The organism is Escherichia sp. WS1451 (genome assembly GCF_046487365.1).
GTDB classification, from domain to species: domain Bacteria; phylum Pseudomonadota; class Gammaproteobacteria; order Enterobacterales; family Enterobacteriaceae; genus Escherichia; species Escherichia coli.
On the sequence record NZ_JBJQJP010000011.1, the window covers coordinates 1 to 112,534 of the forward strand.

Consider the following 112,534-nt stretch of genomic DNA (forward strand, 5'->3'; position numbering starts at 1 on the left):
CTACAACAGCAGAAGAATTAGCCTGAAATTAAAAGGTCTGACTCCAATTGAATATCGGAATCAGACCTATATGCCTCGTGTTTAACTGTCCAACTTTCTGGGGTCAGTACAACCCGAGGCCCCCTATATGCAGAACACATGTAGAGTGCCTCTTACTGACCGTAAGGTCAAGGAGAAGAGAGCAATGAAGCAGCATAAGGCGATGATTGTCGCCCTGATCGTCATCTGTATCACCGCCGTAGTGGCGGCGCTGGTAACGAGAAAAGACCTCTGTGAGGTTCACATCCGAACTGGCCAGACGGAGGTTGCTGTTTTCACGGCTTACGAATCCGAGTAAGAGCAACGGCGGGGAGTGATCCCCGCCACTTTACAGGTGCTCGCATATCTTCAACGCACCCTATTTTTACCCTGGCCTGCCCACGGGCAGGCTTTTGGGGAGGTTAGCGAGTCAGGTCGTCAAAAAACTTCTTCACACCATCAAAGAAGCTCTTTGAACGCGGGCTGTTGTGCTCGCCGGTTGGGCCACCGAAGCTTTCCTGCAGCTCTTGCAGCAGCTGTTTCTGCTTCTCGTTCAGACCTACCGGTGTTTCGACGACAACGCGGCACAGCAAGTCCCCTTGCGCACCGCCGCGAACAGACTTGACGCCTTTACCACGCATACGGAACAGCTTACCGGTCTGGGTTTCGCCAGGCACTTTCAGTTTGACGCGACCATCAAGGGTCGGTACTTCGATTTCGCCACCCAGCGCTGCCATCGCGAAGTTGATCGGGACTTCGCAATACAGGTTGTTACCTTCACGCTCGAAAATCGGGTGCTGTTTAACCTGAACCTGAACGTACAGATCGCCTGCCGGTGCGCCATGCTCGCCCGCTTCACCTTCGCCCGCAAGACGGATGCGGTCTCCAGTGTCCACCCCTGCCGGGATTTTAACGGACAGCGTTTTGCTGCGCTCAACACGACCATGACCATGACATTTGTTGCACGGATCTTTGATCAGCGTACCGCGGCCCTGACAGTGTGGACAGGTCTGCTGCACGGCAAAGAAACCCTGGCGCATCTGCACCTGACCAGAACCATGACAGGTCGGACAGGTCTGCGGCTGTGTACCTGGTTTTGCACCGCTACCGTGGCAAACGTCACACTCTTCCAGAGTCGGAATGCGGATCTCTTTGGTCACGCCACGTACAGCTTCTTCGAGGGTGAGCTCCATGTTATAGCGTAAATCAGCACCGCGCGCCGCACGTTGACGACCACGTCCGCCGCCAAAAATATCGCCGAAAACGTCACCAAAAATATCGCTGAAGTCTGCGCCGCCGCCAAAACCGCCGCCGCCCATGCCGCCTTGCTCAAACGCAGCATGACCATACTGATCGTATGCCGCACGTTTTTGCGAGTCGGTCAGAACTTCATAAGCTTCCTTGATCTCTTTAAATTTCGCCTCGGCCTCTTTGTCACCCTGGTTACGGTCCGGGTGGTATTTCATGGCCAGGCGTTTGTAGGCCTTTTTGATTTCACGCTCTTCCGCTGTTTTGGAAACGCCTAAAATCTCGTAATAATCTTGCTTAGCCATCTTTTTTAAATTGCCCCTAGATGAATGCACGGGCGGAGAGGAAATTCCCCTTCGCCCGTGTCAGTATAATTACCCGTTTATAGGGCGATTATTTTTTGTCTTTGACTTCTTCAAATTCAGCGTCGACAACATCGTCATCTTTCGCGTTGTTTGCAGAAGCATCAGCACCGGCAGTCTGCTGCTGGGCATGTTGCTGCTGGGCGATTTCCATCAGTTTCTGGGAAACCTGTGCCAGTTCCTGCATTTTCGCTTCGATAGCGGCTTTGTCTTCACCTTTCAGAGCAGTTTCCAGTGCAGTCAGTGCAGACTCGATAGCAGTTTTGTCGTCAGCCGGCAGTTTGTCGCCCGCTTCTTCAACCTGCTTACGGGTGCTGTGCAGCAGATGGTCGCCCTGGTTGCGAGTCTGTACCAGCTCTTCAAACTTACGGTCAGCTTCGGCGTTAGCTTCTGCGTCGCGTACCATTTTCTGGATTTCATCTTCGTTCAGACCAGAAGAAGCCTTGATGGTGATCTTCTGCTCTTTACCGCTGTTTTTATCTTTCGCGGAAACGTGCAGGATACCGTCAGCATCGATATCGAAGGTAACTTCGATCTGCGGCATGCCGCGCGGTGCCGGGTTGATACCATCCAGGTTGAACTGACCCAGAGATTTGTTATCAGCCGCACGTTTACGTTCACCCTGCAGCACATGGATGGTTACCGCAGACTGGTTGTCTTCAGCGGTAGAGAACACCTGGCTGTGCTTGGTCGGGATAGTGGTATTTTTCGCGATCAGCGTCGTCATCACACCGCCCATGGTTTCGATACCCAGAGACAGCGGGGTAACGTCCAGCAGCAGTACGTCTTTCACGTCACCAGTCAGAACACCACCCTGAACAGCAGCACCGATTGCTACAGCTTCGTCCGGGTTAACGTCTTTACGCGGCTCTTTACCAAAGAATTCAGCAACTTTCTTCTGAACCATTGGCATACGAGTCTGACCACCAACGAGGATAACGTCGTCGATATCAGATACGGACAGGCCAGCGTCCTGCAGTGCAACTTTCAGCGGCTCAATGGAACGGTTTACCAGATCTTCAACCAGGCTTTCCAGTTTCGCACGAGTCACTTTGATGTTCATGTGTTTCGGACCGGTCGCGTCTGCAGTGATGTACGGCAGGTTAACGTCGGTCTGCTGAGCGGAAGACAGTTCGATTTTCGCTTTTTCTGCCGCTTCTTTCAGGCGCTGCATTGCCAGCGGATCGTTGCGCAGGTCAATGCCCTGATCTTTCTTGAATTCTTCAACCAGGTAGTTGATCAGACGGCTGTCGAAGTCTTCACCACCCAGGTGAGTATCACCGTTGGTTGCCAGAACTTCGAAGGTTTTTTCGCCGTCAACTTCGTCGATTTCGATAATAGAAATATCGAAAGTACCACCACCCAGGTCATAAACCGCGATAGTACGGTTGCCAGTACCTTTGTCCAGACCGTAAGCCAGCGCAGCTGCGGTCGGTTCGTTGATGATACGTTTTACTTCCAGACCAGCGATACGGCCTGCGTCTTTGGTTGCCTGACGCTGAGCATCGTTAAAGTATGCCGGTACGGTGATAACAGCTTCAGTTACCGGTTCACCCAGGTAATCTTCAGCGGTTTTCTTCATTTTTTTCAGCACTTCAGCAGAGATCTGCGGCGGTGCCATTTTCTGGCCTTTAACTTCGACCCATGCGTCGCCGTTATCAGCAGCAATAATTTTGAACGGCATGATGGAAACATCACGCTGTACTTCTTCGTCCTGGAAGCGGCGGCCAATCAGGCGTTTAATCGCAAACAGGGTGTTTTGCGGGTTCGTCACTGCCTGACGTTTAGCCGGCTGACCAACCAGAGTTTCACCATCCTGGGTATAGGCAATGATAGAAGGCGTGGTGCGATCGCCTTCGGCGTTCTCCAGTACACGAGGAGTGGTGCCATCCATAATCGCTACACAAGAGTTGGTAGTACCCAGGTCGATACCAATTATTTTACCCATCTAAACGTCTCCACTATATATTCGGTCATCATGTGGTTGTGAGTCTGTAATAGGGGCGAAACGTCTGGTTTCAACTGCCCAATTTCATTTTTTTGCAGACTCACTCACTGCGGTTGACTACTAAATGGGGTCGTAACCCACGTCATCAAGGGGGAGATGCAAAAATTTTTTGTGCTTTTGCGCAGAAATTTCGCGATATGCCAGAACAAGACACGAAACTGACAGCAATTTTATTCATATAGAGAATGAATGACAGCCAAGACATTCATAGAAAAATTGTAATAAAAAGAAAATATTACGTACCTGAATCTTCTCTTTATCAGCAGTAAACTAGTGGGTATTCATCCCCTACCTCTCCCCACTAAGAGAATCCTTATGAAATCCGTTTTTACGCTTTCCGCCAGCCTGGCGATTAGCCTGCTGCTGTGCTGCACAGCGCAGGCAAACAACCATAAAATCCTCGGCGTCATTGCGATGCCGCGTAACGAAACCAACGATCTGGCGCTGAAACTTCCTGTTTGTCGCATTGTTAAACGCATTCAACTCACTGCCGACCATGGCGATTTACAGTTAAGTGGTGCATCGGTTTATTTCAAAGCCTCCCGTAGCGCCAGTCAGAGCCTGAATATTCCTTCAGAAATAAAAGAAGGGCAAACCACTGACTGGATCAACATTAACAGCGATAACGACAATAAACGCTGCGTCTCAAAAATCGCCTTTTCTGGTCATACGGTGAACTCATCGGATATGGCCACGCTGAAAATTATCGGCGACGACTAACGCCAGAATATAGAAGCCACAAAAAATGAATGTTAATTACCTGAATGATTCAGATCTGGATTTTCTCCAGCATTGTAGTGAGGAACAATTGGCAAATTTCGCCCGGCTGCTCACTCATAATGAAAAAGGCAAAACTCGCCTCTCCAGCGTACTGATGCGCAACGAACTGTTTAAATCGATGGAAGGACATCCCGAGCAACATCGCCGCAACTGGCAGCTGATTGCCGGAGAATTACAGCATTTTGGTGGCGATAGTATCGCCAACAAACTGCGTGGACACGGTAAATTGTATCGGGCCATTTTGCTCGATGTTTCAAAACGATTGAAGCTGAAAGCCGACAAAGAGATGTCTACGTTTGAAATTGAGCAACAGTTACTGGAACAATTTCTGCGTAATACCTGGAAGAAAATGGACGAGGAACATAAGCAGGAGTTTCTGCACGCGGTCGATGCCAGGGTGAATGAGCTGGAAGAGCTGCTGCCGCTGCTGATGAAAGACAAATTATTGGCAAAAGGCGTGTCGCATTTGCTTTCCAGCCAATTGACCCGCATTTTACGCACCCACGCAGCAATGAGCGTACTTGGGCATGGTTTGCTTCGCGGCGCGGGGCTGGGAGGCCCTGTAGGCGCGGCACTAAATGGGGTTAAAGCGGTCAGCGGCAGTGCCTATCGCGTGACGATTCCAGCCGTACTGCAAATCGCCTGCCTGCGCCGGATGGTTAGTGCCACTCAGGTCTGATACCGGAAACCGGGGAAAATTTTCATTTTCCCTTCAAAAGATCGTAGACACTGCCCCACTGGCTGATTATTATGCCGCGCCCTGAAAACACTACAGTTATTCAGGGAAATTATTTCACCATTCATTCGATGATGATTTTTGAGGAATTATGGGCAACACTAAGTTGGCTAATCCGGCACCGCTGGGCCTGATGGGCTTCGGCATGACCACCATTCTGCTTAACCTGCACAACGTGGGTTATTTCGCTCTTGACGGTATTATTCTTGCAATGGGCATTTTCTACGGCGGCATCGCGCAAATTTTTGCTGGTCTGCTGGAGTACAAAAAAGGCAACACTTTCGGTTTAACCGCATTCACCTCTTACGGTTCTTTCTGGCTGACGCTGGTTGCGATTCTGCTGATGCCGAAACTGGGTCTGACCGATGCGCCAAATGCACAGTTCCTTGGTGTCTACCTGGGTCTGTGGGGCGTATTTACGCTGTTTATGTTCTTCGGCACGCTGAAAGGCGCACGCGTTCTGCAATTCGTTTTCTTTAGCCTGACCGTGCTGTTTGCCCTGCTGGCGATCGGTAACATTGTCGGTAATGCCGCGATCATCCACTTTGCCGGCTGGATTGGTCTGATCTGCGGTGCCAGCGCAATCTATCTGGCGATGGGTGAAGTACTGAACGAGCAGTTTGGTCGCACCGTTCTGCCGATTGGTGAATCGCACTAATTGTTTTGAGATCCCCCCGCTCGGGGGGATTTTTTTATTCGCTAACTTCGCGTCTTGCACTCTTCGGTCTGAATGCAGCAACCACTTCCGGTGCCGTTTCAACGTATGGCCCTTCCAGCAACTGAATGCAGTACGGTACGCTGGCAAAAATACCGTGCACCACAACGTTACCCTCAGCGTCCTTTACACCTTCCAGCGTCTCTTTAATCGACTTCGGCTGACCGGGTAAGTTAAGGATCAGCGCCTGTTTGCGAATCACACCCACCTGACGCGAAAGGATCGCAGTTGGTACAAAATGCAGGCTGATCTGGCGCATCTGTTCACCAAAGCCTGGCATCTCGCGGTCCGCTACTGCCAGCGTCGCATCGGGCGTTACGTCACGACGCGCCGGGCCAGTTCCGCCCGTGGTGAGCACCAGATGGCAACTCATTTCATCCACCAGCTCACACAACGTTTGCTCGATGATCGCCTGCTCATCGGGGATTAAGCGGGTTTCCAGTTCAAACGGCGTGGTTAGCGCCGATGTCAGCCATTCTTCCAGCGCAGGGATGCCTTTATCCTGATAAACGCCGCTGGATGCGCGATCAGAGATGGAAACTAAGCCAATACGTAAAGTATTCATCAAGATTTTTCCGTTTAAACAGTCTCGTTAAACAGAATGATACACTGCGAAGGGAGTGACAGACAGGCTTCAGAAGAGGTAGCGTGACCGACTTCCCGGTCACGCTAAGAATGATTACAGCAGATCGCCGATCATTTTTTCCAGTTTTTCCTGGTCAACAGCAAACTTACGGATACCTTCCGCCAGTTTATCTACTGCCATTGGATCCTGGTTGTGCTGCCACAGGAACTCGGACTCAGTGATACGCGCCGGACGCGCTTTCACTTCGCCGGTGTAAGACAGTTTACGTTCGATAGCCCCTTCGCTCTCCGCCAGCTCTTTCAGCAGTGCCGGTGCGATGGTCAGACGGTCGCAGCCTGCCAGTTCCAGAATTTCGCCGATGTTACGGAAGCTTGCGCCCATAACCACGGTTTCATAACCGTGCTCTTTGTAGTACTGGTAGATTTCAGATACAGAAACCACGCCCGGATCTTCTGCCGGAGCGTACTCTTTCTTATCGGTATTCGCTTTGTACCAGTCAAGAATACGGCCAACAAACGGCGAGATCAGGAACACGCCCGCTTCCGCACAAGCACGAGCCTGAGCGAAGGAGAACAGCAGGGTCAGGTTACAGTTAATACCTTCTTTTTCCAGCTGTTCTGCAGCACGGATACCCTGCCAGGTAGAAGCCAGTTTGATCAGAATACGATCGTTGCTAATCCCTGCATCGTTGTAGAGTTTGATCAGGCGTTTTGCTTTCGCAATTGACGCTTCGGTGTCATAGGAAAGACGCGCATCAACTTCAGTTGAGATACGGCCCGGAACCAGTTTCAGGATTTCCAGACCAATATTTACTGCCAGTTTGTCGGTCGCGTCCACGATCTGCTGCGCGCGATCGTTGCTCTGCTGTTTCGCCCAGGCGACAGCATCATCAATCAACTTACGATATTCCGGAATCTGCGCTGCGTTAAGAATGAGAGAAGGGTTGGTTGTGGCATCCTGCGGTTGATACAGCTTCATTGCCGCGATGTCCCCAGTGTCGGCCACTACGGTGGTGTACTGACGAAGGGAGGTCAATTTGTCCGTCATGATAGTATTTCTCTTTAAACAGCTTGTTAGGGGGATGTAACCGGTCTGCCCTGATGATATCACGACGCAACGTCAGCGCAACCGCCGACAAGACGGTTATCGCCAGGCGAGACTGTTTCGGATTTCTGACACTGCGTTGATATCGCCCGCCATTTTTATACAAAACCTCATGTATGCTACGCAGAAGTTATCAAGTACCTCGTAGCGTATATACTTCTTAAACAATTGGTAACGTTTACACAGGAAAGTCATCGCGACCGGCAATAAGAGGGATATGCATGCCAGATTTTTTCTCCTTTATTAACAGCGTCCTTTGGGGATCGGTAATGATTTACCTGCTCTTCGGCGCAGGTTGTTGGTTCACTTTTCGCACCGGATTTGTGCAGTTTCGCTACATCCGCCAGTTTGGCAAAAGTCTTAAAAATAGCATTCATCCACAGCCAGGCGGTTTAACCTCATTTCAGTCATTGTGTACCAGTCTTGCGGCGCGCGTGGGTAGCGGCAACCTGGCTGGCGTTGCGCTGGCTATTACCGCCGGTGGACCAGGTGCCGTCTTCTGGATGTGGGTTGCCGCGTTTATCGGCATGGCGACCTCGTTTGCCGAATGTTCCCTTGCACAACTTTATAAAGAACGTGACGTTAATGGGCAGTTTCGTGGCGGACCGGCATGGTATATGGCGCGCGGGCTGGGGATGCGCTGGATGGGCGTTCTGTTCGCCGTCTTTTTGCTCATCGCCTACGGCATAATTTTCAGCGGAGTTCAGGCGAACGCCGTTGCCCGCGCCCTAAGTTTTTCTTTTGATTTTCCTCCGCTGGTGACAGGCATTATTCTCGCTGTCTTTGCTCTGCTGGCAATCACTCGCGGTCTTCATGGCGTCGCCCAGCTCATGCAGGGGTTTGTCCCGTTGATGGCGATAATCTGGGTACTGACCAGCCTGGTGATTTGCGTAATAAATATCGGGCAACTTCCCCACGTCATTTGGTCTATTTTTGAGAGTGCTTTTGGCTGGCAGGAAGCGGCAGGCGGCGCGGCGGGATATACCTTAAGCCAGGCGATTACTAACGGTTTTCAGCGCAGTATGTTTTCCAATGAGGCGGGAATGGGGTCGACGCCAAACGCGGCAGCGGCAGCTGCGTCCTGGCCTCCGCATCCCGCAGCGCAAGGGATTGTCCAGATGATTGGCATTTTTATCGACACCCTGGTCATCTGTACGGCAAGCGCCATGCTGATATTACTGGCGGGTAACGGCACAACCTACATGCCGCTGGAAGGTATTCAGCTTATCCAGAAGGCGATGCGGGTGCTAATGGGTTCCTGGGGTGCTGAGTTTGTTACCCTCGTGGTTATTCTGTTTGCCTTCAGCTCCATCGTTGCCAACTACATTTATGCCGAAAACAATCTCTTCTTCTTACGCCTGAACAACCCTAAAGCGATCTGGTGTCTGCGAATCTGCACCTTCGCAACGGTCATCGGCGGCACCTTGCTAAGTCTTCCGCTGATGTGGCAACTGGCAGATATCATAATGGCCTGCATGGCTATTACCAATTTGACCGCCATATTACTGCTCTCGCCTGTGGTTCATACCATTGCCAGTGATTATCTACGCCAGCGTAAACTCGGCGTGCGCCCGGTGTTTGATCCGTTGCGTTATCCGGAGATCGGTCGCCAGCTTTCTCCAGACGCGTGGGATGACGTTTCGCAGGAGTAATCACAACTATCGATCAACTCATTCTCTTTTTTTGCTAAAGTCGGCATAAATTTCCTGCAAGGACTGGATATGCTGATTCTTATTTCACCTGCGAAAACGCTTGATTACCAAAGCCCGTTGACCACCACGCGCTATACGCTGCCGGAGCTGTTAGACAACTCCCAGCAGCTGATCCATGAAGCGCGGAAACTGACGCCCCCGCAGATTAGCTCCCTGATGCGCATCAGCGACAAACTGGCGGGTATCAACGCCGCTCGCTTTCATGACTGGCAGCCAGATTTCACGCCGGAGAATGCCCGCCAGGCGATTCTGGCATTTAAAGGTGATGTCTACACCGGCTTACAGGCCGAAACCTTCAGCGAAGACGATTTCGATTTTGCCCAACAGCATTTGCGAATGCTTTCCGGCTTGTATGGCGTACTGCGCCCGCTCGATTTAATGCAGCCTTATCGTCTGGAAATGGGGATACGTCTTGAGAATGCCCGAGGGAAAGATCTGTATCAATTCTGGGGAGATATCATCACCAACAAGCTGAACGAGGCGCTCGCAGCACAAGGCGATAATGTGGTGATTAATCTGGCGTCAGATGAGTATTTTAAATCGGTGAAGCCGAAGAAATTGAATGCCGAGATTATCAAGCCAGTGTTCCTCGATGAGAAGAACGGCAAATTTAAGATAATCAGCTTCTACGCTAAGAAAGCACGCGGTCTGATGAGTCGTTTCATTATTGAAAATCGGCTGACCAAACCAGAGCAACTGACTGGTTTTAATAGCGAAGGTTACTTCTTTGATGAAGCTTCCTCCAGCAACGGCGAACTGGTGTTTAAACGCTACGAGCAGCGTTAAGTTTGTAGTCAATGCCGGATGGCAATCCGGCATTGATATTTAGCGATGATGTTTGTCAGGCCCCGGACGATGATCGCCACGATGATCATTGTGCTTGTTATGGCGCGGCGATGGCGGCGGTCCGTGTGGGTGCCAGCGATTGCCTCGCCATTCATAATGTTGTTTCCACCAGCCGTGGTCGCGCCAGTGACCGCCATCCCAGTAATAGCCACGATTATCACGATCGCCTATCTGTAATTTTACTGACGGGACTAACGTAATTTCCGCAGCCTGTGCTGCCATGGGAGCGACCAGAACCAGGGAAAGTGCGAGTACGATAGATTGCATCTTTTTCACAGGTTACTCCTTTTATCATTGCCCGTTATGGGTCGATATCCGGAGATTACGCGATGAGAACGGCGGTTGTTATTCTCCGCAATCCTAATCTCTAAGTTACCGCATTTATTGAGAATTCCTCCTTTTTTCCTGTCGTTTTTCTCCATATTATCTTCATAAAAAAGCCGGGCTGTATAAAAGCAAACCCGGCCTGATTGAGATAATGAATAGATGTTACTGATGATTCATCATCAATTTACGCAACGCAGCAAAATCGGCGGGCAGATTATGCGAAAGCAAGGGTAAATCAGCACGTTCTGCCAGCTCTTTTGGCAGATCCAATGTTTCACCGAGAATCGCTTCCACGCTCTCTTTAAATTTCGCCGGATGCGCGGTGCCGAGGAACAAGCCATATTCGCCTGGATGCAACTGGTCACGCAGCGCACGATAAGCTACGGCAGCGTGCGGCTCCGAGGTATAGCCCAGTTCTTTTAACTCACGCATTGTCTGTTGCGTGGTTTCATCATCCACGGCTGCATACCCCAGCTCTTTCAGTTGCCAGATTTTGCGGCGGAACAACTCTTCCACACGCGGCCAGTTGTTTGGCTGGCTAACATCCATCGCATTGGATAACGTCGCCTGAGTCGCTTTGGGTGACCACTGACCGTCGTGCAGGAAACGTGGCACGGTATCGTTCACGTTGGTCGCAGCAATAAAACGTTTTACCGGCAGACCGAGTGACTTCGCCAGCAGACCCGCCGTCAAATCGCCGAAGTTTCCGCTTGGCACCGAGACAACCAGCTGGTTGCGCGCTTCCTGCGGCAGCTGCGCAACAGCTTCAAAGTAGTAGCAAATCTGCGCCAGCAAACGGCTGATGTTAATGGAGTTAGCAGAGTTTAGCCCCAGCGCTACTTTCAGTTCTTCATCATCAAACGCCTGCTTCACCAGCGCCTGGCAGGCATCGAAATCGCCGTCGATGGCAACAGTTTCAATATTGCCGCCCAATGTACAGAACAGTTTTTCTTGCAGTGGACTGATTTTGCTTCGTGGATAGAGGATAACCACTTTCACATTCGGCAAACCGTAGAAAGCATGAGCCACTGCCGCTCCGGTATCACCGGAGGTCGCGGTCAGAATGGTCACTGGCTTATCGCCCGCAATATGGGTCAGCATTTGTGCCATAAAGCGACCACCGAAATCTTTAAATGCAAGCGTTGGCCCGTGAAACAACTCCAGACAACCGACATCGCTTTCAACATTGGCGACCGGAGCCGGGAAGGCAAACGCCGCGCGTACGCGCTCTTCCAGGATTTCCTGCGGGATTTCATCACCAATAAACGCCGAGAGGATCTTCGCACTGCGGGTGACAAAATCCAGCTTCAGCATCTCATCAATTTCAGTCAGGCTGAATTCCGGCAGGTCGTGCGGGAAAAACAGCCCCTGATTTTTGCCCAACCCCTGGGTTACGGCTTGCGCAAAGCTGACCTGCTCATTGTGATCTTTCAGATTGTAGAGTTTCATTTAGTTTTCCAGTACTCGTGCGCCCGCCGTATCCAGCCGGCAAATATGAACAAAACCTTCCTGATTTTGCAGGTAGTTCTTACCCAACCAGTCGGCAACGCGCTGGGCGGTATCCGGCTTGTCACACAGAGCGAACAAAGTCGGGCCGGAGCCGGAGATACCGCTCGCTACCGCGCCGATTTCCGCGACCGCCTGCCGCGCCTGCCGGAAGCCTGGCAGTAACCGTTCACGGTAGGGTTCAGCGATAACATCTTTCATCAGCTTCGCGGCAAGCTCAGGCTGACGGGAATAGCAGGCGTGAATAAAGCCTGCCAGATGTCGCCCGTGCGCAATGCAATCCTGGCGGCGATACTGCGCCGGTAAAATAGCCCTGGCTTCTGCCGTCGAGACTTTAATCCCCGGATACGCCAGCACCCACAGCCACTCATCAAACCCTGGCACTTGCTGGCTGATGATGTCGTTTTCTTCGATCATCAACTGCATACCACCGAGAAAACACGGTGCCACGTTGTCGTAATGAATGCTGCCGGAGATACGGCCTTCCAGCTCGCCCATCAAAGCCAGCAAACGAGTGTCATTAAGCGGCTTGCCGCAGTGTTCATTCATCGCCATCAGCGCCGCGACCACCGAACAGGCACTGGAGCCTAAGCCCGAACCGATCGGCATATTCTTTTCCAGGGTCATCGCCACTGGAATTTGCTTACCCAGTTCCTGGCAAAAACGCTCCCAGCACTGATAAACGATATTTTCCCGTGGTTCTGACGGCAGCTTATCGGCAAAGCGTCCGAGGTTGTTGAGACTGAATGTCTCTGCCGCCTCAACCGTGACTACATCTCCGAGCAATGCACCATCAACAGGTGTCACCGCCGCCCCGAGCACATCAAACCCGACGCTCATATTGGCACTGGAAGCCGGGGCATAAACTTTAACCATGTCAGACTCCTAACTTCCATGAGAGGGTACGTAGCAGATCGGCAAAGACACCGGCAGCTGTAACGTCATTGCCCGCACCATATCCGCGCAGTACCAACGGCAGCGGCTGATAATAGTGGCTATAGAAGGCCAGGGCGTTTTCGCCATTTTTCACTTTGAACAGCGGATCATTACCATCCACTTCGGCAATCTTCACGCGGCAGACGCCATCTTCATCAATATTGCCAACATAGCGCAAAACTTTTCCTTCATCACGGGCCTTCGCCACGCGCGCGGCAAAGAGATCGTCGAGCTGTGACAGATTCGCCATAAAAGCGGCAACATCACCCTCGGCGTTAAACTCTGCGGGCAGCACAGGTTCAATTTCAATATCCGCCAGCTCCAGTTCACGTCCCGTTTCACGAGCGAGAATCAATAGTTTACGCGCCACATCCATACCAGAAAGATCATCTCGCGGATCCGGTTCGGTATAACCCATTTCCCGCGCCAGCGTGGTCGCCTCGGAGAAACTCATGCCTTCGTCTAACTTGCCGAAGATATAAGAAAGCGAACCTGAAAGAATGCCGGAGAACTTCACCAATTCATCACCTGCATTTAACAGATTTTGCAGGTTCTCAATAACCGGTAATCCAGCCCCAACGTTGGTGTCATAGAGGAATTTACGCCGCGATTTTTCCGCCGCATGACGCAACAGATGGTAGTAATCCATCGACGAGGTGTTAGCCTTTTTGTTCGGCGTGACGACGTGGAAACCTTCGCGCAGGAAGTCGGCATACTGATCCGCCACTGCCTGGCTGGAAGTGCAGTCAACAATGACCGGGTTCAGCAGATGATATTCTTTCACGAGGCGAATTAAGCGCCCGAGATTAAACGGCTCTTTGGCTTGCGCCAGTTCTTCCTGCCAGTTTTCCAGATTAAGGCCATGTACATTGGTGAGCAGTGCCTTCGAGTTGGCAACACCGCAGACACGTAAGTCGATATGTTTATTCTTCAACCAGCTTTGCTGACGCTTCAGTTGCTCCAGCAGCGCACCGCCAACGCCACCGACGCCAATCACAAACACTTCGATAACCTGATCGGTATTGAACAGCATCTGATGAGTAACGCGCACGCCAGTGGTCGCATCATCGTTATTTACCACGACAGAGATTGAGCGTTCAGAAGATCCCTGAGCAATGGCGACAATGTTGATATTGGCGCGGGCCAGCGCGGCAAAGAATTTCGCCGAGATCCCACGCAAGGTGCGCATACCATCACCTACCACCGAGATAATGGCCAGCCGTTCCGTCACCGCCAGCGGCTCCAGTAAGCCTTCTTTCAGTTCCAGGTAGAACTCTTCCTGCATTGCCCGTTCAGCTCGCACACAGTCGCTTTGCGGAACGCAGAAACTGATACTGTATTCGGAAGATGATTGCGTAATCAGCACCACGGAAATACGGGCGCGTGACATCGCTGCAAAGACGCGCGCCGCCATGCCGACCATCCCTTTCATCCCCGGACCAGAAACGCTGAACATTGCCATGTTATTCAGATTGGAAATGCCCTTGACCGGTAATTCGTCTTCATCACGGCTGGCACCAATGAGCGTACCTGGTGCTTGAGGATTTCCGGTATTTTTAATCAGGCAAGGGATCTGGAACTGGGCGATAGGGGTAATTGTGCGGGGGTGAAGAACTTTAGCGCCGAAGTAGGAAAGCTCCATCGCTTCCTGGTAGGACATCGACTTCAACAACCTCGCATCGGGCACCTGACGCGGGTCGCAGGTATAGACCCCGTCAACGTCCGTCCAAATCTCGCAACAATCGGCGCGTAAACAGGCAGCCAGCACCGCAGCAGAGTAGTCGGAACCGTTACGTCCAAGCACCACTAGTTCGCCTTTTTCATTACCGGCGGTGAAACCTGCCATCAACACCATGTGATCAGCCGGAATGCGGCTTGCCGCAATACGGCGGGTGGACTCAGCAATATCGACGGTAGATTCGAGGTAATGCCCCACAGCCAGCAGTTTTTCGACCGGATCGATAACGGTAACGTTGTGACCACGCGCTTCTAACACGCCGGCCATAATGGCGATCGACATTTTCTCGCCACGGCAAATCAGCGCAGCGTTGATGCTATCCGGGCACTGCCCCAACAAACTAATGCCATGCAGGACATGTTTTATTTGGGCAAATTCCTGGTCGACGAAAGTTTTCAGTTGCGCCAGCGGGAATCCCGGTTGGGCAGCGGCGAGTCCCGTCAGAAGTTCGGCAAAAATACGTTCGGCATCGCTGATATTGGGTAAAGCATCCTGGCCGCTAATGGTTTTTTCAATCATCGCCACCAGGTGGTTGGTGATTTTGGCGGGGGCAGAGAGGACGGTGGCCACCTGCCCCTGCCTGGCATTGCTTTCCAGAATATCGGCAACACGCAGAAAACGTTCTGCATTTGCCACTGATGTACCGCCGAACTTCAACACTCGCATGGTTGTTACCTCGTTACCTTTGGTCGAAAAAAAAGCCCGCACTGTCAGGTGCGGGCTTTTTTCTGTGTTTCCTGTACGCGTCAGCCCGCACCGTTACCTGTGGTAATGGTGATGGTGGTGGTAATGGTGGTGCTAATGCGTTTCATGGATGTTGTGTACTCTGTAATTTTTATCTGTCTGTGCGCTATGCCTATATTGGTTAAAGTATTTAGTGACCTAAGTCAATAAAATTTTAATTTACTCACGGCAGGTAACCAGTTCAGAAGCTGCTATCAGACACTCTTTTTTTAATCCACACAGAGACATATTGCCCGTTGCAGTCAGAATGAAAAGCTGAAAAATACTTACTAAGGCGTTTTTTATTTGGTGATATTTTTTTCAATATCATGCAGCAAACGGTGCAACATTGCCGTGTCTCGGTGCTCTAAAAGCCCCAGGCGTTGTTGTAACCAGTCGACCAGTTTTATGTCATCTGCCACTGCCAGAGTCGTCAGCAATGCCATGGCTCGTTCGCGTAAAGCTTGCAGTTGATGTTGGTCTGCCGTTGTGTCACTTTTCGCCGGTTGTTGTATTAATGTTGCTAATTGATAGCAATAGACCATCACCGCCTGCCCAAGATTGAGCGAAGGATAATCTGCCACCATCGGCACACCAGTAAGAACGTCAGCCAACGCTAACTCTTCGTTAGTCAACCCGGAATCTTCGCGACCAAACACCAGCGCGGCATGGCTCATCCATGAAGATTTTTCCTCTAACAGCGGCACCAGTTCAACTGGCGTGGCGTAGTAATGATATTTCGCCCGACTGCGCGCAGTGGTGGCGACAGTGAAATCGACATCGTGTAACGATTCAGCCAGTGTCGGGAAAACTTTAATATTATCAATAACATCACCAGATCCATGTGCGACCCAGCGGGTGGCTGGCTCCAGGTGTGCCTGACTATCGACAATCCGCAGATCGCTAAACCCCATCGTTTTCATTGCCCGCGCCGCTGCCCCAATATTTTCTGCTCTGGCGGGTGCGACCAGAATAATCGTTATACGCATATTGCCACTCTTCTTGATCAAATAACCGCGAACCGGGTGATCACTGTCAACTTATTACGCGGTGCGAATTTACAAATCCTTAACGTAAGTCGCAGAAAAAGCCCTTTACTTAGCTTAAAAAAGGCTAAACTATTTCCTGACTGTACTAACGGTTGAATTGTTAAAAAATGCTACATATCCTTCTGTTTACTTAGGATAATTTTATAAAAAATAAATCTCGACAATTGGATTCACCACGTTTATTAGTTGTATGATGCAACTAGTTGGATTATTAAAATAATGTGACGAAAGCTAGCATTTAGATACGATGATTTCATCAAACTGTTAACGTGCTACAATTGAACTTGATATATGTCAACGAAGCGTAGTTTTATTGGGTGTCCGGCCCCTCTTAGCCTGTTATGTTGCTGTTAAAATGGTTAGGATGACAGCCGTTTTTGACACTGTCGGGTCCTGAGGGAAAGTACCCACGACCAAGCTAATGATGTTGTTGACGTTGATGGAAAGTGCATCAAGAACGCAATTACGTACTTTAGTCATGTTACGCCGATCATGTTAATTTGCAGCATGCATCAGGCAGGTCAGGGACTTTTGTACTTCCTGTTTCGATTTAGTTGGCAATTTAGGTAGCAAACATGCAGACCCCGCACATTCTTATCGTTGAAGACGAGTTGGTAACACGCAACACGTTGAAAAGTATTTTCGAAGCGGAAGGCTATGATGTTTTCGAAGCGACAGATGGCGCGGAAATGCATCAGATCCTCTCTGAATATGACATCAACCTGGTGATCATGGATATCAATCTGCCGGGTAAGAACGGTCTTCTGTTAGCGCGTGAACTGCGCGAGCAGGCGAATGTTGCGTTGATGTTCCTGACTGGCCGTGACAACGAAGTCGATAAAATTCTCGGCCTCGAAATCGGTGCAGATGACTACATCACCAAACCGTTCAACCCGCGTGAACTGACGATTCGTGCACGCAACCTGCTGTCCCGTACCATGAATCTGGGTACTGTCAGCGAAGAACGTCGTAGCGTTGAAAGCTACAAGTTCAATGGTTGGGAACTGGACATCAACAGCCGTTCGTTGATCGGCCCTGATGGCGAGCAGTACAAGCTGCCGCGCAGCGAGTTCCGCGCCATGCTTCACTTCTGTGAAAACCCAGGCAAAATTCAGTCCCGTGCTGAACTGCTGAAGAAAATGACCGGCCGTGAGCTGAAACCGCACGACCGTACTGTAGACGTGACGATCCGCCGTATTCGTAAACATTTCGAATCTACGCCGGATACGCCGGAAATCATCGCCACCATTCACGGTGAAGGTTATCGCTTCTGCGGTGATCTGGAAGATTAATCGGCTTTACCACCGTCAAAAAAACGGCGCTTTTTAGCGCCGTTTTTATTTTTCAACCTTATTTCCAGATACGTAACTCATCGTCCGTTGTAACTTCTTTACTGGCTTTCATTTTCGGCAGTGAAAACGCATACCAGTCGATATTACGGGTCACAAACATCATGCCAGCCAGCGCCACCACCAGCACACTGGTTCCCAACAACAGCGCGCTATCGGCAGAGTTGAGCAGTCCCCACATCACACCATCCAGCAACAACAGCGCGAGGGTAAACAACATGCTGTTGCGCCAACCTTTCAATACCGCCTGCAAATAAATACCGTTCATTAACGCCCCAATCAGACTGGCGATTATCCATGCCACGGTAAAACCGGCATGTTCAGAAAGCGCCAGCAAGAGCAAATAAAACATCACCAATGAAAGCCCCACCAGCAAATATTGCATTGGGTGTAAACGTTGCGCGGTGAGCGTTTCAAAAACAAAGAACGCCATAAAAGTCAGCGCAATCAGCAGAATGGCGTACTTAGTCGCCCGGTCAGTTAATTGGTATTGATCGGCTGGCGTCGTTACTGCGACGCTAAACGCCGGGAAGTTTTCCCAGCCGGTATCATTGCCTGAAGCAAAACGCTCACCGAGATTATTAGCAAACCAGCTGCTTTGCCAGTGCGCCTGAAAACCTGACTCGCTAACTTCCCGTTTGGCTGGTAGAAAATCACCTAAAAAACTGGGATGCGGCCAGTTGCTGGTTAAGGTCATTTCGCTATTACGCCCAGCAGGCACCACAGAAAGATCGCCGGTACCGCTTAAATTCAGTGCCATATCCAGCTTCAGGTTCTGCTTCCGCCAGTCCCCTTCGGGTAAAGGGATATGCACGCCCTGCCCGCCTTGCTCTAACCCGGTGCCGGGTTCAATAGTCAGCGCCGTTCCGTTAACTTCAGGCGCGTTCACCACGCCAATACCACGCGCATCCCCGACGCTAATCACAATAAAGGGCTTGCCTAAGGTGATATTTGGCGCGTTGAGTTCGCTAAGACGCGAAACATCGAAATCGGCTTTTAGCGTTAAATCACTGTGCCAGACCTGACCGGTATAAATCCCTATCTTGCGTTCTTCCACGTTCTGATTGCCATCAACCATCAATGACTCAGGTAACCAAAAATGGATAAAACTTCGTTTCCGCTCCACGGTTTTACCCTCTTCCTGCACCGTATAAAGCTCGGTCACAGGAATAGCGATGAGCGGCCCAACGAGTTTTTGCGGCCCGCTGGTACTTTGGCGAATCGCATCTTCCACATCGCTACGGTAATCAGCACGTTCGACAATCACCTGCCGAATCAGCATTATCGGAATCAACAACAGCAATACTGCACCAAACAGGGTGGTCATTTTCCAGAACAGGGGGGATTTCAACATAGTCTTCTCCTTTGCAATGGCAGCAGGATACGAAGGCTATGTGGGAAGAATTTGAAGCTATGTGAAGTGACGGTGAAGTCGAAGCGAGGCCAGCACGCCACCTTCCTGCACGTTGCGCAGCGTGACTTCGCCGTTAAACAAACGGGCGACCTCACTGACGAACGCCAACCCCAGACCGCTGCTTTTTTGCCCATTTGCACGAGGCAAAGAGTAAAAGCGTTCAAAAATACGTGAAAGCGCGTAGTCAGGAATACCACTACCGGTATCCAGCACCTTAAGCGTGACGTGTTCCTGATCCACTTCGGCGCTTAGCGTGATGCAACCGCTCTCGGGGGTAAAATCGATGGCGTTATCCAGTAAATTTCCCAGCGCCTGCTCCAGTAACGCCGGTTCAGCAGCAACGTTAACCTCGGTGGGCGTAACATGCAGAGTGATTTTTTTTTCTGCCAACTGCACGGTGCGCGCTTCGCTGACGCGGCGGAATAATGCCGCCACATCAACAGCAGTCAGAACGACTTCCTGACGATTCTCCAGTCTTGCCTGGCGTAGTAACGTTTCTACCAATGCCTGCATACGCGCATTTTGCGTCAGAATGTTGTCAGTAAAACGAGCCACCACTTCCGGCGGCGGACCTTCGCGTAAAATTTCCGCCGCGCCACGAATCGCCGCCAGTGGGCTTTTTAGCTCATGAGTTAACGCATAAACATACTGCTCAATATAGTTTTTCCCTTCCAGCTTCACGCGCATACTTTCCAGCGCCTGCGCGAGTTTACGCAGCTCGCTACTACCGAGATCGGGGAGAGGAACGGGCTTATTGTCAGTGACGGAATCAGCATAGCGAGTGAGCCGGGCAATAGAGCGATTGATCCACCAAACCATGCCTGCGCCAATCACCAGTGCAATCCCCAACAAAATGGCGCTGGCCCATAAAATTCGCCGCTCGCTGCGTTTAATGACCGGAGCCATCGCCGCGTTCGGTTTGCCTACGCTCAAAACGCCAATAAGCCGCGAGCCGTCCATAATCGGCGCGGCAACATACATCACAGAACTTTCGGGATCGGCAGGATTTTGCAACGTGCTGCGCGCACCATACTGACCACGCAACGTTAGCCAGACGTCATTCCAGCGCGAATAATCCTGTCCAACGGCTTTATTTGCCGAATCGAACAATACTTTGCCCTGCGCATCGGTCATATAGACATGATATTCATTGCGCACTTTGTTAATGCCACCGATATTGGCGCGAAACGGGCGATGTTGTAGCTGATTAAACGCCTGCGCCAGTTGCCCATGCGTTGGGTCCTCAGAGAGCAAATCGGGACGCGCCAGCTCCGCCAGCAACGTTGCGGTGTCGATCAACGTCCCCTCCGTTGCTCTTCGCACGCCCGGTTTAACTTCTTTGACAAAAATGGCCAGTACGAACCAGGCTGCCACCGCCACCAGTAAAAAATAGCCCAGCAACAACCGCATGCCGATACGCATTACAGGCCCCTCAGGCTATATCCCATGCCGCGATGAGTATTAATCGGTGAAAGATCGGGGTTGATGGCGCGCAGCTTGGCACGCAGCGTTTTAATGTGGGTATCGACGGTGCGATCGTAGGTGTCCTGCGCATCTTCCCACACGCTATCCATCAGTTGCTGGCGGGACCAGACGCGGCCTGGCGACTTGAGTAACGTCTTCAGCAATAAAAACTCATACCGCGTCAGCGTTAATGGCGTGTCAAACCAGCTGATCTGCGCCGCGGGTTCATTCAATTCAAAATGACCAATACGGATGACGGGAGACGACGTCGAGAACTTCTTCACCCGACGCAGTAAGGTGCGCACCCTGGCGCACACTTCGCGGGGTGAAAACGGTTTAGCCACATAGTCGTCAGCGCCAATTTCCAGCCCAAGCAGGCGATCGACCTCTTCACTTCGGGCCGTCAGGAACAGTACAGGTAACGCCGGATGGAGCGCCAGTAACTGGCGGCACAATTCAAAGCCGCTGATATCCGGCAGACCAACATCGAGAATCATGACATCGGGAACCTGCTGGCGAGCTTTATCCAGCACTGGCAAGCCTCGCTCAAAGACCTCGACGTCAAAACCTTCCTGTTGCAACATGTAGACCAGCGTGTCGGCTATCCCTTGCTCGTCTTCTACTAACCAGACCGTTTCCCGTTGCATAAATCGCCTCTGTTATTGCCGCCACGGCATGACAGGAACCGCGCTAATCGCGTTTTTCGGCGAACCTTCTACAACTTTGTCGGAGTAAGCCAGATAAGCGAGCGCGTTGCGTTTAGCGTCATAAAAGCGCACGACCTGTAACGACTTAAAGACCAGGGACGTGCGTTTTTTGAATACTACCTCGCCCTGAGCTTTGCCGTTTTTAATACGATCCGACAGTTCAATCGGCCCGACTTGCTGACAAGAAATGGCCGCATCGGAGGTATCTTCCGCCAGACCCAATCCCCCTTTAATACCACCGGTTTTCGCCCGGCTCACATAACAGGTGACATTTTTCACATCGGGATCATCAAAGGCTTCCACAACAATTTTGTGATCCGGGCCGATCATTTTAAATACGGTGTCGACCGAACCAATCTCTTCTGCATGAGCCAATGGCCCCAGCATTATCAGGCTTAAAGACAGGATCAAATGCTTGTATTTCATATTGTTACCATTTTTATCTATTACACGAGCAATTAGTTCGTCACGGTAAATAACATATTGATTAAGAACAAAATCTCAATACTTTTATTTCCGTCAAGCCCTAAAACATACTCGACTAAGAAAAAAACACTGAATGCTAAAACAGCAAAAAATGCTATTATCCAATTACCTGATGTCAGGTGCTCGTTGTTGAAAGGATGAGGATATTTTATGGATCAGGCCGGCATTATTCGCGACCTTTTAATCTGGCTGGAAGGTCATCTGGATCAGCCCCTGTCGCTCGACAATGTAGCGGCGAAAGCAGGTTATTCCAAGTGGCACTTACAGAGAATGTTTAAAGATGTCACTGGCCATGCTATTGGCGCGTATATTCGTGCTCGTCGTTTGTCGAAATCGGCGGTCGCACTACGCCTGACTGCGCGTCCGATTCTGGACATCGCGCTGCAATACCGCTTCGACTCTCAACAGACATTTACCCGCGCATTCAAGAAGCAGTTTGCCCAGACTCCTGCACTTTACCGCCGTTCTCCTGAATGGAGCGCCTTTGGTATTCGCCCGCCGCTACGCCTGGGTGAATTCACTATGCCAGAGCACAAATTTGTCACCCTGGAAGATACGCCGCTGATTGGTGTTACCCAGAGCTACTCCTGTTCGCTGGAGCAAATCTCTGATTTCCGCCATGAAATGCGTTATCAGTTCTGGCACGATTTTCTCGGCAACGCGCCGACCATTCCGCCGGTGCTCTACGGCCTGAATGAAACGCGTCCGAGTCAGGATAAAGACGACGAACAAGAGGTATTCTATACCACCGCGTTAGCCCAGGATCAGGCAGATGGCTATGTACTGACGGGGCATCCGGTGATGCTGCAGGGCGGCGAATATGTGATGTTTACCTATGAAGGTCTGGGAACCGGCGTGCAGGAGTTTATCCTGACGGTATACGGAACGTGCATGCCAATGCTCAACCTGACGCGCCGTAAAGGTCAGGATATTGAGCGATACTACCCGGCAGAAGATGCCAAAGCGGGAGATCGCCCAATTAATCTACGCTGTGAACTGCTGATTCCGATCCGTCGTTAACGCTGCAGCTCATCTAATGCAGGGGCGTCCAGATGCGAGATGTCCCCTGCGGTTTCAACGACCCAGCCAGACGCCAGCCACAGGCTTTCCTGATAATCCACGCGCGAAATAGAACAGTTACGCAGACGTAAGCGACGCTCTGCCCATGCTGGTAATCCGAGAATCGTACTCACCAGGCATCCCAGTGCAATACCGTGGCTCACCAGCAGCGGTCGGCTTCCCTGCGGTAAGTCCCGGCAAGATTCCAGTGCCGCATTGACGCGATCGCTGAGCTCCTGCATAGACTCGCCTTCAGGAATACGCCCGTCAACGGTGCCATTGACCAGCTGCCGACGCCAGTTCTCTTCTTCTTCGGTCAGAGAATCGATATGTCTTTTTTCCAGTACACCCATATTTAATTCACGCAGGCGAGAATCAAAGATGATGTCACAGCCGCAGGCCTGGGCGATGATTTCCGCCGTACGCCGGGTGCGTCCTAAATCGCTACTGATGATATGCGTAATGCCAAGCTCTTTGGCACGGGTTGCCACCTGCATCGCCTGTTGCTCACCTTTGGCGGTCAGCGGGCTGTCAGACTGGCCCTGAATACGTCGCTCGGCGTTCCACTGCGTTTCACCGTGGCGGACTAGGTATACCTGTAACATGCTTTTTTTCCGTATACTGCTGTAACGTTAATTTTCTGAGTAATGCTGATTATGCACCAAGTTGTCTGTGCGACCACCAATCCCGCTAAAATTCAGGCCATTCTGCAGGCATTTCACGAGATCTTCGGCGAAGGATCCTGCCATATTGCATCCGTTGCCGTCGAGAGCGGTGTACCGGAACAGCCCTTTGGCAGTGAGGAAACGCGCGCTGGCGCACGAAATCGGGTAGCAAATGCCCGCCGTTTACTTCCAGAGGCTGATTTTTGGGTGGCGATTGAAGCTGGCATCGATGGTGACAGCACTTTCAGTTGGGTGGTGATTGAAAACGCCAGCCAGCGCGGCGAGGCGCGTTCGGCTACTTTGCCGTTGCCTGCGGTGATTCTGGAAAAAGTGCGTGAAGGTGAGGCACTTGGTCCCGTGATGTCGCGTTATACCGGTATTGATGAGATTGGTCGTAAGGAAGGGGCGATCGGCGTGTTTACCGCCGGGAAACTCACTCGCGCCAGCGTCTATCACCAGGCGGTGATCCTGGCGCTGAGTCCGTTTCATAATGCGGTGTATCAGTGATCTTTCAGCAACACCTCTTCCAGCCACTGGCGCAGCTCAACGGGCGCGGCTTTCAGGCTGTTAGATCCACGCGTAATCGTCGCGATGCCCGCGCCGAGTTCATTTTTTAACTCACGCTGGCTCATTTCGCCGCGCAACAACTCTTCGACAATACGCACGCGAGTCCCCAACGCTTCGCGCTCATCTGGCGTCAGCATCAGGTTTAACAACGGTAAATGGAGATCGTTTTGGTAGGCATTCTTAAGCAGGTCGACAAAACGTAACCACTCCTGGTGACGCTGTTCTGCCATCGCTGCTGAATAGGGTGATTGTTGGGCCATAATATGTCGCCATTGTTAGCGGGGGAAGCAAAATGCCTCCCCCGGTTGTACTCGCTAAAGAGTACGATAGCATATCATAAACGTGCGGATCAGTAACGACGTCCCCATTCCGTGGCGCTCATCAACGTCGGTTTATCCCCCATGAAATAGCGGTAGTAAGCGTCATAAGCCAGCACGTTTTTCACATAACCGCGCGTCTCGGAGAACGGAATACTCTCGACAAATGCCACAGCGTCGATACGCCCGGCGCTGTTGCCAAGCCAGGTTCGCACCCGTCCTGGTCCGGCGTTATAAGCTGCTGAGGAGAAAATACGGTTATTGCCAAACTGCTGATAAACATATTGCAGGTAACTGGTGCCAATGTTGATGTTCGTTTCCGGATCCAGCAATTGCCCAGGGCTGCTATAACCAGGAATAGAGAACATCTTCACCGTATGGGTCGCTGTACCCGGCATAATCTGCATCAGGCCGCTGGCCCCTACCGGTGATTTCACTTTCGGATTCCAGGCGCTCTCCTGACGGGCAATCGCCATCGCATAGCTTTGTGGGATCTCCTTCCCACTGGTGTAACGTTTGAAAAGATCGTTGTAAGCCAGCGGGAATCGCTCTTCCAGATGATCCCAAAGCTTCCCGGCGATCGTTGCCTGAACGCTAAGATCCCACCATTGGTTGTTGAAAGCATACCGCGCCAGTTGAGCTTGCTCTGTTTTTGACTTGCTCTTCACCAGATTGGCCCACTCGCTACGCGCGGTGTTATCGAGATTCCAGTACATCAACTCGCGCACGCGCGCCATCTCCGGCCCCTGAGTCAGGGCGCTGTCAACATTCTGCGGCGCTTTATCAATCTTCAGCTCATACTCTTCGCCGATGCGCTGTGCAGCAACCATCGGGTAGAAACCACGCTGTTGCATGAGTTGATGCAGAATCTCTTTCGCTTCAGCTTCACGTCCGCGTTCCAGCAGTAAATCCGCCTGCCAGTAACGCCATTCATCTTTCTCTTTCGCTTCCATCGGCAGACGCGCCAGCCAGGTATTCAGGCCGCGACGATCGCCGGTGCCAAGCGCCATTCGCACACGGCGTTCAATAAGCGAAGTAGATTGCGAGCGCATAATCGCGTCATCGCGCCATTTCGCCTGCTCGTCGGTGACATCGTTGCCCATCAAACGCCAGGCGACGATATCGCGCAGTTCCTGAATCTGATCTTCATTAAGCTGCTGTGCCTGAGCAAGCGATGGAATCATCAGCCGTGCATTTTCAGCATCCTGCCGCGCCACGCTGGCAAACGCCACCGCCGCCATTTGACGGGTAAAATCGGTCGCACCGGTTGTACGCGCGAAGGTCAGTACCGTATTAGGGTTGTTCGCCAGAGAAATAATCGCCGAGGCGATAGTCTGGTAATCAGCAGGCATCTGACCTGCCAGCACTGTCACCAGACCCGTGTTACCCGCTTTCATCGCCAGACGGATACGCTCCAGATACGCCAGCGGATCTTGTTTGCCTGACGCACGCCAGACACTAAATAACTTGTCACAAGCGTTAGGCTGGCTCTTGCCGGTTAGCCACAACTCTTTCGCCCCTTGCCAGGCTTCTTCACTCTGCCCGGTATTCCATTTCGCATAGTAGTAATTACATTGCGCTTCGGTAGTTCCGGGTTTTTCCGGGCTAAAGGCTAACAAGCCACGCCAGTCTTCACGCCGCGCCAGTTCATTGACGAAACGAGATTGCAGCGTGCGAGCGGGAGGAAGCGTGGGGTTAGCGCGAACAAAGTTAGTGACCGTCACCGCCGGTTGATTCATCAGGTCATCGGTGATCTGACGGTATTCCAGGTAGGGATAAAGCGGATAATCTTTCAGTCCAGGCATCATTTGTTCGACCACATCCATTTGTCGATTATCCCAGGCCTGCTTGATTTGCGCGTAACGACTACGCTGCTCATCCAGTGAGTCGGCTCGCGCCACGCTGCTGACCGTCAGCAGACAGACACCGGCAGCCAACAGCCGCCAGGTAACGTGTTTGGCTTTTTCCACAAGCGCATCCTCTAAGTGTAAATACATCAATGCAGCGTCATGCCACGTAATAGATTTATGCTAACCAGTCATTGCCGTTTACGCCACGTTACGGACACTTTTTTACTTTTACTGCGAGGGTGATCGACCGGCTGGGATTAGATAAGGAAACAGGCTACACTTCGCCTTTGAAAACTCATCATCACGATAAACATAGAGGCGAAGTCCAACGTGGCTCAATTCGTTTATACCATGCATCGTGTCGGCAAAGTTGTTCCGCCGAAACGTCATATTTTGAAAAACATCTCTCTGAGTTTCTTCCCTGGGGCAAAAATTGGTGTCCTGGGTCTGAACGGCGCGGGTAAGTCCACCCTGCTGCGCATTATGGCGGGCATTGATAAAGACATCGAAGGCGAAGCGCGTCCGCAACCGGATATCAAGATTGGTTATTTGCCGCAAGAACCGCAACTGAACCCGGAACACACCGTGCGTGAGTCCATTGAAGAGGCGGTTTCTGAAGTGGTTAACGCCCTGAAACGTCTGGATGAAGTGTATGAACTGTACGCCGATCCGGATGCCGATTTTGACAAGCTGGCCGCTGAACAAGGCCGTCTGGAAGAGATCATTCAGGCTCACGACGGTCACAACCTGAACGTTCAGCTGGAGCGTGCGGCGGATGCGCTGCGTCTGCCGGACTGGGACGCGAAAATCGCTAACCTCTCCGGTGGTGAGCGTCGTCGCGTGGCGTTGTGCCGCCTGCTGCTGGAAAAACCAGACATGCTGCTGCTCGACGAACCGACCAACCACCTGGATGCCGAATCCGTGGCCTGGCTGGAACGCTTCCTGCACGACTTCGAAGGCACCGTGGTGGCGATTACCCACGACCGTTACTTCCTTGATAACGTTGCAGGCTGGATCCTCGAACTGGACCGCGGTGAAGGTATTCCGTGGGAAGGTAACTACTCCTCCTGGCTGGAGCAGAAAGATCAACGTCTGGCGCAGGAAGCTTCACAAGAAGCTGCGCGTCGTAAGTCGATTGAGAAAGAGCTGGAGTGGGTACGTCAGGGAACTAAAGGCCGCCAGTCGAAAGGTAAAGCACGTCTGGCGCGTTTTGAAGAGCTGAACAGCACCGAATATCAGAAACGTAACGAAACCAACGAACTGTTTATTCCACCTGGACCGCGTCTTGGCGATAAAGTGCTGGAAGTCAGCAACCTGCGTAAATCCTATGGCGATCGTCTGCTGATTGATGACCTGAGTTTCTCGATCCCGAAAGGGGCGATCGTCGGGATCATCGGTCCGAACGGTGCGGGTAAATCAACCCTGTTCCGTATGATCTCTGGTCAGGAACAGCCAGACAGCGGCACCATCACTTTAGGTGAAACGGTGAAACTGGCATCTGTCGATCAGTTCCGTGACTCAATGGATAACAGCAAAACCGTTTGGGAAGAAGTTTCCGGCGGGCTGGATATCATGAAGATCGGTAACACCGAGATGCCAAGCCGCGCCTACGTTGGCCGCTTTAACTTTAAAGGGGTTGATCAGGGTAAACGCGTTGGCGAACTCTCCGGTGGTGAGCGTGGTCGTCTGCATCTGGCGAAGCTGCTGCAGGTTGGCGGCAACATGCTGCTGCTCGACGAACCGACCAACGACCTGGATATCGAAACCCTGCGTGCACTGGAAAACGCCCTGCTGGAGTTCCCAGGCTGCGCGATGGTTATCTCGCACGACCGTTGGTTCCTCGACCGTATCGCCACGCACATCCTGGATTACCAGGATGAAGGTAAAGTTGAGTTCTTCGAAGGTAACTTTACCGAGTACGAAGAGTACAAAAAACGCACGCTGGGCGCAGACGCGCTGGAGCCGAAGCGTATCAAGTACAAGCGTATTGCGAAGTAATGCGTAAAATGCCGGGTGCGGCGCGCCAGCATCGCATCCGGTAATAGTTAAATGATTAATGGGAGGCAAGTTCCCGGAAAAAGGCAGGATTTTCTTTAATTGTGGCAAGTACTTTTGCAGCCAATCCCGTAGGATTTCTTCGCTTCGATTCCCAGCTTTTAATGGTATCTACACTGGTTCCCAGAGCTTTTGCCATCTCACTTTGAGAAACGTTGAGTTGCTCACGAATAGCTTTAACATCCGCAATTTCGTAGCGGGTCACCCGTGCAGGTTCTTTTAAACCTTGTTTAATCTCGACAGCCTCTTCCAGAGAGGTTTTCAACTCATCAAAAAAACTCATTTTATACCTCGCCTTTGAGCAGTTTCGTCACGGTTATCCTTGCTCCCCCATCATCTCCCGCACCAGCTCCACGCAGCGCAGGAAACGGCTGTCGTAATCGTCCTCTTCAACCCGCACGAATTCGATATTGTTCTCTTCCAGCATCTCCACCAGCAAGTTCTGGAACTCTTTGCGATCCACCGAACTGCCGAGGCTGCGTAAACCATCCGCCACCCACGGCGTGTTGTTCTCCAGCAGGATCACCAGATCGAAACGGTATTCATCAATCAGCGCCTGCACGAACGGATGCTCACGCCCTTCGTACTTTTTGCAGAACGCCTGGGTAGTGACAAAATCAGTGTCGATAAACGCCACTTTATTGGCATATTTCACTGCAAAATCAATATATTGCGCGTGTCCCAGCGCGATTTTATCGTAGTCGGAATACTGCAATGCGATCTCATCGCCGCCAAGATGTGAAAAGACATAATCGCGACCATATTCCCATGCACTGGTAGTGTTGAAGATATTAGCAAGCTTGTTTACCAGGGTGGATTTACCGCTCGACTCGCCGCCAAGGATCGCCACGGTACGCACAAAAAACGGCTTCACTTCAGTGGGGATATATTCCCAGTAGCGGAACGGGTTTTCGCGGATCTGCGCACCGCTGATACTCATAAAGGTGCGTTTCGGATCGACCAGCACCGTTTCGATCCCCAGATGTTCCATATACTGTGGCGCATCGGCTTCTTCCGAGGTGTAGATCAGGTCCGGCTGGATCCCCTTTTCAGCCATAAACTTTTTGATGCCGTTGCTCCACACATCCCAGCCGTGTGGATACGGCTCCATGCCCTCTTCGTTGAAGGCATGAATGCGAATATTTTTCTGATATTTAAAGGTTTGTAATAACCAGCGCAAACGATCCGGCACCGTGGGCTGCTGCGACATGGCGCTGTCTTCAAACAACGCACGGTCACGGGTATCGTCAAAGCCCATAATGATATGCAGCTCGTCAACCTGGCTACAGGCGCGCTGGATAAGGTAGATATGTCCGGTATGTAGCGGGTAGAACTTACCGAATACGACACCAATGGTTTTCTTCTGTCGGGGAAATTCAAGCCCCAAAAAACGGTGCAACGCCTCCAGCTTTTGCGCGCTGGGGCTTTTAATTTTGGCATTCAGTAACTGGCTTAAATACCCTTTGGTCATACCGCTGGCATCAGCTACCTGCTGTAGCGTGCAGCCCTGTTGCTTGATGGCAGTTTTCAGGTAATCAAATGACGACATATCTCCCTCCGTATCTCTCATTATAAGTCGTCGAACACGCTAAGCGCGTCGGAGAGTTTTTTAACGCCAAAAATCTGCATCCCTTCCGGCGCTTTTTTCGGCACGTTAGCCGCCGGAACAATCGCCCGCCGAAAACCGTGTTTCGCCGCTTCAGAGATTCGTTCCTGGCCGCTGGGCACCGGGCGGATCTCCCCTGCCAGCCCGACTTCACCAAACACCACCAGATCCTGCGGCAGCGGTCTGTCGCGCAGGCTGGAAACCATCGCCAGCAGTAACGCTAAGTCGGCACTGGTTTCGGTTACCTTCACGCCGCCGACCACGTTCACAAACACATCCTGATCGGCCATTTGCAAACCACCGTGACGGTGCAACACAGCCAGCAGGATTGCCAGACGGTTTTGCTCCAGCCCTACTGCGACGCGGCGTGGATTCGCCATCATCGAGTGATCGACCAGCGCCTGAATCTCCACCAGCAGCGGACGCGTTCCTTCCCATACTACCATCACTGAGCTACCAGAGGTCACTTCATCACCGCGGCTTAAAAAGATTGCCGAAGGGTTGCTGACTTCACGCAGACCCTGTTCGGTCATTGCGAAGACGCCCAGCTCATTCACCGCGCCGAAGCGGTTTTTATGGCTGCGTAAGGTGCGAAAACGGGAGTCGGCATCGCCATCCAGAAGCACCGAACAGTCGATACAGTGTTCCAGCACTTTAGGGCCAGCCAGCGAGCCATCTTTGGTTACGTGCCCAACCATGACAATCGCCACGCCGCGCGTTTTGGCGAAGCGCGTCAGATAAGCCGCCGTTTCACGCACCTGCGCCACGCTGCCAGGCGATGATTGTACATCCGCCATATGCATCACCTGGATGGAGTCAATTACCATCAGCTTCGGTTGCTCTTCTTCGGCAATCAGGCAGATCTGCTCGATGCTGGTTTCCGACAACATATTGAGATTGTCAGTCGGCAGGCCAAGGCGATGAGCGCGCATTGCCACCTGTTGCAGCGACTCTTCGCCAGTGACATATAGCGTTTTCATCTGCTGCGCCAGTTTGCACAGCGTTTGCAGTAGCAGCGTGGATTTCCCCGCACCAGGGTTACCGCCAATCAGAATGGCGCTTCCCGGCACCACGCCGCCGCCTAATACGCGGTCGAACTCTTTAAATCCGGTGGAAAAACGCGGCAGCTCTTCAAGGCTGATGTCGGAAAGTTTCTGGACTTTTGCCACCCCGGCGCTACCGGCATAGCCACTGAGACGCTCGTTACGCGCCACCGTTGGCGACGCGGCAAGACGCACCTCGGTGATGGTGTTCCAGGCATGACAGGCACTGCACTGCCCCTGCCAGCGCGGATAATCGGCCCCGCATTCATTACAAACAAAGGCGCGTTTTGGAGCTTTTGCCACGGTGTACCTCGTTAATGCTGTGCCGCCCGCAGGATGACGGGCAGGCAATTACTTCTGATTCAGGCTGCCAGAGAGGATGCAGAATACACCCATCAGGTCAGCGTGACGGATGGTGACTTCCGTTTTTTCATTCACTTTTGGCTTGGCATGGTAGGCAATCCCCAGCCCTGCCGCTTTGATCATCGGCAGGTCATTGGCTCCATCGCCAATCGCCACGGTCTGCGCCAGCGGGATTTCATACTCCTGCGCGAGGCGAGTCAGAGTTTTCGCTTTGTACTGCGCGTCTACGATGTCGCCGATCACATTGCCGGTAAATTTACCGTCCATGATCTCCAGTTCATTGGCTACCACGGCTGTCAGGCGCAGCTTGTCGCGCAGGTATTCAGCAAAGAAAGTAAAGCCACCGGAGGCAATCGCCACTTTCCAGCCCAGCGTTTCCAGCTTGAGCACCAGTTGCGTTAAGCCTGGCATCAGCGGCAGATTTTCACGCACCTGTTGCAGAATATTGGCGTCAGCGCCTTTCAGCGTCGCCACACGGCTGCGCAGGCTGGCGGTAAAATCGAGTTCGCCACGCATCGCCCGTTCGGTTACCTCCGCCACCATCTCGCCGGTTCCGGCCAGTTTGGCAATTTCGTCAATACATTCAATCTGAATGGCGGTGGAATCCATGTCCATCACCAGCAAACCCGGAGAGCGCAGGTGCGGGATTTTCCCCAACGGCGCGACATCCAGTTGCGCTTCGTGGGCCAGGCGCGTAGCCCGCGCGGTGAGTGAACCTGCCAGACGAATCACCTGATAATCTTCCACGCACCAGGCGGCAACAATCACCATAGCCGCGCCCAGTTTGCTCTGGTATTGGGTCAGACGTTGTTTATCCAGCCCACGACCATACAGCAGCCAGCCGCTACGACCTGCGTGGTAATCCAGTGGCATCACTTCATCACCACTTAATGAAAGAGGCAGACCAGGCCATAAAGAGACATCTTCAGGCAGGTCGCACCAGGTAATGTTAGGCATTAAGGCTCCTGTAAAATCGTTCGAAGCAGGGAAAATAACGCATGAGGCTACCTTGTATCCATTGCTTCTGGCAACATTAAGTCTCAAATTTTCAAAGGGTGGAAGATGGCTCGCACAAAACTGAAATTCCGGCTGCATCGGGCAGTGATTGTCCTGTTCTGTCTCGCCTTGTTAGTGGCGCTGATGCAGGGGGCGTCATGGTTTAGTCAAAACCACCAGCGACAGCGTAATCCACAGCTGGAAGAACTGGCCCGCACCCTGGCGCGTCAGGTAACGCTGAATGTTGCACCGCTGATGCGTACCGACTCACCGGATGAAAAACGTATTCAGGCGATCCTTGATCAGTTAACGGATGAAAGCCGCATCCTCGACGCGGGCGTGTATGACGAACAAGGCGATCTTATCGCCCGTTCTGGCGAAAGCGTCGAAGTGCGCGACCGGTTGGCGCTCGACGGTAAAAAAGCGGGCGGCTATTTTAACCAGCAGATTGTCGAGCCAATTGCGGGTAAAAACGGACCGCTCGGCTATCTGCGCCTGACGCTCGACACCCATACGCTCGCCACCGAAGCCCAACAGGTGGATAACACCACTAACATTTTACGCCTGATGTTGCTGCTCTCGCTGGCAATCGGCGTAGTGCTGACCCGTACGCTGCTACAGGGTAAACGCACCCGCTGGCAGCAATCGCCCTTCCTGTTAACCGCCAGCAAACCGGTGCCGGAAGAGGAAGAAAGCGAGAAAAAAGAGTGACCCATTACTACAAGAAAGGAAATCGTTATGTCCACATTACGCCTGCTCATCTCTGACTCTTACGACCCGTGGTTTAACCTGGCGGTGGAAGAGTGTATTTTTCGCCAGATGCCCGCCACGCAGCGCGTTCTGTTTCTCTGGCGCAATGCCGACACCGTGGTGATTGGTCGCGCACAGAACCCGTGGAAAGAGTGTAATACCCGGCGGATGGAAGAAGATAACGTCCGCCTGGCGCGGCGCAGCAGCGGTGGCGGCGCGGTGTTCCACGATCTCGGTAATACCTGCTTTACCTTTATGGCTGGCAAGCCGGAGTACGATAAAACTATCTCCACGTCGATTGTGCTCAATGCTCTGAACGCGCTCGGCGTCAGCGCCGAAGCGTCCGGCCGTAACGATCTGGTGGTGAAAACCGCCGAAGGCGACCGCAAAGTCTCAGGCTCAGCCTATCGCGAAACTAAAGATCGCGGCTTCCATCATGGCACCTTGCTACTCAATGCTGACCTTAGCCGTCTGGCAAACTATCTCAACCCGGATAAAAAGAAACTGGCGGCGAAAGGCATTACGTCGGTACGTTCCCGCGTGACCAATCTGACCGAATTGCTGCCGGGGATCACCCATGAGCAGGTTTGCGAGGCGATTCGAGAGGCCTTTTTCGCCCATTATGGCGAGCGCGTGGAAGCGGAAATCATCTCCCCGGACAAAACGCCAGACTTGCCGAACTTTGCCGAAACCTTTGCCCGCCAGAGTAGCTGGGAATGGAACTTCGGTCAGGCTCCGGCGTTCTCGCATCTGCTGGATGAACGCTTCACCTGGGGCGGCGTGGAACTGCATTTCGACGTTGAAAAAGGCCATATCACCCGCGCCCAGGTGTTTACCGACAGCCTCAACCCCGCGCCGCTGGAAGCCCTCGCCGGGCGACTGCAAGGCTGCCTGTACCGCGCAGATATGCTGCAACAGGAGTGCGAAGCGCTGTTGGTTGACTTCCCGGACCAGGAAAAAGAGCTACGGGAGTTGTCGACGTGGATAGCGGGGGCGGTAAGGTAACTCACTGATTTAAATATCCAGGGAAGGAAATATGATCGATCTGGAAAACCAGGAACGGGAGATTATCAATTTAATGTTCAGCCAGGGTATATCCTGGCTAACCGCCGTGCGTATCAGGCATAAACTATCACTTGCTGAAGTAAGTAAAATGTTAGGTATCTCCATTAATTCTCTAAAACAGATCGAAAAGACGGAACGGCTTAGTTCAAACATCAAAAGCAAAATGGCAGGAATTTATGGTTGTCCACCAGAGTTGCTGATATGCCCTTCCTGGATGACGGCTGAACATAAATGAATAGATTCGTGAATAGATACTTGAATGGATTTTATTTTCTATCCATATGAAAAATAATAGTAAATCTATAAATCAGTTGCTATTGATGAATAGATACTAAAAAGCCGGAGCAGTCTCCCGCTCCGGCTTCACAAGGCAATCGCCTTTCAGCGAAACACAATTACTCTTTATCGCCCAACAGAACGGATTCCAGTGCGATTTTGATCATGTCGTTGAAGGTGGTCTGACGCTCAGCGGCAGTGGTCTGCTCGTGAGTGCGGATGTGGTCAGACACGGTGCAGATGGTCAGGGCTTTCGCGCCAAATTCTGCAGCGACGCCGTAGATACCAGCCGCTTCCATTTCCACGCCGAGGATGCCGTATTTTTCCATCACGTCGAACATTTCGCCGTCCGGAGAGTAAAACAGGTCAGCGGAGAACAGGTTACCAACGCGAGCATCAATGCCCAGTGCTTTAGCTGCATCTACCGCGTTACGCACCATGTCGAAGTCAGCGATAGCGGCAAAGTCATGGTCTTTAAAACGGATGCGGTTAACTTTGGAATCGGTGCAGGCACCCATACCGATAACGACGTCGCGCAGTTTTACGTGCGGCAGAACAGCGCCACAGGAACCCACGCGGATAATTTTCTTCACGCCGAAATCGGTGATCAGTTCTTTGGTGTAGATGGAGCAGGACGGGATACCCATACCGTGACCCATTACGGAAATTTTGCGGCCTTTGTAAGTACCGGTGAAGCCCAGCATACCGCGAACGTTGTTCACTTCACGGGCATCTTCAAGGAAAGTTTCAGCAATATACTTCGCACGCAGCGGGTCGCCAGGCATCAAAACTACGTCAGCGAAATCGCCCATTTCTGCATTAATGTGTGGGGTAGCCATTGTTTTATCCTTTTTGTGACATAACAAAGGCGGAGTCAACGCTCCGCCCAAATCCATCAGAACATGGCTTTGCCATATTCCATATCAGAAGTACCAAAATATTTTGCCAGCGTCTGGCCGATATCCGCGAAGGTTTCACGGTGACCCAGTGAGCCCGGTTTTACTTTCGGGCCGTATACCAGTACCGGAATGTGTTCACGCGTGTGGTCAGTACCGGTCCAGGTCGGATCACAACCGTGGTCAGCGGTGAGGATCAGGATGTCGTCATCGCGCAGCAGAGACATCAGCTCCGGCAGACGACGGTCGAACAGCTCCAGACCCGCAGCATAACCGGCAACGTCGCGACGGTGGCCCCAGGAAGAGTCGAAGTCAACGAAGTTGGTGAAGACGATGGTGTTATCACCCGCTTCTTTCATCTCTTTGATGGTGGCGTCAAACAGCGCGTCCAGGCCAGTCGCTTTCACTTTCTTGGTGATGCCGCAGTTAGCGTAGATGTCCGCAATTTTACCGACAGAAACCACCTGGCCGTGTTTTTCATCAACCAGTTTCTGCAGCACGGTCGGTGCTGGCGGTTCAACAGCCAGATCGTGACGGTTACCGGTACGCTGGAAGTTACCGGCTTTGTCGCCGATAAACGGACGAGCGATAACACGACCGATGTTGTAGCCGCCGTTGGTCAGCTCTTCACGAGCGATTTCGCACAGTTCGTAGAGTTTGTCCAGACCGAAAGTTTCTTCATGGCAGGCAATCTGGAACACGGAGTCAGCGGAGGTATAGAAAATCGGCTTGCCGGTTTTCATGTGCTCTTCGCCCAGCTGATCCAGAATGACCGTACCGGAAGAGTGGCAGTTACCGAGGTAACCCGGCAGATTAGCGCGTTCAACCAGTTTATCCAGCAGCTCTTGCGGGAAGCTGTTTTCGTGATCGGAGAAGTATCCCCACTCAAACAGAACCGGGACACCGGCGATTTCCCAGTGACCAGACGGGGTATCTTTACCGGATGACATTTCGTGCGCCCATGCGTACGCGCCGATAACTTCAGCGTTGCCGTCCATTCCCGCCGGAATGAAACCGGTAGAACCTTCGTGTGCTTTCGCCAGTCCCAGACGGGTCAGATTTGGCAGATTGAGCGGGCCTTTACGACCGTTATCAGCTTCGCCTTTGGCACAAGCTTCTGCGATATGACCCAGGGTGTCAGCCCCGACGTCACCAAAGCGTTCTGCATCTTCTGTAGCGCCGATGCCGAATGAGTCCAGCACCATAATAAATGCACGTTTCATATGTTCTCCGTACTCAGTGCTTCAAATTTAAATGATCGGATCAGTATACCGTTATTCGCTGATACGGCGATAGACAGTTGGTGTGCTTTCCGGTGCTTTATCGGCAAGTTTAATTGCCGCTTTCACCGCTTTCGCCGCTTCCTGCCAGCTGTTTTCGTCTTTCGCGTGGATAACCGCCAGCGGACGCTGACCGTCTACCTGGTCGCCCAGACGCGCCATATCAGTAAAGCCGACGCTGTAATCGATGGTGTCAGATGCCTGACGGCGTCCGCCGCCCATTGCAACCACTGCCATCCCCAGTGCGCGGGTATCCATTTCACTGACAAACCCTTCGGTATCAGCATAGACTGCTTTCGTCAGCATCGCTGTCGGCAGATACTTCGCGTAGTTCTCAACGAAGTCGGTCGGACCTTTTTGTGCCGCTACCATACGACCAAAGACTTCTGCCGCTTTACCGTTGTCCAGCACCGCCTGCAATTTCGCGTGCGCTTCGGCGTCATTTTTCGCCAGTTTGCCGGAGATCAGCATCTCCACGCACAGTGCCATCGTGACATCAAACAGACGCGGGTTACGATATTCACCCGTCAGGAACTGCACCGCTTCACGAACTTCAACCGCGTTACCTGCACTGGAGGCCAGTACCTGATTCATATCGGTGAGCAGCGCGGTGGTGCGCACGCCAGCGCCGTTAGCCACGCCAACAATCGCTTCGGCAAGGGCTTCAGAGAGTTCGTAGGTCGGCATAAATGCACCGCTACCTACTTTCACGTCCATCACCAGCGCGTCCAGACCTTCCGCCAGTTTCTTCGCCAGAATAGAGGCGGTGATCAGCGGGATGGAGTCCACGGTTGCGGTAATATCACGGGTCGCGTAGAAACGTTTATCCGCCGGAGCCAGTGAGCTGGTCTGACCGATAATCGCCACGCCGACGTCTTTAATAATTTCGCGGAAACGGTTGTCATCCGGGAAAATGTCGAAGCCAGGGATGGATTCCAGTTTGTCGAGCGTACCGCCAGTATGACCGAGGCCGCGACCGGAGATCATCGGAATATAGCCGCCGCAGGCTGCGACCATCGGCCCCAACATCAGCGAAGTGACATCGCCGACGCCGCCGGTCGAGTGTTTATCAACAATCGGGCCATTCAGATGCAGGCTTTTCCAGTCGAGAACGGTTCCTGAATCTCGCATCGCCATGGTCAGCGAGACACGCTCAGGCATTGTCATATCGTGGAAGAAAATGGTCATCGCGAGGGCGGCAATCTGCCCTTCGGAGATAGTGTTGTCGCGAATGCCGTTGATAAAGAAACGAATTTCTTCATCGCTCAGCGCATGACCATCACGTTTTTTACGAATAATTTCTTGTGCGAGAAACAAGGTAACCTCCCGTGGAAAAGAGACGAGGTAATCGGGGAACCGGATGAGCATCGCTGCGTCATCCGGCAAATCAAGCCTTAGTAGCTGCTGGCGCTCTTACCGTCGCCGTGGCCCAGAGCTTTCAGCAGGCTTGCCAGCAGGCTGGAAGCGCCAAAGCGGTAGTGACGCGCATCGGCCCAGTCAGCGCCGAACAGTTCATCGGCGATGGCGAGATATTTCTGCGCATCTTCCGCAGTACGCACGCCGCCTGCCGGTTTGAAACCAACGGTTTTTTCTACGCCCATATCACGGATCACTTCCATCATAATGCGCGCGCTTTCCGGCGTCGCGTTCACGGCCACTTTACCGGTAGAGGTTTTGATGAAGTCAGCACCCGCTTTGATGGAGATTTCAGACGCTTTACGGATCAGCGCTTCGTCTTTCAGTTCTCCGGTTTCAATAATCACTTTCAGCAGTACGTTCGCCGCAGCGCAAGCCTCTTTACAGGCTTTCACCAGGTCAAAACCAACCTGCTCGTTACCCGCCATCAGCGCGCGGTACGGGAACACCACGTCAACTTCATCGGCACCGTAGGCGATTGCCGCACGGGTTTCTGCCAGCGCGATTTCGATGTCGTCGTTACCGTGTGGGAAGTTGGTTACCGTAGCAATACGGATTTCCGGGGTGCCCTGCTCTTTCAGAGTTTTGCGAGCAATCGGGATAAAGCGAGGATAGATACAGATAGCGGCGGTATTGCCGACCGGAGTTTTGGCCTGATGACACAGGGCGATCACTTTCTCATCGGTGTCGTCGTCATTCAGGGTGGTCAGGTCCATCAATTTCAGTGCACGCAGGCTGCTTGCTTTCAGATCAGTCATTTCATTCTCCTGGCTTGTCGCCAATAAAATTCACCTTGCGAGTTTGTTAGTATTCTAACATCTACTCCGCAACACACTTCGATGTACATCACAATTAAGGAAATCTACTTACAAGTTTGCATCACTGTAATGCGATCTGGTTCAAATAATTCACTTTCAAATGAATGCGTCAGTGGTGGCAAACGCATCAGGATCAAAGTGAACATCACGAAACTTCTTACAATGGCGCATCACCTTCGGCATAAAAGGAAAAGAAGATGCCCACTTCTCATGAAAATGCACTGCAACAACGTTGCCAGCAAATTGTCACCAGCCCGGTACTTAGCCCGGAGCAGAAGCGCCATTTTCTGGCACTGGAAGCAGAAAACAATCTGCCTTACCCCGCGTTGCCTGCCGAAGCCCGCCGCGCGCTGGATGAGGGGGTAATCTGCGATATGTTTGAAGGTCATGCGCCGTACAAACCGCGCTATGTCTTACCCGATTACGCCCGTTTTCTGGCGCACGGTTCCGAATGGCTGGAGCTGGAAGGCGCGAAAGACCTTGATGACGCACTCTCTCTGCTGACCATTCTTTACCACCACGTACCGTCGGTCACATCGATGCCGGTCTACCTGGGGCAACTGGATGCGTTGTTGCAACCGTATGTTAGAATTATAACACAAGACGAGATCGATATTCGAATAAAACGTTTCTGGCGTTACCTCGACAGAACCCTGCCAGACGCCTTTATGCACGCCAATATCGGCCCGTCTGATTCGCCCATTACCCGCGCAATCTTACGTGCAGACGCAGAGTTGAAGCAGGTTTCACCGAACCTGACCTTTATCTACGATCCTGAAATCACCCCTGATGACCTGCTGCTGGAAGTGGCGAAGAACATCTGTGAATGTAGCAAACCGCACATCGCCAACGGTCCGGTGCATGATAAAATTTTCACAAAAGGGGGCTACGGGATTGTGAGCTGTTACAACTCACTGCCGCTGGCGGGTGGTGGCAGCACGCTGGTACGCCTAAACCTGAAAGCCATTGCCGAGCGCAGTGAATCGCTGGAGGACTTCTTTACGCGCACTCTACCGCACTACTGCCAACAGCAGATCGCCATCATCGATGCGCGGTGTGAATTCCTCTATCAACAATCACACTTCTTTGAGAATAGCTTCCTGGTGAAAGAAGGGCTGATTAACCCTGAACGTTTTGTGCCAATGTTTGGCATGTTTGGGCTGGCGGAAGCGGTTAACTTGCTGTGTGAGAAAGAAGGGATTGCCGCGCGCTACGGTAAAGAAGCCGCCGCAAATGAAGTGGGTTATCGCATCAGCGCGCAACTGGCGGAGTTTGTCGCCAATACCCCCGTGAAATATGGCTGGCAAAAACGCGCCATGTTACACGCACAGTCGGGGATAAGTTCCGATATCGGCACCACGCCGGGCGCACGTTTGCCGTATGGCGATGAGCCAGATCCGATCACCCATCTGCAAACTGTCGCCCCGCATCATGCTTATTATTATTCCGGCATCAGCGACATTCTGACACTCGACGAAACCATCAAACGTAATCCGCAGGCGCTGGTACAGCTTTGCCTCGGTGCCTTTAAAGCCGGAATGCGTGAATTTACCGCCAATGTCAGCGGTAACGATCTGGTTCGCGTTACTGGTTATATGGTGCGTTTGTCGGATCTGGAAAAATATCGTGCCGAAGGCTCACGTACCAACACCACCTGGCTGGGCGAAGAGGCCGCACGCAACACTCGTATTCTGGAACGCCAGCCGCGCGTGATAAGCCATGAACAGCAGATGCGCTTTAGTCAGTAAGATTATCCCCTTCTCCTGCGTTGACGGGCCAGGCAGTCGTCTGGCTCTGTTTTTGCAGGGCTGCAATCTGCGCTGCAAAAACTGTCACAATCCGTGGACGATGGGACGTTGCAATGATTGCGGGGAGTGCGTGCCACAGTGTCCGCATCAGGCGTTGCAGATTGTTGACGGCAAAGTGGCGTGGAACGCTGTAGTCTGCGAGCAGTGCGATACCTGCCTGAAGATGTGTCCGCAACATGCCACACCAATGGCGCAATCCATGAGCGTGGATGAGGTGCTTAGCCATATCCGCAAAGCGGTGCTGTTTATCGAAGGGATAACGGTAAGCGGCGGCGAAGCCACGACCCAGCTGCCGTTTGTGGTGGCGCTGTTTACTGCTATCAAAAATGATCCGCAACTGCGCCACCTCACCTGTCTGGTGGACAGTAATGGCATGTTGAGCGAAACCGGCTGGGAAAAATTGCTTCCGGTGTGCGACGGCGCAATGCTCGATCTCAAAGCGTGGGGGAGCGAATGTCATCAGCAATTAACCGGACGCGATAATCAGCAGATCAAGCGCAGCATCTGTTTGCTGGCAGAGCGCGGTAAGCTGGCGGAACTGCGTTTGCTGGTAATCCCTGGCCAGGTGGATTATTTGCAACACATCGAAGAACTGGCGGCGTTAATCAAGGGACTTGGCGATGTTCCGGTACGCCTGAACGCGTTTCATGCCCACGGCGTGTATGGCGAGGCGCAAAGCTGGCCGAGCGCCACGCCGGAAGACGTTGAGCCGTTGGCTGATGCGTTACAGGAGCGCGGGGTGAGCCGGTTGATATTTCCGGCGCTGTATTTGTGACATGCCGGATACGGCCTACGGATCGGCATAAACTTGTAGGCATGATAAGACGCGTCAAGCGTCGCATCAGGCATTGTGCGCCAGCTGCCGGATGCGGCGTGAACGCCTTATCCGGCCTACGGCACGTTAAACAACGTATACGTGTTATTAAGCAACACTTCGGCAATTTCATCTGCGGGTTCCAGGCGTAACTCACAAAGCACAGCAAACACCCGCGCGGCCTGTTCCGGGCGGTTAGGCTGCCCCTGAAAACCGTTGAGCGGCATATCCGGCGCGTCGGTTTCCAGCAACAACGATGCCAGCGGTAATTTTGCGATGACATCGCGGGTTTTACTGGCGCGTGGATAGGTGATAGTCCCGCCTACGCCAATTTTGTAGCCCAGTTGCACAAACCGTTCGGCCTGTTGCAGGCTGCCGGAAAAACCATGAACCACGCCAGTGCACGGTAAATCGTGGCGTTTAAGATGCATCGCCAGTTTGTCGTGCGTGCGTCGTGAATGCAGAATCACCGGCAGATCGTAGCGTTTCGCCAGTTTCAGTTGTTCGTCGAGTAACCACTGCTGCCTCTCAAATTGCGGATCGTCGCCAAAGAGATCCAGACCGATCTCCCCCACCGCCACCACCTTCGCCGGATGCCTTTCCAGCGCCTGCTGTAGCTGATCAAGAGACACATCGCTATGTTTTTCCAACATACCAGGATGCAAGCCCAATGCGGCATACAGCGGTTGATATTTTTCCGCTAACGCCTGCACGCGAGCAAAATTTTCCGCTTCTGTCGCCGGAACAATGATCTTGCCTACGCCCGCTTGTGCCGCGCGTTGCAGGCTGGCCTCTTCATCGCCACTAAACGGCGGGAAATCAAAATGGCAGTGGGTGTCGATAAAACGGCAAATCAAGCCAGATCCTCATTGTTAAATGTCGGGTCGTTCGCCTGCGGAGCATCGCTCACTTCGGCAACCAGCGTATCGTTGGCGACTGGCGCAGGCGGAATAACGATCGACTCCGGCGTCACCACCGGCACCAGATGGCGGCTCAGCGGCGCTTTTTCAGTCAATAATTTACCGACCGTTGCCAGAAAATAACGCCCACATAAACGCCCAAGTTTATAGTCTTCACGCAGCGCCGGAATCCGACTGCCGAGCGCAATACTATGCAATGGCTTCGGTGGATAAATTTCGAATATCCGCAGCTGGCCCGGTGGTTTCTCAATAAATTGCTGAATCTCACGATAGCTGGTTTCATGATGCTGCACCAGATTGACCAGCGGCTGCAGGCTACTGTCACCCAGCCAGCGTTCCATGCGTTTGAACCACTGTGGCGTGTAGTACATTTGCGACGGCACAGTGCGGATGACGACCAACGTTTTTGCTCCCTGCCTTGCCGCCTCTTTAACCGGGATCGCATCACTGATCCCACCATCCAGGTAGTTAATACCTTCCAGCGACACTCCGCTACGATAAAAGCCAGGTATCGCACTGGAGGCGCGAATCACATCCAGCCAGTTTTGTTTAGTTGGCAAAAAGTAATTCGGCGCATAGTCATCCTGACGACAGGCGCACATATAAAACGATTTGCCGCTGTCAAATAACCGCGCGGCGGTATCCATTTGCAATGGCATCTGGCTTGCGGTGGCCTCCACCAGCCAGTCGAGATCGATAAGATTTCCTCCACGGACAAAGCGCAATGGATCGAAAAATTCGCGTTTTGTGGTGTAACGCATGATGACTTTGCGCGCGTAACCGGGCTGATTGCAGATATACGCCGAGAGGTTCTGCGCCCCGGCAGATGTGCCGAGATAAAGATCGAAAGGATTAAACTGCGCACGCATAAACTCATCCAGCACGCCAGCCGTGAAAATTCCACGCTGTCCGCCGCCTTCGCACACCAGAGCAATCCGTCCAGGCTGGAACGGCCTTAGCGACAACGGCGCAATATTACCAAGCGTTACAGGTATTCGCTGCCCCACCTCTGCCTTCCTGTTTTTGTTGTGAAAGAATGACAAAGTAACGCAATTTATTATTCGCTAAAACCGCAAAAGCCAGTCCGCTGGACTGGCTTTGGATAAAATTTTCTTAATGGTCTGAAATCTAGGGTCGTTTTCGGCCCATGAACAAACTCACCAGGAACAGAATAATCCCGACGACAAAGACAATTTTAGCTGCGCCTGCAGCAGTACCGGCCAGACCACCAAACCCAAGTGCGGCGGCGATTAACGCGATAACCAGAAATATGATGCCCCAACGAAACATAAGCGTCTCCTTTACCATAGTTAATGTCACCGCTTGATATGAGCGTGAAAATCACTCAATGCGATATTTTTAGTGTGGTGCACATCGCGCCTCCCGACAAAGTTCGGGAGGTCGAATTACGACGAATTACTTAGTTTTCAGATCATTTTTAACGCTTTTCACACCATCTACCGCTTTGGCGATACTTTCAGCACGGTCACTTTGTGCCTGAGAATCTACGGTACCGGAGAGCTGAACCACACCATCGGTGGTTTCAACTTTCACTTTACGTGAAGGAACGATATCGTCCGCCAGCAGTTTGGCTTTGATTTCACTGGTGGTGGCGGTGTCACCCGCGTAGCCCTTCACAGAGCCTTCTTTAGCGTCGCGAACGTGCAGTTTGTCGCTGACAGAGGTCACGCCTTCAACGCCTTTCGCCACTTTCACTGCCTCTTCGGCCTGGGCCTGGCTTTCAACGAAACCGCTCAGGGTCACGACTTTTTGATCGGTTTTGACAGAGATATCGGTGCTCTTGATGTTGTCATGATCCACCAGGGCCGCCTTCACTTTCGCGGTGATGGCGCTGTCATCCATGAAATTACCGACTTTATTCATAGAGCTATCGACTTTTTGCCCTGCGCTTTCATTGGTAGTCTGCGCGTTGTTTTCCGCGTAGGCAGAGCCGGTCGCGACGGCAGAGGTTAACATTACAGCCAGCAGAGTTTTCGAAATCTTCAGTCTTGTCATAGTCATCGATTTATTCCTGTATGTTTGCTCGTAATTTGAGCCTGGCAACACGAGGTTGCATTGCTGAATAGGGAGAGACTTCACCCTCTACAGAAGTCAATGGCCGCCATCACAAAAGCGATGGGTGATGAATAACGACCATTACAGCCTCTGAATCAGTTATTAATATCGGTAGAATGACAATCGACAGCTTTAGATACTGATATCTACGCATTGAACGGTATTTAACGCCGTCAGAAATGTCATTACTTTGTTAAATATAGATCACAATTTTGAAACCGCTCGGGATATCCGCTAAAACATAAGCAAAAGTGAATGTTTTAAGAACATTCCGTAAGCGGCTAATAAGGAAGGGAAATTGACAGGGCGCAGCGGCTGCCGCACCCTGGAGGCAAGAATTAATGCTCGCGAGTCTGGTGGAACTGAACGTCCGGATAACGTTCCTGCGCCAGGCGTAGGTTGACCATGCTGGTAGCGATGTAAGCGAGGTTATCGCCGCCATCAAGCGCCAGTTGGCTTTCGTTCTTACGCTTGAACTCTTCGAATTTCTTCGCGTCCGCACATTCTACCCAGCGTGCAGTGGCAACGTTGACTGACTCATACACTGCTTCAACGTTGTATTCGCTCTTCAGGCGCGCTACCACCACATCAAACTGCAGCACACCAACCGCACCAACGATCAGGTCGTTGTTGGAAATCGGACGGAACACCTGCACCGCGCCCTCTTCGGAAAGCTGTACCAGCCCTTTGAGCAGCTGTTTTTGCTTCAGCGGATCTTTCAGGCGGATACGACGGAACAGTTCCGGCGCAAAGTTCGGGATACCGGTGAACTTCATCATCTCACCCTGGGTAAAGGTGTCGCCGATCTGAATAGTGCCGTGGTTGTGCAGACCAAGGATGTCGCCAGGATACGCTTCTTCAACATGCGAACGGTCGCCCGCCATAAAGGTCAGCGCGTCGGAGATCACCACATCTTTAGCGGTGCGCACCTGGCGCAGCTTCATACCTTTTTCATATTTACCGGACACCACACGCATAAACGCCACGCGGTCGCGGTGTTTCGGGTCCATGTTGGCCTGAATTTTAAATACGAAGCCGGTAAATTTATCTTCGCTCGCCTCTACGGTACGGGTATCAGTCTGACGCGGCATCGGCGCAGGTGCCCACTCTACCAGGCCATCCAGCATATGATCGACGCCGAAGTTACCCAGCGCAGTACCAAAGAACACTGGAGTAATTTCGCCCGCAAGGAACAATTCTTTGTCGAACTCGTTAGACGCGCCTTTCACCAGTTCCAGTTCATCACGCAGCTGCTGTGCCAGATCTTCACCAACCGCAGCATCGAGATCCGGGTTATTCAGCCCTTTAACAATACGGACTTCCTGAATGGTGTGACCTTTACCGCTCTGATAGAGATAGGTTTCGTCTTTATAAAGGTGGTAAACGCCTTTAAACAGCTTGCCGCAGCCAATCGGCCAGGTGATCGGTGCGCAGCCGATTTTCAGCTCGTTCTCAACTTCATCGAGCAGTTCCATCGGGTCGCGGATATCACGGTCAAGTTTGTTCATAAAGGTGAGGATCGGCGTATCGCGCAGACGGGTAACTTCCATCAGCTTACGGGTACGATCTTCAACACCTTTTGCAGCGTCGATAACCATCAGGCAGCAGTCCACCGCCGTCAGGGTACGATAGGTATCTTCCGAGAAGTCTTCGTGCCCCGGGGTGTCGAGCAGGTTAACCAGGCAATCGTGATACGGAAACTGCATCACAGAAGTAGTAATGGAGATCCCACGCTGCTTTTCCATCTCCATCCAGTCCGACTTAGCGTGCTGGTTGGAACCACGGCCTTTTACTGTACCGGCGGTCTGAATGGCCTGTCCGAACAGCAGCACCTTCTCGGTGATGGTAGTTTTACCGGCGTCCGGGTGAGAAATAATTGCAAAGGTTCTTCTTTTCGCTACCTCTGCGGCCAAAAGGCTTGTCATAATTGTTGTCTCTTTGATTATGTACAATCATATGTACAAAGAAAAATTCATGCCGCTGATTGTACATTTTGGAGGTATCAGAGCATAGCAGAACATGATCAGTAGGTGTATTTGTAGCCAAAGAACATTTGTACATGCAGCAATCTTTGTTCTATTGACACTGTTTATTCATACAGTTAAAAATAATACTGTATACAAACACAGTGTAGAGGGATTTTTATGCGTATTGAGATCTGCATAGCCAAAGAGAAAATGACTAAAATGCCAAACGGTGCTGTGGATGCGTTAAAGGAAGAATTAACTCGACGCATCAGTAAGCGTTATGACGATGTAGAGGTGATCGTAAAAACCACCAGCAACGATGGCCTTTCTGTTACGCGCACTGCCGATAAAGATTCAGCTAAAACTTTTGTTCAGGAAACTTTGAAAGATACCTGGGAGTCTGCTGACGAGTGGTTTGTTCACTAATTAGCACGTAAAATCTGTAACGGCTGGAAATCATTCAATACTCGCACTATCGAAAGTTCACCAGCCAGCCGCAGCACGTTCCTGCATACGACGTGTCTGCGGCTCTACCATATCTCCTATGAGCAACGTATTAGCAGAGCCAAGCCACAACTCTAATTTTAATACATAATGAATGATAATAATAATATTAAAAATTTCCTGTGTAACTAATTTACTATATGGTTTCTGATAAGAATCATTGCAAAGATTAAACAACTTGTATTACATTGACAGTTAAGCAGTTAATTTTATCACCTCTAAAATATATCAGCATCTAGCATGCAACCTATCAAAATGGAGAGTTTTATGACTAAAAAACCATGGGAAAGAAGACTTAAAGATTTATCGCACTTGCTCAAATGCTGCATTGATACATATTTTGACCCTGAATTATTCCGCTTGAATTTGAATCAATTCCTCCAAACCGCAAGAACAGTAACATTTATTATTCAAAAAAACAAAAACCAGATTATAGGATATGACATTTGGTATAACAATAATGTTATTGAAAAATGGAAAAATGATCCATTAATGGCTTGGGCTAAAAATTCTCGCAATACGATAGAAAAACAAGGCGATTTAGAAATGTATAGCGAGGCAAAGGCTACTCTTATTTCATCTTACATTGAAGAAAATGACATTGAGTTTATTACAAATGAAAGTATGTTAAACATTGGTATAAAAAAGTTAGTCAGACTTGCACAAAAGAAATTACCTTCATATTTAACTGAATCATCTATTATTAAATCAGAAAGACGATGGGTCGCTAATACGCTAAAAGATTACGAATTATTACATGCCTTAGCTATAATCTATGGCAGAATGTATAACTGCTGTAACTCTCTTGGCATACAAATAAACAATCCAATGGGTGACGATGTGATTTCGCCAACATCATTCGACTCTTTATTTGATGAAGCCAGGAGAATAACTTATTTAAAATTAAAAGATTACTCCATAAGCAAATTGTCATTTAGCATGATACAATATGATAATAAAATAATTCCTGAAGATATTAAAGAGCGTCTAAAACTGGTAGATAAGCCTAAAAATATCACTTCGACAGAAGAGTTAGTTGACTATACAGCCAAGCTTGCAGAAACGACTTTTTTAAAGGACGGTTATCACATTCAAACATTAATTTTTTATGATAAACAATTCCATCCAATTGATTTAATCAATACAACATTTGAAGATCAAGCAGATAAATATATTTTTTGGCGTTATGCAGCTGACAGAGCCAAAATAACAAATGCCTATGGCTTCATTTGGATATCAGAGCTATGGCTCAGAAAAGCAAGCATCAACTCCAATAAACCAATACATACAATGCCAATTATAGATGAAAGACTTCAGGTAATTGGAATTGATTCAAATAATAATCAAAAATGTATTTCATGGAAAATAGTTAGAGAAAATGAAGAAAAAAAACCGACTTTAGAAATATTAACAGCAGACTCAAAACATGACGAAAAACCATATTTCATGCGTTCAGTCTTAAAAGCAATTGGCGGTGATGTAAACACTATGAACAATTGAGTCATAGAACTTCCATTATTCTCCTGAAGATAATAATCGCCAAATAAACCAATACTCAGTTTTACAATATAATAACTAACCGCAGAACGTTATTTCATACAACGTTTCTGCGGCATATCACAAAACGATTACTCCATAACAGGGACAGCAGGCCACTCAATATCAGGTGCAGTTGATGTATCAACACGGTTCAGCAACACCCGATACTTTTTCCAGGCTTCCAGCAACAAGGTTTCTTCCTCCGTTGCGATTTCCAGCTCAACAACAATCTGAACGTACCGGGAACAGCCTCCTTCAGAGCTTGAAGGATATCAATGTTCGCTTCCTGTTAACTGCCGGACAAGTGCAACCAGTTCGCTTACCTGATTTTCCAGAGTGCTGATCCGGGTGTCTGCTGTTGCCAGATTTTGACGTAGCGTTGTGTTTTCCTCTTCCAGCGCGGTAACGCGATCATCTGTTTCACGGGCGACCTGAACAAGTAAACCCGTCACGGCGGCGTAGTCAACATTAAGATAGCGCGTTTCTTCGCGTAGCTCGTTGCCGTCAACGGTCGGGCCTTGCAACTCTTCACCGTAATGGATGAATGAACCAACGGCCTCCGGGATGGCCTCTTCAACTTCCTGTGCTATAACCCCGGCGCAATGTGCCCCATTCTCCTTGAGCGTGTACGTGTATCCATTAATTTTGCGGATTGCGTCAGTCGCGTTATCGATAATCTCGATATTTTCTTTCAGTCTGCGGTCTGATGACTGATTCAGTGTGGTGCAGTTAACACTTCCGTTTACAGTAAGGTTTTGCCCGTCTGTTGTTTTTTGCGCATAAAACAGATACGCGGCAGACGTGCCAACCTCAAAAACGTTTTGACGAGTACTGGAACCCCACACCCTGACAGAAAACGGTAGTTCTGCATTACCTGAGTTCTGTAAAACAAAACGATTACCAGTCCCTGATTGCTTTGTAAGGGTTAAATCAACAGTTGAGTTAACCTCATCCTTGTTGATAGTGAGCGCCTGCGCTTTAGCACCGTTAACAGCACCTGTTTTGAGTTGAACTGCTCCATCACTGCCATTAAGTAGAATCTCTGCATTACTATGGTAGTTCTTAAGTGACACCATTTTGCTTTCGCCTGAGTGCATACCTAACACCCACGCAGCGGAACTACCTGTACTGTTAAGGCCGCGAACATAGCATGACATTGTAGAAAAATCTGCAACGCTACCAAGTATCTCTACCCTACCTCCACCGGATTTAACTGGTGATGATGTTGTTACTGAGTTAGCTGTAATTAACCCAGACGCTTTAAAATTTTGCACATCAAGTCTGTCGTTTGCAAAATTATATGAAATTGCGGTGCTGGTGCTTCCGGCATCATCATAATCGCTTTTATGAATAAACCAGTTTCCACCATTAGCAATGAGAGTATAAGTAGGCGTGTTAGCCGGGCGATCTGTTTCATTAAATCTTATTGCTGGGTTAGCGCTCCTTATTTGTAAAGGTTTTTCAACCGTTGATTTCAGTATCGCACTATCTACAATTAAATTACCTTCTGAGTTAAGGTTTAGATATTTTGAAGCACCAGTTGAACCATCGTATGTAAACCTTATTGTTAATTGACCTGGCTCATTTGATAAAGTCTCAACATACATATCAGCACCAAGACGCACAGTGCTGTCAGTTGCTAACAGTCTTGTATGGAGAATTCCACTAGATGTGTATGTATTGGTCGAATCACTATATCTATCAAGAAATAGACTGTTAAGTTGAGGGCTGTTGTTCCTACCTAAGCCAAGATTCGTTCTGGCACCATCAACAGTTGCCGCATTAGTGCCTCCTTGTCCAATAGGTAATGGAACCCATGACGATCCGTTATGGCAACCCCACAATCCAGATGTTGACACCTGAAGTCGTGGCGCTGATGGTGAGTAATTCGAATAAACGTAAGTTGTCGATTCGCCTTCTTCAATTCTTTCTGTTAATACTATTTTTTTCCATACACTCCAACCTTGTGTGCTGGTATATATCCTTCTATAAAGAATTGATGAATTGTTATATACAAAATAGCTCTGGATACAACCATCACTACCATTAGCACCAGTTCTTTGCACTAACAATGCACCAGCAAGCTGTATCGGGTAATTTAGTTCTGGCTTTGCGTTGGCAGACATTGGTTGGTAATAAAAACCGGCTGTAGTACCTTTTATATCGTTTAAGTTCGTATTCGCATCAAGGCCAGTTTTTGCTTCAAACATGACTTCAAGTTTAGAGCGCGCTGTACTTGCATCATTCGCCCCAGTGCCACCTTGCGCAACTGCGAGCGGTTGCCATCTACCAGCTTTAGGGTTAAATGCGCCCCACTGACCGTCAGCATCAACCTGTAAGTAACAGCCGTCCGCCTGAACGTCAGTAGATAAAATGATGGTTCTTGTGTCGCTTGAACGCTGAAATCGGATAACCTCATCTTTTCTTGCGTGGCGTGTCCATTGCGGGCCTATTGTCGGATTCCAGCGATAAGTATAAAGCGAGCGCGTAGTCCATCCCTGAAATACACCTGTATACGCTGGTGTTCCATCTACCTGACTAATAAACCCCGTAAGACTGCTTTCACCGGATGCAATCGATGGAAAGCCTTTTGCATTACTCATAATGCGCATAAATCCGATATACCCTGATGGGTTGCCGGAAATATCAGGACAATCACGCGGGGCTGAGCCAAGACCGATATTATCGCCAACAATTACTTGCGCCTGGTTGCGATAATTAAGTGCGTCCGCCGCAGATTTCGCCGCGTTTGTTTCACTGGATTTAGCATTAGTTTCGCTGGCTTTAGCGTTTGTTTCGCTGCTCTTTGCTGCTGCCTCGCTATTTTTCGCGTTGGTTTCTGATTTTTTGGCTGCTGTCGCGGAGTTTGCCGATGCAGTTTGTGAGTCTGCTGCCGCCTGTGCGCTGTTATCCGCATTCGTCTCAGACGTTTTTGCGGCCTTCGCGGAATTTCCTGCCGCCGTTGCCGAGGAAGCTGCACTACTGGCACTTGATGATGCGTTCGTTTCTGATGATTTCGCTGCCTCTTTTGAGGCCGCCGCATCCCGGGCTGAGGTGGCAGCTTCTGACGCTTTCGTGGTCGCGGTGGATGCAGAAGTGGCTGCAGATTTTTGTGACGCTGCAGCATTCGTTTCTGACGTTTTCGCCGCACCGGCACTCGTAGCCGCCGCGCTTTTTGAGGACTCTGCAGCGGCAGCACTTTTTGATGCTTCAGTAGCCTTTGCTGATGCCGTTCCTGCGCTGGAAGACGCTGACTGAGCCGACGTCGCGGCCTGCCCGGCTGATGTGCTGGCTGCGCGTGCTGAGCCTGCAGCATCAGTCGCATGGGTTGCCGCCTCACGGGCTGATGTGCTGGCATCGCTGGCTGACTTCTTCGCGGCTGCCGTGTTCTGTGCCACTGCGGACGCGTTACGCGCCACCTCTTCCACCATCAGTTCAAAACGTCGCAGTGCCTCAGGACGGGCATCATCCTCCGTCATGGCACCGAGAAAATCATTCAGCGTACCGGGTCGGGAATCTTCATACACGGTGATGGTCCCGGCATGTGACGGCGGGAATCCTTCCACCAACAGAATAACGCTGTACTGACCGTACTCAACGTCCATACTGTAACGCCCGGCTTCATCCGGATTTTCAGATGCCAGCGTGTTCACCACCACCGTGGTACTGTTACGTTTTGCTTTCAGCTGGATTGTGCAGTTCTGCACCGGTTTGCCTGTGCCGTCTTTCAGTACACCTGAAATTTTTACTGCCATATTCACCCCACAAAAAAGCCCGCCTGAACCGGCGGGCTGTCATAACACTGTGTTACCTGGCTAATCAGAATTTATAACCAACACCCACGATGAACCCGTCAGTGCGCCAGTCGCCACTGCCGGAGCCTTCATAAGCGACATCAATGGCCACGGATTCGGTCGGGTTAAACTGCACGCCAGCTCCCCACGCCAGAGACGTGTTGCTGTGGTGACCGTCATCACTTCCGGTCAGCACATCATGCGTTTTCCCCTTGTTGTCAGTTACGCGGAGATAATCCCCGGAGAAAGTCGACACACGGCTGTAAGCCACACCCGCCATCGCATACGCGCTGAACCATTCATTCACGCGCACAGACGGTCCCGCCATCACGCTGAACCAGCGGTTACGCACGGAATCCTCATGCCAGCGGGTATCGCTGTAATGCGTTTTTTGCTCATCTTCAGCGTTGGCATAACTGAATGACGTAATCAGCCCCAGCGTGTCCGTAAACTCATAACGGTATTTCACGTTAATCCCGTTCAGATTATCGCTGCCGGGAGCGTTCGTACGGGCATGAAGATACCCTGCGCTCAGTGTGGCCTGCTGCTCAGACGCCCATGCAGGCGCACCGGATACGGCCAGACAGATGGCTGCGGACAAAATAACAGCACATAATTTACGCATAATTACCTCTCGCTTTTCTGCAATAAAAAAGGCGCCATTTCTGGCGCCCGTATCTGGGTTATAAAATTCAGCTAATCGTGATGCCTGCAGTGGCTTTCTTCATCACCACAACCAGCAAATCGCTGATACTTGCTGTGGGATACCAGTTATTTACCAGCCATGCTGACACCGAAAACTCCAGTGTCATGTGACCGTGACCGGCAGGCATATCAATAACACCACTGTAAATCAGTGTATTATCCAGCGCGGTACGGTTATAAATTTCAGCACCGTTTTTCCGTACTATCAGGCGGCATGACGAATAAATATCGTTATTCTCCCGCTCATGTTTAGCGCCGCTGAATGCCACCGCCGGAATAACAATCTGCCGGTCAAACGGCTGATCGTCATAAACCCTGACGGTGATGGTCCCTGATGGCCACCGTTCCGGTGCACGGGAGTCCCGGGGGAAAGCTTTGCCCACTGTTTTAACGAGATCGCCTTCAATCTGGTTGGCGGACAGTTTTCCCAGAACCCGACAGTTCTCGTTAATCGTGACGTTGTTGAGCGTCCCGGAGTTCGCATTCACGTTACCGCTGATATCGGCATTTTTCGCCGTCAGCCGCCCGTCCGGTGTCAGGGAAAATACCGGAGGATTACCGCCGCTGGTAATGGTGGGAGCCGTCAGGCGTTTCAGGAACACTTCGTTCATGAATATCTGATCGCCCTGCCCAACAAACATCGGCTTTGTGTTGCCATTCGCAGGATTAATCATCGCAATCCTGTCTGCCGCCAGCAGCACCTGACTCTGCATGCCGTCAGGGGTGTTCTCAATACCGGCACCAATACCCGCGATATAAAGGCGTCCGTCCTGCATCTGCTGCAGCTTCACAGCCCACATGCTGTTCAGGTTATTATTTGTATCAACCTGAACCTTCTGTATCTGCTGAATTGCCGCACTCTGGTCTTCCAGTTTCTTATTGACGGTCTGCGTGATTTCATTGCTGACATCCGTAATGGACGTCCTGATTTCAGCCAGGTCAGGCGCAAGCTGACCGTTATCAATCTGCGTCCACAGCTCCTGAGCCAGATGGGTTTTCCCTATCTCGCCTTTGAAAAAATCCAGATAACCGGATGCATCATCACTCGGCTGACCAACAGCCTCCACGAATGCCGATTTGCCAACGGTGTTCACACTGCGGATATAAAAGTAATAATCATGGCCCGGTTTGATATTGATACTGGCGGCTATCCAGTACAGCGCCGTGCCAAGATAGCGTGCTGTGGTTTCAACCTGCCTGATATCGGTAATCCGCTTTTCCGAGAACCAGAACTCAAACTGTACCGTCGGGTCATAAACGGCAAGATGCGGCGTGGCGGTTATCTGAAAATAGCCCGGTGTCAGCTCAATCCGCGACGGCGCTGCCGGTGCGGCAATCCGGAACGATACCGACGCCGGATCGCCCTGCTGCCCCCACGCATTTACTGCCCGGACTGTCAGCCTGTAGTTCCCCAGAGCCAGTTGTGTGAAGCGGTAAGTGGTTTCCGTCGTCCGGGCCGTGCTGACCAGCCGCTCACTGCTGTCATCCGCTGTTACGGTCAGACGGAGCAGGAAGCTCACGCCCTTCACCACCTTCGGCGTGTCCCAGCGCGCCAGCACCTGATATTCCCCGCTGTCTGCGGTGACTTCGGCGGTCAGGTGCTGCACCGCTGGCGGCGTGACACCATTCACCGTGCTGCTCTGGTCGCCGTCAAAGTGCGCCCCGTTATCCACGATGGCTTCTTTTTCCGGTACATGCTGCACGGCAGTGATGGCATACGTGCCGTCATCGTTCTCACGGATACTCACACAGCGGAACAGGCGCTGACGCAACGTCGGCAACTTCAGCCCCCACACACTGTATTCTGCAACGCCATCAGGAACCCGGTTCACTTTCACCTTAAGTCCGTCGGTGACGGACTGAACCTCCACGCTGACCGGATTACCACTTCCGTCAACCAGGCTTATCAGCGTGGTACCGGAGGATGGCAGCGTGATTTCACGGTCGAGCGTCAGCGTCCGGGTCTGGCTGTTCACCGCCAGCACGCGACCACCGGTGCTGATACCGGCATAGTCATCATCGCAGATTTCAATGACATCGCCCGGTACATGGCGAAGCCCTTCAGCACCCACGCTGAAATCCACGGTCTGCGTCTCCAGCAGTTCCGTTTTAATCAGCCACAGCCCGGCGCGGTGTGCCTGCCCCCGGCTGGTACAGCCAAAGGCATCCATCTTCGTGACATTACGACCGTAACGGGCAATGGCCTGCGTATCTTCAACAAGCTCTGTCGCCGTCTCCCAGCCGTTGTTCGGGTCAATCCAGTTCACCTCAACGGCATTATGGCGGTCCTTCAGGGCGCTGAAGCTGTAGCGGAACGGCGCGCCATCATCCGGCATCACCACATTACTGCGGTTATAGGTCCACACCTTATCTGATGGTCGGTCCTGCACGAACGTCAGCGTCTGCCCGTTCCATACCGGCATACAGCGCATCGCCGAGCAGAAATCACTGAGCACATCCCACGCCTTACGCTGCGTGGTCAGCCAGGCATTACAGGTGATGCGCGGCTCCGTGCCGCCAAAGCCGTCCGGCACCGACTGGTCGCAGTACTGGCCGATGACATACAGCGCCCATTTATCCACATCCGCCGCACCAAGACGTTTCCCCATGCCGTAGCGCGGGTGGGTCAGCATATCCCACAGACACCAGGCCGGGTTGTTGCTGTATGCCGGCTTAAACGTTCCGTCCCAGATACCGCTGTATTGCCGCGTCTGCGGGTTATAGTTCGACGGCACCTGCAGAATGCGCCCGCGAAGATGATAATTACGGCTCACCTGCTGGCTGCCGAACTGCTCCGAGTCCACCTGCACGCCGACCAGTGCCGTGTTCGGGTAGCACTGTTTCACATCGATGATTTCGGTGTATGACGACCAGAGCGTTTTGTTCTGCAGCTGGTCTGTGGTGCTGTCCGGCGTCATCCTGCGCATCCGGATATTAAACGGGCGCGGCGGCAGGCTACCCACCACCACCGAGGCCAGATACTGCGAGGTGGTTTTACCCTTAATGGTGATGTCTTTTTCCGTCACCCAGCCACCGTTACGTTGTATCTGAACCAGCAGGCGGACTTCCGATGGATTCCTGTCCCCCTTTGAGGTGGTTTCCACCAGTGCCTGCACGCCGAAAGTAAAACGCAGACGGTCAATGTTTGCCGACGTGATGGTCCGGGTGATCGGCGTGTCATATTTCACTTCTGTACCGAGCACCGTCTCGGAGCCGGAGGATTCAAACCCCTCCGGCGGTGTCTGCTCCTGCTCACCGGCCCGGAACACCACCGTGACGCCGGAGATGTTGGTATTCCCCTCACTGTCCAGCACCGGCGTACTGTTCAGCAGCACGCTTTTTAAGCTATTCACCGGACCTTCAATCGGCCCTTCGCTGATGGCATCAATCACACTCAGCAGCTGCGTGGACTTCAGGTTGTCCTTCGCTTCGCGCGGGGTATGCCCCTTACTGCTACCTTTACCCATTCCTCACACTCCATAAACAACAAAGCCGCCCAAAAGGCGGCTCATGAGTTACGGCAGGATTAACTATTATTTACATGCATTAACACTATCAGCAAAAATTTTTGGCGTTAATGCTGGTACGCGTTCATAAAGAGTAAAACTACTGCCATTTCCTGCTTTTTTGATATCAAGCACAACATCATACCCACCCATAGCCTGTGGAACTAAAAGGCTTACCCCATTCTCAATAGGAATGGATGTTATAGGTGTTCCATTACCAGCCCATTGTCTGGATATGCAGCCTGACAATTCATCAATATTTTTTAATGAATTACCTTCCATTACAGGCTTGCCGGATTTTACGTAATCCAAAGATTTACATCCTGTTAAGGCAATAATCGTGCAGAATAAAATCGTTTTGTTCATATAGCTAACCAACAGAATAATTATCAGTGTTCGATATAAATATTAAATCAGTTAGAACATGAGTAAATAATATTACCGCCCAATTACCACAACCTGACCACCATCCCCTTCATCTGCCGTGCTGATCTCCTGAGATGCCACACGTGACCCAACGCGCATTTCACCGTACAGAACAGGCAGGACATTGCCCTGGGCAACCATGTTATCCAATGAGGAAAAATAGGTATTTTGCTTACCGTTATCAGTGGCTGACACTTTAGGCGTTTTGGCTTTCGGTGCCAGCATCTGCGCAACACCGCCTAAAACCATACCTGCCCCAAGAGAGAACATGAGATTACTTGCAACAATACTAAGCCCCGGCATCCAGATTGCCGTAGCAATTAGCGCCGCACCCAGCACTGCCTGAAAAATACCGCCACTTTTGGCACCCGCCAGACGCGGTACGATGTGGATCACGGCACCATTTGCCAGCGGCTCATTAAGACGGGCAGATAATTCGTTTTCGCCTGCATCACGCCCGGAAATGCGCACCTGATACCAGCCCTCATTCAGTTTCTGGCGAAACGCCGGAAGCTGCGTGGCCAGCGCCCGGATGGCTTCAGCCCCCGTTTTCACACGAAGGTCGATGCGGCGACCAAATCGTTGTAAATCCCCGTAAAGGCAGATGCGTGCCATGCCCGGTGACGCCAGAGGGAGTGTGTGCGTCGCTGCCATTTGTCGGTATACCTCTCTCGTTTGCTCAGTTGTTCAGGAATATGGTGCAGCAGCTCGCCGTCACCACAGTAAATGGCGGCATGATTCGGCACCGATGAACCAAAACAGCACAGCAGCACATCGCCCGGCTGCGCCGCTGACAACGGCACCTGATACAGCCCTGTGGCCTCCAGATTATCCAGATAGAGATTCTGACCGTTACGCCACCAGTCATCCTCGCGATGAAAATCCGGCATCTCAATCCCCGCCAGATGGTAAGCATCCCGGAACAGCGTGTAACAGTCCGTCACCCCGTGCTCAAAGCGCCGCCCGGTAAGATGTGGCACACAGCGGAACTTGTAAATCGCCCCCCGGCAGACCAGCCACCACGGCAAATCACTCTGCACCTGCAGCCGCCGATCGGCCTCACTCAGCCAGGGCAGACCACCGGGGTGACTGTGGACCAGCGCCACAATCTCACCCTGCATTTCTGCCTGCAGCCAGTCCTCCGGAGACATCCGGAAATACTCCTCCGGCTCACCGGAGATATTCACGCAGGGAAAATATCTTTCCCCCTCCGGCGTTCTCACCACGAAGCCGCACGACTCCGCTGGCGCACATCGCCGGGCGTGCGCCAGAATCGCTGATTCTGTCTCTGTCATGGGATTACTGCGAAAGTTTGTTAATGGAAAGGAAGCCGCCAAAGTTGCCGACGTTATTGCGAAACTTACAGCCGCTCAGGCATTTGCTGCATTTATCCTTCGTGATATCGGACGTCGGCTGGTCATATTCATCCGCGACTGCCGGACCGTGATAACCGCACTCATCACCGCGATAGGTCCAGGTGCAGGTGTTGGCCAGCATGATACGTCCCGGAAAAACAGCGCCATCCGTTTCCGTCGGTGTGGACAACACAAAGGAGGCACTGACCGCACTCAGTTCGCTGCACTGCTCGATGCGCCAGCGGCTGATCACCTCCTGCTCCGGATCGGCGTCGCTGTTTCCGTTGACGAAGTTCACCGCATCCAGAAAACGGGCGTAAACCTTACGCCTGACCACCGTTCCGCCGACCAGACTCTGCAGGTCTTCCGCCATCCCGGTGACCATGCCGTGCAGGTTAGAAACCGTCAGTGTCGGACGGGCAGCACTGCCCTTGCCGTTCAGTTCAAATCCCGTCCCCTGAATGGGGTATGCCTGATACTGCCGCCCCTGCCAGGTAACCGGCTCACCTTTTTCGTTCTGCTCATTACAGAAAAAATAACGTTCACCACCGACCTCTGTCAGATCGATTTCCCAGAGCACCACCTGGGCTGACTGAGTGATGCGTGTCGTCTCATGATGTGTTTCCTGTGGAATATCCTGCATCAGAGCCTCCTATGCCACGACCTGTTCAAAATCTGCCGTTATGGTTACCCACAGCGCCCCCACGCTTGCCGACCATTTACGACAAACCACCCTAATCGGTTTCCAGTCATAAGGTGGCGTCCACTGAAATGCGCGGACGCCACCGTGCCGTTCCAGAAAGGCTTTTAAAGATGGGTGTTCACATTTACGAACACGTATTGTCACGCTGTAAGTCGACAACTGGTTATTCAGTCCCGCCGCACGACGCTGTTCATAACCATCGCCCAGCTTCACTGTCACCACTTTCGGCTCTGATACCACATTCATATCCGGGCGCACTTTCCAGTGAAACGTCTCCATTACCGATATGCTCCACTTAACCGACCACCATCACGGGCCTGCTGTTGCATAAAGTCCGCTGCCGCTTTTTTCCCGAGGTCATAAACCACCTTCAGGGCAGCCGGACCTATCTGCCCGTTCGTGCCATCGTTATTGATCTCGATGTTGTACTGCGGGGCAAACATCGCCATACCTGAACCACCAATATCCGCCACAACCCCCAGCTTACCGTCAGCACCACGACGCAGAGGCAGAATGGCTTCAGGCCCAGCTTCCCCCATCACACCTGCACCTTTTGCAAAAGCAAAAAACGTCGGACGGTTAACCACCGTGCCACTGTAGCGACTCAAATCAGCAGACTGATAAACACCACCATCAGCATTGGGCGTCACACTGGCAGTTGCTGCACTCCCCCAGCCAAACGCCGAACCAATCCCCTTAACTGCCTGCATCATGGACATCTGAGCCATGATTTTTGCCAGATCAGAAAGGAGCGAGGCGGTAAAAGATTTGAAGTTCAGTTTTCCGGTAGTACAGAACGTTGCCAGTGCATTACCTGCACTGTTAAATGCCGCTGTAAGCATCTGCTCAGCAGTGCCTGCCGCATTATCCGCATCTGCCGTGAAATTCTGAAACGCCCGCATAGCACCGTTTTTCCAGTTACCCTGAGCAATTTCAAGCTGTTGCCAATAACGGCGATTCTCATTCAGTTGTCGGTTCAGGCTCTCCGTCAGCGCCTGCTCGGCCTTTCTGTAGTCATCCGTGTTATATGTCCCTTTCTGCTCACTATCCCGCCTCAACTGCTCCAGCTGTTGCTGGTATTTCTGGCGAAGACTCAGTTGTACCTGATATCGCTGCCTCTGCTGATCACCCATACCCACCGTGGCGATATCCAGGTCATGTTGCTGACGCTGAGCGCGCTCTTCTTCAGCCAGTTGACTGGTCAGCTGAATTGTTTTTTTCTTCAGCTCGTTGAGTGCCGTCTGTTTCTGAAGCTCCTGCTGTTTTACATCCAGCAGCGTCAGTGCCTGAATCAGTTCATCTTTACGGGCCAGCACACTCTTTTCATCTGCCGTCAGTTTTTTCCCGTCCAGGTCGCTGATGCGCTGCTGCAGAGCCAGAAGCTGTTTATGCGCTTCTGTCATCTTTTCAGTGGCAATGCCTGCTGACTGTCTTGCAGCAGCAATCTGCCCTTCCACCTGTGCCTGTTGCTGACTGTACTGCAGCAATAACCGGGTGGCCTCATCATTACGGGTTTCGCGTGTTTTTTTCTTACCGGATGCCAGGGCTTTCTCGTAACGTTCATTTTCACGTTGTATCGCCGCATCCCTGACAGCCTGGTCGGCGTACTGCATGGCATTAATACGCGCAATTTCACGCTGATGTCGTGCTGCTTCCGTTTCATTCATCCGGTTCAGTGCAGCATTTTCAGCATTACGTCGTTTCTGTTGCTCCTGATAATTCCGCTCTGCCTGCTCTTTTGCATCCTGCAAATCCTTCTGGCGTTTTTTCTCCTGAAGATCGTTAAGACGCTGCTGATCGTATTCAACCTGAGAAGATGATGCCGTCCAGGGGAGTCTTTTCGCCCGCGACACTTTCTCCTGTAAAGCGGCAATCTGTTCATCCAGCGAGTCTTCACGACCAATATTCATGGCCGCATCCCAGAAACGACTCCACAAATCAGACAGATACTTCAGCGTACTGCCAAGCGCATTGAGGTTATTATCAATATCCGCAGTACGCCGACCGGTTTCCTCTGCCAGTGCAGACATGGCTATCCGTGCAGCATCACTGGACCGTCCCTGATCCCCAAGGACACGTATCTGCTCAAGCTGAGTGGCAGTAAGAAAATGCAGCTCATTGTCCAGAGCCTTCGCGGCATTTACAGGATCATCCTTCAGCCGCTTAAACTGATTTATGGTATCGCTGACCGACTGGCCAACCGATCGCTCCATCTGTGCGGCAGCTCTCGCCACCATACCGATATCGTTTCCACGAAATGCACCACTCCCCACCACCTGAGCCAGCGCACCGGCTGCAGCATGTTGCGTGATACCATTCCCGGAAATAGCACGACTAAGCGTCCACAGCTGCCCGGCAGTGACTCCGGCATAATGCCCCGTCAGCGACAACTGGCGGTTAAATTCTTCCCCCTCCTTCTGACCGTCATACCAGGCTTTACCCAGACCATAGACGGCCGCGGCAATACCGCCAATAACCCCGCCCAGCATCATGCCTTTCGGTGACATCAGTGTGTCTATCCATCCGGCACGGTTAGCCAGCGTTATCCCGGATCCCCTCAGCGCACCTAAATTGCCGCGAGCCAGTTCACCTATCAGAACGCCTATCTCCTGGCGGGCCGCTGCACTTTTCAGACCCAGCGAATGCGTGGCTTTTCCTGCCTGCTCCATTTTGCGGATATACACTTCTGCAGCACTGCTTACCCCCAGCTGGGCAGCCTTAGCACGAAGCAACTCAGAAGAAGAAAGATTCTGGCGGGTTGCCTGCTCTTTAAGCTGACGGATAAACGCCACTTTCTGTCGGGTAGCCTCTTCTTCAGCCTGTGTAAGAACACGGGTTTTCGCCGTAACCTCAGAAATCAGCGCCAGATAATCCTGCTGACCAATCCCGCCACTGTTTCTGGTCTGTCGGATCTGCTGCTGAATACGCTGTAATTCCTGCAGCCCCGCACTGGCCTGTTTCACACTGTCAATCTGACGATAAAACGCAGCAGCCGCTTTATCCTGAGCCTCCGCCAGAGCCATGGCCTGCGCCTGTTCATCGCGCATTTTCTGGCTCAGCGCCTCCATGCGCTGGCGGGTTTTCTCCACCTCGCGGGCCATGCGTTCATGAGCCTGTGCGTTCTTCTCCACCGTCTGCGCATGGACGGAGGCGGCTGTTGCAGCCGAAGAAGCCGCCTGCGTTGTCTGCCGGGCGGCCTGAGTCTGACGCTCCATAAAACGCTGCATACGGGCAGAAGACCGTTCTGCATCGCTGGCGGCACCATTCAGAAGGTTTTTGATACGGGGAATTTCATTTTTAAACTCTGCCGCATCAATCCCCAAATCAATGACCAGGTTGGCTATCTGGTCCATAACGCACACCTCCGGAAATACCTTCTCCAAGATGCATCAGTTCTTCGTCCGTTCGCTCCGGTATCCCGTTCTCTTCCGGTAAAAGGCTGAAATCAGCCACCGCAGCATCACTGCTGCCGGACACCATTCTCACGATCAATGCCTTCAGCGAGGCAAACTGCGCATCCATCCACACATCACTGAAGCTCTGCATCCGGAAATAATCGCCCCACTCACCAAGCTCAGTGGCCGACATTTCCGACAGCATCCGCCGCCAGTCTGCCCGCCGGAACTCCCGGGCAAGCCGCATGACAAACTGCATTTCCCGCGTCAGGACTTTTCCGGCGTCAGCGCCTCATGCTCATCATCCCCGGCATTATCAATGGCCCCCATACCGCTCAGCGACAGAACCATCTCCGCCCCCGCACCCAGGGCATCATACGACCATGTTGTAATAACGGATGCGCAAAGCGTCTCTACATCCTTAGACTGATCCGCATTCCACAGTGAGCGGGAAACCAGCCAGGCATTGATATCCATCCCCATCCGCAGAAAAGCAATCTGTCGTTCAGCCTCCGGCAGTTCTCCCTCCCCGGCATCAAACTTTGCCGTTCGCTGCTGAACAAACGCCAGATATTCAATTCTCTGCAGCCCGGACAGCTCACTGAGCACCACGGACTGTTTTTCATAATTAAACGTGCCCTGTTTCAGAAACATCATGTTCTCCACCTGCAAAAAAGCCCCGGATAACCGGGGCAAATGATGAGTATCGTCCTGTTAACCTGCGGCGCTGACAGCCACCGTAGCCACTGCCACAAAATCGCCGTCAGAAGTCATGCCCACAATGCTGACACTGCCCTGCTTCACGCCTTTCACCGTGGCCACAAGCCCGTTCAGGGTCACCGTGGCAGTCTGTGGATCTGTCGAATGCACACTGATCGCTTTGTCACTGGCTCCGTCAGGTTTTACTGTAAAGGTCAGCGTGGTGGTTGCTCCCACATTGACACTGGCAGATGCCGGTGCCACCGTCAGCCCGGTAACGCCCACGGTTTCAGTGCCTTCCTCTGCCAGATACGGACGCCCCACACCGCTGATTTTCACGGTGCGGGTCATCACGTCTTTTGAGGCAATGGTTTTACCCAGTGAGCTCAGCCAGCCACGGAAAACATCAACAGTACCGTTGGGATATTTGATACGAAACGCGCAGACTTCACCGGAGTCGAACAACTGAACCAGTTTTTTCTGCCCGCTGTCACCCGGACGCCAGGCCAGCGTCGCCGAAGTATCACCAACGGATTTCTGCCCCTGGGTTGTCGTTTTCCAGTCTGCATCTTCATCATCGAGATAAGTGTCATCTTCTGCATCAGCGGTCATTTCGCCAGGTTGCAGATCCTTCACCATCGCAAGACGCAGCCAGTCAGTGTCCGACAAAGGGTTCGCAAACGCATCGCCCTTGCCGGTGTACATCCAGAACGTCGTTCCCGCACCTTTCGTTTTTGCCAGTGGATTTGGTGTGGTCATTGCCACCTCCTTAATTCGTGTACGTGATCTGGTACGTGATTTCCGCCATCGCCCAGGTGGCCATCTCATTATCACGTTGATAGTTAAAACCGAGTGGGATCAGGGTGTCGATGAGTCCGGAAAGTGCCGGTACATCATTCAGGGCCGGGAAAATGGTGCTCTCCATCCACATATCCAGCTCTGAATCCGGTGCCTGTGCCCGGATGAAGACGGCAATATGCAGAACAGCCTGCCAGTCATCTTCATCCGTCATTTTTCCGGTGTACTGAGCATCACTCAGCCACACCGCCACGGCAGGCAGTTCCTGCGCATCAATAAATGCCGGAAGCCCGTCAAAAAACGTGGCGCTGTCTCCACACTGTTCCCGAAGGCGTGCCAGTACGGCCTGGCGGATTTGTGTATGTCGGTTCATCGGGTCAGCCATAATCTCAGTTGTTGTTTCAGTGCATACCCCAGCTGTTTCGGCATTTCCGCAGCAATGATGTGGTCGCGGGCATCTTCAAATGCCTGTGTCAGCGGTCCGGACAGCGGGATTTTCACCACATCAATGGGGTAACGATTTTTGCCATCAATACGTCGCATCACATGCCAGCGACCATTCGCCAGTTGCTGAATAAACGCATCCCGGAAAAGATATTTACCCACCTTCAGCACACTGCCACGGTACTGCAGTTTTCCACCACGCCGGGCCAGTCTGACCCGGGCTGTCCCCAGCTTAATGGCGGGCAGATTGCCCCGGTTAACGCGGATCCTGGCCGTCATTTTTCCTGACGGACTGGCTTTAAACACCCGGACACGCTGACGTACCAGTTTCAGGGGGATCCCTTTCACCTGGTTATCTCCCGCAACGGTATTCCCGGCAACCTGCCGGGTGGCAACCGAGACCGCTTTCTGTGCCACACGGTTTATCGCCCATGCGCTAGCCTGTGGCACCATACGGGTATCAAGGCTGTTCAGATTGCGGATGGCATTCTCAAGCCCCTTCATCCCACACCTCTTTACTCAATAAAGATCATTGGCTTACCGTTAAAACGTTCATGCCGTGTGACCGTCCATTGTTGTCCGTCATAAACAACGCGATCCCCGCGCCGTGGGCGGTATCCCGAAGAAAACACCACCAGAGAGACCGCAGGTCCGGACAGAGCATTCAGCTCTGCCAGTGTTTCTCCCGGGATCACAGTCATATCGACATCATTAATCGAGGCTGTCTTTCCCATCTTTCTGACCGTGATCGCATCCATACGCGCTGCCAGCCGGGAAAAGGGATCAGACATTGAGTTTTACCGGCACTTCTTCTGCACTGGTTCCGGCATCTGCCCAGACAACCCCGACCAGCGGATCAGAGCCGCTGTTAGTCAACTGAACTTTTCCGGACTTCAGATAAACCTTCTTACCCGTTTTCATGTCATCCGTTTTCAGCTTAGGCAGCATAAACACACCTTCGGTCAGGCCGTCGCCTGTTTCACCCTGTGGAATATCGGTCAGCGCTACCGCAAAAACATCACCCACCTGCACCAGATCTCCGCTGCTGATGGCTGCACTGGCAACAATCGCCACCGTTTTTCCTTCTTCTACAAAATTCTTTGCCATAACTGTCTCCGCACAGCCCCGTTCAGGGGCTGATTTCAGGTACAAAAAAAGCCCTTACGGGCCATCAGAGTTGTTGTCTGCGACGTTTACGCCGTACATTTCACCAGGCCGCGGTGATCAACTGGCGCGACACCGGCGTCAATACGCACTTTCGTTGTCACGCCATCCACACTGAAGCCCTCCATCTGATCAATATATGGCGTATCCACACCGTTGAGATAAGCCACTTCAATCGTATCGGAGCCTTTTGACGCAGCCAGGTAGAAGGTGGTCTGGCTGTTATCATCAAGACGAGGCTCTGCAATAACGGTCGCAAAATCTTTCACCGGGTTAATAATACCGGCGTTAATGTCAGCCCCCTTGACACTTGAGGAGCGAATGACCTGGTTAGCAACAGACTCCATCGCCGTCGGTACCAGTACGAACGCAGGACGAATATTCAGATGACGCTCCCCCTCTTTCTGAACGCGCATCAACTGGCGGGCTTTATCCAGCGATGCCACGTCCATTGCCGCGCTCTCCAGTACGTTTGCATGTTTCGCTTTATCGAACAGACTTACATTATCTGTGGAGATTTTCGGGTTAGACGTCAGAATGGCATAAACCAGATCGGCAATAGTGGATTTCGCCGCACGGCCCAGTTTCATCGGGACATCGGTCAGCATATTCAGATCATCATTGATAATGGCCTGACGGGTGATACTGAACAGCTCGCCATAGGTCGCCAGTGCAATAGTGGCCTGTTTATCTCCGGTGGTGACGTATTTATATTCCGCCCCTTCACGCACCTGACGCAGAGCACTGAAGCCCCCCATACCCACACGATGGGCAATTTTAAAATCAGACAACTGACCTTTCCGCGTCCACTGTTCATAGGTTTCAGGGGCATCTTCCCAGCCCTGCAGAATGGCTTTGTTCGCAACATCCAGCAGAATATTACCGAAGTCAGACGTACTGTGTGTGAACGCCGCACCGACCATCTGCATCGGGTTATAACTGGAAACCCCAATACCCCGTTCAGTCAGTGACATACGGGCATATTCACGCAGGGTCATCCCGTTGTAGACATTATCACGTTCGGTTTTTTCAAATCCGGCACGCGCCATCAGCGCCTGGCGGATCCCGTCCCCCACAAAATTACCGTTACCGGCATAAATATGAGCAGGGGTATTTTTATTGGATGGCGTGGACTCGCGCCCCATCTCGTTCAACAGCTTTTCGCGGGCCTGCTCCAGCGAACATTCAGGATCGGCAAGACACTGAGCCTGCAGCGTCTGATAACGCCCGCCAAACATGGCAAACAGATCATTAATACCGTTTACACGCGCTTTTTGCTCTGCCAGGACCTGCGCACGGATACTGTTTTCATCCACCACGGGTGCTGCTGCCTGCACTGGCGTCCGGGAAGCTGCAGGTTCATTATCCTGTACGCGTGGAGCACTGTTGCGTGGCGGAGTAATCATGTTTCGAATGGATTCCGGCATCTTTTTAAATTCCTCTGTACGTTTTGACTGAATACATGCCATTGCCTTAACGGCTGGCGTCACCTGATCAGCAAATCCCTGTGCCAGACATTCGGCACCGGACATCCAGGTCTCATCCGCCAGCATGGCAGCAATTTCATCGGTGGTTTTCCCGGTTTTCTGTGCATAAGCGGGTAACAGAACCGCCTCAACTTTATCGAGCAGGTCGGCATAGGTGCGCATGTCCTCCGCATCACCGCCCGTAAAGCCAAATGGTTTATGAATCATCATGAAGGTGTTTTCCGGCATAATGACCGGGTTTCCCACCATCGCAATGACCGACGCCATTGATGCCGCCACACCGTCGACATAAACGGTAATGGACGCACCATGTGTTTTCAGCGCATTAAAAATGGCGATGCCTTCAAAGACATCGCCACCCGGTGAATTGATATGGAGATTAATGTGGGTGATATCGCCCAGTGCATTCAGATCACTGATAAACTGCTTCGCTGTAACACCCCAGAAACCAATCTCGTCATAAATATAAATATCCGCGTCACTCTGGTGACCAGCCTGCATCCTGAACCAGGAATTATTCTTCGGACTGGTCGTCGGTGTACTGCGGCTACTGTCGTTTCGTTGCGGCACTGCTGCCTCCTTTATCACTGGCCGGATCGGTATCAAATACCAGGTCCAGCTTGCGGTTTTCATCAATTTCGGCCTTGCGCCGACGTTTGACATCATCCGGATTACGACCACCTGCACGTACCCAGTCTGATTCTGTCGCCGCTCCACCACGAATCTGGATTTTCCAGGCCTCAGCCTCCTTAACAGGGTCAATCCACGGCATCACCGGTCCGGAATACACCGCGGTATACAGTGAAGAACGGTCAAGATCGCGGGGTAGCCTGATAACACCGGATGCCACAGCCTGTTTCAGCCAGGCACGATACATCGGGCGGGTGACGGCACCAATAAACCAGTCCTGCAGGATCAGGTAGCCATCAGTGGATTCAACCAGCTCCTGACGCTGGGCGCTGTAAGTGCCGTTATAGTTGCGCGCTGTACTGGAAAAACTCAGACGACTGCCCGCCGCCACGGCACGCAACTGAGCATTACGAAAAGTTTCAAGGTTAGGATTTGGGCGATCCGACTTCACCATTCCGATTTCTTCGCCGGGTTTCAGATCGTCGTAAATAATGCCTGGCTGAATGGTAAGCTCGCGTTCATTCTCCTTGCTGTCATTACCATCCGTTTCATAGCTCTGTCCGTCGCCTTTGCGGATGTACATCCCCAGAGCAGCGGCGACCCTTGCTGCAGTCAGCTCAGAATCTTCATACTCTTTCAGGGCGCTGAGGCGGATCAGCACACCGGACAATAAAGACGTCCCGCGCATCTGGTGCAGACGGCGAACAAATTTAAGATGCAGCATTCGCTCTGCATCCACTTCTTTGGTTTCCATCTGCCGCCCGGATACGGGACGGCTTTTATACACCAGATATTTTTCGGGACGCCCCCAGTCATCAACAAACACGCCCTGATTCAGCCTGTTGCTCTCATCACTGGTCATGGGAATAAAGTCCGGCTCGAGCGCCTCCAGCCAGAAATGAACACCGGCAGAAGGCGTCAGGCTGTTTATGCGCCCGGAAACCATCTGGGCAAACACCTCACCATCGCGCAGCCAGGTACGCAGCATCAGACGTTCCAGCATCGGACGGGTAAACTGCCCGGTGACTTCCGGACTGACAGACCATTCACTCCATCGGGTGCGTATCTCCGCTGCCAGATCACGGGCAATGGCCCCATTGCGTAATACCGGATGTGGCTCGACAATAATCCCGTTTTTCCCCACCACCCGTTCTTCCAGCTTGTCAAATACACCAATGACCAGATCGTGGTTGTTATCAAGGTAACGGGCCTGCTCACGTAACGACACGGCCCCGTACTGGCTTAACTGGTCGGCAGTTCGGTTCTCCCGTCGGGCTTTGTGTGTCCGCGTCGTTTTTACGGCCTCATAAGCCTGAATCACCGCACGGGAACGCAGCCTTGCCGCTTTCCATCCTGGTGAAAAAACGCCAATCACATCATCAAGAATTGCCATCAGAACCTCGCCAGCCGGTACCCGGGATGCCCCCGTCGTCGTGTAATCAGAGCCGCAAGGCGGCGCTCCCACTCCTGCCGTCCCTGCCGGATCTCAGATAAGTTTTCCATGGTCATCTGCTGACCATTAAAAGTGACGGATTTTCCGTCCAGCACCGCCATTTCAGCTTCCGTATAACGCTGAATCATGGCTTCAATATCATTCTGATTCATAACCATCCTCCGGAAGTCAGCCAGGGGTTAACATCGTCAGTTACTGTTTTCTTCCGTTTTTGTTTTTTAACAGGCGTGGATACCGGCTCCGGTGAGGGTGACGGTTCGGTACTGTCCGGGACACACTCCAGCCAGGTTTCCCGGCTCGCCCACTCCGGTGCATCCGGCCAGCGGATCTTTTCGTATCCATGCAGAATGACCAGAGCCTCGGCATACACCATCAGGTCAAAAGCTTCGTTGGCACCGCGACCCGGCTTACTCCATTTCCCGTCACTGCTCCGCTCTTCATACGTCAGTTCGTCGTAAAACCAGCTCCCCAGCCAGTCAGGGAAATGCACATAGCCGGGACCTGGCGAGTCACGCCATAACGCGTTATTCACCCGGTCTTTCAGGGCATCAGTCTGAAGAAGCCAGAGCGGCACATCACCTGCGGCCTGCGCCCGTCGGCCCGTTCGTCCGGTGTTATCAGGGAATGTACGGGTGATCAGTTTTGCGCGCCGGATGCTGTCGCCCTTAAACAGGTAAATACGTTTACCAAGGCCATCACGACGGCAACGACGCCAGAATTTATAGGCATTATCAGTGACCCCGTCTTCACCGCCGGAGTCCACCGCCATTGCCATCAGTCGCATTTGTTGAGAAGGGTCGGAGGCCAGCGGCCAGCTTTTATGAAAAACATCCGTCAGCAGGACATCCCAGTCTTCCGGATAGCTGGCCGGATCAATTCGCTGGCTCTCCCCGTCGCTGTCACCGCGCAATGACTGCGTGATGTTGTAACGATCAATAATCCAGCGTTCGCCACGGCTGCCATAGCCCGTTACCTGAACCACAAAACGGCGATGACGTCCCGCCTGCACATCCACTGTCGCCACAAGGAAATTAACGCCATCCGGCACACTGCGGGAAGGAACTGGCTCTGCCCGCTGCTCAAGCAATTCACTTTTTCGTTGCTCCATGCTGGCACGAGGAAGATAAGGCAATCCCCAGTCGGTGTTGATAACCGCCCTGAGTGTTTCTTCGCTTCCTGTCGCTTCATACTCCTGTTCTGCAGTCAGTAATTTGTAAACCAGTTGCGCCCAGGTCTGATACGCAGCAGCTGGCCCTTCCATCCAGAAACTGGCGATACGGGAGCGGCGCGGTTCACCGGAAACGTTGCCGTTACGATCAATGACCTGACCTTCACGCAACCAGACTCCTGCACTATTGAGCTCACGCTTTTTCTCCGCAGTGATAATGCCGCTGCAGTGCGGGCAAAGTAGATACGCCGCCTCACTGGCTTTAAAGGGATCCGGTTCATTACGGTAGCCGGTCATGGCATCCATAGCTGGCTGAAAATATTCACCGCAGTGCGGACATGGCCAGTACCAGCGGCGGCGGTCACCACGATTGTAAAGGGAAAGAATACCAGTCGTCGGTGGCGCTTCATGAGGCGACTTACGTCGCCATTTGCTGTCGCAGATGTCACGTCCCGGCGAGCTCTCCACCAGAGTCATCCCGGCGGACATAAATGTGGTTGTACGTTTTGAGGCCAGGGAGAAACCATCACCCTCGCTGTCGATATTCTCCGGAAAACGGTCGTAATCGGTTAAGGCGACAAACCGGTAATCCGACGACGACATAATGTTGACCGAGGGCCAACCAATTTTAAGGAACGAGCCATCCCTGAACGTCTTATCATGGACATTATTGTCGTTACGACGTGGACTCATTCTTTTCTTTACCGCCGCACTGCTTCTGAACGTTCTGTCGAGGCGCTTTTTAGAATGCTCGCGGGCCTTATCTTCGGTCATCTGCACAACGAGCATGTCCGAAGGATCGCAAACGATGGTATAGACAATCCATCCATCGATCAGACCAATGGTCTTCCCTGTTCGCGCAGGACCAACAAAAATCACCGCATCGTATTCACGCGATGCCAGGCAGTTCATGGGCTCAATGATGTAGGGTGTCAGTTCAGGATCCCATGGCACCGAGTTACCAGCCCCCTTGGGAACACGCATGAATTTTTTAACAGCCTCCGAAATCGGCATGCGACGTGGTGGGGAAAATCCTGCCGATATGTCCCTTCCCAAATTTCGGGCTGATGAAAAACCCATTATTCCTCCTAGAGACTCTCTCCTTCCTCATCAAGAATTATTTCAGCAGCACAAGCCTCGTAGGATTTTTCCTGAAGAGTGTATCGCAGGTCATCAATGGCCTGCTGTACAACGCCGACGGCCTGAGGAGTCAGGGCGCAATCGCGTTCAAGAACATCCGGAATTGTCTCCAGAACCTGGACGACAGCCTTTCTCATGGACGAATAGACGATGACTACTTCATCAACGGGGATGAGTTTTCGCTGCTCCTTTTCCAGCTTGATCCTTTCATTTTCAGACTGGTACCAGTCCTTTCTCTCTTTTGGCTCCATACGGGATGGATCATGAACAGAGTCTGCTGCCTCATGCTTCACACTAAACAGGGCAGGCCCGACATGCTGCAGGGCGTAAACGGGGTTCCCCCTGACAGTCGCAGCCACAGGAGTGTTGGCCGCGAGGAGCCGTTTTTTTACTGTGTCCCGGTGAAGCCCAAAGGCCTCGGCGATTTTAAAAACACTCCAGTAATAAGCATCACCGATCCCGCTCACATTTGACATAAGCAACTCCATCTGGCAGGTGAAAATCAGGTTTATTTATATATTTCAATTAATTGCAAACTGGTCTAATGACAGGGAGAAAAAAATATTGTACAGGTGAAAAGAGAAATAACTTTTAATTATCAATAAATTACCAAACATGCTGCCGCCGCCATGGAAATGCAAAAACTAGCCTTTTTCCGCGACGCTCCCGCCCCGTGGCAGGCCCCCCCACCGGGAGGACCCGTCAGCCTGACAGCTCTGACGAACGTCTGATACAACGCCTTGCATGAATGGCATCGGGATAATCCATAAAGGCATAGCATCGTGCCCACAAGAATCTGTGTAAGTGTCCTGTTTCTTCCACCCCCGCACAGGACTGGCGAGCATGAGGGACAAACCCGCGAACCATAAACGCGGTAAAAACCCGGTGTGCATCGTTTTTGATTATTCCCGCACACTCTCGCAGAAGGAGTTCCCCGTCGGGCTACGGTCTCTGTTAATACGGGAATACGGCGACGATACAGCGCATGATGTGTCAGGCTTGAATACCTTTATCCGTTAAAAGGGATATCAGTTAAGTTATCCCGTGTAGGGTATAAACCATTATCAAAGCCACTCTGTAGGGAGTGGCTTTTGTAATGACAATAAAAAGCCCCGCGAATACGAGGCTAAATCCTGGTATTTGTAATGACTGGCTCTTATCTCAACGCAGCCCCTTACCGCGCGCAAGATGCTCAATATCAAGCATCAGCAATGAGATATTTAATCTGCATTCACTCCAGAAGTGATCACCACCCTGTCTACAGAGCCAGATGTGAAGGATGATGAGTAAAATTATCGCTATCATCGAAGGCATTGCGTCCTGATGTATTCCTGCAGATAGTTAACCTGCGCGGTTATCTTGTCGATTCCACTTCGGAGACGGTAATAATTGAGTTCAGCATCTGCTGTAAGTCCTGGGCTTTCTCCATCGCCCATGCTGCTGGCTCCGGTCGTTGACTTTGCACAGGTGGCGGCGACTTGCAGGCGCTTACGCCCAGCAGAAACATCAGCACGGAGACTTTCGATAGTCGCGTTAGCATCAGCAAGCTCCTTTGTATATCTGGCATCGAGTTCTGCTACGTCACGTTGACGCTTCTGCATATCAGAGATCGTCGCCATAGCCGAATCTAATGCCATAGCGTTTTCGTCGCGCTGTTTTTTGTATTCAATGGCTTTATTGTGGTAATGATTAGCTGACCAGACAAGACCACCAGCAATACAAGCAATAAACGTTAAAATGAGCGCCCAATAACTCATTTTCATACCAGCAGCGCCGCCCGCGCCTTGTTGTATCGAACCTTACGATCCTCAATACCGTTCAGACCGCCGTTAATGATGCGCGTAACACGATTAATATCGGCACCGTAGACCATGCAGCCTTTAGATGTGTAGAACCATGCAGCTGAGCGCGCGGCCTGTAGCTCCTGCTCCAGTTGTTCAGGTGAGGTCACCAGATCTAACTTCAGCGCCGCGCCACAGATGCGATAATTATGGAGGCCAGTGATTTGAATTAATCCTCTACCGCGATATTTCCAGCCATCACCGGGTGCTTTGTTACCCAGCCGGTTGCTATACACCAGATTGGCAATAGCATCCTGACGAGCTGCATGTCCGGATGTTCTGCCAAGGGCATCAGCCTGCTGCTGTGTGATCCTCTTTCCGAACGTCGCCACCAGCGCAGATGGCGTGTAATTAAAATTTTCAACTACGGCGCTAAACCCCATCGACTCATGGCCTACCTGAGCGATAAACATCGCCTGATCCGCTGGTGCTGTAATGCCGAATTCCTTCATCGCCGCATCAATGTGCGGAAACCAGCGCGCAGCCAGCCCGGCGCTAATACCAGCCGCCTTTTGAAATAATTGTTGGTTCATTAGTGCCTCAGATGATCAACCAGACGTGCAACGTTGCCTCTGACGGCCACCAGCACGGAAAGAAAAATAGTGTTCGCCACGATAATGGGCCATGAGGAATGGGGATAAATCCCACAGAGATAGGCCAACGGAACAGCACTGTATGTAACAGTAATCAGCCAGGCTAAACGTGAAACCCAAGGACGATGCCGCGAATCACCACGACGATAAAACATCAGAGTAATAACAACACAAGCACATAACAGCGCATTTATAGTTGCTGTCGGGTCATTTAGCTCCACCTGAACCTCCCCGGCGCGTTATAAGCGCCACCAGCGAACCGATATCCTGGTTATTCAGAAACGTCAGGATTTTAACGGCTAAAGCAGAGACGATTACGGCACCAATAGCATCCAGAGGTTTATCACTGTATCCGGTCAAGTTTGCCAGCTTGGAGCCAACCAACCCAGAGCAAAGGATTCCGGCAATATACGACACGATAAAATATGCCAGTCGACGCGATAAACTCAGATCTGCTGCTGTTGCGATGTAGAATACAGCCCCTGCAAATGCGCCAAATACAACACCGTAATCAGTTCCGGTCAGCAGTCCATAAACACTAGCGCCTGTCAGGACTCCAGCAGCTAACCCTGTGCCGGAAATCGGATCGGACATTTAGCCCCCTCTTAATTGCTGTGAATCCTCTCAAAAGTGAAGGGAATAAAAAGGCCGCCATATGGCAGCCTTAATATGAATAATTAAGTTTAGTTAACTTGGTAAGTGTTGCTGATTACCAACCCACTTAAACGAGTCAAGAACGCCCTGAACAATACTTTGCATTTTTGATAACGATTCAGGTGAAATGTCCACTTCACCATAGTGACCATCAGACATAGTTGACCCGAATTTGGTGCCATTCAGATTATTTAATATCAAAGCACCTTGCGGTGCATTTATGAAGGTATTACTTATAGGCTGGAGATTCAAAGGCTTCGGTTCTCTCCCTGCGCCAAGCCCTCGAGCCCTATCTTCGAGGTGTTGAGTTGAATTCCTAACCCCTCTGAGATCAGGAAAATCTTTACCTATCTGATCGTGTAGGGCTTTTATCGACTCAGGAGCATAAGGTTCATTCGAAATAACCTTTATAAATTTATCAATAGTATCAAGAGAATAAAGAAAAGATTTTGCATAAATAAAAATCACACAATGTTTGTGGCTACGTGGAATTTCACCAGAACTCCACTTTTCTCGTTTAAACCTCGCGTCCACCTCAAATTGTATGTTTTCAGGATTCTCAAAAGGGGATAAACCTAACTCCTCACGAACTAGTGTTTCGATGGTTCTTCGTTCTTGCATTTCTTTTTCCCATTGCAATTGCGAAACCCCTTGTTGTTCTATTTGATTGTTTTGCTGCTGCATAAATAAATTTAATGCAACATTAGCCTCATAAAATGCAAATTCAAGATGGTCCAAAAGCCGTTCTATTTTCCAAGACCACTCTTTGTCTTCACTTTCAAGCCAGTTGCCAGGTTTGGTCAATTCAAATATATACATTTGCTCAACTCACAGGATAATGGTAAAGCAATTATATTTTATTTTATAAAAAATGTTATAGGTTATGTCGCATATCAAAAAACCCGCTCGTCGGCGGGTTTATAAAACTTTGGCAACATATCAAATATGCTTCCAATATGGCTTATTTTGTTGTATTTTGCAAGCGCGTTTGAAGGAGATAGTGAAATTTACGTCATATTTCTCCCACTTTGAGAGCTTCTTCATCCTCATAGTATTCAAGAGCCATGGCCAGCGCAGACTCATCAAGCTGGGTAAAAGCGGCCTTTAACCCAGCCCAGTGGCCTGAATAGACGCGCAACCATGTCGAACGGTCAACGCTAACCATACGGGCCAGCGCCGCACCAGCGTAGTCTTTATAGGTTTCATTGTTTCGGGTTGCAGCAATTTCCTGTCCTGCAAGCCATACTAGGCCTATTAGTTTTTTTACTACGCGCTCCTGAAGTGAGTTTTCACCCAAGCATTTCTGATAAGCCTTCCAGACGTATTCACACATCATCACCTGGTGCGTATAGTTAAGGTCAAAACCGTAACAGTACCGCAACCAAGCCTGCTGGTATCCACTAAGCGCGGACACTGCCCTACGCCACGGCGCGGACTCAAATTCTACATCTTTTATCGGCGGCATTGGCCTGGGGCGGCTACGTGTTTCTTGCACGTACAATGGCGCGGAAAGCGAGTTAACAAAGCGTGGTCCCTTATCACCTTCGAGTTCGACAAGATGAATTCCACGGCGTGGAGTGGCATTTTTGTCTGCTGGTGGGTGTTCAGTGAAAGCCTCAAGCTGCCCTTTTGTCCCCCCAGAGAAGTCAAACAGCGCACGACGTAGTTCTATTCTGACAAAATTCAAGTCTTGTTGATTCATACTTCTCAGCGCTCCATACACTTAAGCTGTCGCAATTACGCCGATCGCCAGCGCACGATCGATAAAACGAAATATCAGCTCCAGCTGGGAGCCATACATCTCTTCAAATGCCACGGTATCCGCATGCAGCTCGTCGTGATGCTTTCTGCACAAAGGCAACACAAAGAGGTCATGCGCTTTTGTTCCCATTCCACCCTGACCGTGACCTATCAGGTGGTGGGGATCATCAGCAGGCTTTCCACAACATGCACACGGCTGTGTCTTAACCCAGCGCGTGTACTTTTCATTAACCCAGCGGCGACGTTTTGGGCGTAACATAAAAGACTCCGGCGACTCCGGATCCACTTTCAGCGCCAGCACCTTTTTGGCTTTATCCTGGATGATGCTGGTGGCAGGAATCGAAGGCACAAGGTCACTTTCCCGGGTAACAGACGGCACAACAGGCTTCGGTAATCTCAGTGCCTTACGGGCTGCACTTTCCGGTAAGGCATCCGCCAGGTCATTACGAACCAGCCACCAGCACAGTTCCGGCATTGTCACAACGTGACTATCATCAAAACCGAGATCACGGCGCACAACAGATAACACCCAGCGGGCACAGTTATCCGTTGCCATTGATTCCAGCCGTTCCGTGAACTGATCGCGCAACTGGTTATCGCAGTGCCAGCACAGACGGATTGCGCCCGGCGCGTGCCGCATTGTGGTCATGTTCTCGCTGTGCCAGTCGGAATGAGGCCACTGGCAGCCTTTTTCACGAAGTAACCAGCTTTCAAGACATTCCACGCCACCAGCACGACGGATCACTGCCTCATTGCGGAACACGGCCCGAACGGCAGGATCATCCGCCAGCGGTTGTGATGCCGCCGGAACGGCACCACTGGCGAAAGATGAATAACGCTCCGGCTCAGGCTCCAGCAGGACACGCCCCTGCATAAACAGGGGCATCAGCTCTGAACCTGGCCTGAACAATACGATCCCCATACGCGGGGCAATTTCAGGGGTCAGTAGTGCTCTCACGGTCACCTCAATGAACGGTATCGAGCAGCTTTAACAGCTCAGGGAATCGGGATTCGAAGAAATGCGGCTGCGTCTCGCGCGGATTTGCGGGACTGGTGATGTTCTTGCCGAACATGCAACCTTTCGCTGTCAGCGACCAGAATTTTTTGATGTTGTTAATCGCGGTACGGCTGTATCGTTCGCGCTGCTCGACGATCCCCAGTTTCACCATCTGGTGATATGCCTGATTAGCCGTCAGGCGGATACCATACTGTTTCAGCAGTGCACTCAGTGACAGTGTCGGGCGACTTGAGCCATCGTGTGCATCAGCAGGAGCATCAATGGCATAGCGCGGTGCCAGATTCGGTAAGCCAACAGCCTCCTGGAGTTTCTGACAGGCACCAAGCACTGAAGAGTTAGACAGGTTTAACTCCCTGCGCATAAAGTCCAGCAGAATCACTCCAGCCTGCATCTTGTCAGCAGCCTGCCCGGATAATTTTTCCGGTGCGCTGGTTACCATGTCGAAAGTACGGATCACCTTCAGATGGAATGACGGGCTGATCCACATTGCATAGGCATACACCAGTTCCTTGCAGACATAAGTTCCCCGTTCATTTCCCCCATGAATCACACTCACCGGGTCAACACCCAAATTCTGGGTGTTGGTCAATTCATGAACAAGTTCAACAGTTTGTTGGCTGGAAAGAAACTTTCCTGGCTCCTTGGTTCTGGCATTGGCACCAGATGCTACTGCTGCGCGATGCAGATCGTTCAGGCTGTAACGCCCATAAGCATCACGACGAACTTCAATACCATCAATAACCATCAGATTATTCATACTTCGTTTCTCCTCTTAATCAGGCGGCTGCACCCGCCGTTTTCTCGTACTTACTGATAGTGATCTCGACCTTCCCTTCCGGGATAACCGGTCCCCACTCCACCAGCATTCTTTTCACCTGACTGTCGTCTTCCCACACACCCGCGTGGGTCAGGGCGTCAAACAGCGCCTTGTTATAGTTGTCCAGATCGCGGATCCGGTTATCCGGAGGAAACAACACGATCTCCACTGAAGCAGGTGCCGACGTTGGTTTTGGCAGACGACGTAACTGCTCAACTATTGCTGCACACGCCGCGCTCTGGAATTTGCGCCCCGCTGCGCTTATCAGACTCTTACCAGCAAACGCCCCTTTGTTGGGGTGTCGCCAGTACGTGTTCACGCTGGGCGGAAAAGGCAGGATCAGCTTCATACTTTCAGGCCCCTCTCATGTAACCAGTGGGCTGCACGCAGCCTGGCGTTTTCCTCACCGGCAAGCAGTGCGCGGATAATCCCGACCGCCTCGCTGTCGTCGTCCTTCACAGCGGTATGAAGCGTTATCCCCCGTGCCACGCCACGCTTTATCGTGATGACGCCTTTTTTCTCCAGTGCGCGAAGATGCTCCACCGCTGCATTCACCGAACGGTATCCCAGCATGGTTGCCACCTCCTGATTGGTTGGCGGGAAGCCACGTTCTTTCTGGTAAGAAATCAGCATATCCAGCACCTGCTGCTGGCATTGAGTTAACGTCGTCATGCCGCCATCTCCCTGACCAGTTTTTCCGCCTGCTGGCGAACCTGCGCCAGAAAGGCCTCACCACATGCCTCAAGTTCATCGCGCCCGATGTAGCTGATTGCCGGTCCCTTCCAGGTCTTGTCGAAAACAGCAATAGCACCAGCGAAGAACGCTCCTGTCGGCACCTGCTTCTCATCCTTCGGGATAAACCAGGCAGGCAGTTCAAAACCAATACGCCCGCGAATAAAAGCAATATGGTCTGCATCTTCCGGCCACCAAACTTCGCTGGTGGCAGCTTTGATCAGGAAAACATAGCGCCCGCCCTTATCACGCATGGCACTGGCATGCTTCATGATGTAACGCATGCCGGTGATGTATTGCCCCTCATGCTGACTGGCGCGGCTGTATGGGGGATTACCAAAGGCAGCACCTTTAAGCTCCGCAAGACGTTCTGACCAGTCATGCGCCAGCGCGTTGTCTTCCGCCGTGTAATACGCAGCACATTTGGCGTTATCACCGTCAGTGAACAGATCCAGAACAAACGGGCCAAACAGGGTGTTAATTCCCCAGAAAATGTTGTCCGGCGTGCGCCACTGATCGCCCACGTCCTTCAGTTCATGGGCTGGTTTGTTCCGCAGTTCCACCAGCGCCTGGCAATATTTATTACTCATTAAGCCCCCACGTAATTCCCTGACAGATACCACTCTTCACCCGATGCAGCGCGCTTGCTGCTTTTCCGTAAGCACCGCTCACGACGCGCCAGAAAATTGTTTCGTTCTGGCTGGGAGTGGCTTTCACGGAATGCCGCCATCCACACGGTTGCAGCACGACGGTATAAGCCTCTTGACTCCAGTTCTTCAGCCTGGCGGGTCAGGCACAAAATCACCCGGGGATCGTTAGTACCGACATAGAAATTGCGCACAGGTCTGGTTTCACGAACTGGTTGTGGTTCCGGCTCCTGCGCTCTCTCAGTCAGGCGCGGGAAATGTCTGCGTGTATCCCCTTCACAACGGTGAGCCACACGCCCACTCTGACGTAACTTGCTTGCTGACTGCAGTACGCGCTGCCGTGAGTAACCTGCAAAAGCATCCGCAATGTCTCCGGAAGTACACCCCGGATGGGCTTCAATGAATTTCTGAACGTCATTCAAAAGACTCATGATCACCCCCTGAATCCTGCCGGGATCTGGCTGTAGTCCACGTTGTCGTAACTGGATTTGAAGTACGGGTCCTCACGTCTGGCTGCAGATACCGCAGGAACTTCCCAGGATTCTTCGAAATGACGATCCGGACCAAAGAACGTGACAGCCTGTTTCACAAATTGTGTGCCGCTGTTACCCATCGCAGATACCCAGCCCGCATAGCGTTTCACACCTTCCAGCATGGTTTCGGGGTTTACCCCCTCATTCAAACGGGCTTTCCAGGCTTTGAAGGCTGCAGATTTTGAATTGCCACCAGCACGTTTGGGATATGCCAGCCATGCCTGCTCAAACTCCGGAGAATATTCCGGTCGGTTTGAACGAACTCGCACGGACTCATCAACTGATGCACCAACAGCTATTGGTTCATTGACTGGTTCTTTGACTGGTTCAAAAGAGTGACTGGTTCTGGGTGAATCTCCTGCACTACCCCCTGGTGCAACTCCTGCACTACCTGGTGAATTTGCTGCACCAGATAGTGAATTATTTGCACTACCCCCTAGTGAATCTCCTGCACCATCCAGATGAAGGAGATAGATATTACTTGAGTTACCTTTTTCACCTTTCCGGGTGACTTTTTTTACCAGCCCGGACTCACAAAGGGCCGCAATATGATTCATCACAGAACGTTTGCTAATCTCGCACTGGTCAGCAATATGCTGGTAGCTGGGCCAGCACTCACCCTGATCGCTGGCATTATCAGCCAGCTTGATCAGAACCAGTTTTCGCAATGGATTACCCACTCGAATTTTCATCGCTTTAACCATCAGCTCCATACTCATGCTGCACCTCCGAGATGCTTCATGTTTTTTCCGGAGCGAAAGGCTATAAGCGGCATACTGACGCGGTAATTACGGCCCAGCGGTTCACAAATCACCTTCTGGCATTCACGGTCAACCAGGCTAACACGTAGAACATGCCCTGCAGGTGTGGTGTACCACTGCCCAACTGTAGGAATTGATGTTTTTTTACGCTGAAGCAAACGGCAAATATTGAGGATCAACGGATTAAGCATGACGATGCCCTCCGCTGATATTCAGGAGACGGTGAATATGAAAATTAGCCTTATCCGCCAGACGAATACGTTCAGCCTGCAAGTTAAGAAGGGTTTCTACCAGAACTTGATGCGCCTGCGGATCCGAAAGAGTTACCTTGCGCAGAGCACGTAGTGCAGTTGTTACATAACTGAGTTTATGTAAGTCTTCATCATTCAGACGAGTGAGGGCTGGGACAGTAGCCATGATGGCAGCCTCCGATAACAGTGAATTACCTTCACCACCGGAAACGCCAATTTCGCTGGTGGTGAACTGAACGGGGTTGGCGTAACCGGCGTTATCGGAAACCGGCGCACCTTTCGGTGCCCCCGTCCAGCCCACCATAATTTGGGTGTGCACAGACGCAGACGATAAAAAAGACGCTGGCGCGTCATATATCGCCGATAACATTTCCAGGACGCCAATCCCGGCACCCGCTTTATAAGGTGCCTGAACAGTGTAACGTCCCGGAATGGCAGAATCAATGTGCTGGTGGTCCTTCACACTCAACAAAATCACGCCTGAATTTCCACAAAGGACTAAAGCACTCATGCGGGTAGTCTTTGCGAAGATAGATAACGCGCTGTGTTTCTGGCTCCCAACGAATAACATGGACATAAAGCCCTCTTCCGTCACGAAACCAGCGGTTAAGTTCCTGCACAACTCGCCCCCCACAGTCAGGTAAAGTTCTCTGTGGTTACTTACAGCCAGGTGATTTGGTAATCTGCATTCATGCCGTAACAACAGGTGTTCAGCGACACTGACCACCAGCTGTTGCGACAAACGGTTATTTGCCGTTAAACTGTTCATGCGTTAGTTTCTCCACAGACACAAAACGCCACGACGCCCGGAGCTGCACACTCGCGGGCGTCACTCTTTTCTGGAGCGCAAAAGATTTTGTAGACCAGTGCTGCATGCTCCTGGAGCTTCGAAATTGACAGATACAACTCATCATTAATTGCTGTCTGCTCGTGTGGCTCCACTACCCCATCTTCGATTGCCGAACGAATCTGCTTTGAGTAACTCCCGATCTGTTCGATGACTTCCAGCAGGCGCTGGTTTATATCGGCGTTCTCTACTTCCTCAATTTCAGGAAGCGATACAAACACCCCACCAGCAGACTGTGCGACAGCATCCGCAATGTAGTGAGTGCCAGCCGCGCGCTGTAAAATAATTGCCCATCCCAGCGGGAAAATCTGATCGCCATCTGCACGAAGGCGGTTGAATAAAGCGTTCTCTGTTACATCCAGCCACTCAGCAGCTTCAGCGTAACCCCCCGGCAACGCCGCGATAGTTTTTCTGACAGCTTTCACGTACCACTCAGGCTGTTTTTCTACTTTCCAGTGATGCTTACCCACGGTTAGCCTCATCGTTCTGTGGTTAAAAATTGAAGGTGTTCTGTTAATCTTTCGGATAGATATCCGGTCTTAAGTCAGATTTCGTAATTGCACCTGACGTGCATTGCTCAAGTTTTTTAGCCAGCACAAAACTGGCTTTTTTATAACCATTGAAAACCAGCCGTAAGTATCCTGGTGTTGAGCCAACTTTTCCGGCCAACTCACCCTGCTGTTCTTTGGTTAAAGAGTCCCAATACGCTTTCATACAATATGTACCTCCGGTATACATATTACATGATTGAGATGAACCTTCAAGATACTTGTACCTTATCGGTACAAAGGTTTTAATTTCTTTATGAAAACAGTCCATGACATCCGGCGGTCTAACGCCAGAAAACTGAGAGATGGTGTTGGCGGGAATTCTTCCTTTGCCACCATGATTGATCGCGAGCCAACCCAGACCAGCAGGTTTATGGGAGATGGTGCTACTAAAAATATCGGTGACAGCATGGCACGGCACATCGAAAAATGTTTCGACCTGCCTGTCGGATGGCTTGATCAAGAACACCAGACAACAAACATCACAAAAAAACCTGATGTTTCAATTACTAACAAACAAATAACGTTAGTCCCTGTCATATCATGGGTACAGGCCGGAGCATGGAAAGAAGTTGGCTATTCTGAGGTTGATTTGAGCACAGCAGAAACTTATCCCTGCCCTGTACCCTGTGGCGAAATGACTTATATCTTGCGGGTGATTGGTGATTCAATGATTGATGAGTACCGCCCGGGAGACATGATTTTTGTAGATCCTGAAGTCCCTGCCTGCCACGGTGACGACGTTATTGCATTGATGCACGATTCAGGCGAAACCACCTTCAAGCGGTTGATAGAAGATGGAACACAGCGTTATCTCAAAGCATTAAACCCAAACTGGCCTGAGCCTTACATTAAGATTAACGGTAATTGCTCTATAATTGGTACAGTGATTTTCTCGGGAAAACCAAGAAGATACACAATAAAGGCCTAATCAATATTTATGAACCTGCTTCGGCAGGTTTTTTTATGCTTGACAATGTACCCATGAGATACATAATGTATCTAAAAGAAACATAACACAGGCAAGATTAAAACAAAATTTGGTTGTAACACGGCGTATGGCACATGCGTCGTTAGCGGTCTGGTGACGTTAAAGGGGACAATCCACTCCTTGCTCGAGCAAACAAACCAGGTAGCCGGAATGTGCAAGTCAATGATGATGCTGATAAGACGCCTAACCAGCGTGGCGATTCGGTTTGACGCCTGGGAAGAGACCAGGGTGCAACGATGAGGGCATTTATGGAACCGCGACAAAGTGTGGTGCCGTAACTGGCTAAGTGCTCTCAGCGTTGTGGTAATCCGCGAAATGGCGCGGCGGTAAGTATGGCGGGGTTACTCTTTCCCCGTTGAGGACACCGGATTGTCAGGTTGACCATACGCCTGAGTGACAACCCCACCACAACAGCCACTGCTTTGGCGGTACCAGTTTGTACACTTGCTTCCGGCTGGTACCGCTCTTTTTACAAAACAGAGAAGAGCATCACCGGACGACGGGCTCATAACCCAATCCATCCGGGCGGCTGCCACCGCAGGTGTTCTTCTCTGTTTTGTGGAGAAACCAACCGACCTTGCAGGGTCGATATGATGAGGAGCAGCAAAATGGCTAGCGAACGCAGTACTGATGTACAGGCATTTATCGGGGAGCTGGACGGCGGCGTATTTGAAACCAAAATCGGCGCAGTTCTCAGTGAAGTCGCTTCCGGTGTGATGAACACGAAAACCAAAGGTAAGGTCTCACTCAACCTGGAAATCGAACCGTTTGATGAGAGCCGTGTGAAAATCAAACATAAACTCTCATATGTCCGCCCGACTAACCGCGGGAAAATTTCCGAAGAAGACACCACCGAAACGCCGATGTATGTCAATCGCGGTGGTCGCCTGACTATTCTGCAGGAAGACCAGGGACAATTACTGACTCTTGCCGGTGAACCTGACGGAAAACTCCGCGCAGCAGGTCATTAATATCGTTCTTAATTAACTGATTATTTATCTCATCACTGAATATCTTTATATAGTGAGGACTTATTATGTCTCAGAACTTAGACGCAACCGCAATTAATCAAATCCATGCCCTTATTTCTTCTCAGGGTGTTAATGAAATTATCAGTAAGATTGGTGCCGATGCTGTGGCATTACCTGAGAATTTCCGCATTCATGATCTGGAAAAATTTAATTTAAATCGCTTCCGTTTCCGTGGCGCGCTTTCCACTGCCAGCATCGATGACTTTACCCGTTATTCTAAAGATCTTGCAGATGAAGGCACCCGCTGCTTTATCGATGCCGATAATATGCGAGCCGTCAGTGTGCTTAACCTGGGCACTATTGATGAACCAGGTCACGCAGATAACACCGCCACTCTCAAACTGAAAAAGACAGCACCGTTCTCTGCTCTGTTGTCTGTTAATGGCGAGCGTAACTCCCAGAAATCACTGGCAGAATGGATTGAAGACTGGGCCGACTACCTTGTGGGCTTTGATGCTAATGGTGACACCATTCAGGCAACAAAAGCGGCTGCGGCGGTCCGTAAAATCACGATTGAAGCAAACCAGACCGCTGATTTTGAAGATAATGACTTCAGCGGCAAACGCTCCCTGATGGAGTCTGTCGAAGCGAAGACCAAAGACATTATGCCAGTGGCATTTGAATTTAAATGCGTTCCGTTTGAAGGCCTGAAAGAACGTCCATTTAAATTACGCCTCAGCATTATCACTGGCGATCGTCCTGTACTGGTTCTGCGCATTATTCAGCTGGAAGCGGTGCAGGAAGAAATGGCTAACGAATTTCGTGATCTGCTTGTTGAGAAATTCAAAGACAGCAAAGTAGAAACCTTTATTGGTACTTTCACCGCCTGATTTCATTACTGCAAATGCCCCTGCGGGGGCATTTATGGAAACGTAATTTACTCAATAATCGCCGGATGGTGAGGGATTCTTTTTACCAGAATTCAGCGCGGTGCAGCGCATATACGTGGAGAACAAAATGTCATTTATTAAAACTTTTTCCGGGAAGCATTTTTATTATGACAAGATAAATAAAGACGACATCAATATTAACGATATCGCGGTTTCCCTTTCAAATATCTGTCGCTTTGCCGGTCATCTTTCGCACTTCTACAGCGTCGCCCAACATGCGGTTCTTTGCAGCCAGCTGGTGCCGCAGGAATTTGCTTTTGAAGCCTTAATGCATGATGCAACAGAAGCGTATTGCCAGGACATCCCGGCTCCACTGAAACGCCTTCTTCCTGACTATAAACGGATGGAAGAAAAAATAGACGCCGTAATCCGTGAGAAATACGGGTTACCCCCGGTTATGAGTACACCCGTGAAATATGCCGATCTCATCATGCTGGCAACCGAACGCCGCGATCTCGGGCTTGATGATGGCTCTTTCTGGCCTGTGCTGGAAGGTATCCCGGCAACAGAGATGATCAACGTGATTCCACTGGCTCCAGGCCATGCCTACGGGATGTTTATGGAACGCTTTAACGAATTATCGGAGTTACGCAAATGCGCATGAATGTTTTCGAAATGGAAGGGTTTCTTCGCGGGAAATGTGTACCGCGAGATCTGAAAGTGAACGAAACAAATGCTGAGTACCTGGTACGTAAATTCGACGCGCTTGAAGCTAAATGTGCGGCACTGGAAAACAAAATAATACCAGTGTCAGCTGAACTGCCACCAGCAAATGAAAGTGTTCTGTTATTTGATGCTAACGGAGAAGGCTGGCTGATTGGCTGGCGTTCTCTCTGGTACACCTGGGGACAAAAAGAAACCGGAGAATGGCAGTGGACATTTCAGGTCGGGGACCTTGAAAACTTCAATATCACTCACTGGGCAGTAATACCCAAAGCGCCGGAGGCTGGAGCATAATGACCACATTTACCAATAAAGAACTGATTAAAGAAATCAAAGAACGAATCAGCAGCCTAGAGGTTCGAGACGATATTGAGCGCCGTGCTTATGAAATTGCTCTGGCATCGCTGGAAGAGGAGCCGGTGGCATGGCTGCATTCAGACAATGGCTTAGGTATTCCGGCAATAACCAGGAGCAAAAACATTGCTGACAGTTGGTTATCAAAGGGCTGGTATGTTCAGCCGCTATATATAGCCAAGCCAGTACTGGTGGTGCCAGATGCTCGTCCGTCTTTAAATAATGGCATAGTCGGTTTTGATGAAGGCTGGAACACCTGCCGCGCCACCATGCTTCATGGTGCCAAACCTGTAAGCCAGACTTACAAGTTGAACAAGCTGTCGGGCAACTCTCCGGTAACTCCGGATGGTTGGATAAGCTGTAGTGAGCGAATGCCGAACGATAAACAGTATGTTTGGTGTTGGGGTAAGTCTTACGGCTGGACTGAGTGCGATACCTTCGAAGGGTATTATGATTGTTCGAGAAACAAATGGTGGGCAGTTACTGACAATGGAGAAGAACCGGCATCGAAAGTAACCCACTGGATGCCGCTACCGGAACCGCCGCAGGAGGTGAAGTAATGAACAACTTAATGACAACTAAACAAGTCGCCGACTTCTGTGGCGTTTCAGTATCGACAGTTCTTCGCTGGAACAGCGTAAACCGGAGAACTGGCCAGAAGTACAGGCCTGATTTTCCAGATCCTGATATTAAATCATGCCCAAATAAATGGGCTTCACGCAAGATTTACAGGTTTGCAGGAGTTATTGAATGACGTATGTGAACAGACACGTCTATGGCACGGTAAGCGTCTGTCTGAGCGATACAGGCACGGACGTTGCTATCCACAAGCATTAATTATCAGGAAACGGGGACCGCTCCCCAAGCATGATGTATTGAAACGAAGACATTTACACAATGATAGAAAAAATACTAAAATAATGATTCAACTCAAAGAGTTGATGTACATAAAATGCCTCACCAGCCTAGGTGAACATTTTCATGGGTGGGAAAAAACATGATGTGGACCACACTTCCCCCTCTAAAATGAGGGGAAAGAGTATGGTTTTGTTGTACACTAAAGGCCATATGGTTTTTTATTATGTTTGGATAAGATAAATGAATGTAATAGCATTTAATGAAATAGAATCGAGCATCGCCGCCAATGATCAGGTTGATTCTATCTGCATTGAATTAACAACATTTAATCAAGATAATGTCATTTCATTTGAAAGTAAAAAGAAAAATAAAGAAATTCTTGATGCATTTTTTGAAATATTAAATACTGATATAGTTTTCGACTAGGTAATTAGCAATGGCTGAAGCAGCAAAAAAAACTCCACAAAAGCTGAATGAAAAAAAAGGCTCAACATCGGCATCATCACTTGAGATTGTGAATTCACGACAATCAAAAGATATTTATCTTGGATTGTGTGGATATGTTGGATGTGGCATGAGAACGATAAACAAAATTATCGAAGAGATATCCAAAGAATGGGGGTATAATGTTGTACACATCCGCATAAGTGCGCTTATGGAAGACCCATTATATTTTGAGCCAGCAGCACTGAAGGTATCCGAAAGCACACAAGTTAATAGACATTTAAAACTCCAGGATATTGCCAATAAACTTCGTAAACATTACGAAAAAAATGAGTTGCTTGCAGAAGCTGCTATTGCAGCAATCGCAACAGCGAAAAAGAATATTGATTATAATAATGATGAATATAAAGGTACTGTCTTCATCATTGATCAATTCAAAAGGCCGGAAGAAATAGAGTTATTCAGAGTTATATATCAGCATAATTTCTATTTGTTAGGAGTTTTGCGCGATTTAGATTACCGAATTCCGAATCTCATTGCTGACGAATCGGCAAAGGACGACCTTCATTTAATTATCAATATTGATAATAAATCCTCTGATCCGTATGGACAAAGAACCGGGGAAACCATTCTTGATTCAGATTTTTTTATTAAAAATAACTTCAGCCAAAAAAGTGAATTAAAGAAGAAGATTGATCGGTTTTTCGGTCTTATTCATGGCAAAAATGGTTTAACACCAACTTTTAACGAGAAAGGTATGTATGCTGCCTTTTCAACATCATTACAATCAGCTTGTTTATCACGTCAAGTAGGGGCTGCACTGTTTGATGATGAAGGGAATTTGCTTGCCGTGGGTAAGAACGACGTACCTAAAGCTGGTGGCGGGTTGTATAGCAGTGATGATTTTGATAACGATCATCGATGCGTTCACAAAAGTGGTAAGTGTTATAATGATGCAAACAAGCTAAAAATTAAAGACCGTATAAAAAGCATATTATCAACCGAAGTAAGAAGTGTATTAGGTATTTCCGCAGGACAAACTGTTGCCGATATTAATATAACACGACTTCTAAACAAATTAGATAATATTGCAGAAGGCATTTACAAAGACAGCAAAATATCAAGTGTAATGGAGTACTCCAGATCAATTCATGCTGAAATGGACGTCATTACATCAATGGCTAGAAAACAAAACGGCGATACTAAAGATAAAATTCTTTTTACGACAACCTATCCCTGCCACAACTGTGCAAGGCATATTGTCGCATCTGGAATAAAAAAAGTAGTATATATAGAGCCATTTGATAAAAGCCTTGCTCTTGATCTGCATAATGATGCAATAACAAAGAACGAAGAATCTTCCAAAGTAATATTTTGTGATTTTGAGGGGGTATCACCCCGCCGCTACCATAAATTTTTCAGACCAACGGATGAACGTAAAGATGATAAAACAGGGGCTGCAAATAAATTTAATGCTCGCTACAAAAATCATATAGATGTTCAATATCTTGATGATTATAGAAAGTATGAGACTGTTGTAGCTAAGAAATTTATAAACGAGATTGCTAAACCAGAGTCTCAGCCATAACTGTTTCCACTCCTTATTTCTGTAAGGATAAGGAGTGGTGTTTTTATAAGTATAATGACCGTCTCTTCATAAATCGGCAAATCGAAATATCAGCAATCAGTTAATTATAATCCAAGAATCATTACTATTTTCTTACTCTGTATGTCTATTCATTATTCAATAGGCTGTCTGTTGGAACCTAAATTAGTGTAAGTAAGAATCGAATCAACCCTATCCCACCATGCCTGATAGGCTTTACGCTGTTCTTCTAGATAATCGCTCTTATCATAAACTTGCCATACCCCTGGCAGTTTATGACCGAGCATTATTTCAGCAATATGAGGCGCAGTAAGATCAGAAAAGTTTGTTCGTGCTGTTCGTCTCAAATCATGAAGAGACCAATGAGGAAATTGATACCCCAAACGTCGCCATGCGAACTGCATTAAATTGTAAGGCAGCGACTGCAATGATGTCCGACCAACTGGCTCCCTGCTTCCTTCCTTAGTAAAAAGCATATCGGAACCGTTGTTCATAGAGATAACGTATTTTATAAGCTCTTCAACCGGTTCAATAATGGGCCGCTTTAGCGGTTCGCCTGTTATGTCCCCAGTCTTATGTCGTTCTGGTGGTACAGTCCATACCTTATTTATGAAATCAAAATCATCCACCCTAGCAGTAATTAGCTCTGAACTACGGCAACCAAAATGCAGCAATAGTTTAATGAAGGCTCGGTATTTAGGAACCATTCGAGAACCATCGATCGCAGCATAAAGGATGCTAATTTCATCATGTGTCAGAAACCGTTTTTTCTGACCTTTACGGATATCCATATCTTTACCCGTGATATCCGACAGTGGGCGAGTTTCAATGAGCTTTCTCTTATACGCCCAGACATGAGCCTGCTTTGCGTTAATTAGCAATCGGTCTACTATTGCTGGAGTCTTGGTGCTAAGAGGCTCTAGGACTTCTAACCAATCATGCAATGTAGCTGCATCGTGAGGGATATTCCCGATTTTAGAGAACAGGTGCAGCTCAAACGAGCGGAGTATCTGTTCAGAACCTTTTTTATTTTTTACACAATATGCTTCATACCAGGCACGGATCACAGACTCTACCGTCATGGCTTCAGTAGCTTTTCGTTTTTCAGCCTGCTTGACTAATCGTGGATTGCGGTTTGACTCGAGTTCACCACGGAGACGGATAACTTCTTCTCTGGCCTCTTTTAATCCAGTTGCCGGGTAAGTTCCGATATCAAGGCGCTCACCTTTCCCTGCCCATTGATAACGATATTGGAACACTACGCGACCTTTCGGTGATACTCTGACAGACAGACCATCACGATCGGATTTAACCAAAACCTTATCACGTTCCTTTCCAACGACTGAACGCAACCACGCATCAGACAGCGCCATTACTCACCTTGTACAAATCGCAAAACACCTCTACTGCTTTGTACATTATGTACAAACATATGTACAGATTTTTGATGAAAGCAACCTGATCGATTTAAAGTTACATGAAAGAATTTTCAATTAAAGAAGCCACATAACTAACTGTATTCAAATGACTTATAAAACCAAACATCAATTAACTGAAAGGACTTTGAAAAAGTAAAAGAGCTTTAATTTAGACTTAATTATTGGGGTGAGAAATAATGGCAAAAGTGCGGCGCTTCGCCACCTCTTGCAAATAAGGAGACAACGTCATAATTCTTTCTTCTTGAGTAAGCGGCATCGCGCCGCGCTTGTTGAAAACGAAAAATTGCGGCTATTTTACCCATCAACGGGGGGGAGGCAATCAGTGTTTACACAGGAGCTGCTCCAGTTCGTGCAACGAAGAAACGGTCCAGGTGGGCGCGATGCCTTCTGGTTGCTCGCGATTGTGCGCATTCAGCCAGCAGGTCGCAAGCCCGGCGTTGATGCCACCGAGAATATCGGACTCGGCAGTGTCGCCAACCATCAGCACGCGTGAACGGTCAGGATTGCCCGCCTGTTCCAGCGCATAATCGAAAATTTTCTTATTCGGTTTGGCAACGCCAACTTCTTCGGAAATCACCAGCAAATCGAAATAATCACGCAGGCCCGTGCGTTCCAGACGCACTTGCTGCAAGGCGCTAAAGCCGTTGGTGATGATGCCGATTTTGGCGTTGCCGCGAATGGCATTAAGCAGGGAAACCGCGCCCGGCAGCGGTGTGCAAATTTCCGCCATGGCATTAATGAAGGCCTCGTTGAGTTTACCTGGCTCGACGTTCAGCCGTTCGGCCCAGCTCTCAAAACGCCCGTGCTGAAGCTGTAATGAAGTGATCGCGCCGTTTTGATAATCTACCCACAGGGGCTTGTTAACGGCCTGATAGTCCTGAAAATCTTCAGCGGTAAAAGTGACGCTGTAATCAAGAAACATCCGCTGCAGTCCGGTGAACGAGTCAAAGGTAAACAGCGTTTCATCGGCATCAAAGAAAATCCAGTCCCACTTCATTATTCCACCTTGTCTTACATACTGATTGGCAACGCCATGATGATGGCGTCTTCGCGACCGTCCTTGGTGGGGTAGTAATTGCGGCGAATCGTCGCCTCGTTAAAGCCTAAACTTTCGTACAGGGCAATGGCGGCAGCGTTTGAGGCACGGACTTCCAGCCATAGTGTCGCCACGCCGCGTTTTTCCAGTTCGTCGATCAGATGTTCCAGCAGCGCCCTTCCCAGCCCCTGACGCTGATAGTCGGGATCGACCGCAATATTGAACAATGTAGCTTCATCCAGCACCACTTGCGTAATCGCAAACGCCGCCATTTTGCCGTTTTGCGTTAACTGAAAGTTGAGATAACGCTCGCCCTGATTACTGGCAAAGGTTTTTTCACTCCACGGAAAGGCGTGGGCGCGTTGTTCAATGTGGAAAGCCGCTGGTAAATCAGTCGTTTCGAGGGAAGAAATCGTGTTCATATGTGCAAATTTGTTGCCATAACGCGGCGCGTGCCGTTGGGTTTGCCCGTAATTCGGTGAGCGCCGGTGATGCCACCTGAGCGCCTTCCAGTGATAGCGGTTCATCAGTCCCCAACCGCCAGCTGTTGCAGCGACTGCCTTGCGGCAGCATCGCGATTTTTTCTGGCGTCAGTTGCAGCACCTGGTCGGGGCTGACGGTTAATGCACGCAGAACATCGCTCACTAAAGGATCGGTCAGGGCGGGAAGATCGTTTGCCACCATCACCAGACGGACGTGTGCCGGGATCGCAATGGCAATCTCCCCCTGCAACGCGCCAGGGCGACGCAGCGACCACTGGGTAATGCCCAGCTGCTGTAACTGCCAGTCTCGTCGGGATGTCATAGCGAATCGCTCCTGTTGTCAGGGGCGCAAATATAGCAAATTCGTCGATACCGCGCCAACATATGGCTATAATCGCCGCCAGTATCAATTGAGGAGCATTCCATGTCTGCATTTACCCCGGCAAGTGAAGTCTTGCTGCGTCACAGTGATGATTTCGAACAAAGCCGTATTCTGTTTGCCGGAGACTTACAGGATGACCTGCCCGCGCGTTTAGATACCGCGGCCAGCCGTGCTCATACCCAGCAATTCCACCACTGGCAGGTGTTAAGCCGCCAGATGGGGGATAACGCCCGTTTTAGTCTGGTCGCCACGGCGAATGATGTCGCAGATTGCGATACGCTGATTTACTACTGGCCGAAGAACAAACCGGAAGCCCAGTTCCAGTTGATGAATTTACTTTCTCTGCTGCCAGTGGGCACGGATATTTTTGTCGTTGGCGAGAACCGCAGCGGCGTGCGCAGCGCCGAGCAGATGCTTGCAGATTATGCACCGTTGAATAAGGTGGACAGCGCCCGTCGCTGTGGCCTCTATTTTGGTCGTCTGGAAAAACAGCCGGTATTTGATGCCAATAAATTCTGGGGCGAATATAACGTCGATGGCCTGACGGTCAAAACGCTGCCTGGCGTGTTTAGCCGCGACGGTCTGGATGTCGGTAGCCAGTTGCTGCTCTCGACGTTAACCCCGCACACGAAAGGTAAAGTGCTGGATGTCGGCTGTGGCGCGGGCGTACTTTCGGTTGCCTTTGCGCGCCATTCGCCGAAAATTCGTCTCACTCTGTGCGATGTCTCTGCGCCAGCGGTAGAAGCCAGCCGCGCAACACTTGCCGCCAACGGCGTTGAAGGTGAAGTCTTTGCCAGCAACGTCTTTTCCGAGGTGAAAGGTCGTTTTGATATGATCATCTCCAACCCGCCGTTCCACGATGGGATGCAAACCAGCCTCGATGCGGCGCAAACGCTGATTCGCGGCGCGGTGCGTCATCTTAATAGCGGCGGCGAGCTGCGAATTGTAGCGAACGCCTTCCTGCCTTACCCGGACGTGCTGGATGAGACATTTGGCTTCCACGAAGTGATCGCGCAAACCGGGCGCTTCAAGGTGTATCGCGCCATTATGACCCGCCAGGCGAAGAAAGGTTGAGTATCTGATATCTGTCGCCGCATACCGTGTCGGATGCGGCGTACACGCCTTCTCTGACCGACAAACGATTTATCCACAATCCGCTGATGGACATTTTTCCAGCAATTACACCTCCGGCGATAATTAACTATTGACGAAAAGCTGAAAACCACTAGAATGCGCCTCCGTGGTAGCAATTCTTTTTAAGAATTGATGGTATGCGAAGGTGGCGGAATTGGTAGACGCGCTAGCTTCAGGTGTTAGTGTCCTTACGGACGTGGGGGTTCAAGTCCCCCCCCTCGCACCAAAAACCACGTTGATATTGCTCGCACTGGGCGAAGGTGGCGGAATTGGTAGACGCGCTAGCTTCAGGTGTTAGTGTTCTTACGGACGTGGGGGTTCAAGTCCCCCCCCTCGCACCAAACGAGGCGATATCAAAAAAAGTAAGATGACTGTGCGAAGGTGGCGGAATTGGTAGACGCGCTAGCTTCAGGTGTTAGTGTCCTTACGGACGTGGGGGTTCAAGTCCCCCCCCTCGCACCAATTATCTTTACTTCCTTTCTTGTTGCTTCCCTGTTTTATCATCCCTGCTTCAAATTCATTATCATCAGCATGATGCCAGCAATAAGCGCCAGGCACGATGGCAGCAAAACGTAATGCCGCAACTGTTTGTGATACAGCATCACCGGCGTCAATACTAATCCCATCAGAATGATAATCCGCCATTGATCCGGCGATAAATCCGCATACATCAGCCCTGCAATCAGCAATCCCGGCAGCAACACTCCCCAGCCACTGCCCAGCGTACGTTGCAACATGGTTTCATCTCTTTCATTGATAATGATAACTAATATCATATGATAATTTTTATCATTTGCAAGCTAGAGAAATCCCTTGCTATCGGGTAAACCTATCGCTAGGATTAGCAATCATTATCATTTAGATTACTATCCCGATTATGGCCTATCGTTCCGCACCGCTCTATGAAGATGTTATCTGGCGAACGCATCTCCAGCCGCAGGATGCTGGGCTTGCACAAGCCGTACGGGCGACGATCGCCGAACATCGTGAACATTTGCTTGAGTTTATCCGCCTGGATGAACCCGCTCCGCTTAACGCCATGACGCTGGCGCAATGGTCATCACCGAATGCACTAAGTTCTCTACTCGCGGTCTATTCCGATCATATCTACCGCAATCAACCTTTGATTATCCGCGAAAACAAACCGCTGATCTCACTGTGGGCGCAATGGTATATCGGCCTGATGGTGCCACCATTAATGTTGGCGCTGCTGACGCAGGAAAAAGCATTAGATGTGTCACCGGAACATTTCCACGTTGAGTTTCACGAAACCGGACGCGCCGCCTGTTTCTGGGTCGATGTGTGTGAAGATAAAAACGCAACACCACATTCGCCGCAGCAGCGAATGGAAACGTTAATCAGCCAGGCGCTGGTTCCGGTTGTGCAGGCATTAGAAGCGACGGGAGAGATCAACGGCAAACTTATCTGGAGTAATACCGGTTATTTGATCAACTGGTATCTCACTGAGATGAAGCAGCTGCTTGGCGAGGCGACGGTTGAATCGCTGCGCCATGCCCTCTTTTTTGAGAAAATGCTCACGAACGGTGAAGATAATCCACTCTGGCGTACCGTGGTGCTGCGCGACGGCCTGCTGGTGCGCCGCACTTGCTGCCAGCGTTATCGCTTGCCGGATGTGCAGCAATGTGGTGACTGTACGCTGAAATAGAAAAATTTGCCGGGGAAGTAAACCCGGCATTAAGCGTATTAATAGGGGTGCAACACGTTACTTGCTTCGCAATGACGCATACATAACAGAATGTCTGCGGCCTCCAACAACCCTGCATCAGAACTGACGCCCAGTTTCGACATCACATTAAATTTATGTGCACGGATCGTTTTGATATTGCGTTTAAGCTGCTCGGCAATTTGTGTCATTGAGTAGCCACGCGACATAAAGCGCAATATTTCTCTCTCCGTCGGGCTTAACGTCCGGCTTTGGTTAATGTACCACTGATTGTTCAGTCGATCTGTCGCCTGACGTACACCATTTAATGACAAAAAGAGTTCCTGATGAAAAATCTCCAGCGTTGACGCTTTACTTAATACACCGTCCAGCGGTGATGGCGACAATGAACCAATCAGCCGAGCTTCAATATCATCATCCGCAATAACTAAACGCCGGGTACGCGGAAACTTAATCGCCAGTTCAGTCAGGCAGGATAATCCCTCTCTGCGCGCACTTCTCATGGCAGAAAAAGAAAAAATGACCGCCGCAAACGAGATCCGCGACATGGCATCCTGAAATGACTCCTGACTGGTATAGGTATGGAGCTTATAAGGGTTACCCGCAAACTTTCTGAATAAACTCTCAATACCGATACTGCTCATGACGCATTTTTCTATGAGTGCGACATTTCTCTTCTTAATTCGGCTGTGTTCCATTCTGCGGCATCTCCATAAACAGAAGGCAAGTTAAGTTCTCTTGCACCCTGCGCGCTATTTATCCATGCATACATTTCAGCGTTGCTGTGAATTGCCAGTCGACGCATCGCACTGTTTTTTTGGGCGCTGATAGTTTTATTACTTTTCTTAAGCAATGAAGCTATCTGGTTGATGCCCCATCCTTTACCTAATAGCCGCAGCACTTTGCGCTCTGAAAGAGTGAGAATGACGGAGCGATAGCTAAAATCATGAGTTTCAGTCATTGCCGGAGAGGTCAGCATGGCGCTGATACGCTCTGCGTGCGTATTGCCGGAACGTACGGTCTTGACCAGATTCTCAATGGGTTCAACATCAGACAATAACGTCGCCGTAGGGCACATAAGCAGTTCTACTGCCTGGGAATACCAGGAGCGTGACACCATGAAAACCCAGTGAATTTCCCGATATTGCGAGATTAAAGAATAATAATGTTCACAAACAGAACGTGGATCTTCACTTTCACCGGCTAAATCAGCAATGACTAATCCGGAACGACGTAATTGTAATAAAGTAAGGTCCTCCGCAGAGGCGCTGGATATTATTTCATATTCAGGGAAGTGAGTCCTCATGACCTCTTTTAACCCTGCTTGCATGACAGGTATTTTACTGATAACAATTCCATTTTTGCAGCATCCTGGCAACATATTTCCTCCACATCCACTGTCTAAAAATCATGATGGTCTATTCAGGATATTCATTCCTTAAATGTTTCCAGCAAATTAATAGATTAAGCGAATAAATTATCCTTAGCATTCACTTTCATATCAGCATACTCCTGCTGCACAACAACTCCACTGCATGTGTCAGAAGGTTAGCATCAAATGATAACCTGGTGAAATAGCCTGGAGACATTTAAAATATCTACATTAAGTTGTTAGAAATACTTAATGAAAAACAGAATTCTCATTCACTTAATTTATAATTAACTGATATCCCTTCCCGCAGAATGCAAAATCACACAATCAATATTTATTCAATAAAATCTGATAGTTTTAACTTGTTAAAATTAAAAAACGCGCCCAGTTATCTTTTATCCTGATTCGTAAGGGCTAAACAATAAATTCATTATAGTGATAATATTCATGCGATAATTTGTTTGCGGCGAGAGATAATTCGCTTTTTAACACCGAGCTTCTCCCGATAACCAGGATTAATCAGCGCAATTTTGATCTTAACCTGCCGCAAAACAACCGCGCTTCATGATACAAATGGATTCTCATAATTTGAACAATACGCAGCGCGTCTATGACAAAGGGCGAGTTATGCAAACTGAGCAACAGCGAGCCGTAACACGGCTTTGTATCCAGTGTGGATTATTTCTTTTGCAACATGGTGCGGAAAGCGCGTTGGTTGATGAGCTTTCCTCACGACTGGGTCGGGCGTTGGGAATGGACAGCGTCGAAAGTTCTATCTCTTCGAACGCCATAGTGCTGACAACTATTAAAGATGGGCAATGCCTGACATCTACACGTAAAAATCACGATCGCGGCATTAATATGCATGTGGTGACTGAAGTCCAGCACATTGTGATTCTGGCGGAGCACCATCTGCTGGATTACAAAGGCGTAGAGAAACGATTTAGCCAAATTCAGCCATTACGTTACCCAAGATGGCTGGTAGCCTTAATGGTTGGCCTTTCCTGCGCCTGTTTCTGTAAACTCAATAAAGGTGGCTGGGATGGTGCCGTCATCACCTTCTTTGCCAGTACGGCCGCGATGTATATCCGCCAGCTACTGGCACAACGTCATCTTCATCCACAGATCAACTTTTGCCTCACCGCTTTCGCCGCCACCACCATTTCCGGATTGCTTTTGCAACTTCCCACTTTCAGCAATACCCCCACCATTGCGATGGCCGCCAGCGTTCTGCTGCTGGTGCCGGGCTTTCCGTTGATAAATGCCGTCGCCGATATGTTTAAAGGCCACATCAATACCGGACTGGCACGCTGGGCGATCGCCAGTCTGCTGACACTGGCTACCTGTGTCGGCGTAGTAATGGCACTGACGATTTGGGGGCTACGCGGATGGGTGTGATCGAATTTCTGTTAGCGTTGGCGCAGGATATGATCCTCGCCGCCATTCCTGCGGTCGGCTTTGCGATGGTGTTCAACGTTCCCGTGCGGGCGTTACGCTGGTGTGCGCTGCTTGGCTCGATAGGTCATGGTTCCCGAATGATCTTAATGACCAGCGGGTTGAATATTGAGTGGTCAACTTTTATGGCTTCTATGCTGGTCGGCACCATTGGTATTCAATGGTCGCGCTGGTATCTGGCACATCCGAAAGTGTTTACCGTAGCGGCTGTTATCCCTATGTTCCCTGGCATATCAGCTTATACCGCAATGATTTCGGCGGTAAAAATCAGCCAGCTAGGTTACAGCGAACCGTTGATGATTACCCTGTTAACCAACTTTCTTACAGCTTCATCGATTGTTGGTGCGTTATCCATCGGTCTTTCCATTCCTGGATTATGGTTGTACCGCAAGCGCCCTCGCGTATAAAATTGCCTCACTTAAAGCACGCGGATGAGAGACAGCCTCCTCTCCTCCGTGTGTTACTATAAAAGTTATCTCCCTTCTCGTTCATCGTTCCATATTTGAGAAACAGTATGTCTTCCAGAGTTTTGACCCCGGACGTCGTTGGTATTGACGCCCTGGTACACGATCACCAAACCGTTCTGGCAAAAGCTGAAGGCGGTGTGGTTGCCGTATTTGCTAACAATGCCCCGGCGTTTTATGCCGTCACGCCTGCACGCCTGGCTGAACTGCTGGCGCTGGAAGAAAAGCTGGCGCGTCCGGGAAGCGATGTCGCTCTGGACGATCAACTCTATCAGGAACCGCAAGCCGCTCCCGTTGCTGTACCCATGGGGAAATTTGCCATGTATCCGGACTGGCAACCCGATGCCGACTTTATCCGCCTGGCGGCGCTATGGGGCGTGGCACTAAGAGAGCCGGTGACCACCGAAGAACTGGCCTCATTCATTGCCTACTGGCAGGCGGAAGGTAAAGTCTTTCACCATGTGCAGTGGCAACAAAAACTGGCGCGCAGCCTGCAAATCGGTCGTGCCAGCAACGGCGGACTGCCGAAACGAGATGTGAATACGGTCAGTGAACCTGACAGCCAAATTCCACCAGGATTCAGAGGGTAACGATGAAAAACGTTGGCGACCTGATGCAACGCCTGCAAAAAATGATGCCTGCCCATATCAAACCTGCGTTCAAAACGGGTGAAGAACTACTGGCCTGGCAGAAAGAACAAGGAGCGATCCGCTCCGCCGCTCTCGAACGTGAAAATCGGGCGATGAAAATGCAGCGCACCTTTAACCGCTCCGGTATTCGTCCACTGCATCAGAACTGCTCCTTTGAGAACTATCGCGTTGAGTGTGAAGGGCAGATGAATGCGTTAAGCAAAGCGCGCCAGTATGTCGAAGAGTTTGACGGCAACATCGCCAGCTTCATCTTTTCTGGCAAGCCCGGAACCGGCAAAAACCATCTGGCGGCGGCAATCTGCAACGAGCTGCTGCTACGCGGTAAATCCGTATTGATCATCACCGTGGCCGATATTATGTCGGCGATGAAAGATACCTTCAGGAATAGTGGTACCAGCGAAGAACAACTGCTTAACGATCTGAGCAACGTTGATCTGCTGGTGATCGATGAGATCGGCGTGCAGACCGAATCGAAATACGAAAAAGTGATCATCAACCAGATCGTCGATCGCCGCTCTTCTTCCAAACGCCCAACCGGGATGCTGACCAACAGTAATATGGAAGAGATGACCAAGTTGCTGGGCGAACGCGTGATGGACCGTATGCGCCTGGGTAACAGTTTGTGGGTGATCTTCAACTGGGATAGCTACCGTAGCCGGGTAACGGGTAAAGAGTATTAATCCCCGTTTCTGGCGGTATACTGCGACACAATTCCACCTTGAGTAATGATGATGAAAACTGTTAAACATCTTCTGTGCTGTGCCATTGCCGCCAGCGCATTAATTTCCACCGGGGTGCATGCTGCGTCCTGGAAAGATGCGCTCTCCAGCGCAGCCAGCGAACTTGGCAACCAAAACAGCACGACACAGGAAGGCGGTTGGTCGCTCGCGTCATTAACTAGCTTGCTTAGCAGCGGGAACCAGGCCTTAAGCGCAGATAACATGAACAATGCCGCAGGCATACTGCAATACTGCGCGAAGCAGAAGTTGGCTTCGGTAACCGATGCCGAAAACATCAAGAATCAGGTACTGGAAAAACTGGGCCTGAACAGTGAAGAGCAAAAAGAAGACACCAACTATCTGGATGGCATTCAGGGTTTGCTGAAAACCAAAGATGGTCAGCAACTCAATCTGGATAATATTGGAACGACTCCGCTGGCAGAAAAGGTGAAAACCAAAGCCTGCGATCTGGTGTTAAAGCAGGGGCTGAACTTCATTTCCTGAACCGCGAAACGCCGCGTTTTAGCTGTTACCCGGCTGACGCGGCTCTCTCCTGCCCTTTTCCCTGCTCCTGGACGGTTTTACCCCTGTTACACGGGAAGCGACCGTAATCAAAAAAGTCTGTTTATAAACTAATTCCTAACAACATCGCATTTTTTTGACACTAGAATTGCAGCAATATGGCGACGCCATTACATTGTGCTTTTCAAAAAGCTTAAACGTTGGCTAAACGGCCCGGTTTAGTGAGGATCGCCCGTTGTCAGAACTACTCTCTTTCGCCCTTTTTCTCGCCTCTGTGCTGATTTACGCATGGAAAGCGGGACGTAACACCTGGTGGTTTGCAGCCACGTTAACGGTGCTGGGGCTATTTGTCGTTTTAAATATCACCCTGTTTGCCAGCGACTATTTTACTGGCGATGGTATTAACGACGCGGTTCTCTATACCTTAACCAACAGCCTGACCGGTGCTGGCGTCAGCAAATACATTCTGCCGGGTATCGGCATTGTGCTGGGGCTGACAGCGGTGTTCGGTGCGCTGGGCTGGATCCTGCGCCGTCGTCGTCATCATCCGCACCATTTTGGTTACAGCCTGCTGGCACTCTTACTGGCGCTGGGTTCAGTGGATGCCAGCCCGGCATTTCGTCAGATAACGGAACTGGTGAAATCCCAGTCACGCGACGGCGACCCGGACTTTGCGGCTTATTATAAAGAGCCGTCGAAAACTATCCCTGACCCGAAACTCAACCTGGTTTATATCTACGGCGAAAGTCTCGAGCGAACCTATTTTGATAACGAAGCTTTCCCGGATCTCACGCCTGAACTGGGCGCGTTGAAAAATGAAGGCCTGGATTTCAGCCACACGCAGCAGCTGCCAGGAACGGATTACACGATTGCGGGCATGGTGGCTTCTCAGTGCGGCATACCGCTGTTTGCCCCCTTTGAAGGCAACGCCTCCGCCTCTGTCTCCAGCTTCTTCCCGCAGAACATCTGTCTGGGCGATATTCTGAAAAACTCGGGTTATCAGAACTATTTCGTGCAGGGCGCGAATCTGCGTTTTGCCGGTAAAGATGTGTTCCTGAAATCGCACGGCTTCGACCACTTATACGGCTCAGAAGAGCTGAAAAGCGTGGTGGCCGACCCGCACTATCGCAACGACTGGGGATTCTACGACGATACCGTTCTCGACGAAGCGTGGAAAAAGTTTGAAGAGCTTTCCCGCTCAGGTCAGCGATTCTCACTGTTTACCCTGACGGTCGATACCCATCACCCGGATGGTTTTATCTCGCGCACCTGTAACCGCAAAAAATATGATTTTGACGGTAAGCCGAATCAGTCATTCAGCGCGGTAAGTTGCAGCCAGGAGAACATCGCGACGTTTATCAACAAAATCAAAGCGTCACCGTGGTTTAAAGATACCGTCATCGTCGTCTCTTCTGACCATTTAGCGATGAACAACACGGCGTGGAAATACCTCAATAAACAGGATCGCAATAACCTGTTTTTTGTCATCCGTGGCGACAAGCCGCAGCAAGAGACGCTGGCGGTGAAGCGTAACACGATGGATAACGGCGCGACGGTGCTGGACATTCTCGGTGGCGATAACTATCTCGGACTTGGTCGTAGCAGTTTATCCGGGCAGTCGATGTCGGAAATCTTCCTCAATATCAAAGAGAAAACATTGGCGTGGAAGCCGGATATCATCCGCCTGTGGAAATTTCCTAAAGAGATGAAAGAGTTCACCATCGACCAGCAGAAAAACATGATTGCCTTCTCGGGTAGCCATTTCCGTTTGCCGCTGCTGTTGCGGGTTTCAGACAAACGCGTGGAACCGCTGCCGGAAAGCGAATACTCAGCACCGCTGCGTTTCCAGCTGGCCGATTTCGCTCCACGCGACAATTTCGTCTGGGTTGACCGTTGCTATAAGATGGCACAACTCTGGGCTCCGGAACTGGCACTTTCCACCGACTGGTGTGTCTCGCAAGGGCAGCTTGGCGGTCAGCAAATTGTCCAGCATGTTGACAAAACAACATGGAAGGGCAAAACGGCATTTAAAGATACGGTCATCGACATGGCGCGTTACAAAGGCAATGTCGATACGCTGAAGATTGTTGATAACGATATTCGCTACAAAGCCGACAGTTTCATCTTTAACGTCGCCGGTGCGCCGGAAGAGGTGAAACAGTTTAGCGGGATTTCTCGTCCGGAGTCGTGGGGCCGCTGGTCCAACGCTCAGCTGGGCGATGAAGTAAAAATCGAGTACAAGCATCCGCTGCCGAAGAAATTTGACCTGGTGATTACCGCCAAAGCATACGGCAATAACGCCAGCCGTCCTATTCCGGTACGCGTAGGCAATGAAGAACAAACTCTTGTGCTGGGCAATGAAGTGACCACCACCACGCTGCATTTCGATAACCCAACCGATGCCGACACGCTGGTAATTGTGCCGCCGGAACCTGTCTCAACCAACGAAGGGAATATCCTCGGACACTCGCCGCGTAAGCTCGGGATCGGCATGGTGGAGATTAAAGTGGTAGAACGTGAAGGGTAATTCCTGACTGATTTGTAGGTCGCATCAGGTGCGGCCTACACGCCTTCTCCGGCTTACAACACACTATTAAGAAACAAAAAAAACAGCGCCCAACACTTCCCCGGACGCTGCATGGCAACTTTAATAATCTCGCCTTATCAGAAAGTAATTACACCCTTAATCAACTCACGATTGTTAATCACATTACGCTCGTAGGTTTCTGCCAGCGTGGCGAACGGGTAGCGATGGGTTAACATCATGTCGGCAGTGATTTTCCCTTCCGCCATCAGTCGACCGACTTTAGCGAAATCTTCCGGCGTGGCGTTGCGGCTGCCCATCATCGTCGTTTCTTTTTTATGGAATTCCGGATCGGAGAACTGCAACTCACCTTTAAACAGACCGACAAATACCACCGTGCCGCCGTGACGAATCAGATTTACGGTGTTATTCATCGCATGTTGATTACCTGTCGCGTCGATCACTTTCTGCGCCAGCGAACCACCAAACTGCGCCCGCAGCTGCGCGTCAAAATCTTCGGCTGACGGGTCCAGTACAGGTAATTCCAGACGCGTTGCCACATGTTCACGGCGCGCCGGACTGGTATCCGCCACTACCACCTGTGCGCCATCGGCTTTAGCGATTGCCGCCGCGCCCAGACCGATTGGCCCCGCCCCGACCACCAGCACCTGCTCGCCGGGAGCAATGGCTGCGCGACGCACCGCATGAGCGCTAATAGCGAAAGGTTCAATCAATGCTGCCGCCTGCGGGTCAATACCGTCTGCGGGCAAAATGTTCGCCACCGGCACGCTCAAATACTCACTAAAACCACCATCCTGATGCACGCCAATAACTGAAATTTTTTCACAGCAATTGGTACGACCGCTTTTACATGCAGGGCATTGCTGACAGGCAACATAAGGGATCACAGCAACTTGCTGACCATTTTTAAGATCAGCAATATTTTTACCCAGCCCAACAATCTCCCCACATATTTCATGGCCTAAAACACGTGGATAACTAAAAAATGGTTGATTTCCACCCCAGGCATGAATATCGGTACCGCAAATCCCGACAGACTTAATTTTTATTAATGCTTCATTGTCACCCGGAATAGGTATCTCGCGTTGTTTCCAGACTAATTCTTTCGGCTGCTGGCAAATTAAAACATTCATCGTAGACATGATTCGGCTCTCCATTTTTTGTTGCCTTAGATATCAATGAAAATGAAAAATGGCAGCGGAACGGAAAATCTGTTTTGTGAAAACACACGCATAAAAATGTTTTAAATCGGGTTTTAATGGACTCACAAGGAGGAAAATATGAGTCGTTCACAAAATTTACGCCACAATGTGATTAACCAGGTCATTGATGATATGGCGCGGGGTCATATCCCTTCCCCACTTCCATCGCAAAGTGCGCTGGCGGAAATGTACAACATCAGCCGCACTACAGTGCGTCATATTCTCAGCCACTTACGCGAATGCGGCGTCTTAACGCAGGTTGGAAACGACTATGTTATTGCGCGTAAACCTGACCATGATGACGGTTTCGCCTGTACTACCGCTTCAATGAGTGAACAAAACAAAGTGTTTGAGCAGGCTTTTTTCACGATGATAAACCAGCGCCAGTTACGCCCTGGGGAAACTTTTTCTGAACTGCAACTGGCGCGGGCCGCGGGTGTCAGCCCGGTTGTAGTAAGAGAATATCTTTTAAAATTCGGCCGTTATAATCTTATTCAAAGCGAAAAGCGCGGCCAGTGGAGCATGAAGCAATTCGATCAATCCTACGCTGAGCAGCTGTTTGAGCTACGCGAAATGCTCGAAACACATTCACTTCAGCACTTTCTCAACCTGCCTGATCACGATCCCCGCTGGCTGCAGGCGAAAACCATGCTCGAACGTCATCGGCTACTGCGTGACAACATCGGCAATAGCTTCCGCATGTTCTCGCAACTTGACAGAGATTTTCACTCCTTACTGCTTTCAGCTGCCGACAATATCTTTTTTGATCAATCGCTTGAGATCATCTCAGTCATCTTTCATTTTCACTATCAATGGGACGAAAGCGATCTTAAACAGCGCAATATCATTGCCGTCGATGAGCATATGACCATTCTCAGCGCTCTGATTTGCCGCAGTGACCTGGATGCCACCCTTGCGCTCCGTAACCATTTGAATTCAGCTAAACAATCAATGATTCGATCCATTAATGAGAACACGCGTTATGCTCATTAAGTACGGATTAAAAACAGCAAACTATTAGCGGGTGCACGGTTTTATCAAAAGATAAATACCGGGAAATTCCCGCTTACCTATGCTCACAATCAGTCGACTAAAAATGTTTTTGTGAGCGGTAGTAAAGTCCTAAAACTTTAACCTGCCGTTAATGTCAACCTTGCGTAATGCACAATTACGTAAACAATTAAAATTATAAATACAGGAGTCCGGCGTGGAAAAAGAAAATATCACCCTCGATCCGCGTTCTTCATTTACTCCATCTTCGTCGGCAGATATTCCCGTGCCACCAGATGGATTAGTTCAACGCAGTACCCGAATTAAACGTATTCAAACCACCGCCATGTTGTTATTATTTTTTGCGGCGGTAATCAATTATCTCGATCGCAGTTCGCTGTCGGTAGCAAATTTAACGATTCGTGAAGAATTGGGATTAAGTGCCACCGAAATTGGCGCTTTGCTCTCCGTGTTTTCACTCGCTTACGGGATTGCGCAACTTCCTTGCGGCCCACTATTGGATCGTAAAGGCCCGCGCCTGATGCTGGGACTCGGGATGTTCTTCTGGTCACTGTTCCAGGCAATGTCTGGCATGGTGCACAGCTTTACGCAGTTCGTGTTGGTGCGTATCGGTATGGGGATTGGTGAAGCGCCGATGAACCCATGCGGTGTAAAAGTCATTAACGACTGGTTCAACATCAAAGAGCGCGGACGCCCGATGGGCTTCTTCAACGCAGCTTCTACCATTGGCGTTGCCGTAAGCCCACCGATTCTGGCGGCGATGATGCTGGTGATGGGCTGGCGTGGGATGTTTATTACCATTGGTGTGCTGGGGATTTTTCTCGCCATTGGCTGGTATATGCTCTATCGCAACCGCGAGCACGTAGAACTGACTGCCGTTGAACAAGCTTACCTCAATGCTGGTAGCGTGAATGCCCGCCGAGATCCGCTCAGTTTTGCCGAATGGCGCAGCCTGTTCCGTAACCGCACAATGTGGGGAATGATGCTCGGATTCAGTGGCATCAACTACACTGCGTGGCTGTATCTGGCCTGGCTTCCTGGTTACCTGCAAACAGCCTATAACCTGGATTTAAAAAGCACAGGGTTGATGGCGGCTATCCCTTTCCTGTTTGGGGCTGCCGGGATGCTGGTCAACGGTTACGTTACTGACTGGCTGGTCAAAGGGGGAATGGCTCCGATTAAAAGCCGTAAGATCTGCATTATTGCCGGGATGTTCTGTTCTGCCGCCTTTACGCTGGTCGTACCGCAAGCGACAACATCCATGACGGCGGTTCTGCTGATTGGCATGGCACTGTTTTGTATTCACTTTGCCGGAACATCCTGCTGGGGATTGATCCACGTCGCAGTAGCTTCTCGCATGACTGCGTCGGTGGGCAGTATCCAGAACTTTGCCAGCTTCATCTGCGCCTCTTTTGCGCCGATCATTACTGGTTTTATTGTTGATACCACCCACTCATTCCGTCTGGCACTAATCATCTGCGGTTGCGTCACCGCAGCGGGGGCACTGGCGTACATCTTCCTGGTTCGTCAGCCGATCAACGACCCGCGTAAAGATTAATCTCCCTATGCCCGATAACATTTTGCTTATCGGGCATTTTTATGGCGATTAAAACGTTTCCCAGTTCTCCCCGCTATCTGCCACGGCCATTTTACGCGGCGCAACTGGCGTCACGGTTTTTGCCACAGCCGATGCTTCACGCTGCTGTTGCTGCTGTTGCTGAATCCGGAACACTGCCACTGCTTCGGTCAGGCGACTGGCCTGCTCTTCCAGCGCGGCGGCGGCGGCGGCAGATTCTTCCACCAGCGCAGCGTTCTGTTGGGTTACTCTGTCCATCTCAGCTACTGCTAAGCCAACCTGATCGATACCACGGCTCTGCTCATCAGAAGCCGAAGCAATTTCGCCCATAATGTCCGTCACGCGGGTCACAGCGCTGACAATCTCTGCCATGGTTTCCCCGGCGCTTTCGACCAGCGTAGAGCCAACATCCACTTTGCCCACCGAGTCTTCAATCAGGCTTTTAATTTCACGAGCCGCCTGAGCGCTGCGCTGGGCCAGATTACGCACTTCACCCGCGACCACCGCAAAACCGCGCCCTTGCTCACCCGCGCGCGCTGCTTCAACCGCCGCGTTCAAAGCGAGAATATTGGTCTGGAAGGCAATGCCGTCAATTACGCTGATAATATCGGCGATTTTCTGCGAACTGGTGGAGATATCGCGCATAGTCTGCACCACGTTATCTACCACTTTGCCGCCGCGTTGCGCCGTTTCAGAAGCACTTAACGCCAGGTGGCTGGCCTGGCGCGCATTTTCGGCGTTCTGCTTCACCGTTGCGGTCAGTTGCTCCATGCTGGCTGCCGTCTCTTCCAGCGAAGCGGCCTGTTGCTCGGTGCGCGAAGAGAGATCGTTATTGCCGGTAGCGATTTCGCTGGCACCGCTATAGATGGCATTGGCCCCGTTGCGCACATCACCGACGGTACGCATCAGCTCTCCCTGCATATGGCGCAAACTCTCAGCCAGTTGCCCCATCTCATTAGAGCCATCCACCTCAATCGGTTTCACCAGATCGCCGCCTGCAATATGACGAATGCTGTCAATCAGGCGATTCATTGGCGCTACCAACGAGGCTTTAATACCGAACCAGACGGCGAAGATGACCGCCAGTACGACGATCATCACGCCCACCAGAATCCACATCGCCTGGCTGTAGGAGGCATTGTTATCGCTGACGGCGATATCATAGAGCCGATCGTTTTGCTCCATGTAAGCCACATACTGCTTCTCGAAACCGTCCTGATATCCCTGGGTCGGCTGATCAAAGAACTCGTTGATTTTGCCTGCACCTAACAGTTGGATCAGCTCCGCCAGCGCATTGTGATAAATATCGTAATTACGTTTGATCTCTGCCGCTGCGGCGGTGCTCTGACGCGGGTCACGCGGCAACGCTTCGTAATCCGCCCAGTTTTTTTCCGCCTGTTTCAGCGAAATACTGGCACTCTGCATCAGCTCAGCAACGGTTGAACCGCTACCAATATTATTCTGATCCATCATGTAGCGGATACCCGCGCGGTTGAGGGTGTTACGCGTCTGCAACAACGCGACCCAGCTGCCATTCAGCGTGGATTGCTGCTGGCGAATGGTTTGTAAAACAGTGAAATTTTCTTTGTCATTCTTTAAGGCATTAAAGAACAGACCGCCTGATGTCAGTTGTAAAAGGCCAAAAACGGCCAAAACCAGCAGTAAGCTGGTCACGATCTTGATACGTTTTAACATGGTTTCTCTTTCCACTAGACAGATACACTGGTTGTCGGCCTGGTGGTGGAAAACTTTATGCTGTGGAAAAGCGTCGGCACTGCTTTTGTTGCAGCAAACTTGCGTTTTTTGTGAGGGTCACACTCTATAGCGGCAGTTTATGGTACAAAGTATCAATCTTCTTCGAACCAGTGATACTCCTATGGCTTATAGCATCGATATCATCTCCTGCATTACCGAACGGTTTATGGCGTTAACAGCCACTGAAAAGCGTATCGCACAATTTATTCTTGATGACGTCTCTGCCGCAGTAGAGTTGCCAATTGCTGAGCTGGCACGGTTAACGCAAACCAGTCAGGCGTCGGTGACGCGTTTTGCCCGTGCACTGGGGTGCAAAGATGTCCGCGAGTTGAAAGTCAAACTGGCGCAGTCACTGGCTGTCGGGCAGCGGTTTATTCTCGATGTACCGGATCTTGACGGTGTTCAGGGGATCTACGAAGCGATTATTAGCGTGCTGGAGACGCATCGTCGTTCGCTGGATATGAATGCCATCAGCCAGGCTGTAAGCTGGTTAAGTCAGGCGCGGCAAATTCTTGCGTTAGGAACTGGCGGCGGTTCCACTATCTGTTCACAGGAGATTCAGTACCGTTTATTCCGTCTGGGGCTACCGGTGGTCAGTCAGAATGATGCCCTGATGATGAGAATGATGTGCTCGGCAGTCATGCCGCAGGATGTGGTGATTGTGCTTTCGCTGGGCGGTTATACACCGGAAATCATCGAAAGTGCGGCAATCGCCCGTCAGTATGGCGCGCGTGTTATTGCCATTACGCCAGCACAAACACCGCTGGCGGAACAGGTGGATCTGGTATTGCCGTTACTGGTTCAGGAAAGTGATTACATCTTTAAGCCCACCCCTTCCCGCTACGCGATGTTAGCCATGGTCGATGTACTGGCAACAGAACTGGCAATGGCAAATAAAGCGCAGGCGAAAGATCGCCTGCGGCGGATAAAACTCGTGTTAGACAGCCACCGTGGGGGCGCTAACCGCCAGCCACTTGGCGATTAGCATTGTCGGTTATGCTTCTTCAGGTTTGGTGATCACGACACTCTGGTTTTCACGCTCATTGGTGATAATCGCCAAAGCTTCTTCCCGGCTGACCTGACTTGCTGGCGTTACCAACGTCACCAGTACGCCAGCGACCAGGCTGCCCAGCACTGACGGAATACACGGGTTACCCCAGTAAGCCAGCCAGTCGGCATTCATCAGCACCACAATTGACATCACCATACCGCTCACTAACGCCGCCAGCGCGCCCTGCCAGTTAAAGCGTAGCCAGAAGCGACCGAGAATCGAGCAGATAAACAGCCCGGACATCAGCATCGAAATCATTTTGGTAATGTAGCTGATGATGTCATTAGAGGTCAGAGCAAAGACCAGCGCCAGGCCAATAACAAAGGTCAACATCCAGCGTGAGTAAGTAATGGCCTTGTCCTCCGGCGGCATTCTGCCGGTAATCATGGTGTAGACGTCGCGCATCATAATCGCCACCGCCGCGATGGCATCGGAGCTGGCGGAAGACATGGTGGCTGAAAGCCCGGCAATCAGCACCACCAGCCCAAGAATGGCAGGTAAGAAACTGGTCGCGAACAAGAAGGCGTAGTTGCTGTTTTCCAGATTTGGGTTCATGGTGAACGCCGCCATGCCGATAATGGCAGGCAAAATCGAGAAGAACAGATATAACACCCCAGTAATAACAAACGAACGGCGTACAGAGGGAACATCTTTACCCGAGTAAATACGCTGGCGATAAGACGGTGTTGCCAGCACACCTACGCCAATAACCAGTGCCAGCGAAAGCGCAGGCAGCACGCCCATTTTATCAATCGCAAACAGGCTCATCGCTTTTGGGTCCATCGCCTGCTCAATCGCACTCCAGCCGCCAACGTGAACAACGGCAAGAATAGCCATTAATATAAAGCCAAAGAACAGAATTAGGGCCTGAATAGTATCTGTCCACACTACCGCCGAATAACCGCCGATAATAACGTAAATCGCAAAAGCTAAGGCAATAATTAATTTTGCCACCGTAAGATCAATACCTGTTGCCCAGGCAAGATACATACTTCCACCTAATATATGCGCCCCCAGCCAGCCAATAGAGGCAATAAATATCATCAGGCCGACAATATTTTTAATTAAATGGCTGCCGCCAGTATAATAAGATATTTCTTCACTCATGGTCATAAATCGTAATTTACGTACCGGTGCAAACAGCCACGCCACCAGTAATATACCTACGGCCCCACCGACGCCATAAAGCATTCCGGCCCAGCCATTGCTGTAGCCAAAGCCCACTGCGCCCATACTGGAACCCGTGCCAACCATCGTGGCAACGGTTGACCCCAGCGTCAGAAACAGCGGCAGCGAACGCCCGCCCAGCAGAAAATCTTCTCCGCTTTTCTGATTACGAGAAACAAACCAACCAAGCCAAATCATGGCGATGGCATAAATAATAAAGCCGACTAAAAAGATATGACTGTTCATAATTCACATCCTGCCAGTAGAGAGAAATTAATGTAAGAGTTCCCGGAGTGCTGAATGTATTCAGCACTCAATTGCGGTCTGTTTTTTTAATTCTTAAATTTATTAGCGGGTCGCGTTATAACAGGTCACATCGACTTCGACTTTACAATCGACAACCAGATCAGCCACACAACAAATACGTGCAGGTGGATTCTCGCCAAAAAATTCTCTGAATACTTTATTAAATGACTGGAAATAGCGGGCGTCGGTCAGGATCACTTTCACGTGAACCACATCCGCCAGGCTATAACCGGCTTCAGTCATGATGTCGACACAGTTTTGAATCGCCAGTCGTGACTGTTCAACGATTCCGCCTTCTACCACTTCACCGTTTTTCATGGGTGTTTGCCCGGAGACGTACAGCCAGCCGCCCGCCTCAACCGCCCTGGCAAACGGCAAATGCTGCCCGCCAGTGCCTGTTCCACCTTCCGTACCGTAACGTTTAATACTCATATTCACTCCTTAATGTGAGGTCTGGCGGCGCAGGAAGCGTCCCGCACGGCCTGTAATGTGTTTATCGCGACCATAGCTCATAACGCCGTTCACCATCACCGCCTCAATGCCATCTGCCGGGCGTTTGGGATCAGAAAAGCTGGCAACATCACGAATGGTTTGTGGATCGAACAACACCAGGTCCGCAAAATAACCGACTTTCACCAGTCCACGCTGGGGCAGGCGAAAACGGCTGGCAGAAAGCCCGGTCATTTTGTGGATAGCCGTGGTCAGTGGGAATAAGCCTTCATCACGGCAATAGTGGCCCAGCACGCGAGGGAAGGTGCCCCATAAACGCGGATGCGGCATGGGATCATTGGGCAGTCCGTCAGAGCCAATCATACTGACCGGATAACTCAACACTCTGCGGACGTCGCGCTCGTCCATGTTGTAATAGATAGCCCCGGCAGGCATTAGCAGCTTCGCGGCCTCCAGCATACTCATCTGCCAGTCGATGGCGATTTGCGCCAGTGTTTTCCCGGCCTGCTGCGGATGTGTTTGTGACCAGGTGATCACAATATCGAATTCGTCGGTGACTTGTTTGAGATCCAGCGTTGAAGAGCTGGCTGAGTAAGGGTAGACATCGCAGCCAATTTCCTGGTGTTGACGCATTTGGTCAAAAAAGGCCAACGTTTCTTTTGTCCGCCCCCAGTTTTTCGCCCCGGCGCATTTATGGTGGGAAACCACGACAGGCACTTTGCCATGACGCCCAATACGAAACGCCTCATCCAGGGCATCGAGAATCGGTTCAAATTCAGAACGCAGATGGGTGGTATAAACGCCCTTCTCACCGGCTAATTCTTCCGCCAGCGCCATGACTTCTTCGGTAGTCGCCTGAAATGCCGTTGCATAGGCCAGCCCGGAACTTAACCCCAGCGCCCCCTGACTCAACGCCAGACGTAAGTCGGCACGCATAGCGGCAATTTCATCCACCGTCGCC

At 50.8% G+C, this 112,534-nt stretch carries 119 protein-coding genes, 3 tRNA genes, 2 pseudogenes and 1 other annotated feature (1 of these 125 cut by a window edge); of the genes and pseudogenes, 39 read left to right on the plus strand and 85 right to left on the minus strand.

Annotated elements, in window-relative coordinates; translation table 11 throughout:
- Window positions 1–85, plus strand: an 85-nt coding sequence (locus ACJHX7_RS14790) for an IS3 family transposase (RefSeq protein ID WP_088551278.1), incomplete at its 5' end; no start/stop codon positions are given.
- A gap of 99 nt (window positions 86–184) precedes the next feature.
- Entirely contained in the window at window positions 185–337 is a 153-nt protein-coding gene (gene mokC / locus ACJHX7_RS14795; RefSeq protein ID WP_000809168.1) for a type I toxin-antitoxin system toxin MokC, read from the plus strand.
- Between the two features lie 103 nt (window positions 338–440).
- Here mokC and dnaJ read toward each other — a convergent pair whose 3' ends face one another.
- Both dnaJ and dnaK read right to left on the minus strand, forming a co-directional pair.
- Window positions 441–1,571, minus strand: coding sequence for a molecular chaperone DnaJ (gene dnaJ / locus ACJHX7_RS14800; protein ID WP_001118464.1), 1,131 nt, complete (start codon window positions 1,569–1,571; stop codon window positions 441–443).
- Between the two features lie 88 nt (window positions 1,572–1,659).
- Entirely contained in the window at window positions 1,660–3,576 is a 1,917-nt protein-coding gene (dnaK, locus tag ACJHX7_RS14805; protein ID WP_000516135.1) for a molecular chaperone DnaK, read from the minus strand.
- A gap of 375 nt (window positions 3,577–3,951) precedes the next feature.
- On the opposite strand from dnaK, the gene ACJHX7_RS14810 reads away from it, so the two are divergent.
- From ACJHX7_RS14810 to satP, 3 genes are all read left to right on the plus strand, one after another.
- Window positions 3,952–4,356, plus strand: a complete 405-nt coding sequence (locus ACJHX7_RS14810) for a DUF2541 family protein (protein WP_094030421.1) — start codon at window positions 3,952–3,954, stop codon at window positions 4,354–4,356.
- 25 nt (window positions 4,357–4,381) lie between these two features.
- Complete coding sequence (msyB, locus tag ACJHX7_RS14815) at window positions 4,382–5,095, plus strand: acidic protein MsyB (protein ID WP_001102367.1); 714 nt, start codon at window positions 4,382–4,384, stop codon at window positions 5,093–5,095.
- Window positions 5,096–5,243: 148 nt separating this feature from the next.
- On the plus strand, window positions 5,244–5,810 hold the full coding sequence (gene satP, locus ACJHX7_RS14820; protein WP_000528541.1) for an acetate uptake transporter: 567 nt from the start codon (window positions 5,244–5,246) through the stop codon (window positions 5,808–5,810).
- A gap of 34 nt (window positions 5,811–5,844) precedes the next feature.
- Here satP and mog read toward each other — a convergent pair whose 3' ends face one another.
- Window positions 5,845–6,432 carry a molybdopterin adenylyltransferase gene (mog, locus tag ACJHX7_RS14825; protein ID WP_001094685.1) on the minus strand — a complete coding sequence of 196 codons (588 nt, stop codon included), beginning with the start codon at window positions 6,430–6,432 and terminating at the stop codon, window positions 5,845–5,847.
- A gap of 114 nt (window positions 6,433–6,546) precedes the next feature.
- Window positions 6,547–7,500 (minus strand): transaldolase, encoded by a 954-nt coding sequence (gene tal, locus ACJHX7_RS14830; RefSeq protein ID WP_000130187.1) that lies wholly within the window; start codon window positions 7,498–7,500, stop codon window positions 6,547–6,549.
- 278 nt (window positions 7,501–7,778) lie between these two features.
- On the opposite strand from tal, the gene ACJHX7_RS14835 reads away from it, so the two are divergent.
- Window positions 7,779–9,209, plus strand: coding sequence for an alanine/glycine:cation symporter family protein (locus tag ACJHX7_RS14835; protein ID WP_094030422.1), 1,431 nt, complete (start codon window positions 7,779–7,781; stop codon window positions 9,207–9,209).
- A gap of 69 nt (window positions 9,210–9,278) precedes the next feature.
- Window positions 9,279–10,055, plus strand: a complete 777-nt coding sequence (gene yaaA, locus ACJHX7_RS14840) for a peroxide stress protein YaaA (RefSeq protein WP_000906193.1) — start codon at window positions 9,279–9,281, stop codon at window positions 10,053–10,055.
- Window positions 10,056–10,094: 39 nt separating this feature from the next.
- Here yaaA and ACJHX7_RS14845 read toward each other — a convergent pair whose 3' ends face one another.
- The 7 genes from ACJHX7_RS14845 to yjjY form a co-directional block, all read right to left on the minus strand.
- Window positions 10,095–10,391 carry a DUF2502 domain-containing protein gene (locus tag ACJHX7_RS14845; RefSeq protein WP_000738728.1) on the minus strand — a complete coding sequence of 99 codons (297 nt, stop codon included), beginning with the start codon at window positions 10,389–10,391 and terminating at the stop codon, window positions 10,095–10,097.
- A 213-nt stretch (window positions 10,392–10,604) separates the two neighbouring features.
- Window positions 10,605–11,891 carry a threonine synthase gene (thrC, locus tag ACJHX7_RS14850; RefSeq protein WP_094030423.1) on the minus strand — a complete coding sequence of 429 codons (1,287 nt, stop codon included), beginning with the start codon at window positions 11,889–11,891 and terminating at the stop codon, window positions 10,605–10,607.
- The gene (gene thrB / locus ACJHX7_RS14855; RefSeq protein ID WP_000241660.1) at window positions 11,892–12,824 is read right to left on the minus strand and encodes a homoserine kinase; all 933 of its coding nucleotides are present in this window, start codon (window positions 12,822–12,824) and stop codon (window positions 11,892–11,894) included.
- Window position 12,825: 1 nt separating this feature from the next.
- Window positions 12,826–15,288, minus strand: a complete 2,463-nt coding sequence (gene thrA, locus ACJHX7_RS14860) for a bifunctional aspartate kinase/homoserine dehydrogenase I (protein WP_001350366.1) — start codon at window positions 15,286–15,288, stop codon at window positions 12,826–12,828.
- Window positions 15,289–15,313: 25 nt separating this feature from the next.
- Window positions 15,314–15,433: a sequence feature (Thr leader region), on the minus strand.
- The gene (gene thrL / locus ACJHX7_RS14865; protein ID WP_001386572.1) at window positions 15,369–15,434 is read right to left on the minus strand and encodes a thr operon leader peptide; all 66 of its coding nucleotides are present in this window, start codon (window positions 15,432–15,434) and stop codon (window positions 15,369–15,371) included. It overlaps the preceding feature by 65 nt.
- 213 nt (window positions 15,435–15,647) lie before the next feature.
- Window positions 15,648–16,334, minus strand: a complete 687-nt coding sequence (locus tag ACJHX7_RS14870) for a tRNA/rRNA methyltransferase (RefSeq protein ID WP_001223134.1) — start codon at window positions 16,332–16,334, stop codon at window positions 15,648–15,650.
- Window positions 16,335–16,733: 399 nt separating this feature from the next.
- Window positions 16,734–16,874 carry a protein YjjY gene (gene yjjY, locus ACJHX7_RS14875; RefSeq protein WP_001303782.1) on the minus strand — a complete coding sequence of 47 codons (141 nt, stop codon included), beginning with the start codon at window positions 16,872–16,874 and terminating at the stop codon, window positions 16,734–16,736.
- A 95-nt stretch (window positions 16,875–16,969) separates the two neighbouring features.
- Here yjjY and arcA point away from each other — a divergent pair, with 95 nt between their 5' ends.
- Window positions 16,970–17,686, plus strand: a complete 717-nt coding sequence (gene arcA / locus ACJHX7_RS14880) for a two-component system response regulator ArcA (RefSeq protein ID WP_001194358.1) — start codon at window positions 16,970–16,972, stop codon at window positions 17,684–17,686.
- A gap of 58 nt (window positions 17,687–17,744) precedes the next feature.
- Here arcA and creD read toward each other — a convergent pair whose 3' ends face one another.
- From creD to creA, 4 genes are read right to left on the minus strand one after another with little or no spacing between them, the layout of a single operon-like run.
- Complete coding sequence (gene creD, locus ACJHX7_RS14885; RefSeq protein ID WP_094030424.1) at window positions 17,745–19,097, minus strand: cell envelope integrity protein CreD; 1,353 nt, start codon at window positions 19,095–19,097, stop codon at window positions 17,745–17,747.
- Between the two features lie 57 nt (window positions 19,098–19,154).
- The gene (gene creC, locus ACJHX7_RS14890) at window positions 19,155–20,579 is read right to left on the minus strand and encodes a two-component system sensor histidine kinase CreC (RefSeq protein ID WP_094030425.1); all 1,425 of its coding nucleotides are present in this window, start codon (window positions 20,577–20,579) and stop codon (window positions 19,155–19,157) included.
- Window positions 20,579–21,268: a two-component system response regulator CreB gene (gene creB, locus ACJHX7_RS14895; RefSeq protein ID WP_094030426.1), complete on the minus strand. Its 690-nt coding sequence runs from the start codon at window positions 21,266–21,268 to the stop codon at window positions 20,579–20,581. The genes creC and creB overlap by 1 nt, the downstream gene beginning before the upstream one ends.
- Window positions 21,269–21,280: 12 nt before the next feature.
- Entirely contained in the window at window positions 21,281–21,754 is a 474-nt protein-coding gene (gene creA / locus ACJHX7_RS14900) for a protein CreA (protein ID WP_000875487.1), read from the minus strand.
- Window positions 21,755–21,964: 210 nt separating this feature from the next.
- On the opposite strand from creA, the gene robA reads away from it, so the two are divergent.
- A complete protein-coding gene (robA, locus tag ACJHX7_RS14905; RefSeq protein ID WP_000371666.1) occupies window positions 21,965–22,834 on the plus strand; it encodes an MDR efflux pump AcrAB transcriptional activator RobA in 870 nt (289 codons plus the stop codon).
- Here robA and gpmB read toward each other — a convergent pair.
- Window positions 22,831–23,478: a 2,3-diphosphoglycerate-dependent phosphoglycerate mutase GpmB gene (gene gpmB / locus ACJHX7_RS14910; protein ID WP_000942344.1), complete on the minus strand. Its 648-nt coding sequence runs from the start codon at window positions 23,476–23,478 to the stop codon at window positions 22,831–22,833. The two genes, robA and gpmB, sit on opposite strands and share 4 nt — an antisense overlap.
- Window positions 23,479–23,529: 51 nt before the next feature.
- Between gpmB and yjjX the strand changes: the two genes are divergently transcribed.
- Window positions 23,530–24,045, plus strand: a complete 516-nt coding sequence (gene yjjX, locus ACJHX7_RS14915; RefSeq protein WP_001570904.1) for an inosine/xanthosine triphosphatase — start codon at window positions 23,530–23,532, stop codon at window positions 24,043–24,045.
- On the opposite strand, the gene trpR is transcribed toward yjjX, so the two are convergent.
- Together trpR and sltY are read right to left on the minus strand one after the other, a co-directional pair.
- On the minus strand, window positions 24,039–24,365 hold the full coding sequence (trpR, locus tag ACJHX7_RS14920) for a trp operon repressor (protein ID WP_000068678.1): 327 nt from the start codon (window positions 24,363–24,365) through the stop codon (window positions 24,039–24,041). The genes yjjX and trpR overlap by 7 nt on opposite strands.
- 89 nt (window positions 24,366–24,454) lie before the next feature.
- Window positions 24,455–26,392, minus strand: coding sequence for a murein transglycosylase (gene sltY, locus ACJHX7_RS14925; RefSeq protein WP_000409419.1), 1,938 nt, complete (start codon window positions 26,390–26,392; stop codon window positions 24,455–24,457).
- Between the two features lie 210 nt (window positions 26,393–26,602).
- Here sltY and ettA point away from each other — a divergent pair, with 210 nt between their 5' ends.
- Window positions 26,603–28,270 (plus strand): energy-dependent translational throttle protein EttA, encoded by a 1,668-nt coding sequence (gene ettA, locus ACJHX7_RS14930; protein ID WP_094030427.1) that lies wholly within the window; start codon window positions 26,603–26,605, stop codon window positions 28,268–28,270.
- Window positions 28,271–28,325: 55 nt separating this feature from the next.
- Here the strand turns inward: ettA and nadS are convergent, their stop codons facing one another.
- From nadS to serB, 4 genes are read right to left on the minus strand one after another with little or no spacing between them, the layout of a single operon-like run.
- Window positions 28,326–28,610 carry a NadS family protein gene (nadS, locus tag ACJHX7_RS14935; protein ID WP_000007436.1) on the minus strand — a complete coding sequence of 95 codons (285 nt, stop codon included), beginning with the start codon at window positions 28,608–28,610 and terminating at the stop codon, window positions 28,326–28,328.
- A 33-nt stretch (window positions 28,611–28,643) separates the two neighbouring features.
- Window positions 28,644–29,876 carry a multifunctional transcriptional regulator/nicotinamide-nucleotide adenylyltransferase/ribosylnicotinamide kinase NadR gene (gene nadR, locus ACJHX7_RS14940; RefSeq protein ID WP_000093812.1) on the minus strand — a complete coding sequence of 411 codons (1,233 nt, stop codon included), beginning with the start codon at window positions 29,874–29,876 and terminating at the stop codon, window positions 28,644–28,646.
- Between the two features lie 20 nt (window positions 29,877–29,896).
- Window positions 29,897–31,279 (minus strand): DNA repair protein RadA, encoded by a 1,383-nt coding sequence (gene radA, locus ACJHX7_RS14945; RefSeq protein ID WP_001029698.1) that lies wholly within the window; start codon window positions 31,277–31,279, stop codon window positions 29,897–29,899.
- 48 nt (window positions 31,280–31,327) lie between these two features.
- The gene (gene serB / locus ACJHX7_RS14950) at window positions 31,328–32,296 is read right to left on the minus strand and encodes a phosphoserine phosphatase (RefSeq protein WP_001132944.1); all 969 of its coding nucleotides are present in this window, start codon (window positions 32,294–32,296) and stop codon (window positions 31,328–31,330) included.
- Window positions 32,297–32,401: 105 nt separating this feature from the next.
- Between serB and ACJHX7_RS14955 the strand changes: the two genes are divergently transcribed.
- From ACJHX7_RS14955 to ACJHX7_RS14965, 3 genes are read left to right on the plus strand one after another with little or no spacing between them, the layout of a single operon-like run.
- The gene (locus tag ACJHX7_RS14955; protein ID WP_000124615.1) at window positions 32,402–33,046 is read left to right on the plus strand and encodes a YtjB family periplasmic protein; all 645 of its coding nucleotides are present in this window, start codon (window positions 32,402–32,404) and stop codon (window positions 33,044–33,046) included.
- A 27-nt stretch (window positions 33,047–33,073) separates the two neighbouring features.
- A complete protein-coding gene (gene lplA / locus ACJHX7_RS14960; protein ID WP_032172316.1) occupies window positions 33,074–34,090 on the plus strand; it encodes a lipoate--protein ligase LplA in 1,017 nt (338 codons plus the stop codon).
- A gap of 31 nt (window positions 34,091–34,121) precedes the next feature.
- Window positions 34,122–34,385, plus strand: coding sequence for a helix-turn-helix domain-containing protein (locus ACJHX7_RS14965; RefSeq protein WP_000566145.1), 264 nt, complete (start codon window positions 34,122–34,124; stop codon window positions 34,383–34,385).
- A gap of 160 nt (window positions 34,386–34,545) precedes the next feature.
- On the opposite strand, the gene deoD is transcribed toward ACJHX7_RS14965, so the two are convergent.
- From deoD to deoC, 4 genes are all read right to left on the minus strand, one after another.
- A complete protein-coding gene (gene deoD / locus ACJHX7_RS14970; RefSeq protein ID WP_000224877.1) occupies window positions 34,546–35,265 on the minus strand; it encodes a purine-nucleoside phosphorylase in 720 nt (239 codons plus the stop codon).
- 56 nt (window positions 35,266–35,321) lie between these two features.
- Window positions 35,322–36,545: a phosphopentomutase gene (gene deoB, locus ACJHX7_RS14975; protein WP_000816471.1), complete on the minus strand. Its 1,224-nt coding sequence runs from the start codon at window positions 36,543–36,545 to the stop codon at window positions 35,322–35,324.
- Window positions 36,546–36,596: 51 nt separating this feature from the next.
- Window positions 36,597–37,919 (minus strand): thymidine phosphorylase, encoded by a 1,323-nt coding sequence (gene deoA / locus ACJHX7_RS14980; RefSeq protein WP_094030429.1) that lies wholly within the window; start codon window positions 37,917–37,919, stop codon window positions 36,597–36,599.
- Window positions 37,920–37,996: 77 nt separating this feature from the next.
- The gene (deoC, locus tag ACJHX7_RS14985; RefSeq protein ID WP_001295412.1) at window positions 37,997–38,776 is read right to left on the minus strand and encodes a deoxyribose-phosphate aldolase; all 780 of its coding nucleotides are present in this window, start codon (window positions 38,774–38,776) and stop codon (window positions 37,997–37,999) included.
- 257 nt (window positions 38,777–39,033) lie between these two features.
- Between deoC and ACJHX7_RS14990 the strand changes: the two genes are divergently transcribed.
- Window positions 39,034–40,584 (plus strand): YjjI family glycine radical enzyme, encoded by a 1,551-nt coding sequence (locus ACJHX7_RS14990; protein ID WP_094030430.1) that lies wholly within the window; start codon window positions 39,034–39,036, stop codon window positions 40,582–40,584.
- A complete protein-coding gene (locus ACJHX7_RS14995; RefSeq protein ID WP_001088366.1) occupies window positions 40,556–41,419 on the plus strand; it encodes a YjjW family glycine radical enzyme activase in 864 nt (287 codons plus the stop codon). The genes ACJHX7_RS14990 and ACJHX7_RS14995 overlap by 29 nt, the downstream gene beginning before the upstream one ends.
- 116 nt (window positions 41,420–41,535) lie before the next feature.
- On the opposite strand, the gene ACJHX7_RS15000 is transcribed toward ACJHX7_RS14995, so the two are convergent.
- From ACJHX7_RS15000 to prfC, 5 genes are all read right to left on the minus strand, one after another.
- The gene (locus ACJHX7_RS15000) at window positions 41,536–42,315 is read right to left on the minus strand and encodes a metal-dependent hydrolase (RefSeq protein ID WP_000563044.1); all 780 of its coding nucleotides are present in this window, start codon (window positions 42,313–42,315) and stop codon (window positions 41,536–41,538) included.
- Window positions 42,312–43,385: a patatin family protein gene (locus ACJHX7_RS15005; RefSeq protein WP_001298490.1), complete on the minus strand. Its 1,074-nt coding sequence runs from the start codon at window positions 43,383–43,385 to the stop codon at window positions 42,312–42,314. The genes ACJHX7_RS15000 and ACJHX7_RS15005 overlap by 4 nt, the downstream gene beginning before the upstream one ends.
- 121 nt (window positions 43,386–43,506) lie before the next feature.
- Entirely contained in the window at window positions 43,507–43,668 is a 162-nt protein-coding gene (locus ACJHX7_RS15010; RefSeq protein WP_000490275.1) for a DUF1328 domain-containing protein, read from the minus strand.
- Window positions 43,669–43,794: 126 nt separating this feature from the next.
- Window positions 43,795–44,400: a molecular chaperone OsmY gene (gene osmY, locus ACJHX7_RS15015; RefSeq protein ID WP_001295410.1), complete on the minus strand. Its 606-nt coding sequence runs from the start codon at window positions 44,398–44,400 to the stop codon at window positions 43,795–43,797.
- A 392-nt stretch (window positions 44,401–44,792) separates the two neighbouring features.
- Window positions 44,793–46,379 (minus strand): peptide chain release factor 3, encoded by a 1,587-nt coding sequence (gene prfC / locus ACJHX7_RS15020; protein ID WP_000202563.1) that lies wholly within the window; start codon window positions 46,377–46,379, stop codon window positions 44,793–44,795.
- Window positions 46,380–46,598: 219 nt separating this feature from the next.
- On the opposite strand from prfC, the gene ACJHX7_RS15025 reads away from it, so the two are divergent.
- Both ACJHX7_RS15025 and ACJHX7_RS15030 read left to right on the plus strand, forming a co-directional pair.
- The gene (locus tag ACJHX7_RS15025) at window positions 46,599–46,847 is read left to right on the plus strand and encodes a DinI-like family protein (RefSeq protein WP_001217546.1); all 249 of its coding nucleotides are present in this window, start codon (window positions 46,599–46,601) and stop codon (window positions 46,845–46,847) included.
- A 345-nt stretch (window positions 46,848–47,192) separates the two neighbouring features.
- The gene (locus ACJHX7_RS15030) at window positions 47,193–48,425 is read left to right on the plus strand and encodes a hypothetical protein (RefSeq protein WP_024176333.1); all 1,233 of its coding nucleotides are present in this window, start codon (window positions 47,193–47,195) and stop codon (window positions 48,423–48,425) included.
- 128 nt (window positions 48,426–48,553) lie between these two features.
- On the opposite strand, the pseudogene ACJHX7_RS15035 reads toward ACJHX7_RS15030, so the two are convergent.
- The 41 genes and pseudogenes from ACJHX7_RS15035 to ACJHX7_RS15235 form a co-directional block, all read right to left on the minus strand.
- Window positions 48,554–48,688: pseudogene (locus ACJHX7_RS15035) on the minus strand (tail fiber assembly protein); the annotation flags it as partial.
- Between the two features lie 48 nt (window positions 48,689–48,736).
- Window positions 48,737–52,219 (minus strand): prophage tail fiber N-terminal domain-containing protein, encoded by a 3,483-nt coding sequence (locus ACJHX7_RS15040; protein ID WP_410231644.1) that lies wholly within the window; start codon window positions 52,217–52,219, stop codon window positions 48,737–48,739.
- A gap of 64 nt (window positions 52,220–52,283) precedes the next feature.
- The gene (locus ACJHX7_RS15045) at window positions 52,284–52,883 is read right to left on the minus strand and encodes an Ail/Lom family outer membrane beta-barrel protein (RefSeq protein WP_074417235.1); all 600 of its coding nucleotides are present in this window, start codon (window positions 52,881–52,883) and stop codon (window positions 52,284–52,286) included.
- Window positions 52,884–52,950: 67 nt separating this feature from the next.
- Window positions 52,951–56,430, minus strand: a complete 3,480-nt coding sequence (locus tag ACJHX7_RS15050; protein WP_410231645.1) for a phage tail tip protein — start codon at window positions 56,428–56,430, stop codon at window positions 52,951–52,953.
- A 66-nt stretch (window positions 56,431–56,496) separates the two neighbouring features.
- The gene (locus tag ACJHX7_RS15055; RefSeq protein ID WP_153274582.1) at window positions 56,497–56,835 is read right to left on the minus strand and encodes a hypothetical protein; all 339 of its coding nucleotides are present in this window, start codon (window positions 56,833–56,835) and stop codon (window positions 56,497–56,499) included.
- 72 nt (window positions 56,836–56,907) lie between these two features.
- Window positions 56,908–57,510: a tail assembly protein gene (locus tag ACJHX7_RS15060; RefSeq protein ID WP_000090865.1), complete on the minus strand. Its 603-nt coding sequence runs from the start codon at window positions 57,508–57,510 to the stop codon at window positions 56,908–56,910.
- On the minus strand, window positions 57,447–58,190 hold the full coding sequence (locus tag ACJHX7_RS15065) for a C40 family peptidase (RefSeq protein WP_025670561.1): 744 nt from the start codon (window positions 58,188–58,190) through the stop codon (window positions 57,447–57,449). Before ACJHX7_RS15065 ends, ACJHX7_RS15060 begins: the two co-directional genes overlap by 64 nt.
- Before the next feature lie 4 nt (window positions 58,191–58,194).
- Complete coding sequence (locus ACJHX7_RS15070) at window positions 58,195–58,893, minus strand: phage minor tail protein L (RefSeq protein ID WP_039268532.1); 699 nt, start codon at window positions 58,891–58,893, stop codon at window positions 58,195–58,197.
- Window positions 58,894–58,902: 9 nt separating this feature from the next.
- Window positions 58,903–59,232, minus strand: a complete 330-nt coding sequence (locus ACJHX7_RS15075) for a phage tail protein (protein ID WP_000447253.1) — start codon at window positions 59,230–59,232, stop codon at window positions 58,903–58,905.
- Entirely contained in the window at window positions 59,232–62,306 is a 3,075-nt protein-coding gene (locus tag ACJHX7_RS15080; protein ID WP_266193561.1) for a phage tail tape measure protein, read from the minus strand. The genes ACJHX7_RS15075 and ACJHX7_RS15080 overlap by 1 nt, the downstream gene beginning before the upstream one ends.
- Entirely contained in the window at window positions 62,278–62,607 is a 330-nt protein-coding gene (locus ACJHX7_RS15085; RefSeq protein WP_001161009.1) for a phage tail assembly protein T, read from the minus strand. The genes ACJHX7_RS15080 and ACJHX7_RS15085 overlap by 29 nt, the downstream gene beginning before the upstream one ends.
- Window positions 62,608–62,615: 8 nt before the next feature.
- Window positions 62,616–63,002 carry a phage tail assembly chaperone G gene (gene gpG / locus ACJHX7_RS15090; RefSeq protein ID WP_001298500.1) on the minus strand — a complete coding sequence of 129 codons (387 nt, stop codon included), beginning with the start codon at window positions 63,000–63,002 and terminating at the stop codon, window positions 62,616–62,618.
- Window positions 63,003–63,062: 60 nt separating this feature from the next.
- Window positions 63,063–63,806, minus strand: a complete 744-nt coding sequence (locus tag ACJHX7_RS15095; protein WP_000211106.1) for a phage tail protein — start codon at window positions 63,804–63,806, stop codon at window positions 63,063–63,065.
- Between the two features lie 10 nt (window positions 63,807–63,816).
- Window positions 63,817–64,218 (minus strand): phage minor tail U family protein, encoded by a 402-nt coding sequence (locus tag ACJHX7_RS15100; RefSeq protein WP_001079400.1) that lies wholly within the window; start codon window positions 64,216–64,218, stop codon window positions 63,817–63,819.
- Window positions 64,215–64,793: a phage tail protein gene (locus ACJHX7_RS15105; RefSeq protein WP_000677102.1), complete on the minus strand. Its 579-nt coding sequence runs from the start codon at window positions 64,791–64,793 to the stop codon at window positions 64,215–64,217. The genes ACJHX7_RS15100 and ACJHX7_RS15105 overlap by 4 nt, the downstream gene beginning before the upstream one ends.
- 11 nt (window positions 64,794–64,804) lie before the next feature.
- Complete coding sequence (locus ACJHX7_RS15110; RefSeq protein WP_001283153.1) at window positions 64,805–65,080, minus strand: DNA breaking-rejoining protein; 276 nt, start codon at window positions 65,078–65,080, stop codon at window positions 64,805–64,807.
- Window positions 65,073–65,396, minus strand: a complete 324-nt coding sequence (locus ACJHX7_RS15115; RefSeq protein ID WP_001097045.1) for a DUF2190 family protein — start codon at window positions 65,394–65,396, stop codon at window positions 65,073–65,075. The genes ACJHX7_RS15110 and ACJHX7_RS15115 overlap by 8 nt, the downstream gene beginning before the upstream one ends.
- Window positions 65,397–65,482: 86 nt before the next feature.
- On the minus strand, window positions 65,483–67,510 hold the full coding sequence (locus ACJHX7_RS15120) for a ClpP-like prohead protease/major capsid protein fusion protein (RefSeq protein ID WP_086258542.1): 2,028 nt from the start codon (window positions 67,508–67,510) through the stop codon (window positions 65,483–65,485).
- Window positions 67,488–68,963: a phage portal protein gene (locus ACJHX7_RS15125; RefSeq protein WP_001459763.1), complete on the minus strand. Its 1,476-nt coding sequence runs from the start codon at window positions 68,961–68,963 to the stop codon at window positions 67,488–67,490. Before ACJHX7_RS15125 ends, ACJHX7_RS15120 begins: the two co-directional genes overlap by 23 nt.
- Window positions 68,963–69,175, minus strand: coding sequence for a hypothetical protein (locus ACJHX7_RS15130; RefSeq protein WP_001072975.1), 213 nt, complete (start codon window positions 69,173–69,175; stop codon window positions 68,963–68,965). Before ACJHX7_RS15130 ends, ACJHX7_RS15125 begins: the two co-directional genes overlap by 1 nt.
- The gene (locus tag ACJHX7_RS15135; protein WP_024203187.1) at window positions 69,172–71,271 is read right to left on the minus strand and encodes a phage terminase large subunit family protein; all 2,100 of its coding nucleotides are present in this window, start codon (window positions 71,269–71,271) and stop codon (window positions 69,172–69,174) included. Before ACJHX7_RS15135 ends, ACJHX7_RS15130 begins: the two co-directional genes overlap by 4 nt.
- Window positions 71,272–71,279: 8 nt before the next feature.
- Window positions 71,280–71,807 (minus strand): DUF1441 family protein, encoded by a 528-nt coding sequence (locus ACJHX7_RS15140; protein ID WP_063268625.1) that lies wholly within the window; start codon window positions 71,805–71,807, stop codon window positions 71,280–71,282.
- A 685-nt stretch (window positions 71,808–72,492) separates the two neighbouring features.
- A complete protein-coding gene (locus tag ACJHX7_RS15145; RefSeq protein WP_032259466.1) occupies window positions 72,493–72,645 on the minus strand; it encodes a hypothetical protein in 153 nt (50 codons plus the stop codon).
- A complete protein-coding gene (locus tag ACJHX7_RS15150) occupies window positions 72,633–73,094 on the minus strand; it encodes a lysis protein (protein ID WP_097318462.1) in 462 nt (153 codons plus the stop codon). Before ACJHX7_RS15150 ends, ACJHX7_RS15145 begins: the two co-directional genes overlap by 13 nt.
- Entirely contained in the window at window positions 73,091–73,705 is a 615-nt protein-coding gene (locus ACJHX7_RS15155; protein ID WP_032235545.1) for a glycoside hydrolase family 19 protein, read from the minus strand. Before ACJHX7_RS15155 ends, ACJHX7_RS15150 begins: the two co-directional genes overlap by 4 nt.
- Entirely contained in the window at window positions 73,705–73,986 is a 282-nt protein-coding gene (locus ACJHX7_RS15160) for a phage holin family protein (protein ID WP_000422366.1), read from the minus strand. Before ACJHX7_RS15160 ends, ACJHX7_RS15155 begins: the two co-directional genes overlap by 1 nt.
- Entirely contained in the window at window positions 73,973–74,359 is a 387-nt protein-coding gene (locus tag ACJHX7_RS15165) for a phage holin family protein (protein ID WP_001673688.1), read from the minus strand. Before ACJHX7_RS15165 ends, ACJHX7_RS15160 begins: the two co-directional genes overlap by 14 nt.
- Window positions 74,360–74,452: 93 nt before the next feature.
- On the minus strand, window positions 74,453–75,238 hold the full coding sequence (locus ACJHX7_RS15170; RefSeq protein WP_000275196.1) for a hypothetical protein: 786 nt from the start codon (window positions 75,236–75,238) through the stop codon (window positions 74,453–74,455).
- Window positions 75,239–75,431: 193 nt separating this feature from the next.
- Complete coding sequence (locus ACJHX7_RS15175) at window positions 75,432–76,121, minus strand: bacteriophage antitermination protein Q (RefSeq protein ID WP_001075730.1); 690 nt, start codon at window positions 76,119–76,121, stop codon at window positions 75,432–75,434.
- A gap of 21 nt (window positions 76,122–76,142) precedes the next feature.
- Entirely contained in the window at window positions 76,143–77,138 is a 996-nt protein-coding gene (locus ACJHX7_RS15180; RefSeq protein ID WP_032235544.1) for a DUF968 domain-containing protein, read from the minus strand.
- 7 nt (window positions 77,139–77,145) lie between these two features.
- On the minus strand, window positions 77,146–77,955 hold the full coding sequence (locus tag ACJHX7_RS15185) for a KilA-N domain-containing protein (protein ID WP_001061438.1): 810 nt from the start codon (window positions 77,953–77,955) through the stop codon (window positions 77,146–77,148).
- A 19-nt stretch (window positions 77,956–77,974) separates the two neighbouring features.
- Window positions 77,975–78,364, minus strand: coding sequence for a RusA family crossover junction endodeoxyribonuclease (locus ACJHX7_RS15190; RefSeq protein ID WP_000767113.1), 390 nt, complete (start codon window positions 78,362–78,364; stop codon window positions 77,975–77,977).
- The gene (locus tag ACJHX7_RS15195; RefSeq protein WP_000210154.1) at window positions 78,361–78,687 is read right to left on the minus strand and encodes a LexA family transcriptional regulator; all 327 of its coding nucleotides are present in this window, start codon (window positions 78,685–78,687) and stop codon (window positions 78,361–78,363) included. The genes ACJHX7_RS15190 and ACJHX7_RS15195 overlap by 4 nt, the downstream gene beginning before the upstream one ends.
- The gene (locus ACJHX7_RS15200; RefSeq protein ID WP_001401088.1) at window positions 78,684–79,337 is read right to left on the minus strand and encodes a phage N-6-adenine-methyltransferase; all 654 of its coding nucleotides are present in this window, start codon (window positions 79,335–79,337) and stop codon (window positions 78,684–78,686) included. Before ACJHX7_RS15200 ends, ACJHX7_RS15195 begins: the two co-directional genes overlap by 4 nt.
- Window positions 79,337–79,831 (minus strand): PerC family transcriptional regulator, encoded by a 495-nt coding sequence (locus ACJHX7_RS15205; RefSeq protein ID WP_001332382.1) that lies wholly within the window; start codon window positions 79,829–79,831, stop codon window positions 79,337–79,339. Before ACJHX7_RS15205 ends, ACJHX7_RS15200 begins: the two co-directional genes overlap by 1 nt.
- Window positions 79,828–80,646, minus strand: coding sequence for a helix-turn-helix domain-containing protein (locus ACJHX7_RS15210; protein WP_000061531.1), 819 nt, complete (start codon window positions 80,644–80,646; stop codon window positions 79,828–79,830). The genes ACJHX7_RS15205 and ACJHX7_RS15210 overlap by 4 nt, the downstream gene beginning before the upstream one ends.
- Complete coding sequence (locus ACJHX7_RS15215) at window positions 80,643–80,879, minus strand: hypothetical protein (RefSeq protein ID WP_000933942.1); 237 nt, start codon at window positions 80,877–80,879, stop codon at window positions 80,643–80,645. The genes ACJHX7_RS15210 and ACJHX7_RS15215 overlap by 4 nt, the downstream gene beginning before the upstream one ends.
- A complete protein-coding gene (locus ACJHX7_RS15220; protein ID WP_064764817.1) occupies window positions 80,872–81,417 on the minus strand; it encodes an ash family protein in 546 nt (181 codons plus the stop codon). The genes ACJHX7_RS15215 and ACJHX7_RS15220 overlap by 8 nt, the downstream gene beginning before the upstream one ends.
- The gene (locus ACJHX7_RS15225; protein ID WP_001341559.1) at window positions 81,380–81,559 is read right to left on the minus strand and encodes a DUF4222 domain-containing protein; all 180 of its coding nucleotides are present in this window, start codon (window positions 81,557–81,559) and stop codon (window positions 81,380–81,382) included. The genes ACJHX7_RS15220 and ACJHX7_RS15225 overlap by 38 nt, the downstream gene beginning before the upstream one ends.
- 145 nt (window positions 81,560–81,704) lie before the next feature.
- A complete protein-coding gene (gene ymfL, locus ACJHX7_RS15230; protein ID WP_072647006.1) occupies window positions 81,705–82,256 on the minus strand; it encodes a protein YmfL in 552 nt (183 codons plus the stop codon).
- A gap of 43 nt (window positions 82,257–82,299) precedes the next feature.
- A complete protein-coding gene (locus ACJHX7_RS15235) occupies window positions 82,300–82,500 on the minus strand; it encodes a YdaS family helix-turn-helix protein (RefSeq protein ID WP_000649477.1) in 201 nt (66 codons plus the stop codon).
- A 90-nt stretch (window positions 82,501–82,590) separates the two neighbouring features.
- Here ACJHX7_RS15235 and ACJHX7_RS15240 point away from each other — a divergent pair, with 90 nt between their 5' ends.
- The 7 genes from ACJHX7_RS15240 to ACJHX7_RS15270 all read left to right on the plus strand — a co-directional run bounded on the left by ACJHX7_RS15240 (window position 82,591) and on the right by ACJHX7_RS15270 (window position 89,153).
- Complete coding sequence (locus ACJHX7_RS15240) at window positions 82,591–83,265, plus strand: LexA family protein (protein WP_000859460.1); 675 nt, start codon at window positions 82,591–82,593, stop codon at window positions 83,263–83,265.
- Window positions 83,266–83,933: 668 nt separating this feature from the next.
- Complete coding sequence (gene yfdP, locus ACJHX7_RS15245) at window positions 83,934–84,296, plus strand: protein YfdP (RefSeq protein ID WP_001398518.1); 363 nt, start codon at window positions 83,934–83,936, stop codon at window positions 84,294–84,296.
- Between the two features lie 65 nt (window positions 84,297–84,361).
- Window positions 84,362–85,186 (plus strand): YfdQ family protein, encoded by an 825-nt coding sequence (locus ACJHX7_RS15250; protein WP_001404195.1) that lies wholly within the window; start codon window positions 84,362–84,364, stop codon window positions 85,184–85,186.
- 127 nt (window positions 85,187–85,313) lie between these two features.
- Window positions 85,314–85,850, plus strand: a complete 537-nt coding sequence (yfdR, locus tag ACJHX7_RS15255; protein WP_001398520.1) for a 5'-deoxynucleotidase — start codon at window positions 85,314–85,316, stop codon at window positions 85,848–85,850.
- Window positions 85,841–86,203: a hypothetical protein gene (locus tag ACJHX7_RS15260; protein WP_001404194.1), complete on the plus strand. Its 363-nt coding sequence runs from the start codon at window positions 85,841–85,843 to the stop codon at window positions 86,201–86,203. Before yfdR ends, ACJHX7_RS15260 begins: the two co-directional genes overlap by 10 nt.
- Complete coding sequence (locus ACJHX7_RS15265; RefSeq protein ID WP_001399670.1) at window positions 86,203–86,823, plus strand: DUF551 domain-containing protein; 621 nt, start codon at window positions 86,203–86,205, stop codon at window positions 86,821–86,823. Before ACJHX7_RS15260 ends, ACJHX7_RS15265 begins: the two co-directional genes overlap by 1 nt.
- 734 nt (window positions 86,824–87,557) lie before the next feature.
- On the plus strand, window positions 87,558–89,153 hold the full coding sequence (locus tag ACJHX7_RS15270; RefSeq protein WP_001399668.1) for an anti-phage dCTP deaminase: 1,596 nt from the start codon (window positions 87,558–87,560) through the stop codon (window positions 89,151–89,153).
- Between the two features lie 152 nt (window positions 89,154–89,305).
- Here ACJHX7_RS15270 and ACJHX7_RS15275 read toward each other — a convergent pair whose 3' ends face one another.
- The 5 genes and pseudogenes from ACJHX7_RS15275 to holD all read right to left on the minus strand — a co-directional run bounded on the left by ACJHX7_RS15275 (window position 89,306) and on the right by holD (window position 92,450).
- The gene (locus ACJHX7_RS15275) at window positions 89,306–90,544 is read right to left on the minus strand and encodes a tyrosine-type recombinase/integrase (protein WP_023148581.1); all 1,239 of its coding nucleotides are present in this window, start codon (window positions 90,542–90,544) and stop codon (window positions 89,306–89,308) included.
- 226 nt (window positions 90,545–90,770) lie between these two features.
- Window positions 90,771–90,839 (minus strand): annotated as a pseudogene (locus tag ACJHX7_RS15280) (hypothetical protein); the annotation flags it as partial.
- A 90-nt stretch (window positions 90,840–90,929) separates the two neighbouring features.
- Window positions 90,930–91,607 (minus strand): pyrimidine 5'-nucleotidase, encoded by a 678-nt coding sequence (gene yjjG / locus ACJHX7_RS15285; protein WP_000870712.1) that lies wholly within the window; start codon window positions 91,605–91,607, stop codon window positions 90,930–90,932.
- Window positions 91,608–91,621: 14 nt separating this feature from the next.
- Window positions 91,622–92,068, minus strand: a complete 447-nt coding sequence (gene rimI / locus ACJHX7_RS15290; RefSeq protein WP_001092449.1) for a ribosomal protein S18-alanine N-acetyltransferase — start codon at window positions 92,066–92,068, stop codon at window positions 91,622–91,624.
- Entirely contained in the window at window positions 92,037–92,450 is a 414-nt protein-coding gene (gene holD / locus ACJHX7_RS15295; RefSeq protein WP_000204018.1) for a DNA polymerase III subunit psi, read from the minus strand. The genes rimI and holD overlap by 32 nt, the downstream gene beginning before the upstream one ends.
- 102 nt (window positions 92,451–92,552) lie before the next feature.
- On the opposite strand from holD, the gene rsmC reads away from it, so the two are divergent.
- The 4 genes from rsmC to ACJHX7_RS15315 all read left to right on the plus strand — a co-directional run bounded on the left by rsmC (window position 92,553) and on the right by ACJHX7_RS15315 (window position 94,106).
- Window positions 92,553–93,584 carry a 16S rRNA (guanine(1207)-N(2))-methyltransferase RsmC gene (rsmC, locus tag ACJHX7_RS15300; protein ID WP_032172312.1) on the plus strand — a complete coding sequence of 344 codons (1,032 nt, stop codon included), beginning with the start codon at window positions 92,553–92,555 and terminating at the stop codon, window positions 93,582–93,584.
- Between the two features lie 199 nt (window positions 93,585–93,783).
- Window positions 93,784–93,870 (plus strand) — tRNA-Leu (locus ACJHX7_RS15305).
- 28 nt (window positions 93,871–93,898) lie between these two features.
- Window positions 93,899–93,985 (plus strand) — tRNA-Leu (locus ACJHX7_RS15310).
- Window positions 93,986–94,019: 34 nt separating this feature from the next.
- Window positions 94,020–94,106, plus strand: a tRNA-Leu gene (locus ACJHX7_RS15315).
- Window positions 94,107–94,144: 38 nt separating this feature from the next.
- Here the strand turns inward: ACJHX7_RS15315 and ACJHX7_RS15320 are convergent.
- Complete coding sequence (locus ACJHX7_RS15320; protein WP_001577669.1) at window positions 94,145–94,381, minus strand: DUF1435 domain-containing protein; 237 nt, start codon at window positions 94,379–94,381, stop codon at window positions 94,145–94,147.
- Window positions 94,382–94,521: 140 nt separating this feature from the next.
- Between ACJHX7_RS15320 and fhuF the strand changes: the two genes are divergently transcribed.
- A complete protein-coding gene (gene fhuF, locus ACJHX7_RS15325; RefSeq protein WP_032172309.1) occupies window positions 94,522–95,310 on the plus strand; it encodes a siderophore-iron reductase FhuF in 789 nt (262 codons plus the stop codon).
- Window positions 95,311–95,348: 38 nt separating this feature from the next.
- On the opposite strand, the gene bglJ is transcribed toward fhuF, so the two are convergent.
- Together bglJ and ACJHX7_RS15335 are read right to left on the minus strand one after the other, a co-directional pair.
- Window positions 95,349–96,026, minus strand: a complete 678-nt coding sequence (gene bglJ / locus ACJHX7_RS15330) for a DNA-binding transcriptional activator BglJ (protein ID WP_001361357.1) — start codon at window positions 96,024–96,026, stop codon at window positions 95,349–95,351.
- Entirely contained in the window at window positions 95,984–96,709 is a 726-nt protein-coding gene (locus ACJHX7_RS15335; RefSeq protein ID WP_000936635.1) for a helix-turn-helix domain-containing protein, read from the minus strand. The genes bglJ and ACJHX7_RS15335 overlap by 43 nt, the downstream gene beginning before the upstream one ends.
- Window positions 96,710–97,327: 618 nt before the next feature.
- On the opposite strand from ACJHX7_RS15335, the gene ACJHX7_RS15340 reads away from it, so the two are divergent.
- From ACJHX7_RS15340 to opgB, 6 genes are all read left to right on the plus strand, one after another.
- Window positions 97,328–98,098 carry a threonine/serine exporter ThrE family protein gene (locus ACJHX7_RS15340; RefSeq protein WP_001340933.1) on the plus strand — a complete coding sequence of 257 codons (771 nt, stop codon included), beginning with the start codon at window positions 97,328–97,330 and terminating at the stop codon, window positions 98,096–98,098.
- A complete protein-coding gene (locus ACJHX7_RS15345) occupies window positions 98,089–98,562 on the plus strand; it encodes a threonine/serine exporter (protein WP_000538191.1) in 474 nt (157 codons plus the stop codon). The genes ACJHX7_RS15340 and ACJHX7_RS15345 overlap by 10 nt, the downstream gene beginning before the upstream one ends.
- A 107-nt stretch (window positions 98,563–98,669) precedes the next feature.
- Window positions 98,670–99,209 (plus strand): primosomal protein DnaT, encoded by a 540-nt coding sequence (gene dnaT / locus ACJHX7_RS15350; RefSeq protein ID WP_000098818.1) that lies wholly within the window; start codon window positions 98,670–98,672, stop codon window positions 99,207–99,209.
- 2 nt (window positions 99,210–99,211) lie between these two features.
- A complete protein-coding gene (dnaC, locus tag ACJHX7_RS15355; RefSeq protein WP_000799911.1) occupies window positions 99,212–99,949 on the plus strand; it encodes a DNA replication protein DnaC in 738 nt (245 codons plus the stop codon).
- Between the two features lie 48 nt (window positions 99,950–99,997).
- Window positions 99,998–100,492 (plus strand): DUF2501 domain-containing protein YjjA, encoded by a 495-nt coding sequence (yjjA, locus tag ACJHX7_RS15360; RefSeq protein WP_001361358.1) that lies wholly within the window; start codon window positions 99,998–100,000, stop codon window positions 100,490–100,492.
- A 253-nt stretch (window positions 100,493–100,745) separates the two neighbouring features.
- Window positions 100,746–103,037: a phosphatidylglycerol--membrane-oligosaccharide glycerophosphotransferase gene (gene opgB, locus ACJHX7_RS15365; RefSeq protein ID WP_001292674.1), complete on the plus strand. Its 2,292-nt coding sequence runs from the start codon at window positions 100,746–100,748 to the stop codon at window positions 103,035–103,037.
- Window positions 103,038–103,174: 137 nt separating this feature from the next.
- Here the strand turns inward: opgB and lgoD are convergent, their stop codons facing one another.
- On the minus strand, window positions 103,175–104,197 hold the full coding sequence (lgoD, locus tag ACJHX7_RS15370) for an L-galactonate oxidoreductase (protein WP_000106035.1): 1,023 nt from the start codon (window positions 104,195–104,197) through the stop codon (window positions 103,175–103,177).
- A 138-nt stretch (window positions 104,198–104,335) separates the two neighbouring features.
- Here lgoD and ACJHX7_RS15375 point away from each other — a divergent pair, with 138 nt between their 5' ends.
- Window positions 104,336–105,250 (plus strand): GntR family transcriptional regulator, encoded by a 915-nt coding sequence (locus ACJHX7_RS15375; RefSeq protein WP_000091572.1) that lies wholly within the window; start codon window positions 104,336–104,338, stop codon window positions 105,248–105,250.
- A gap of 214 nt (window positions 105,251–105,464) precedes the next feature.
- Window positions 105,465–106,826: an MFS transporter gene (locus ACJHX7_RS15380; RefSeq protein WP_000410144.1), complete on the plus strand. Its 1,362-nt coding sequence runs from the start codon at window positions 105,465–105,467 to the stop codon at window positions 106,824–106,826.
- A 48-nt stretch (window positions 106,827–106,874) separates the two neighbouring features.
- Here ACJHX7_RS15380 and tsr read toward each other — a convergent pair whose 3' ends face one another.
- Window positions 106,875–108,539, minus strand: a complete 1,665-nt coding sequence (gene tsr / locus ACJHX7_RS15385) for a methyl-accepting chemotaxis protein (RefSeq protein WP_094030250.1) — start codon at window positions 108,537–108,539, stop codon at window positions 106,875–106,877.
- Between the two features lie 181 nt (window positions 108,540–108,720).
- On the opposite strand from tsr, the gene ACJHX7_RS15390 reads away from it, so the two are divergent.
- Window positions 108,721–109,584 carry a MurR/RpiR family transcriptional regulator gene (locus ACJHX7_RS15390; protein ID WP_000331734.1) on the plus strand — a complete coding sequence of 288 codons (864 nt, stop codon included), beginning with the start codon at window positions 108,721–108,723 and terminating at the stop codon, window positions 109,582–109,584.
- Between the two features lie 9 nt (window positions 109,585–109,593).
- Here ACJHX7_RS15390 and ACJHX7_RS15395 read toward each other — a convergent pair whose 3' ends face one another.
- From ACJHX7_RS15395 to ACJHX7_RS15405, 3 genes are all read right to left on the minus strand, one after another.
- Complete coding sequence (locus ACJHX7_RS15395; RefSeq protein ID WP_001084236.1) at window positions 109,594–111,063, minus strand: sodium:solute symporter family protein; 1,470 nt, start codon at window positions 111,061–111,063, stop codon at window positions 109,594–109,596.
- 102 nt (window positions 111,064–111,165) lie between these two features.
- A complete protein-coding gene (locus ACJHX7_RS15400) occupies window positions 111,166–111,555 on the minus strand; it encodes a RidA family protein (RefSeq protein ID WP_000023754.1) in 390 nt (129 codons plus the stop codon).
- 9 nt (window positions 111,556–111,564) lie between these two features.
- Window positions 111,565–112,534, minus strand: partial view of an N-acyl-D-amino-acid deacylase family protein gene (locus ACJHX7_RS15405; protein WP_094030251.1) — the 3' portion only. It continues 473 nt past the right edge of the window; only the last 970 of its 1,443 coding nucleotides appear in the window; its start codon lies beyond the right edge, outside the window; its stop codon occupies window positions 111,565–111,567.

Excerpts from the sequence above, each read along its gene's own strand:
- creD (WP_094030424.1), bottom strand. The coding sequence starts at position 19,097 with ATGTTGAAATCCCCCCTGTTCTGGAAAATGACCACCCTGTTTGGTGCA.
- ACJHX7_RS15105 (WP_000677102.1), bottom strand. The coding sequence starts at position 64,793 with ATGAAGGGGCTTGAGAATGCCATCCGCAATCTGAACAGCCTTGATACC.
- ACJHX7_RS15235 (WP_000649477.1), bottom strand. The coding sequence starts at position 82,500 with ATGAAAGCGTATTGGGACTCTTTAACCAAAGAACAGCAGGGTGAGTTG.
- ACJHX7_RS15010 (WP_000490275.1), bottom strand. The coding sequence starts at position 43,668 with ATGTTTCGTTGGGGCATCATATTTCTGGTTATCGCGTTAATCGCCGCC.
- nadR (WP_000093812.1), bottom strand. The coding sequence starts at position 29,876 with ATGTCGTCATTTGATTACCTGAAAACTGCCATCAAGCAACAGGGCTGC.
- lgoD (WP_000106035.1), bottom strand. The coding sequence starts at position 104,197 with ATGTCTACGATGAATGTTTTAATTTGCCAGCAGCCGAAAGAATTAGTC.
- serB (WP_001132944.1), bottom strand. The coding sequence starts at position 32,296 with ATGCCTAACATTACCTGGTGCGACCTGCCTGAAGATGTCTCTTTATGG.
- ACJHX7_RS15110 (WP_001283153.1), bottom strand. The coding sequence starts at position 65,080 with ATGTCTGATCCCTTTTCCCGGCTGGCAGCGCGTATGGATGCGATCACG.
- prfC (WP_000202563.1), bottom strand. The coding sequence starts at position 46,379 with ATGACAAGCCTTTTGGCCGCAGAGGTAGCGAAAAGAAGAACCTTTGCA.
- thrA (WP_001350366.1), bottom strand. The coding sequence starts at position 15,288 with ATGCGAGTGTTGAAGTTCGGCGGTACATCAGTGGCAAATGCAGAACGT.
- yjjG (WP_000870712.1), bottom strand. The coding sequence starts at position 91,607 with ATGAAGTGGGACTGGATTTTCTTTGATGCCGATGAAACGCTGTTTACC.
- ACJHX7_RS14835 (WP_094030422.1), top strand. The coding sequence starts at position 7,779 with ATGCCAGATTTTTTCTCCTTTATTAACAGCGTCCTTTGGGGATCGGTA.
- ACJHX7_RS14870 (WP_001223134.1), bottom strand. The coding sequence starts at position 16,334 with ATGCGTATAACGATTATTCTGGTCGCACCCGCCAGAGCAGAAAATATT.
- ACJHX7_RS15050 (WP_410231645.1), bottom strand. The coding sequence starts at position 56,430 with ATGGGTAAAGGTAGCAGTAAGGGGCATACCCCGCGCGAAGCGAAGGAC.
- ACJHX7_RS15140 (WP_063268625.1), bottom strand. The coding sequence starts at position 71,807 with ATGTCAAATGTGAGCGGGATCGGTGATGCTTATTACTGGAGTGTTTTT.
- yjjY (WP_001303782.1), bottom strand. The coding sequence starts at position 16,874 with ATGACTAAAGTACGTAATTGCGTTCTTGATGCACTTTCCATCAACGTC.
- dnaK (WP_000516135.1), bottom strand. The coding sequence starts at position 3,576 with ATGGGTAAAATAATTGGTATCGACCTGGGTACTACCAACTCTTGTGTA.
- ACJHX7_RS15400 (WP_000023754.1), bottom strand. The coding sequence starts at position 111,555 with ATGAGTATTAAACGTTACGGTACGGAAGGTGGAACAGGCACTGGCGGG.
- ACJHX7_RS15070 (WP_039268532.1), bottom strand. The coding sequence starts at position 58,893 with ATGCAGGATATTCCACAGGAAACACATCATGAGACGACACGCATCACT.
- deoC (WP_001295412.1), bottom strand. The coding sequence starts at position 38,776 with ATGACTGATCTGAAAGCAAGCAGCCTGCGTGCACTGAAATTGATGGAC.
- osmY (WP_001295410.1), bottom strand. The coding sequence starts at position 44,400 with ATGACTATGACAAGACTGAAGATTTCGAAAACTCTGCTGGCTGTAATG.
- trpR (WP_000068678.1), bottom strand. The coding sequence starts at position 24,365 with ATGGCCCAACAATCACCCTATTCAGCAGCGATGGCAGAACAGCGTCAC.
- ACJHX7_RS15260 (WP_001404194.1), top strand. The coding sequence starts at position 85,841 with ATGCGCATGAATGTTTTCGAAATGGAAGGGTTTCTTCGCGGGAAATGT.
- ACJHX7_RS15095 (WP_000211106.1), bottom strand. The coding sequence starts at position 63,806 with ATGACCACACCAAATCCACTGGCAAAAACGAAAGGTGCGGGAACGACG.
- ACJHX7_RS15250 (WP_001404195.1), top strand. The coding sequence starts at position 84,362 with ATGTCTCAGAACTTAGACGCAACCGCAATTAATCAAATCCATGCCCTT.
- rimI (WP_001092449.1), bottom strand. The coding sequence starts at position 92,068 with ATGAACACGATTTCTTCCCTCGAAACGACTGATTTACCAGCGGCTTTC.
- ACJHX7_RS15270 (WP_001399668.1), top strand. The coding sequence starts at position 87,558 with ATGGCTGAAGCAGCAAAAAAAACTCCACAAAAGCTGAATGAAAAAAAA.
- ACJHX7_RS15150 (WP_097318462.1), bottom strand. The coding sequence starts at position 73,094 with ATGAAAATGAGTTATTGGGCGCTCATTTTAACGTTTATTGCTTGTATT.
- bglJ (WP_001361357.1), bottom strand. The coding sequence starts at position 96,026 with ATGGAACACAGCCGAATTAAGAAGAGAAATGTCGCACTCATAGAAAAA.
- yjjX (WP_001570904.1), top strand. The coding sequence starts at position 23,530 with ATGCACCAAGTTGTCTGTGCGACCACCAATCCCGCTAAAATTCAGGCC.
- ACJHX7_RS15055 (WP_153274582.1), bottom strand. The coding sequence starts at position 56,835 with ATGAACAAAACGATTTTATTCTGCACGATTATTGCCTTAACAGGATGT.
- msyB (WP_001102367.1), top strand. The coding sequence starts at position 4,382 with ATGAATGTTAATTACCTGAATGATTCAGATCTGGATTTTCTCCAGCAT.
- ACJHX7_RS14965 (WP_000566145.1), top strand. The coding sequence starts at position 34,122 with ATGATCGATCTGGAAAACCAGGAACGGGAGATTATCAATTTAATGTTC.
- ACJHX7_RS14990 (WP_094030430.1), top strand. The coding sequence starts at position 39,034 with ATGCCCACTTCTCATGAAAATGCACTGCAACAACGTTGCCAGCAAATT.
- ACJHX7_RS15170 (WP_000275196.1), bottom strand. The coding sequence starts at position 75,238 with ATGTATATATTTGAATTGACCAAACCTGGCAACTGGCTTGAAAGTGAA.
- ACJHX7_RS15125 (WP_001459763.1), bottom strand. The coding sequence starts at position 68,963 with ATGGCAATTCTTGATGATGTGATTGGCGTTTTTTCACCAGGATGGAAA.
- ACJHX7_RS15375 (WP_000091572.1), top strand. The coding sequence starts at position 104,336 with ATGAGTCGTTCACAAAATTTACGCCACAATGTGATTAACCAGGTCATT.
- nadS (WP_000007436.1), bottom strand. The coding sequence starts at position 28,610 with ATGAGTTTTTTTGATGAGTTGAAAACCTCTCTGGAAGAGGCTGTCGAG.
- ACJHX7_RS15240 (WP_000859460.1), top strand. The coding sequence starts at position 82,591 with ATGAAAACAGTCCATGACATCCGGCGGTCTAACGCCAGAAAACTGAGA.
- thrC (WP_094030423.1), bottom strand. The coding sequence starts at position 11,891 with ATGAAACTCTACAATCTGAAAGATCACAATGAGCAGGTCAGCTTTGCG.
- dnaJ (WP_001118464.1), bottom strand. The coding sequence starts at position 1,571 with ATGGCTAAGCAAGATTATTACGAGATTTTAGGCGTTTCCAAAACAGCG.
- ACJHX7_RS15085 (WP_001161009.1), bottom strand. The coding sequence starts at position 62,607 with ATGCAGTTTGTCATGCGGCTTGCCCGGGAGTTCCGGCGGGCAGACTGG.
- robA (WP_000371666.1), top strand. The coding sequence starts at position 21,965 with ATGGATCAGGCCGGCATTATTCGCGACCTTTTAATCTGGCTGGAAGGT.
- yaaA (WP_000906193.1), top strand. The coding sequence starts at position 9,279 with ATGCTGATTCTTATTTCACCTGCGAAAACGCTTGATTACCAAAGCCCG.
- ACJHX7_RS15135 (WP_024203187.1), bottom strand. The coding sequence starts at position 71,271 with ATGGGTTTTTCATCAGCCCGAAATTTGGGAAGGGACATATCGGCAGGA.
- dnaC (WP_000799911.1), top strand. The coding sequence starts at position 99,212 with ATGAAAAACGTTGGCGACCTGATGCAACGCCTGCAAAAAATGATGCCT.
- ACJHX7_RS15390 (WP_000331734.1), top strand. The coding sequence starts at position 108,721 with ATGGCTTATAGCATCGATATCATCTCCTGCATTACCGAACGGTTTATG.
- rsmC (WP_032172312.1), top strand. The coding sequence starts at position 92,553 with ATGTCTGCATTTACCCCGGCAAGTGAAGTCTTGCTGCGTCACAGTGAT.
- ACJHX7_RS15195 (WP_000210154.1), bottom strand. The coding sequence starts at position 78,687 with ATGACGACGTTAACTCAATGCCAGCAGCAGGTGCTGGATATGCTGATT.
- ACJHX7_RS15080 (WP_266193561.1), bottom strand. The coding sequence starts at position 62,306 with ATGGACCAGATAGCCAACCTGGTCATTGATTTGGGGATTGATGCGGCA.
- mokC (WP_000809168.1), top strand. The coding sequence starts at position 185 with ATGAAGCAGCATAAGGCGATGATTGTCGCCCTGATCGTCATCTGTATC.
- ACJHX7_RS15065 (WP_025670561.1), bottom strand. The coding sequence starts at position 58,190 with ATGACAGAGACAGAATCAGCGATTCTGGCGCACGCCCGGCGATGTGCG.
- ACJHX7_RS14995 (WP_001088366.1), top strand. The coding sequence starts at position 40,556 with ATGAACAGCAGATGCGCTTTAGTCAGTAAGATTATCCCCTTCTCCTGC.
- ACJHX7_RS15200 (WP_001401088.1), bottom strand. The coding sequence starts at position 79,337 with ATGAGTAATAAATATTGCCAGGCGCTGGTGGAACTGCGGAACAAACCA.
- tal (WP_000130187.1), bottom strand. The coding sequence starts at position 7,500 with ATGACGGACAAATTGACCTCCCTTCGTCAGTACACCACCGTAGTGGCC.
- ACJHX7_RS15145 (WP_032259466.1), bottom strand. The coding sequence starts at position 72,645 with ATGCCTTCGATGATAGCGATAATTTTACTCATCATCCTTCACATCTGG.
- lplA (WP_032172316.1), top strand. The coding sequence starts at position 33,074 with ATGTCCACATTACGCCTGCTCATCTCTGACTCTTACGACCCGTGGTTT.
- ACJHX7_RS15130 (WP_001072975.1), bottom strand. The coding sequence starts at position 69,175 with ATGAATCAGAATGATATTGAAGCCATGATTCAGCGTTATACGGAAGCT.
- yfdP (WP_001398518.1), top strand. The coding sequence starts at position 83,934 with ATGGCTAGCGAACGCAGTACTGATGTACAGGCATTTATCGGGGAGCTG.
- ACJHX7_RS15210 (WP_000061531.1), bottom strand. The coding sequence starts at position 80,646 with ATGAGTATGGAGCTGATGGTTAAAGCGATGAAAATTCGAGTGGGTAAT.
- mog (WP_001094685.1), bottom strand. The coding sequence starts at position 6,432 with ATGAATACTTTACGTATTGGCTTAGTTTCCATCTCTGATCGCGCATCC.
- fhuF (WP_032172309.1), top strand. The coding sequence starts at position 94,522 with ATGGCCTATCGTTCCGCACCGCTCTATGAAGATGTTATCTGGCGAACG.
- ACJHX7_RS15215 (WP_000933942.1), bottom strand. The coding sequence starts at position 80,879 with ATGCTTAATCCGTTGATCCTCAATATTTGCCGTTTGCTTCAGCGTAAA.
- tsr (WP_094030250.1), bottom strand. The coding sequence starts at position 108,539 with ATGTTAAAACGTATCAAGATCGTGACCAGCTTACTGCTGGTTTTGGCC.
- ACJHX7_RS15275 (WP_023148581.1), bottom strand. The coding sequence starts at position 90,544 with ATGGCGCTGTCTGATGCGTGGTTGCGTTCAGTCGTTGGAAAGGAACGT.
- ACJHX7_RS15040 (WP_410231644.1), bottom strand. The coding sequence starts at position 52,219 with ATGGCAGTAAAAATTTCAGGTGTACTGAAAGACGGCACAGGCAAACCG.
- ACJHX7_RS15025 (WP_001217546.1), top strand. The coding sequence starts at position 46,599 with ATGCGTATTGAGATCTGCATAGCCAAAGAGAAAATGACTAAAATGCCA.
- gpG (WP_001298500.1), bottom strand. The coding sequence starts at position 63,002 with ATGTTTCTGAAACAGGGCACGTTTAATTATGAAAAACAGTCCGTGGTG.
- ACJHX7_RS15045 (WP_074417235.1), bottom strand. The coding sequence starts at position 52,883 with ATGCGTAAATTATGTGCTGTTATTTTGTCCGCAGCCATCTGTCTGGCC.
- ACJHX7_RS15335 (WP_000936635.1), bottom strand. The coding sequence starts at position 96,709 with ATGTTGCCAGGATGCTGCAAAAATGGAATTGTTATCAGTAAAATACCT.
- deoB (WP_000816471.1), bottom strand. The coding sequence starts at position 36,545 with ATGAAACGTGCATTTATTATGGTGCTGGACTCATTCGGCATCGGCGCT.
- holD (WP_000204018.1), bottom strand. The coding sequence starts at position 92,450 with ATGACATCCCGACGAGACTGGCAGTTACAGCAGCTGGGCATTACCCAG.
- thrB (WP_000241660.1), bottom strand. The coding sequence starts at position 12,824 with ATGGTTAAAGTTTATGCCCCGGCTTCCAGTGCCAATATGAGCGTCGGG.
- deoD (WP_000224877.1), bottom strand. The coding sequence starts at position 35,265 with ATGGCTACCCCACACATTAATGCAGAAATGGGCGATTTCGCTGACGTA.
- gpmB (WP_000942344.1), bottom strand. The coding sequence starts at position 23,478 with ATGTTACAGGTATACCTAGTCCGCCACGGTGAAACGCAGTGGAACGCC.
- creB (WP_094030426.1), bottom strand. The coding sequence starts at position 21,268 with ATGCAACGGGAAACGGTCTGGTTAGTAGAAGACGAGCAAGGGATAGCC.
- ACJHX7_RS15165 (WP_001673688.1), bottom strand. The coding sequence starts at position 74,359 with ATGTCCGATCCGATTTCCGGCACAGGGTTAGCTGCTGGAGTCCTGACA.
- ACJHX7_RS15345 (WP_000538191.1), top strand. The coding sequence starts at position 98,089 with ATGGGTGTGATCGAATTTCTGTTAGCGTTGGCGCAGGATATGATCCTC.
- dnaT (WP_000098818.1), top strand. The coding sequence starts at position 98,670 with ATGTCTTCCAGAGTTTTGACCCCGGACGTCGTTGGTATTGACGCCCTG.
- ACJHX7_RS15100 (WP_001079400.1), bottom strand. The coding sequence starts at position 64,218 with ATGAACCGACATACACAAATCCGCCAGGCCGTACTGGCACGCCTTCGG.
- yfdR (WP_001398520.1), top strand. The coding sequence starts at position 85,314 with ATGTCATTTATTAAAACTTTTTCCGGGAAGCATTTTTATTATGACAAG.
- satP (WP_000528541.1), top strand. The coding sequence starts at position 5,244 with ATGGGCAACACTAAGTTGGCTAATCCGGCACCGCTGGGCCTGATGGGC.
- arcA (WP_001194358.1), top strand. The coding sequence starts at position 16,970 with ATGCAGACCCCGCACATTCTTATCGTTGAAGACGAGTTGGTAACACGC.
- ACJHX7_RS15115 (WP_001097045.1), bottom strand. The coding sequence starts at position 65,396 with ATGGCAAAGAATTTTGTAGAAGAAGGAAAAACGGTGGCGATTGTTGCC.
- ACJHX7_RS15030 (WP_024176333.1), top strand. The coding sequence starts at position 47,193 with ATGACTAAAAAACCATGGGAAAGAAGACTTAAAGATTTATCGCACTTG.
- ACJHX7_RS15155 (WP_032235545.1), bottom strand. The coding sequence starts at position 73,705 with ATGAACCAACAATTATTTCAAAAGGCGGCTGGTATTAGCGCCGGGCTG.
- creA (WP_000875487.1), bottom strand. The coding sequence starts at position 21,754 with ATGAAATACAAGCATTTGATCCTGTCTTTAAGCCTGATAATGCTGGGG.
- ACJHX7_RS15320 (WP_001577669.1), bottom strand. The coding sequence starts at position 94,381 with ATGTTGCAACGTACGCTGGGCAGTGGCTGGGGAGTGTTGCTGCCGGGA.
- ACJHX7_RS15265 (WP_001399670.1), top strand. The coding sequence starts at position 86,203 with ATGACCACATTTACCAATAAAGAACTGATTAAAGAAATCAAAGAACGA.
- ACJHX7_RS15060 (WP_000090865.1), bottom strand. The coding sequence starts at position 57,510 with ATGGCACGCATCTGCCTTTACGGGGATTTACAACGATTTGGTCGCCGC.
- yjjA (WP_001361358.1), top strand. The coding sequence starts at position 99,998 with ATGATGAAAACTGTTAAACATCTTCTGTGCTGTGCCATTGCCGCCAGC.
- ACJHX7_RS14955 (WP_000124615.1), top strand. The coding sequence starts at position 32,402 with ATGGCTCGCACAAAACTGAAATTCCGGCTGCATCGGGCAGTGATTGTC.
- ACJHX7_RS15340 (WP_001340933.1), top strand. The coding sequence starts at position 97,328 with ATGCAAACTGAGCAACAGCGAGCCGTAACACGGCTTTGTATCCAGTGT.
- ACJHX7_RS15175 (WP_001075730.1), bottom strand. The coding sequence starts at position 76,121 with ATGAATCAACAAGACTTGAATTTTGTCAGAATAGAACTACGTCGTGCG.
- ACJHX7_RS14810 (WP_094030421.1), top strand. The coding sequence starts at position 3,952 with ATGAAATCCGTTTTTACGCTTTCCGCCAGCCTGGCGATTAGCCTGCTG.
- ACJHX7_RS15395 (WP_001084236.1), bottom strand. The coding sequence starts at position 111,063 with ATGAACAGTCATATCTTTTTAGTCGGCTTTATTATTTATGCCATCGCC.
- ACJHX7_RS15075 (WP_000447253.1), bottom strand. The coding sequence starts at position 59,232 with ATGGAGACGTTTCACTGGAAAGTGCGCCCGGATATGAATGTGGTATCA.
- ACJHX7_RS15185 (WP_001061438.1), bottom strand. The coding sequence starts at position 77,955 with ATGAATAATCTGATGGTTATTGATGGTATTGAAGTTCGTCGTGATGCT.
- ACJHX7_RS15190 (WP_000767113.1), bottom strand. The coding sequence starts at position 78,364 with ATGAAGCTGATCCTGCCTTTTCCGCCCAGCGTGAACACGTACTGGCGA.
- creC (WP_094030425.1), bottom strand. The coding sequence starts at position 20,579 with ATGCGTATCGGCATGCGGTTGTTGCTGGGCTATTTTTTACTGGTGGCG.